Origin of the sequence: Bradyrhizobium sp. AUGA SZCCT0169, from assembly GCF_018130085.1 — a bacterium.
Lineage (GTDB): Bacteria > Pseudomonadota > Alphaproteobacteria > Rhizobiales > Xanthobacteraceae > Bradyrhizobium.
The window spans coordinates 1-94695 of record NZ_JAFCMC010000028.1; the positions used below are offsets into that span (position 1 = coordinate 1).

70 protein-coding genes and 3 pseudogenes are annotated in these 94695 nt (G+C 60.2%); 51 read left to right on the forward strand and 22 right to left on the reverse strand.

The window, feature by feature from the left end:
• Positions 1-1203: 1203 nt before the first annotated feature.
• The 9 genes and pseudogenes from JQ609_RS25410 (at position 1204) to JQ609_RS25450 (ending at position 16877) form a co-directional block, all read left to right on the forward strand.
• Positions 1204-4401 carry an acetoacetate--CoA ligase gene (locus JQ609_RS25410; RefSeq protein ID WP_212275550.1) on the forward strand — a complete coding sequence of 1066 codons (3198 nt, stop codon included), beginning with the start codon at positions 1204-1206 and terminating at the stop codon, positions 4399-4401.
• Positions 4402-5223: 822 nt separating this feature from the next.
• A complete protein-coding gene (locus JQ609_RS25415; RefSeq protein ID WP_212275552.1) occupies positions 5224-7065 on the forward strand; it encodes a M48 family metallopeptidase in 1842 nt (613 codons plus the stop codon).
• Between the two features lie 695 nt (positions 7066-7760).
• Positions 7761-9184: pseudogene (locus JQ609_RS25420) on the forward strand (IS1182 family transposase).
• Between the two features lie 124 nt (positions 9185-9308).
• On the forward strand, positions 9309-10277 hold the full coding sequence (locus tag JQ609_RS25425; RefSeq protein WP_212275554.1) for an ABC transporter substrate-binding protein: 969 nt from the start codon (positions 9309-9311) through the stop codon (positions 10275-10277).
• 219 nt (positions 10278-10496) lie between these two features.
• On the forward strand, positions 10497-11483 hold the full coding sequence (locus tag JQ609_RS25430; RefSeq protein WP_212275555.1) for an ABC transporter substrate-binding protein: 987 nt from the start codon (positions 10497-10499) through the stop codon (positions 11481-11483).
• Positions 11484-11729: 246 nt separating this feature from the next.
• Positions 11730-12713, forward strand: coding sequence for an ABC transporter substrate-binding protein (locus JQ609_RS25435; protein WP_212275557.1), 984 nt, complete (start codon positions 11730-11732; stop codon positions 12711-12713).
• Positions 12714-13588: 875 nt separating this feature from the next.
• Entirely contained in the window at positions 13589-14920 is a 1332-nt protein-coding gene (locus JQ609_RS35825) for an adenylate/guanylate cyclase domain-containing protein (RefSeq protein ID WP_212275559.1), read from the forward strand.
• Between the two features lie 202 nt (positions 14921-15122).
• Positions 15123-15743 (forward strand): hypothetical protein, encoded by a 621-nt coding sequence (locus tag JQ609_RS25445; RefSeq protein ID WP_212275562.1) that lies wholly within the window; start codon positions 15123-15125, stop codon positions 15741-15743.
• 276 nt (positions 15744-16019) lie between these two features.
• On the forward strand, positions 16020-16877 hold the full coding sequence (locus JQ609_RS25450) for a GNAT family N-acetyltransferase (RefSeq protein WP_212275564.1): 858 nt from the start codon (positions 16020-16022) through the stop codon (positions 16875-16877).
• A 233-nt stretch (positions 16878-17110) separates the two neighbouring features.
• Here the strand turns inward: JQ609_RS25450 and nbaC are convergent, their stop codons facing one another.
• The gene (gene nbaC, locus JQ609_RS25455; protein ID WP_212275567.1) at positions 17111-17728 is read right to left on the reverse strand and encodes a 3-hydroxyanthranilate 3,4-dioxygenase; all 618 of its coding nucleotides are present in this window, start codon (positions 17726-17728) and stop codon (positions 17111-17113) included.
• 393 nt (positions 17729-18121) lie between these two features.
• On the opposite strand from nbaC, the gene JQ609_RS25460 reads away from it, so the two are divergent.
• Positions 18122-19456 (forward strand): (Fe-S)-binding protein, encoded by a 1335-nt coding sequence (locus JQ609_RS25460; RefSeq protein ID WP_212275569.1) that lies wholly within the window; start codon positions 18122-18124, stop codon positions 19454-19456.
• A gap of 240 nt (positions 19457-19696) precedes the next feature.
• Here the strand turns inward: JQ609_RS25460 and JQ609_RS25465 are convergent, their stop codons facing one another.
• Positions 19697-20140, reverse strand: coding sequence for a cupin domain-containing protein (locus JQ609_RS25465; protein ID WP_212275571.1), 444 nt, complete (start codon positions 20138-20140; stop codon positions 19697-19699).
• Between JQ609_RS25465 and JQ609_RS25470 the strand changes: the two genes are divergently transcribed.
• The 3 genes and pseudogenes from JQ609_RS25470 (at position 20133) to JQ609_RS25480 (ending at position 28024) form a co-directional block, all read left to right on the forward strand.
• On the forward strand, positions 20133-21782 hold the full coding sequence (locus JQ609_RS25470) for a winged helix-turn-helix domain-containing tetratricopeptide repeat protein (protein WP_212275573.1): 1650 nt from the start codon (positions 20133-20135) through the stop codon (positions 21780-21782). The two genes, JQ609_RS25465 and JQ609_RS25470, sit on opposite strands and share 8 nt — an antisense overlap.
• A 78-nt stretch (positions 21783-21860) precedes the next feature.
• Positions 21861-23004 (forward strand): annotated as a pseudogene (locus JQ609_RS25475) (IS30 family transposase).
• Between the two features lie 1915 nt (positions 23005-24919).
• On the forward strand, positions 24920-28024 hold the full coding sequence (locus JQ609_RS25480) for a helicase-related protein (protein ID WP_212275641.1): 3105 nt from the start codon (positions 24920-24922) through the stop codon (positions 28022-28024).
• Between the two features lie 38 nt (positions 28025-28062).
• Here the strand turns inward: JQ609_RS25480 and JQ609_RS25485 are convergent, their stop codons facing one another.
• Both JQ609_RS25485 and JQ609_RS25490 read right to left on the reverse strand, forming a co-directional pair.
• Positions 28063-28530: a hypothetical protein gene (locus tag JQ609_RS25485; RefSeq protein ID WP_212275575.1), complete on the reverse strand. Its 468-nt coding sequence runs from the start codon at positions 28528-28530 to the stop codon at positions 28063-28065.
• Positions 28531-28801: 271 nt separating this feature from the next.
• Positions 28802-29395, reverse strand: coding sequence for a TetR/AcrR family transcriptional regulator (locus JQ609_RS25490; RefSeq protein WP_212275577.1), 594 nt, complete (start codon positions 29393-29395; stop codon positions 28802-28804).
• A gap of 168 nt (positions 29396-29563) precedes the next feature.
• Between JQ609_RS25490 and JQ609_RS25495 the strand changes: the two genes are divergently transcribed.
• The 3 genes from JQ609_RS25495 (at position 29564) to JQ609_RS25505 (ending at position 31607) form a co-directional block, all read left to right on the forward strand.
• A complete protein-coding gene (locus JQ609_RS25495; RefSeq protein ID WP_212275642.1) occupies positions 29564-30397 on the forward strand; it encodes an oxidoreductase in 834 nt (277 codons plus the stop codon).
• Between the two features lie 60 nt (positions 30398-30457).
• Positions 30458-30754, forward strand: a complete 297-nt coding sequence (locus JQ609_RS25500) for a YciI family protein (RefSeq protein ID WP_212275578.1) — start codon at positions 30458-30460, stop codon at positions 30752-30754.
• Between the two features lie 79 nt (positions 30755-30833).
• Positions 30834-31607: an SDR family oxidoreductase gene (locus tag JQ609_RS25505; protein WP_212275581.1), complete on the forward strand. Its 774-nt coding sequence runs from the start codon at positions 30834-30836 to the stop codon at positions 31605-31607.
• Between the two features lie 186 nt (positions 31608-31793).
• On the opposite strand, the gene fabF is transcribed toward JQ609_RS25505, so the two are convergent.
• From fabF to JQ609_RS25520, 3 genes are read right to left on the reverse strand one after another with little or no spacing between them, the layout of a single operon-like run.
• Positions 31794-33056: a beta-ketoacyl-ACP synthase II gene (fabF, locus tag JQ609_RS25510; protein WP_212275584.1), complete on the reverse strand. Its 1263-nt coding sequence runs from the start codon at positions 33054-33056 to the stop codon at positions 31794-31796.
• A gap of 43 nt (positions 33057-33099) precedes the next feature.
• Positions 33100-34260, reverse strand: a complete 1161-nt coding sequence (locus tag JQ609_RS25515; RefSeq protein WP_212275586.1) for an iron-containing alcohol dehydrogenase — start codon at positions 34258-34260, stop codon at positions 33100-33102.
• Positions 34261-34297: 37 nt separating this feature from the next.
• Positions 34298-34876, reverse strand: a complete 579-nt coding sequence (locus JQ609_RS25520) for a TetR/AcrR family transcriptional regulator (RefSeq protein WP_192735085.1) — start codon at positions 34874-34876, stop codon at positions 34298-34300.
• An 85-nt stretch (positions 34877-34961) separates the two neighbouring features.
• On the opposite strand from JQ609_RS25520, the gene JQ609_RS25525 reads away from it, so the two are divergent.
• The 5 genes from JQ609_RS25525 (at position 34962) to JQ609_RS25545 (ending at position 43369) form a co-directional block, all read left to right on the forward strand.
• The gene (locus JQ609_RS25525; protein ID WP_212275589.1) at positions 34962-36053 is read left to right on the forward strand and encodes an efflux RND transporter periplasmic adaptor subunit; all 1092 of its coding nucleotides are present in this window, start codon (positions 34962-34964) and stop codon (positions 36051-36053) included.
• 40 nt (positions 36054-36093) lie between these two features.
• Positions 36094-36552 (forward strand): nuclear transport factor 2 family protein, encoded by a 459-nt coding sequence (locus tag JQ609_RS25530; protein WP_212209033.1) that lies wholly within the window; start codon positions 36094-36096, stop codon positions 36550-36552.
• A gap of 111 nt (positions 36553-36663) precedes the next feature.
• The gene (locus JQ609_RS25535) at positions 36664-39774 is read left to right on the forward strand and encodes an efflux RND transporter permease subunit (RefSeq protein WP_212275643.1); all 3111 of its coding nucleotides are present in this window, start codon (positions 36664-36666) and stop codon (positions 39772-39774) included.
• 409 nt (positions 39775-40183) lie between these two features.
• A complete protein-coding gene (locus JQ609_RS25540) occupies positions 40184-41383 on the forward strand; it encodes an ABC transporter substrate-binding protein (RefSeq protein WP_212209034.1) in 1200 nt (399 codons plus the stop codon).
• Between the two features lie 153 nt (positions 41384-41536).
• On the forward strand, positions 41537-43369 hold the full coding sequence (locus tag JQ609_RS25545) for an AMP-binding protein (protein WP_283813716.1): 1833 nt from the start codon (positions 41537-41539) through the stop codon (positions 43367-43369).
• Between the two features lie 22 nt (positions 43370-43391).
• Here the strand turns inward: JQ609_RS25545 and JQ609_RS25550 are convergent, their stop codons facing one another.
• Positions 43392-43907, reverse strand: coding sequence for a helix-turn-helix domain-containing protein (locus tag JQ609_RS25550; protein ID WP_212275592.1), 516 nt, complete (start codon positions 43905-43907; stop codon positions 43392-43394).
• Between the two features lie 239 nt (positions 43908-44146).
• Here JQ609_RS25550 and JQ609_RS25555 point away from each other — a divergent pair, with 239 nt between their 5' ends.
• Together JQ609_RS25555 and JQ609_RS25560 are read left to right on the forward strand one after the other, a co-directional pair.
• Entirely contained in the window at positions 44147-44779 is a 633-nt protein-coding gene (locus tag JQ609_RS25555; protein ID WP_212209037.1) for a 2-hydroxychromene-2-carboxylate isomerase, read from the forward strand.
• A gap of 99 nt (positions 44780-44878) precedes the next feature.
• Positions 44879-46078 (forward strand): CaiB/BaiF CoA-transferase family protein, encoded by a 1200-nt coding sequence (locus JQ609_RS25560; RefSeq protein ID WP_212209038.1) that lies wholly within the window; start codon positions 44879-44881, stop codon positions 46076-46078.
• Positions 46079-46111: 33 nt separating this feature from the next.
• Here JQ609_RS25560 and JQ609_RS25565 read toward each other — a convergent pair whose 3' ends face one another.
• Together JQ609_RS25565 and JQ609_RS25570 are read right to left on the reverse strand one after the other, a co-directional pair.
• Positions 46112-46789 (reverse strand): glutathione S-transferase family protein, encoded by a 678-nt coding sequence (locus JQ609_RS25565; RefSeq protein WP_212209039.1) that lies wholly within the window; start codon positions 46787-46789, stop codon positions 46112-46114.
• 1 nt (position 46790) lies between these two features.
• A complete protein-coding gene (locus JQ609_RS25570) occupies positions 46791-47534 on the reverse strand; it encodes an SDR family NAD(P)-dependent oxidoreductase (protein ID WP_212209040.1) in 744 nt (247 codons plus the stop codon).
• 236 nt (positions 47535-47770) lie between these two features.
• Here JQ609_RS25570 and JQ609_RS25575 point away from each other — a divergent pair, with 236 nt between their 5' ends.
• From JQ609_RS25575 to JQ609_RS25605, 7 genes are read left to right on the forward strand one after another with little or no spacing between them, the layout of a single operon-like run.
• On the forward strand, positions 47771-49378 hold the full coding sequence (locus JQ609_RS25575) for an AMP-binding protein (RefSeq protein ID WP_312014892.1): 1608 nt from the start codon (positions 47771-47773) through the stop codon (positions 49376-49378).
• 19 nt (positions 49379-49397) lie between these two features.
• On the forward strand, positions 49398-50135 hold the full coding sequence (locus tag JQ609_RS25580) for an SDR family oxidoreductase (RefSeq protein WP_212275644.1): 738 nt from the start codon (positions 49398-49400) through the stop codon (positions 50133-50135).
• Positions 50136-50150: 15 nt separating this feature from the next.
• Positions 50151-51332: an acyl-CoA dehydrogenase family protein gene (locus JQ609_RS25585; protein WP_212275597.1), complete on the forward strand. Its 1182-nt coding sequence runs from the start codon at positions 50151-50153 to the stop codon at positions 51330-51332.
• A gap of 21 nt (positions 51333-51353) precedes the next feature.
• Entirely contained in the window at positions 51354-52484 is a 1131-nt protein-coding gene (locus JQ609_RS25590; protein ID WP_212209043.1) for an acyl-CoA dehydrogenase family protein, read from the forward strand.
• 53 nt (positions 52485-52537) lie between these two features.
• The gene (locus JQ609_RS25595; protein WP_212275599.1) at positions 52538-53725 is read left to right on the forward strand and encodes an acetyl-CoA C-acyltransferase; all 1188 of its coding nucleotides are present in this window, start codon (positions 52538-52540) and stop codon (positions 53723-53725) included.
• A gap of 33 nt (positions 53726-53758) precedes the next feature.
• Positions 53759-54772, forward strand: a complete 1014-nt coding sequence (locus JQ609_RS25600) for a nitronate monooxygenase family protein (RefSeq protein ID WP_212209045.1) — start codon at positions 53759-53761, stop codon at positions 54770-54772.
• 36 nt (positions 54773-54808) lie between these two features.
• Entirely contained in the window at positions 54809-55462 is a 654-nt protein-coding gene (locus tag JQ609_RS25605) for a flavin reductase family protein (protein ID WP_212275601.1), read from the forward strand.
• Here the strand turns inward: JQ609_RS25605 and JQ609_RS25610 are convergent.
• The gene (locus JQ609_RS25610; protein ID WP_212275604.1) at positions 55459-56682 is read right to left on the reverse strand and encodes a multidrug effflux MFS transporter; all 1224 of its coding nucleotides are present in this window, start codon (positions 56680-56682) and stop codon (positions 55459-55461) included. The genes JQ609_RS25605 and JQ609_RS25610 overlap by 4 nt on opposite strands.
• A gap of 96 nt (positions 56683-56778) precedes the next feature.
• Positions 56779-57978: an acetyl-CoA C-acyltransferase gene (locus JQ609_RS25615; protein ID WP_212275606.1), complete on the reverse strand. Its 1200-nt coding sequence runs from the start codon at positions 57976-57978 to the stop codon at positions 56779-56781.
• A gap of 78 nt (positions 57979-58056) precedes the next feature.
• Here JQ609_RS25615 and JQ609_RS25620 point away from each other — a divergent pair, with 78 nt between their 5' ends.
• From JQ609_RS25620 to JQ609_RS25635, 4 genes are all read left to right on the forward strand, one after another.
• A complete protein-coding gene (locus tag JQ609_RS25620) occupies positions 58057-58773 on the forward strand; it encodes a TetR/AcrR family transcriptional regulator (protein ID WP_312014893.1) in 717 nt (238 codons plus the stop codon).
• A gap of 14 nt (positions 58774-58787) precedes the next feature.
• Entirely contained in the window at positions 58788-61109 is a 2322-nt protein-coding gene (locus tag JQ609_RS25625) for a molybdopterin-dependent oxidoreductase (RefSeq protein ID WP_212275608.1), read from the forward strand.
• Positions 61110-61127: 18 nt separating this feature from the next.
• On the forward strand, positions 61128-61832 hold the full coding sequence (locus tag JQ609_RS25630; protein ID WP_212209050.1) for an SDR family NAD(P)-dependent oxidoreductase: 705 nt from the start codon (positions 61128-61130) through the stop codon (positions 61830-61832).
• A gap of 77 nt (positions 61833-61909) precedes the next feature.
• Entirely contained in the window at positions 61910-62731 is an 822-nt protein-coding gene (locus JQ609_RS25635; RefSeq protein WP_212275609.1) for an enoyl-CoA hydratase-related protein, read from the forward strand.
• Between the two features lie 15 nt (positions 62732-62746).
• Here JQ609_RS25635 and JQ609_RS25640 read toward each other — a convergent pair whose 3' ends face one another.
• Positions 62747-63346, reverse strand: coding sequence for a TetR/AcrR family transcriptional regulator (locus JQ609_RS25640; protein ID WP_212275611.1), 600 nt, complete (start codon positions 63344-63346; stop codon positions 62747-62749).
• A gap of 182 nt (positions 63347-63528) precedes the next feature.
• Between JQ609_RS25640 and JQ609_RS25645 the strand changes: the two genes are divergently transcribed.
• The 4 genes from JQ609_RS25645 (at position 63529) to JQ609_RS25660 (ending at position 66531) form a co-directional block, all read left to right on the forward strand.
• A complete protein-coding gene (locus JQ609_RS25645) occupies positions 63529-63675 on the forward strand; it encodes a hypothetical protein (RefSeq protein WP_212209053.1) in 147 nt (48 codons plus the stop codon).
• Positions 63676-63776: 101 nt separating this feature from the next.
• Positions 63777-64640 (forward strand): alpha/beta fold hydrolase, encoded by an 864-nt coding sequence (locus JQ609_RS25650; RefSeq protein ID WP_212209127.1) that lies wholly within the window; start codon positions 63777-63779, stop codon positions 64638-64640.
• Between the two features lie 33 nt (positions 64641-64673).
• Entirely contained in the window at positions 64674-65678 is a 1005-nt protein-coding gene (locus JQ609_RS25655; protein ID WP_212275612.1) for an NADP-dependent oxidoreductase, read from the forward strand.
• Between the two features lie 73 nt (positions 65679-65751).
• On the forward strand, positions 65752-66531 hold the full coding sequence (locus JQ609_RS25660) for an SDR family oxidoreductase (protein WP_212275614.1): 780 nt from the start codon (positions 65752-65754) through the stop codon (positions 66529-66531).
• Positions 66532-66664: 133 nt separating this feature from the next.
• On the opposite strand, the gene JQ609_RS25665 is transcribed toward JQ609_RS25660, so the two are convergent.
• The 4 genes and pseudogenes from JQ609_RS25665 to JQ609_RS25680 form a co-directional block, all read right to left on the reverse strand.
• Positions 66665-66946 (reverse strand): winged helix-turn-helix transcriptional regulator, encoded by a 282-nt coding sequence (locus tag JQ609_RS25665; protein ID WP_212275615.1) that lies wholly within the window; start codon positions 66944-66946, stop codon positions 66665-66667.
• Between the two features lie 324 nt (positions 66947-67270).
• Complete coding sequence (locus tag JQ609_RS25670; protein ID WP_212275618.1) at positions 67271-68380, reverse strand: enoyl-CoA hydratase/isomerase family protein; 1110 nt, start codon at positions 68378-68380, stop codon at positions 67271-67273.
• Positions 68381-68441: 61 nt separating this feature from the next.
• Positions 68442-68825 (reverse strand): DUF2147 domain-containing protein, encoded by a 384-nt coding sequence (locus tag JQ609_RS25675; protein WP_212275645.1) that lies wholly within the window; start codon positions 68823-68825, stop codon positions 68442-68444.
• 142 nt (positions 68826-68967) lie between these two features.
• A pseudogene (locus JQ609_RS25680) lies at positions 68968-69992 on the reverse strand (MDR family oxidoreductase).
• 520 nt (positions 69993-70512) lie between these two features.
• Here JQ609_RS25680 and JQ609_RS25685 point away from each other — a divergent pair.
• From JQ609_RS25685 to JQ609_RS25725, 10 genes are all read left to right on the forward strand, one after another.
• Positions 70513-70857: a helix-turn-helix domain-containing protein gene (locus JQ609_RS25685; protein WP_312014895.1), complete on the forward strand. Its 345-nt coding sequence runs from the start codon at positions 70513-70515 to the stop codon at positions 70855-70857.
• Between the two features lie 546 nt (positions 70858-71403).
• A complete protein-coding gene (locus JQ609_RS25690; protein ID WP_212275622.1) occupies positions 71404-72996 on the forward strand; it encodes a class I adenylate-forming enzyme family protein in 1593 nt (530 codons plus the stop codon).
• A 110-nt stretch (positions 72997-73106) separates the two neighbouring features.
• Positions 73107-74306, forward strand: a complete 1200-nt coding sequence (locus JQ609_RS25695; RefSeq protein ID WP_212275646.1) for an ABC transporter substrate-binding protein — start codon at positions 73107-73109, stop codon at positions 74304-74306.
• Positions 74307-74376: 70 nt separating this feature from the next.
• Entirely contained in the window at positions 74377-75477 is a 1101-nt protein-coding gene (locus tag JQ609_RS25700; protein WP_212275624.1) for an NADH:flavin oxidoreductase, read from the forward strand.
• A 184-nt stretch (positions 75478-75661) separates the two neighbouring features.
• A complete protein-coding gene (locus tag JQ609_RS25705) occupies positions 75662-76453 on the forward strand; it encodes a crotonase/enoyl-CoA hydratase family protein (protein ID WP_212275626.1) in 792 nt (263 codons plus the stop codon).
• Between the two features lie 57 nt (positions 76454-76510).
• Entirely contained in the window at positions 76511-76900 is a 390-nt protein-coding gene (locus JQ609_RS25710; protein ID WP_249128403.1) for an SDR family NAD(P)-dependent oxidoreductase, read from the forward strand.
• A 1558-nt stretch (positions 76901-78458) separates the two neighbouring features.
• Entirely contained in the window at positions 78459-84242 is a 5784-nt protein-coding gene (locus tag JQ609_RS25715; RefSeq protein ID WP_212275627.1) for a hypothetical protein, read from the forward strand.
• 622 nt (positions 84243-84864) lie between these two features.
• Positions 84865-85140: a hypothetical protein gene (locus JQ609_RS35265; protein ID WP_409363552.1), complete on the forward strand. Its 276-nt coding sequence runs from the start codon at positions 84865-84867 to the stop codon at positions 85138-85140.
• A gap of 34 nt (positions 85141-85174) precedes the next feature.
• A complete protein-coding gene (locus JQ609_RS25720; RefSeq protein WP_212275629.1) occupies positions 85175-85429 on the forward strand; it encodes a hypothetical protein in 255 nt (84 codons plus the stop codon).
• A 257-nt stretch (positions 85430-85686) separates the two neighbouring features.
• The gene (locus tag JQ609_RS25725) at positions 85687-85938 is read left to right on the forward strand and encodes a hypothetical protein (RefSeq protein WP_249128406.1); all 252 of its coding nucleotides are present in this window, start codon (positions 85687-85689) and stop codon (positions 85936-85938) included.
• A gap of 99 nt (positions 85939-86037) precedes the next feature.
• Here JQ609_RS25725 and JQ609_RS25730 read toward each other — a convergent pair whose 3' ends face one another.
• Both JQ609_RS25730 and JQ609_RS25735 read right to left on the reverse strand, forming a co-directional pair.
• Positions 86038-86466 (reverse strand): hypothetical protein, encoded by a 429-nt coding sequence (locus JQ609_RS25730; RefSeq protein WP_212275633.1) that lies wholly within the window; start codon positions 86464-86466, stop codon positions 86038-86040.
• Between the two features lie 186 nt (positions 86467-86652).
• On the reverse strand, positions 86653-87873 hold the full coding sequence (locus JQ609_RS25735; RefSeq protein ID WP_212275634.1) for an ABC transporter substrate-binding protein: 1221 nt from the start codon (positions 87871-87873) through the stop codon (positions 86653-86655).
• Between the two features lie 456 nt (positions 87874-88329).
• Here JQ609_RS25735 and JQ609_RS25740 point away from each other — a divergent pair, with 456 nt between their 5' ends.
• A complete protein-coding gene (locus JQ609_RS25740; RefSeq protein WP_249128408.1) occupies positions 88330-89166 on the forward strand; it encodes an AraC family transcriptional regulator in 837 nt (278 codons plus the stop codon).
• Between the two features lie 311 nt (positions 89167-89477).
• Here the strand turns inward: JQ609_RS25740 and JQ609_RS25745 are convergent, their stop codons facing one another.
• Positions 89478-90383 carry a transglutaminase family protein gene (locus JQ609_RS25745; protein WP_212275636.1) on the reverse strand — a complete coding sequence of 302 codons (906 nt, stop codon included), beginning with the start codon at positions 90381-90383 and terminating at the stop codon, positions 89478-89480.
• Positions 90384-90907: 524 nt separating this feature from the next.
• Here JQ609_RS25745 and JQ609_RS25750 point away from each other — a divergent pair.
• Positions 90908-91726, forward strand: coding sequence for a DUF2066 domain-containing protein (locus JQ609_RS25750; protein ID WP_212275638.1), 819 nt, complete (start codon positions 90908-90910; stop codon positions 91724-91726).
• 148 nt (positions 91727-91874) lie between these two features.
• On the opposite strand, the gene JQ609_RS25755 is transcribed toward JQ609_RS25750, so the two are convergent.
• Positions 91875-92147, reverse strand: coding sequence for a hypothetical protein (locus tag JQ609_RS25755; protein ID WP_212275639.1), 273 nt, complete (start codon positions 92145-92147; stop codon positions 91875-91877).
• 712 nt (positions 92148-92859) lie between these two features.
• On the opposite strand from JQ609_RS25755, the gene JQ609_RS25760 reads away from it, so the two are divergent.
• The gene (locus JQ609_RS25760) at positions 92860-93354 is read left to right on the forward strand and encodes a septal ring lytic transglycosylase RlpA family protein (protein ID WP_212275640.1); all 495 of its coding nucleotides are present in this window, start codon (positions 92860-92862) and stop codon (positions 93352-93354) included.
• A 56-nt stretch (positions 93355-93410) separates the two neighbouring features.
• Here the strand turns inward: JQ609_RS25760 and JQ609_RS25765 are convergent.
• The coding region (locus tag JQ609_RS25765) for a thioesterase domain-containing protein (protein ID WP_249128412.1) at positions 93411-94695 on the reverse strand (1285 nt) is incomplete at its 5' end.

A 94695-nucleotide genomic window follows, 5' to 3' on the forward strand; every position in this document is an offset into this window, starting at 1 on the left:
TTCCCTGCGCAATGGCTTTACGGCTTATGCCGTGATCTCCCCGGAGACGAGTTCTTGGTTGACTCCGTCGCTGCCGTTTCGGCTCTCGCCTACCCGACAGCTTGACGCCAGCAACGGGCGCCAGGACCACACGGTTTTGCCGTACGCTTATCCACGCCGTCGTCGAGGCGTAAACCAGCGTCCACCGCAACCCGTCCAACGTCCGTGACGACGGCCGACGCCCTTCTGAGTAGGACGGGATGGGCAAACATATGCACCTGATTTTCGTTCTGGTAAACAGAAATCTTTTTTATTTTGGGGCTTGACACGATTTCCGTAAATCAGAATTGATTTGCCCGTCGGGTTGATTTGTCGCACCCCCGTTCAGATTGCATGACGCCGGGTCGGCGGCCGACGTGAGGCATTTCTGCCAGCCAGCGTGCGCGGCGCGCCATGTCGAAAAGCCACGCCATCCACTCCTGATCGCGTTTGCGTCGTTAAACTTCATCGGCAACGATCCACGAAACTGTCCTGAAGTCATTTTGTCGCCAGCTCGAAATCTGCCCAACGCGATTTCCCGGTAACTTGTGCGTCAAGCCGTTCCTGCAAAGTTCGACGGCATGACTGTTTCACAGGTGCACTATGCGCGACGAATTTGCCTCAAACGCGTTTCTTGCTGTGACCGCTGCAGGTATCGTCCTGCTGTGCTCAGGCCTTATGGCTTTGGTGCTCACTTAGCGAACTGCAGTCGGCAGCTTCCTGGCTGCCTTCTCGAGCTTGTTCCGCGGTGCGCAAAGCAAACGATGTCCGATCAGCGGAGTAAGGCAGACCCCACGGTCACAAACATTGTTGTCTCCAAATGACCCGAAGCTGCCCAAGTCAGCGACCGACCAGAAGCGGACTTAGCTGCGCGCTGCCGGCACGGAATTCGATTGCAAGCTGGTGATGGACGGCAAAGCTGGCGCGCTGTCGGTCTCCCTCCCAAGAGTAAAAGGCGACCCAACCGCTCAGCACCTCCGGGAGTGAACTGGGCTTTGAGGGAAGCGCGCACTCACAATTCTTATTCAGATGCGCGAGACACTCGCTGAGGCGATGAAGACAAGGCTCATGCCTGCGCGAGTACCGCTAAATGATTACCTACGGATTTTATCTGCCATTACCTTCTTCCCAATTCGCTACCACTTCTTCCCAATTATAGTGTTAGCGCTTCAGGGGGAGGGCGCCATGGAGTTGCCTCTGACCAATAGCGCAAGGTCTTTTCATGAGAGTTTCGAGGAAGCGGCGCTCCCCTCCGATGATCAGGCCGTCGCGCATTCGCAACTGACGGCCTTCATGCAATGGTGCGAGGTCCGGACCGGACAGCACTTGCCTGACCATTCCGCGATGGACCGCTTCTCGGTGGAGGAGTTCCGCAATTTTTGGCGCCTCTTCCTGGAGTGGTCCGACCTGCCCCGGCACGGCGCGCTCGAGCCGGTCTGCGTCGGCGATGCCTGCGAGACCGCCCGCTTCTTCCCGGATCTCCGTCTCAATTACGCCGAGTGCCTCCTCGCCGGCAGTCCCGACCAGACGGTCCTGACGGCCTGTCACGCTGGCGGCAGCCGCGACCGGTTCACACGGGGCGCACTGCGCATCGCGGTCGCCCGGCTGGCGACCTCGCTGCAGCGGCTGGGTGTGCGCCCTGGCCTCCATGTCGCAGCGATCGGACGCAACAATGCCGAGGTGGTCATTGCCGCCCTGGCCACCGCTGCCATTGGCGCGACTTTCGCTAGCTGCGCGCCGGACATGGGCGTGCCCGCCATCCTCGCGCGCTTCGCCCCTCTCGAGCCCGTGGTGCTGTTCGGCTGTCTCCGGGCGGAGCCATGGGATCCGGGCGTCGCCGTCGCCGAGCGCGTCGCCGGCGCGGCGGCCGGTCTGCCGGGCCTTGCCGCGATCGTCGCGTTGGACAACGGCTCGTTTCCCGCCGGCGAGAGGATGGTGCCCCTGCACAGGTTCGCCGATCTGCTCCGCGATGCCGTTGGCCGCGACGCCCGACCCGGCTGGCTGCGCCATCCGTTCAACCAGCCACTGTTCACGATGTTTTCCTCCGGCACCACGGGCGCGCCGAAATGCATTCAGCACGGCACCGGCGGCACGCTGCTGGAGCATGTGAAGGAGCACCGGTTGCACTGTGATCTCGGGCCGGGCGACAAGCTGTTCTTCCAGACCTCCTGCGGTTGGATGATGTGGAATTGGCAGCTCTCTGCCTTGGCCTCCGGCACGGAGCTCGTCCTCTACGATGGGCCGCTCGAAGGGCCGGACACCTTCTGGCGGATCGTCACCGAGGAGCGCGTGACCGTCTTCGGCACCAATCCTGCCTATTTGCACTTCTGCGAGCAGGGGGGCTTCTCGCCGGGCCGGGTGTTCGACCTTTCTGCGCTCCGGGCTGTGCTCTCCACCGGCTCCATCCTGCATCCCCGCCAGTACGACTGGGTCCGCGATCAGGTGAAGGCGGCGATGCCGCTGCAGTCGATCTCAGGCGGCACCGACATCATCGGCTGCTTTGTCCTGGGCAATCCGAACCTGCCCGTTCATCGCGGCGAGGCACAGTGCCGCAGCCTCGGCCTCGATGTCCGCTCGCTGCCGCCGCCTGACAATCCGGAGGCACTGATCGGCGAGCTGGTCTGCGCCAACCCTTTTCCCTCGCGCCCCCTCGGTTTTCACGGTGATGCCGACGGCACACGCTTCCATGCCGCCTATTTCGCCCAGAACCCCGGCTTCTGGACGCATGGCGACCTGATCGAGGCCACGCCCCATGGCGGTTGGCGGCTGCATGGCCGCTCCGACGGGGTCCTCAATGTACGCGGCATCCGCATCGGCACCGCAGAGATCTACCGCATCCTCGATCACACCGAGGAGATCCTCGAGGCGATGGCGGTCGAGCAGCAGGCAGAGGAGGAGCCCGGTGGCACGCGCATGGTTCTCCTGATCGTGCTGCGCGAAGGCCTGATGCTCGACAACATGCTGGCGAAGCACATCCGCTCGGAGCTTGCGCGCTGCGGCTCCCCCGCCTTCGTGCCGGCGCGCATCGCACAGGTCGAGGCGCTTCCTGTCACCTTCAACGGCAAGCGGTCCGAAGCCGCGGCGCGCGATGCGGTGAATGGCCGCCCTGTACGGAACCGAGCTGCCCTGCAGAACCCGGAATGCCTCGATGCCATTGCCAAGCATCCGGTTCTCCGGGCGCCTCCGGCCGTCAGGGTGCCGCGGGGACCGCCGCCAGGCTGTGAGGCGATCCCGGACCCTGAGCGGCTGCCGCAGGAGCTGCAGGCGATCTGCGAGCGCGTGCTGGGCGTCGCGCCCATCGGCTGGTCCGACAATCTTCTTGGCCTCGGTGCGGACTCGCTGGCACTGCTGAGCCTGCTGCTCGAGATCGAGAGCTATGCTGGGCGTCCCGTGGCCCCCTCGGCCTTTCTGGCGGCGCCCTCGATCGAAGGCTTGATCACGGTCCTCTCCGGCGGCGAGGAGGCAATGACGGCGCAGCAGTTTGGTCAGTCCGGCCCGCATCTTCGTGCCGTGGGTCCGGAGGACTGGGAGCCGATCTGCCGCTTCCTTGAGGAATCCTTCCGCGACTCGGGCATCAATGCCGCGACGTGGCGTCGGTTGTTCGAGCATGAGTGGTCCGATCACGGGCGCGGCTTCATACTCCTCGACCGCAACGCAGTCGTCGGCTTCATCGGAGCTGTTACCGCCCGGCGTCAGGTGAACGGGGAGGCAGTGCTCGTCTGCAATCTGTCTTCCTGGGTCGTACACGCGCAGTACCGCGGCTGGGGCATGGCCCTGCTTGCCTCGCAGCTGGAAGGCGCGCAGCTCACCTATACCTCCTTCACCCCACAGCCGATCTCTTGGACTGCCCTCATGGCGCAGCGTTTCAAGCCGCTGGAGTCGCACAGGATCGCCATGCTTCCGTTGCTACAGGCCGAGACGATGTTTGGGCCGAACCGGCCGGTCATCAGCTTCGATCCGGCCGTGGTCCGCGAGAGGCTGACCGGCGAACAACGACAGATCTTCGACGATCACGCGCGGTATGACTGCTTGCAGCTAACCGTCAGCGACGGGTCCGATTATGCCTATCTCGTGGTGAAGCGCCGCATTCACCGTGTTGCAGCGGGCCGACTGGGAGGACTGGCGCGAGTTCTGCCGCTGCGAATCCCCTATTCGGACATCCTGCATTGTAGTGCACCGGAATTGCTGTTGCGGCATCTCGAGCGCGTCAAGCTGACGATCCTGCGTCGACAGCGGACGGCAGCGCTCGTGGCGGACGCGCGGCTCTTTCCTGTCCGGCCACGGGGCGTGCTGCTCCCGGTGAGCAACTGTTACCGCTCCGCGTCGATCGCTGCCGGTGAACTCGACAGGCTATATTCGGAAATCGTGCTCCTGCCCATCTGATTTTGGCACATTTCGGACCTCGCGCAATTCCATGCTTGAGTCCGTCATGCGCACCAAAGCGGACGTAACGCCTGCAGATGCGGCCGACTTCTGAAAGGAAACGTGGGTCGAAGCGGCCAGCTAATATGGCCGTCGCCCCGGCGTTCGCATGACCACCAGCGAGAATTGTTCTTGCACGCAGGTCGTTATCTTCCTTTCTCAACAACGTCGCCAGCGGCGTATCGGTCCCCCGACGCGCAGTTGCGCATCTGAGATCGTGTGCGCTGCGCTCCATGTCGAAGAAGCGACGCCACCCACTCTGGATCGCGCTTGCCTCGTTAAACTTCATCGGTAACGATCCACGAAACTGTCCTGAAGTCATTTTGTCGCCAGCTCGAAATCTGCCCAACACGATTTCCCGGTAACTTGTGCATCAGCCGTTCCTGCAAAGTTCGACGGCACGACTGTTTTACAGGTGCACTATGGGCGACGAATTTGCCTCATACGCGTTTCTTGCTGTGACCGCTGCAGGTATCGTCCTGCTGTGCTCAGGCCTTATGGCGTTGGTGCTCACTTAGCGAGCTGCAGTCGGCAGCTTCTTGGCGGCTGCCTCCTCGAGCTTGTTCCGCGGTGCCCGAAGCGGAAGAGCAGCACCGCTGACCCATTGCGGCGAGCCGTCCGCCGACGCTAACGTGTCGCAGCTACAGACATTGCAGTCGTCTTGCAGAACGGACGGAAACGTCTGAAAATTCGTTTCAGGGCCTCTCTGGATCCAGTTCCGACGACCCGCTGAAGCCCCAGATCCGGCAGATTTTTTCTCTCCGCCCGATTTTGGAGCCCACCATGGCGACATTCACGCGATCGCAAAGCCTGCTGGTTTCCGTAAGTCTTGCCGCACTGGGCGGGACGGCACTGGCGGCGCTGCTGGCCGGGGGCGGTTTTATTCTCGCGGACGCACGCGCAACCGCCGTGGATGCATCGCTGCCGATCGTCAACGCCGATGTTCCGACCTGCGGCCCGCCGACGGCAACCACCCGGCCGAACATGATGCTTCGCCTGGTGCAGACGGAAGTGCCGCGCGCCGGGATGAACGCAGCCAGCCCCGCGCCGGCATTTGCGGACACCGAGCCGCCGCTGTGGACCGGCATCGGCTCCACCACCTGGAAGGTCACGACCGCGAACGAGCGCGCGCAGGCCTATTTCGATCAGGGCCTGCGTCTCGCCTACGCCTTCAATCACGATGAGGCGCGACGCGCGTTTCGCATGGCGCAAAAACTCGACCCCGACTGCGCCATGTGTTTCTGGGGAGAGGCGCTGGTGCTCGGTCCCAACATCAATCTCCCGATGCCGGAAGACGCGGTCGCGCCAGCCTATGACGCCGCGCAGAAGGCGAAGGCGCTGGCCGGGAAAGCGAGCCCGCGTGAACAGGCGCTGATCGGCGCCATCGCAGTGCGCTACGGCAGCGATCCCAAGGCCGCTCGCGCGCCACTCGACGCGGCCTACGCGGCCGAAATGGCGAAGGCAGCAAAACAGTTTCCCGAAGACGACGAGATTGCCACGCTCTATGCCGAGGCGGTGATGGATCTCAGCCCGTGGGACTATTGGAAGCCGGGCGGCCGCGACGCCAAGCCACAAAGCGTGCCGATCGTGCCGACGCTGGAGCGCGTGCTGGCGCGTAATCCCAATCATGCCGGCGCTATTCACCTTTATATTCATGCCGTCGAGGCGTCGGACCGGCCCAAGCGCGCCGAACCCTATGCCGACAAGTTGCGCGGCGCGGTTCCCGGCGCAGGCCATCTCGTGCACATGCCGAGCCACATCTATTATCGGGTCGGCCGCTATCTCGACGCGCTGGAAGACAACAAGACCGCGGTCAAGGTCGACGAAAAATACCTGACCGAGACCAACGCGCCGATGGGCGTCTACAGGCTCGGCTATTATCCGCACAACGTGCACTTCGTGATGGCGTCGGCGCAGATGGCCGGCGACGGCCCGACCGTGATTGCTGCTGCGGAGAAGCTCGGCCAGCTCATTCCCAGCGAGGCGGCCAAGGGCATTGCGATGGTGCAGCCGGTCAAGGCGGCGCCATACTTCGCGCACGCGCAGTTCAGCACGCCGGAGACCATTTTGGCGCTGCAAGATCCCGGCGATGCGATTCCCTATGTCAAGGCGATGTGGCTCTACGTGCGCGGCGTCGCGCTGGTGGCGAACCGTGACTTCGCGGGCGCTACTGCCGCAGCCAGCGCCATCGAGACGATCGAGCGCACCGCGGACTTCAAGCTGCTGAAGGATTCGGGCGTCCCGGCGCAGGAGGTGCTCCGCATCGCGCGCACGGTGATCCTCGCCCGCGTAGCGCAGGCCAAGGGCGACTATCGTACCGCCATCATCCGGTTCGAACGGGCGGCGGCATTGCAGGACGCCTTGGCCTACACCGAGCCGCCCTATTGGTATTATCCGATCCGGCAGTCGCTTGCCGCCGCCCTGCTGCAGGCCGGCCGTTACGCCGAGGCGGAGCGGCAATTCCAGCGCGCGCTCAGCCGGGCGCCCGCCAATGGCTGGTCGTATTACGGGCTCGCGGAACTGCACAAGGCACGCGGTGATGGCTCCGCAGCCCGCAAGGCGGAGGCCGACCTTGCCAGAACCTGGATCGGCGACCGCAAGCTGTTGCAGGTTTCAAATCTCTGAAGCGCGCCGATGAGGGATCGAATGCGGTCGCGACTTCCGGACCTGGAACATTGAATCCAGTTCGCTGGCGCGGAGCGGGAAATGGAACGAAGCGACACTGGGCAATGAAAGATTGTTTCGCCGAAGTGGGCATATCCACTTGCAGTTGTTGCGAGCACGGCAGGCGGGATTGCGAATGAACTCGAACTGCTCCTCGAGGTGTGGCCCCTCTGCAAACGGCCGGCCCGCACAGCGACGGCGGTGAGCCGGTCCACGCCGGTTACGGATATCTCTGGTGGACAAGGCCGACACGCGACGGGTCGCCGGCCTACTTTGCTTCCGGTTCGCACGGCCAGCTCATCTTGAACTTTCCGGACCGCAACCTCCTGATGGCGCTGGCATCCCGCTCCCCCTTCCCGGAGGGGCCGCGAAGTTTATCAACAAGGTTGTGTTACCCGCAGAGGCGGCGCGGCCGACGGGAGCAGCGTGTGTCGGGCACCTGGATCAGTGACGGGAGCGTGCAGCCGCTCAAGATCGTGCCCTTTGGCGGTTGCGGTTGGCACTTTTCAGACATGGCCGTTGTGACAGACGATGTCCGCTTGCAAGTACAGATCGGACTTCGGGGCAGCTGGTTGCTAACTTCCGAAAATGACCCTGGCTGTGTGAAAACGTCGCTGCTTTGCTATGATTCTCTCGTGATTCTGCGGGGGAAGCTGATGCGGCGCTTCGTTGAGCAGGCGGATCGTGGGCAATGGACGCTATTGCCGGAATGCGATGATTTCATTGACGAGAGCAACCCTGTTCGCGTGATCGACGTGTTTGTCGATACCCTCGATTTGGCTGAGATGAACTTCGAAGGGGTGGAACCGGCAGCGACCGGGCGACCGTCGTACCATCCCTCGGTTCTCCTGAAGCTGTACATCTACGGCTATCTAAACGCGGTCGAGCCGGCGGCTCGAGCGCGAGGCCGGCCGCAATGTCGAAGTCATGTGGCTATTGGGCCGGCTCGCTCCTGATCACAAGACGATCGCGGACTTCCGCAAAGACAATGGCCTGAAAGGTATGTGCTCGCTTCGTCGAACTCTGCCGTGAGATGGGCCTTCTCGCGACGGCGAGCGTCGCCATCGATGGCAGCAAGTTCAAGGCCGTGAACAACCGGGACAAGAACTTCACACGGGCGAAAGTGGAGCGGCGGCGCGCCCAGCTGGAGGAGAGCGTCGCGCGGTATTTGAGCCAACTTGATACCGCCGATCGACAGGAACCGACGGAGGCACTGGCCGCGAAGGTAACAAGGCTTACCGAGAAACTGACGAAACTGAAGGCGGAAATGGGCAAGCTTGCCGTTTACGAGAAGCAGATGCTCGCTTCGCCCGACCAGCAAATCTCGCTGACCGATCCCGACAGCCGTTCGATGGCGACGAGCGGGCGTGGGTCCGGCGTCGTCGGCTACAACGTGTAGGTCGCCGTGGATACCGAGCATCATCTGATTGTGACGCATGAGGTAACGAACAGCGGCTCAGATCGGGCTCAACTGGCCAATATGGCCAGGCAGGCCAAGGCTGTTCTCGAGACCGAGACGCTCGAGGCCGTTGCCGATCGCGGCTACTTCAGCAGCCTGGAAATCCTCGCGTGTCACGAGGCCGGCATCACGGTAACTCTGCCCAAGCCGCAGACGTCGGGTGCCAAGTCAGATGGCCGCTTCGGCAAGCAGGACTTTGTCTATTTGCCAGATGAGGACGCCTATCGCTGTCCAGCTGGGGAGCAACTGCCTTATCGCTTTACGAGCGAGGAGGACGGCAAGCGGCTACGGCGCTACTGGACCACAGCCTGTCAGGAATGTTCGCTTAAATCGCAGTGCACGACAGGGCCAGAGCGGCGGATTCCACGATGGGAGCATGAGCATCTACTCGAAGCTGTGCAGCAGCGCCTTGATGCAAACCCACAAGCCATGCGCCTGCGTCGCGAGACGGTCGAGCATCCGTTCGGCACGATGAAAGCCCGCATGGGAGCGACACACTTCCTTACCAAAACGCTTCCAAAAGTAGCCGCCGAGATGGCACTCTCGGTCCTCGCCTATAACCTCACACGGGTCATGAACATCGTCGGGACCAAGCCGCTGATGACTGCGATCGCGGCCTGAGACCGAACCGGTCCTGGCTTCTCACCGACTTCCTTAGAAGGGCGTTTTTACACGACCAAGACCCTTAGCGGACGTTACGTTTCCTTCCCAGTCTGCTACGTTGGCCCGCAACTTGGGGTTCGGCATGAAGCGACGTGTGCTTATTGCAGCAGTTTGCGGCGCAGTACTCTGGTGTTTAGGCGCACGAGCGCAGCCAGCTAAAGTTTGGCGTATTGGGTTTCTACGTGCCGCCCGGCCTCCTCAACGCGAGCTTGATGCTTTCCTGCAGGCGCTCTCCGACAAGGGTTTCATCCAAGCTCGCAACTTCGTTCTCGTCGAGCAGTGGGGCGACGGAAATGTTAGCCGGCTGCCAGAACTCGCCGCCGAGTTGGTGAACAAGAAAGTTGATATCGTCGTTACGGAGGGCACAATTCTTGTGCGGGCTGTTGCCGCCGCCAGCAGCACAGTTCCTATCGTAACAGCTTCGGCGGCGGACCCATTCATGGGGGGCCTCATCAAGAACCTGTCGCGTCCGGGTGGAAACGTAACTGGCTTTGCGAGCATGGAGCGAGATATTTCCGGTAAAGTCTTCGAAATAATCAAAGAGATGGTGCCGGGCCTTCAACGAATTGCCGTCCTTTCGGCCCGCTCGATCTGGGGCCTCTTTGCTCCCGGGCAGGATCAGGCCGCGAAGTCGCTTGGCGTCGAGTATAGCTTTGTTGAGATGCAACGACCGGAGGAAGTGGGTTCTGCAATGCGCGAGGCGCTTGCCCGTGGTGCCCAAGGTATTGTGATCCGTGGCAGTCCATTTTTTTCATCAACCCAGCGGCGCCTCATAATCGATAGTGCGGCGGAACACAGGCTCCCGACGATCTATGAGCGCCGTGATGACGCTGAGCAGGGTGGGTTGGTCAGCTACGCTCCCGATATCCAAGACCAGTATCGTGCCACCGCCGAGTATGTCGTCAGAATATTGGGGGGTGCTAGTCCGGGAGAACTTCCAATCCAACAGCCGACAAAATTCGACCTGATCATCAACCTCAAGACCGCAAGGGCGCTTGGCCTGAATGTATCTCCTGCGCTCCTCGCGAGCGCATCAGAGGTTATTGAATGATGTCGCTTTCTGGCACCTTTGAGACATGCCGATGGACGCTGAAAATGTCTGCTTATCGGGGTAGACCGGAAGTGGTCGGCGCATGGTCAAAACGACGCGATTGACCCAACAGCGACATTGGCTGTGCAATGCGGCAATCGTTTTGATGCCGGTTTCAGCCCCTATCAAAGTACTCGTTTGAACCGATAAGATGCCGTCTCCTGAGCTTAAGGGTCGGACATGCAGCGGCGCGAGTTCATCACGCTCCTAGGCGGTGCGGCGGCGGGTTGGCCGCTTGCTGCGCGTGCGCAGCAGCCGGCGATACCGGTGATCGGATTCCTCAGCGGCAGATCGCCGGACGATTCCGTGGCCAATGTGGCCGCGTTCCGTCGCGGGCTAGGCGAGGTCGGATTTTTCGACGGGCAAAACGTAGAGATCGATTTCCGCTGGGCGCTGGGTCATTACGATCAACTGCCGGCTCTGGCGGCCGACTTGATTCGCCGCAAGGTGACGGTGATCGTTGCGACCGGGGGCGGCATCACGTCGGCTCAAGCGGCTAAGGCCGCGACCGCGGCCATTCCAATTGTCTTCGTGGCCGGTACGGACCCGGTCGCGTCTGGCCTTGTCGCCAGCTTCAACAAGCCTGACGGCAACCTAACGGGCGTGAGCTTCATGATAAGCGCGCTGGCGGCAAAGAAGTTTGAACTGCTGCACGAACTGGTGACCAAGGCAACGGTGATCGGCATGCTCGTGAATCCGAATTTTCCGGATGCCAATATACAGCTGCGAGAGGCGCAGGCGGCGGCGCAGGCGCTCGGGCGGAAACTGGTTGTCGTCAATGCCGGCACAGACGACGAACTAAAGACGGCTTTTGCAACGCTCCTGCAACAGCGAGTCGAAGCGCTCGTTGTTGCCGCTGATCCGTTCCTTATCGCCCACGCGGAACAACTGGCCGCGCTTGCGGCGCACCATGCGATGCCCGCAATGTACGCTGTGCGCGAGCATGCAGTGGCCGGGGGTCTCATGAGCTACGGCACTAGCATCACCGACGCGCATCGTCAGGGCGGCATCTACGCGGGGCGAATTCTCAAAGGTGCCAAGCCCGCCGACCTGCCGGTCTTGCAATCGACCAAGTTTGAGTTCGTTATCAACCTCAAGACCGCCAAGGCGCTCGGCCTCGAAATTCCGCCAAAGGTGCTCGCCATCGCCGACGAGGTGATCGAATAGAGAGGCAATTTGCTGCGGTGCATGAGTCTCCTTGTGGCACTTTTCGGACCTGACGCTCCTGATCGGCGATGTCCGCTGATCGGGGAAGAGCGGAAGTTCGCGGCGCGCTGTCAAAGTGACGCGTTTGACCCAACTCGGACATTGGCCGCACCGTCGACAGTTGATCGGTGCGCCTTTGCACTTGCCGCTTAGTCGAAGAATGTTAGGTTTGCGTATTGCGCAAAGTGCAGCCCCGATGGAGGGCGAATGCAGCGGCGCGAGTTCATCTCACTTCTCGGCGGCGCGGCAGCTGTATGGCCGCTGACCGTATTCGCGCAGCAGCCGGCGTTACCAGTAATCGGCTTTCTCAACGGTGCTTCGCCCAAAGAGTTGGAGTCTCGCGTAGTTGCGTTCCGCGACGGCCTTGCGGAAAAAGGCTATGTCGAAGGCCGCAGCGTCGCCATCGAATACCGATGGGGATTGGGTCAATACGAACGGCTGCCAGAAATGGCGGTTGATTTGGTTCGCCGTCGCGTGGCGGTGATTGCCGCGACGGGTGGGGTGCCATCTGCGCGAGCTGCAAGAGCAGCGACTTCCGAAATTCCGATCATCTTTACGATGGGCGCCGATCCCGTTGCATTCGGGCTCGTCGCCAGTTTGAATAGTCCCGGCAACAACCTTACTGGAATCACACTTCTTTCAGGTGAGATCGTGTCGAAGCGGATTGCTCTGCTGCACGATTTGCTTCCAGGAGCCAAGCTGTTGGGTGTTCTTGTGAACTCAACCACGCCTGCTAGTGAGGCCGAAGGAGCGGCCGCAGAAAGCGCCGCGCGGACGCTTGGATGGGAAGTGAAAGGACTAAGAGTCGGTGAAAGGTGGGATTTCGACGCCGCTTTTCAGCCAGCAGTACAAGAACCCCTGGAGGCCCTTCTTGTAACCACCGATCCAATTTTCGAAAGCCAGCGCGAGCGAATTGTTGCACTGGCGGCGCGCCTCGCAGTACCGACAATCTATGCTTTGCGGGAGTACACCGTGGCTGGTGGTCTTATGAGCTATGGTGCGAGCATCAACGAAATGTACCGACAGGCCGGCGTGTACGCAGGCAGAATCCTCAAAGGTGAAAAGGCCGCTGACCTTCCGGTGATGCAAGCATCCAAGTTTGAGTTGTTCATCAATTTGAAGACGGCAAGGACGTTGGGAATCCGGGTTCCGTCACCGCTGCTCGCGCTTGCCGACGGGGTGATCGAATAAACTGGCCGATGTCCGAGTCTGGCACTTTTCGGACCTGACGGGCTTGGCTGACAATGTCCGTTATTGAGGTGCCGGCTCAACCGGTCGCCGCAACACAGGCGTTAAATCTCTCTGCTCAGACCCGGCAGGGAGCGGCATGAAAGCTCGGGGCCATTCGCAAGTTAACGCTTCTGCGGATATCGTCCTTCATCTAACCAGGCCGGCGCGGCTACTATCGGCAGTATAGGCGCACGAACAGGAACCATCAATGTCGACGGCGCGGGATCGCTCCTCGACGTCGGCGGTTCCCTCTCATTGCTGTCTGCAGGAGCTTGGCAACATGAAGTGTGAGCAATTTAGCACAGTCGGTTAGTTCCCCTGTGCGGCATAGCTGGTGCGGACGACATTGTTTCACATCGGTTTGCGCGGGCCGGCAAGGTTGGAATTTCCGGAACTGCCAAGCGCTGAATCACTGGATCAAACGGACCCATCTCGAAGCTGCGAAAAATGTTCTTCGAGCATGACGCACTTGGGAGACCTTCCATGCTTGCTTGGCGCAGCCGCAATGAGAATTTTCCGTTGCTACGTGTGCGACCATGTCGTCTCGGATGAATGGTAAGATCTGACGAACAGCCTCAGCGCGGCTAGCGCACTGAGACTGTCAAGGTTGGGCATCGAGGTCGGATTGGCACCTCGAGACGTGTCGGCCTATCTGAGAAATTCCGTTTACCGGGGTAGACCGGAAGTCGCCGTGGTCCGGCCAAACCGACGCGAATGACCCACAAGGGACATGATGTTAAGGGTTGACCCGCTCGTCTGATCAGTTTGAGATCGCGCGCGCTCATCTGATCGGCTATGGTGGCGATATGGGTCCTCTAGGATGATGAGGCCATTCAGTGGCACCTGAAATTCGCTACGCGAAGAGCGGCGATGTTCATATCGCCTATCAGGCCTTTGGAACTGGCCCGGTCGACCTCGTCATAATCCCGGGCTTTATTTCCAACATCGAGCACTATTGGGATTGGCCAGAAGCAGCTCACTGGCTGAACCATTTAGCAGGCCGGGCGCGAGTTATCCTGTTCGACAAGCGAGGCACGGGTCTTTCCGATCGCCTGGGCCAGTTGCCTGGTCTCGAACAGCGAAAGGACGATGCTCGGGCTGTGATGGATGCCGCCGGGGTTGAAAGGGCGGCTGTCATGGGCGTTTCGGAGGGTGGATCACTTGCAGTGCTCTTTGCTGCCGCCCATCCTGAACGCTGTTCGGCGCTTGTGTTGTACGGTGCTTTCGCGCGGTTTTCAGACTGGTTTCCGACAAAGCAGAAGCTTGACTCGTTTCTTGACTATGTCGACACAAAATGGGGTACCGGTGAGAGCCTTGCGGCGTTTGCCCCGTCGAAGAAGGGCGATATGGAATTTCAACGTTGGTGGGGCCGGTGGGAAAGACTCGGCGGCAGCCCATCAGCAGTAAAGAGCTTGATGCGATTGAATAGCGGCATCAACATTGATGGTATCCTGCCGTCGGTTCGCGTCCCCACTCTCATATTACACCGAACAGAAGATCCGACAGTCAGCATTCAGGCCGGGCGTTTTCTGGCAAGCCACATTCCGCACGCGAAGCTGATTGAATTAGAAGGGCCCGACCATATGTGCTGGTTTGGTGACAACGCAACACTCATTGCCGATACGATTTTGGATTTTGTTGTGGAGCCAGGCGCCGAAACACGAACCACAACGGCGTCACGGCGAGTGCTGACGACGATCCTATTTACCGACATCGTCGCTTCTACGGAACGAGCTCGGGAACTGGGGGACAAGGGCTGGCGCGAGTTACTGCAAGCACATGATGCGACTGTTCGTCGGGAAATCATGCGCTTTCGTGGGAACGAGATAAAGTCGACGGGAGATGGGTTTCTGGTCGACTTTGATGGCCCAGCACGGGCAATCCGGTGTGCAATGGCGATTATGGAGGCGATGGCACCGATTGGCATTCAAGTTCGCGCGGGGCTGCATACCGGAGAAGTGGAGCGGAGCGACGGGGATGTGCTCGGGATTGCCGTTCATCTTGCGGCACGTATCATGGATACCGCGACAGCAGGTGAAGTAGTCGTTTCAAGGACGGTTAAGGACCTTGTCGCTGGCTCAGGCATCGAACTCGATGACGCGGGTGAGCATTTTTTGAGGGGCCTTGAAGAGAAGTGGCAGCTATTCAGGGTCAGGACGGCGGCGTAACTTTTGACGGATATTCGAAGCCGTGCCTTCAAGGGAGATGGCAATGTGGCAGCCGGATGGATGGGGGTGGCGAGCGCGAATAGGATTGCTAACTCCCCACGCAGACATCGGGCCAGAGGCGGAATTCGGAGCCATGGCCCCGGACGGGGTTTCGATCCACGCAACCCGCGTCCCTCTTGGCGTCTATGCTCCAGGTGGGAAGATGGATCAGAAAATTGCTGACGATCCCGTGCGCGCCTTTGCCGAGCCGCCGCTCGTGGACGATGCCGCCGATCTGTTGGCAGCAGCCCCGCTCCATGCGATCGTATATGGCTTCACCAGTAGCAGCTATGTGCGAGGTGCAGCCGACGATGCGGCGCTCAAGAAGCGCCTGGAAGCGCGCACCCGAGGTATCCCTGTGGTCATTCCGTGCGCGGCGGCCGTCCTCGCCTTCGCCTCACTCGGCGTAACAAAGCTCGCACTGATCAACCCTCCTTGGTTCTCTGCCGAGCTCAGTCAACAGGGTGCCGGATACTTTCAAGGAGAGGGACTCGAAGTGGTCCACAACGGCTCGGCCGGCCTGCCCTCAGACCAGCGCGCCATACATCCCGGCCAGCTTTATGAGTGGGTCCGCGCCAACACACCCAGGAGCGCCGAAGCGGTCTTCATTGGCGGCAATGGCTTTCGGGCCGTCGGAACCATCAAGGCTCTGGAAGAGGACCTCGCACGGCCGGTGTTGACAGCGAACCAGGTTGCGTTTTGGCATGCCCTGCGCATCTCAGGCACGCGCGCATCGATTGTTGATTACGGTCAGATATTCGACCGCGAACTGCCAGCTTCATAGGGTCTGCACGCGCGACCTGTCTACTTCCGTTCATGGCACTTTTCGGACCTGACGCTCCTGATCGGCGAGCTGATCGGGGAAGAGCGGAAGTTCGCGGCGCGCTGTCAAAGTGACGCGTTTGACCCAACCCGGACCTCGACGAGCAGACCACAATTGGCGGGAACTCCTGCTTCCGTACTCTGAAAAAGGCCGAGGCGCATAGCAGTGAAGCTCTGGATTATTTATGATGAGAGCAGTAAGCTGCAGCTTGAAACCCCTGGATCAGGGGAAAGACGAATGAGCATCGTGCTGCGACCCGGCGCGCCGTCGGATGCCACCATTTGCGGCAAAATCTGCTTCGAGGCGTTCAGGGCGATTGACGACGAGCACAATTTCCCATGGGATTTTCCATCGGCAGAGGTGGCGACGCAGGTCTTGATGATGCTGCTGTCAAACCCGGGGTTCTACTCGGTGGTCGCCGAAAAGGACGGAAATGTTGTCGGCAGCAACTTTCTCGACGAACGCGGCTCGATTGCTGGCCTCGGGCCGATCACAGTTGATCCGACGTCACAGAACGCGACGATCGGGCGCCGGTTGATGCAGGCTGCGCTCGACCGCGCGAGCGAGCGGCGTGCGGCCGGGGTGAGGCTGCTGCAATCCACATTTCACAATCGTTCTTTGTGTTTGTACGCCAAGCTCGGCTTTGACACCCGCGAGACGATCTCGAAAATGAACGGCGCGCCGTTGGGCGTCAGATTGCCGGGGTACGACGTGCGTCCGGCCCGTGCTGCCGATCTCGCGGCCTGCAACTTGTTATGCCAGCGGGTTCACGGTCACGATCGTTGCGGCGAACTCGACGACGCGATTAATGCAGGGACAGCGCGGGTCGTCGAGTATCTTGGCCAGATCACCGCCTACGCGACGGATGTCGGGTTCTTTGCCCATGCCGTCGCCGAGACTAACGAAGGTCTGAAGGCCCTGATCGGATCTGCTCCGGGCTTTCCCGGCGGCGGCTTTTTGGTCCCGACCCGCAATAGTGAACTATTCCGCTGGTGCCTGCAAAATCGTCTCCGACTCGTGCACCAGATGACCCTAATGACGATCGGCCTCTACAACGAGCCCAAGGGCGCTTATCTGCCGTCGGTACTCTATTGAGCAAGGAGCCTCGGCGCAGCGCCGTCAGCGGCCAGATCTCTGCCATGGCCGCAGTCCGACAAGCGAGACGTCGCTGTAAACGTCTGCTCGCGAGCTTGTGTCTGCTTGGAATTTCACATCATAAGCCAAAGCCAACCAGGGCATTGGGCGATGTTGGCATTTCAGTCCTCAGCGACGATCTTGCACGAGCCATCTCCGATCCGCATAGGATCGGATGTCGATCTTCATCAGCATTACGGCTCGCGCTCGATCCTCACGACCGGCTCGAACGTGATCCGCTTGATCGGCTTGGGTTTCGTCACCCGCGTCCCACAACTCTTACACATGCTGCGATCCGGGTCGGCCCAGAAGTCTTCCATCGCCCGCCTGAAATGGACAACGATGTCCTTGCAGTCGAACTCTATATCCTCGACTAGCGCATGGCAGTTGTCGCAGTAGAACTGAAGGTGCTCGGTTTCGCCCGGCGGACGCCTTCGTTCCACCACGAGGCCCAGCGTGTTCGGCGGGCGCGTCGGGCTGTGCGGGACGTTGCTCGGGATGAAGAACGTCTCGCCCTCGCGCACGGGAGTGTCCTTGATCCGCCCGTCCTCGACGATGCGCACGATAATGTCGCCCTGGAGCTGATGGAAGAATTCCTCGCTGTTGCTCTGGTGAAAGTCATTGCGCGCGTTGGGACCGTTGATGAGCATCACGAAGAAGTCCTCGCCGTCGTAGAGATATTTGTTGCTGACGGGCGGGACCATCTCGTGGCGGTGCTGCTCGACCCATTTCTTCAAATTGATCGACGGCAGCGTACGCGCTGGGGCGGATGTGGTGGTCTTGTCGTCTTTCGGAGAATAGGCGATCGCCATGTTCAGTTCTCCTCAGTTCTAACCGATGCTATCACGAGACCGGATGGGAATCGAACCCACCTGGGGCCCGCTGACGACGGCTCTCAACTAAGTCAAAGGCGCTGTCTCATTGCAGGCCATCTAGCTCCACTAACCGAAGCTGGTTGAAATTGCCTCGCGACGGCAAAAGCAGCGCCCGTTAGTTCACAGACACTAGGCATGCTATGCACTTCTGCTTCTGGCACTTTTCGGACCTGACGGGCTTGGCTGACAATGTCCGTTATTGAGGGCACAGCGGACCTCCCGATTGAGCATCCGGACTTCTCGGCTTGACCCAGGCCGGACAATTACGGTTTGAACGCCAAGTGTCGGCCCGCGTTGCTACTGGGCGCCATGTGAGGTATGTATTCGGACATGCAGAGCACCAGTTTCGAGGACGCGCTGTCCGCGCGCGTCGACGATATGCTCGACGCCTGCACCAGGTGCGGCGCTTGCTTTGCTGCGTGCCCGATCACTGAACCGGCAGGCCTCGCGGCGTCGGACCCGTCCGCAACGGTGACGGGCGTGCTCGACATTCTGAGGCTCGGTGCGGGAACGGCCGAGGCCGAGAAATGGGCCAAGGCCTGCACGCTGAGTGGCGAGTGCATCAAGGTGTGCGATTATGGTGTCAACCCGCGCTTCCTTCTCGCGATGGCGCGGGTCGCGCTCACGCGCAAGGGCAGCGAGCCGCCCGCGCGGCGCAAGCGCGGCGTCGACGCCTTCAGGAAGATGAGCCAGGACGTGAGCGTGCTTTCGCAGCTTCAGCTCTCGGAGGAGGCCTTGATCCGGCTCGGTCAACGACCGTCCAGGCAGCCGCCGCGCGTCGAATTGCCGGACCTCGTATTCTATACTGGCTGCAACGTGCTGAGGACCCCGCACCTGGCGCTGCTTTGCCTCGATATCATGGATGTTCTTGGCATCGACTATCAGGTCATGGGTGGACCGTCCCACTGCTGTGGCATCCTGCAGCTACGCGCCGGCGATACCGACACCTCGTCACGTTTTGCCTGCAACACCATTTCCAAACTTGCACAGTCGAAGACCGGCGAAGTGCTGTCGTGGTGCCCAAGCTGCTTCGTGCAATTCTCCGAGAACATGCTGCCGACCTTCGAACGTACAACCGGAGAAAAGCCATTTGACATGACGCCGTTCATGCGATTTCTGCATCGCAATCTCGATACGTTGCGGCCGTTTCTGAAGAACCGGGTCGAGCTTGACGTCGCGCTGCATCGGCATCCAGGGGTGGCTGGCGTTGCCGAGGCGGCAGAAGAGTTGTTACGGGCAGTCCCCGGCGTCACTATCGTCAAGCTCGACGTTCCGGCGGTCGGTCTGCAAAGCAACAGCCTTGCATCGTTGCCCACGTACCAGAGAGAGCTGCACCTGAAAGAGCTGGAGCTGGCCGCGAAAGCCGGCGTCGACGCCCTGATATCGGTTTACCATACCGACCATCGCGAGCTGTGCGCGCATGAACGCGATTGGCCGTTCAGGATTCTCAATGTCCTCGACATTGTCGGTACCTGCATGGGGCTGCACCAAGACGACCACTACAAAACGATGAAGATCAAGCAGGACGTCGACGCGATCATTGGTGACGCCTCGGATCTCATCAAGCGGCACGGCGTCAATCTCGACACCGCACGCGCTGTGATTGTTAATGGCATGCTTGGAGATCAGCCGCTGCCCCTGCGCGATACCCGACAGCGACCTTGAGCTACTTCGTGGTTGGTGCGCAGATTAACCGAGCAATCCAAGAGTAACGCAGTAAACGAAGCCTGCATGACGTGCTCACTGCGCGTTGGGCAGATGTCGGCTAATGGGGCACCTTTGAGACATACTCACCTATCCAGCGAATGTCCGTTCACCGGGGTAGATCGGAAGATGCGGTGGTCCGGCCGAACCGACGCGATTGACTCTTAGCTGACCTAGTGGGCCACGAGGTCGCTTGCGGAATTATGGCACCCGTGCGTCCATCTCAGGGTGCAACACCATGCTCTCGCGCGCGGTCGCTTCATTCCGCGAACCGACGAAGATAGCAGGCGTTGCGCCGCGATTGATCGCGACGTGCAGCACGTTCGCCGGAATGTAGACGAAGTCCCCCGGCTGGACCGTATCGCAGTGCTCAAGCTCATCTCCGGTCCAAAGCTCCAGAATGTCTCCGCTCATCATGTACAGCGCGGTTTCGTGGTGCTCGTGCACATGCGCTCTCGTGCGGCCGCCGGACGGCAGCGCCATCAGGCCGAGCCAGACTACCTCTGATCCGGTGGTTTCGGCGCTGACGCCAGCCCGGTAATCCGAACCCTGCGGGACACGGTGCTCCGGCCCGGCCTTCACAACAATCCCGCGACGGCTGGTTGTGGCGGCTGATTTCACCTTAGTTGCGCTCGAATTGCTCATCGTTCTCTCCAAGGGTGTGTCGATGACGGGAGAATGTGGTCCGGCTGCGCAAATGTCTCAAAATGCGCTCCGAAAAGTTCCGAATTTTTGCGAATGGTGGCTACTCAGCGTACTTTCGTGGGGCTACGCTCGTCTGATGCAGCGGCTTGCCTTCGGCCCGTTTGTCTTCGATCCCGCGCGCGGCGTACTGCTGCGTGACGGACGACCGATGGCGGTCAACCAGAAGGGCGTTCGCCTGCTTGCCGCGCTGCTGCGAGCGCCCGGCGAGGCCGTCTCAAAGGCCGCTTTGATGGATACGGCGTGGCCCGGGACCACCGTCGAGGAAAGCAACTTGTCAGTTCAGATCGCTGCGCTGCGCAAGCTTCTCGGCGCGGCCCACGATGGCGGCGAATGGATCGCGACGGTCCCGCGAGTTGGTTACCGCTTCGCTGGCGCGATGTTGGGCGCGGAAATGCCGACTGAGAGCGCCGATGTCTTAGATGTGCGGCCGCTGATCGCGGTGCTGCCGTTCGGCATCGTCAGCGAGGAACCAGGCAAAGAATACCTCGCCGACGGCATCACTGATGACATAATCACCGCGCTCGCGCGTTATCGCTGGTTTCGCGTTGTTGTCCGCAGCTCGGCCTTCGCTCTCCGAGACAAGGCCGTAGATCAGCTCGGCGCGCGCTATGCTTTGCACGGCAACGTGCGCTATTCCGGCGAGCGACTGCGGATCTCGGCGCAACTGATCGATACGAGCGATGGCGCGCATCTGTGGGCCGAACGCTATAATCTCGTGATGGCCGATGTGTTCGCCATTCAAGACGAAATTGCCGAGCGCGTGGTCGCGGCAATCGAGCCTGAGCTTCTCAAGAGCGAGTCGCGGCTGGCGATCGTGCGTCATACCGGCAATATGACGGCGTGGGACTTGGTAAGACAGGGTATGTGGCATTTTCACAAGGTGACCTGTGAAGGGCATCGCGCCGCGCGCGACCTGTTCCGTCGCGCCTGTACAGCCGATCCGGACCTCTCGGAGGCGCATTCCTGGCTCGGCCGGGTCAGCGCCGGCATCATCGCGTACGGGTGGAGCGATGATGTTGCCGCCGACGGGCGGGAGGGGATGCAGGCCGCTACCCGCGCGGTCGCGCTCGACCCGCGCGATCCTTATGCGCACTACTCTTTCGCCATCGTTAGCTGCTACGCCGGCTCCGCCAACACCGGCGCGCTCGCGGCGCAGAGCGCGATTGAACTCAATCCGAGCTTCGCGCTCGGCCATCTCGTGCTTGGAATGGCACGGCTATTCGATGGCGATGCAGGTCGCGCGATGGCTTCTTTTCGGCACGGGCTCACGCTCAATCCTAATGACCCGCAGAACGTGGCGTGGCACATCTTGCTGGCCTACGCCGAACTTCTCAGCGATATGCCGGATAAGGCGCTGGAAAGCGCGAACCGGGCGCTGGCCTTGCGTCCCGTGTTTGGTCCGACATTCGAATTGCTGTGCTGCTGCACAATGGCGCTTGGGCGGCGCGATGACGCCCGCCGATGGGCCGAACGCGCGGAAGAGGTTCATGGCCCAGAAGGTCGCTTCGTTGCGCCAATTAGAGCCAGTCAACTTGGGTACGACAAACGCATCGCTGATCTACTACGGATTGCAACCGCGTGAACCAATATGCCCGACTTTGGCAGCGAGTTCAATTGGTCAGCGCAACACTCTAATCTTTATCAAAGATGGAGTGTGGACATGAACCAGCGACGTCGCATTTATTACTCGGCCGCTCAGCGGTCCGAGATCTGGGATCGCTGGCAAGCCGGCGAGCCCATGAGTTCGATCGGGCGCGGGTTGACCAGGAGTCCTCGCCAGTCTTCTCTGTGATCTCGCCAACGGGTGGTATCCGCCCTCCAGATCGGTGCCGAGCCAAAGATAAGCTCAGCCTTTCTGAACGAGAGGAGATATCTCGATGGCTCAGCATGCGCTGCTCGTTGCGGTCGATCGCGCGCCATTTGGGACGATCTGCGTCAACCATCAGCCGTGAAGTCCAGCGCAATGGCGGAACGGATCGCTATCGGGCTGCCGGGTCCGATCAGGCCGCCTGGGATCGGGCGCGGCGTCCAAAGCTTTGTAAGCTGGCTTGCCGTCCGTTCCTGAGGCGGACAGTATCGACCCTGCTGCGGCGGCAATGGTCACCGGAGCAGATTGCCGGCTGGCTAAAACGCATATATCCGGTGGAGCCTCAAAAGCAGGTGTCGCACGAGACGATCTATCGCAGCCTGTTCATCAGGCGCGCGGCGTGCTGAAGAAGGAGATTCTTGAGCACCTGAGGGCGAGGCGCACGGTCCGCCGATCCAGGCACGCAAGCATCAAAGCGGAACGGGCTCGGCCAGATTAAGAACGCCGTATCCATCAGCGAACGACCGCCGTCGGTCGAAGATCGTGCGGTCCCCGGTCATTGGGAAGGCGATCTGATCGGTGGGTCGAGGAATAGCTATATTGCAACGCTTGTCGAGCGCCATTCGCGCTACGTGATGCTGGTCAAAGTTGCCAAAGCGTCGTCTCGGCACTGATCAAGCAATCGCAGCGATTGCCCGGCGAGCTTTACCGGTCGCTGACCTGGGACAGGGGCAGGGAGCTTGCCGACCATCGCCTGACATTGGCCACCGAGGTAGAGGTCTATTTTTGTGACCCTCGGTCTCCCTGGCAGCGCGGCTCAAACGAAAATACCAACAGATTGTTGCGCCAGTATCTTCCGAGGGGCACCGATCTGTCCTTGCACAGCCAGGCCCAGCTCAGTGCCATCGCGAGGCAGCTCAACGAAAGGCCGAGAAAGACCTTGCTCTGTCAGACGCCGGCTGAGAAGTTCGCAGAATGTGTTGCAGCGATCGGTTGAACTCGCCGCACTTAGCGGACGTCGCGTCGGCGCTGGTCGATGTCCGCTATCGGGGGGCAAAGGGGACATCTGCGTCCTCCAGCCAAGCATAGGAACGCCGCCCATGCGATATGCCACTAAGGGCTTCTCTCGCCGGTCTGGCCGGTGCAGGCGGTTCAGATGGTCACTAGATACAGGTTAGCGGCAGCCAGTTCATTCGAGCCCGCAATGTTCGGTCGCCGCGCGGGCGTCCTACGGTTTCCCTGTTATGTTCGCGACGATACCTGTTCGCCAAATAAAATTCCCTGTTAGTTGCGCAGGGAATTGGCCCGAAAGACGCTGTGCTGCAGCGTTTTCTGGCCAGCGGCTGGGTCTCCGAGCCGCCAGAATCGCCAAATTCCCTGTAAAATTCCCTGTTTGCAGGGAATTTGCCCGGAGACGGGTGCGATCAACACTGCGTCGCCAGCCACGCATTCCGGCCCCCTAAGAGACTTCCCTAAAGACCCGAGAATGGGCCGGAAATCCCGAATTTTCCGGCATTCGACTTTGTCTCCGGACTCCGGATATCTGAGTTTCGGGGGCGGAGTCGCGAAAGTCTCCGGCCTCTCCCGCGAAAATTCCCGTCTTACGGAGACTATCGGCAGAGACGGGTTCGATCAGGACTGCCGCCCGACCTTGGCAGTCCGTGTCGGCTCGATCTCCGGTCGCGGCGCGACGGAATCGGCAATCCTTCACCCAGACTGCTGCGCGATCCTGATACTTTGTTTCGGCCAGATCATCGGCTTAAACTATTCACAATCAGGAATCTCTGGCTCTCGGACTGCCGCGCGACGATCTGGAGGATTCGATCCCTCTCGTTCCGCCTGCCGACCAAAGTCAGCCTACTTACGGCCGCCGTCCTACATTTTTCTCCCCAGAGAGGTCTCATCGCGTCGACAAGCCTCAGAGATCAAACTATGGGACTGACAGGTCACCTACCTTAGCTTACGGCAGTGGCACTCGGGCCGAGGAGTCGAGATATGCGTCACCTGTAAGTATTAGCGATGAGATTACGGGCAAGCATGTTCTGACCTGAAGCCTCGTACCTCTTTGGCTCAGCGTAGGGGATTGCTACACTAGACCGATGCTGCGCGGATTCGACCTTCATCTCAAAGCAAGCGATGGGACTTAATCACTCCTCGTGAAAGCACGTCGATGGAGTGCTTGCTTCGCGCAATCGTACTAGTCTCCAATCCGGCTTGCTTGAAAGCGTCACTATTACGAACCACATACTTTCAGTGTTCACGCCAGCCTCAAATCGGATGCTGATTTGGGAGGGTGGAGTCGCCTTTATTACCGCGATAGGTACGCCGTATGATTGAAGATTGGTAATTATTCTTTTTGCGTGAATTAGGAACTCACTTAACCGCGCGGTTTGCGGAGGCAGTTCGCCGAGCTTGCCAATCCATCCGCCGTTGTAAAGTCCAAGTCGAATCTTCGGCCAATGTGATTGGTCGAAGACTTTTGTCAGATGATCAGCCATCGAACCGCCTCGGCCGGAGGCTACGCCGACGACCACGCCCCCTCTAGAAGCCGTATTAGATTTTCTACGATTTTCGGTGAGGGTAGCCGATCGTTGTCATTTGAGCTGCTCAGAGTTCCGTCATAGTCAAAAACAATGGAACGAAACTTTTGTGTCTCGAATGCCAATTCAGTATCTTCTAGCGCTCGTCTTATTTTCCCGCTGCTGCGCGATGAGCGCCGCCGTCCAGGGGAGCGTACAAAGTGGATAACTTGTATTTGCCGGCGATTTGCGGCACCTGAGTTGTCGAATGATGATGGAAGTTTCGTGAAGAAAACCAGGAAGGTCAGCGCCCGCGGCGTGACCAGGAAAAGCGCCACCAGGACAGGCAGACAATCCGCGGGCTCCGCGATCTCGACGGCCTCGCCCCTCGGCATGTTGGCGCTCCATCTTCGCGAGCAGTGGACAAAGTCCGGTCGTGATGGGCTGGTGTTTCTCGCTGAAGACGAGAACAGGGCCGAGCGGCTCGGCGGTATCGTCCATGCACTCGATCCATCGCTCGATGTTCTCGTATTCCCCAGATTGAATACGTTGCCCTTCGATGGGCTGGAACCGTCGCGCGAGATCGCCGGCAGGCGGAGTTCGGTGTTGCGCCGCCTTGCCAGAAGCAAGAAGCCGATCCTGCTCGTCTCGACAGCAGAGGCGATCATGGAGCGGCTGCCTTTGCCGGCGAGTTGGTCGCGCATCAGCCTAAGCCTCAAGGTGCAAGCGCCGTATGACGAGCAGGATCTCGAGGGACGCATTGAGGAATTGGGCTACGATCTCGACGAAGAGGCAGAATATCCGGGCACCGCGCTCTTTCACGGCAAGACATTCGAGATTTTCCCGGCCGGTGCTCTCGGGCCGTACCGGATCGAGCATTCCGGCGGTGCGATCCGCAGAATTGTTGCCGTCGACCCGAATGAGCATGACGTCATATCCGATTTCAAGGAACTGATTATCGATCCGATGTCGGAACGCCTCGCGCTGGGCGGTAGCCGGGCGCTGCGGGCTACCTTCCCGGACTATTGCGATCGGGCACGATGGATCGTTGATGCAAAAGTACCTGTTCACGCTGACAGCTGGCTGAGTACGATCGAGGAGGCAGCTGGCCGCAGGGATTCGGAACGCGAGTATCTGGGGCGAGGGGATTGGAAGAAGCTGAAGAAGCGCATGAGTGTGCTTCCTGCTAAAAAGGCGTTTGTGGCCACGCCCGACTTCTCGAAAGTCGCGGCGCCGAGGAAAGCTCTTCGCGCGTTCGTGGCCAATGCGGAACGCGCCGGATCTCGTTTGCTCTTCGTCGCCGCAGTCGAAGACGATCTGCGCGCGATGGAGCGCATGAGTGGGGTCAGGGCGGAGCGTTTCGCCAACTGGGACGAGGCGGTGGAGGCCAGAAGACGCGAGGGCGCGCTGTTGGCCGACTTCGACGCGGGCTTTTTCGCTCCCGGGAAAAAGCAGACCTTGGTTGTGACCGCGTCTGACGTGCTCGGTAGCCGTGCCCATCATCCGCAACCGATGGCCAAAGCCTGGACAGCCGCCTTCAATCACCCGGATATTCCCGAGCGCGGCGCGGCCGTCGTTCATCTCCAGCGTGGCTTGGCTTTACTTGATCGTTTGCAGACCATCGACATGGGCAACGGTACAAAGCGCGAGATGATCAGGCTCGAATTCGCCGGCGACGATGCTGCGCTTGTTCCGCCTGCCGATCTCGCCTTGATCTGGCCGTACGCCGTAGAGCCCGGTAAGCTCACGTTAGACAAGGCCGATGGCAGCTCGTGGTGGAACAGACGTGGCGAGGCCGAGCAGGAAATCGAGGCAGCGGCCAAACAGCTTGCGAAACATATCGCCCAACGACGGCGCCGGCGTGCTCCCAAGCTGGTCGCTCCGGGGGCGGCCTATGAAAGATTCGTCGCGCGCTTTCCGTATTTCACGACGGTTGATCAGGCCAAGGCGATCCGGGACGTGCTGGACGATCTGGCGGCCGGTCACCCGATGGACCGGGTGGTCTGCGGTGATGTCGGCTTCGGCAAGACCGAGGTCGCCTTGCGGGCGGCGGCGGCTGTCTCGCTCTCGGGAAAACAGGTCGCTGTTGCGGTTCCGACCACGGTCCTCGCCAGACAGCATGTCGAGACGTTTCGCAAGCGGTTCGGTCCGCTCGGGATAGAAGTGGCGAATCTGTCGCGGTCAGCAACGGCAGCGGAGATAAGAGATACGAAGGAAAAGCTGCGCCGCGGCAAACTGAAGGTCGTTGTCGGCACACAGGCTCTCGCCTCGACCGACGTGAAATTTGCCGACCTCGGCCTCGTCATCATCGACGAGGAGCAGCATTTTGGTGCGGCGGAGAAGGCGAAACTTTCAGGCCTTGCGAAGGGCGTTCATGCCCTTTGGATGAGCGCCACGCCGATACCGCGCACGCTGGCGGCGGGTCTTGCAGGATTCCGGGACCTGAGCATTATTGCAACGCCGCCGGTTCACCGGCTGCCTATCGTCACCCGGGTTGCTCCGCTGTCGGACGCTGCGATCGCCGCGGCTTTGCTTCGTGAGCAGAGACGCCACGGGCAGAGTTTTCTGATTTGCCCCCGTATCCAGGATCTGGAGCCGATGCTGGCAAGGGTGAAGTTGACGGCTCCAGACCTTCGCATCGTATGTCTCCATGGCCGGTTGCCTGCCGAGGATATCGACGATCGAATGATGAGCTTCGTCGACGGTGAAGCGGACGTGCTCCTCGCGACCAATATCGTGGAGAGTGGCCTCGACATCCCCCGGGCGAACACCATCGTCATCTGCTGGCCGGAGAAGTTTGGTCTGTCGCAGCTTCATCAGCTAAGAGGCCGCGTCGGACGGGGCGGCACGCGTGCTTTCGCGTATTTGTTGACCGAGTCGAACTCCGAACAATCCGAGAAGCGTTTGGCCGTGCTGGAAGAGTTCAGCCAACCCGGCGCCGGCTTTGTGATCAGCGAGCGTGATCTGGATCTTCGGGGCGCCGGAGACCTGTTCTCCGAACAGCAGTCTGGCCATCTGCAGGTATTCGGGCCAATGCTCTATAGCCATCTTCTCAAGCGGGCGTCGGAGAAGGGCGCCGACGGTGGCGCCGAACTGTGGGTGCCTGATCTGAACCTGCCGATCGCCGATATGCTGCCCACGGGCTACGTACAGTCGGACGCTGTTCGCCTGGAAATCTACGGCCGTATTGCCAGATGCCGCACCGAGGATGATCTCGACGATTTGGAGGACGAAACCGCACGTCGTTTCGGCCGGCTGCCGCCGGCCGCGCGCGAGTTTTTCGCGGCGGCGAGGCTCAGGCTAGATTGCAAGCGGCGCGGCATTATGAGGCTCGACGTCGGCCCCGAGGGTGTTGCGGCGACCTTCCTCCCTGGTCGGCTTCGCAAGTCGAGAGCGAAGTCACTGGAGCGCGATGGCGATCGCGTGATCTATATCGGCAATGGCAATGCGAAGCCGTTCGACCGAATAAGCGACTTCCTTGAGTTGCTGGACGAGTAGTTGGCTAGAGCCGTTTCCATAGCATTCGATCGACGAATTCAGCCGATCACCTCCCGCTGTACGGCCCAAGGTAACGGCAGCGTTTTGGGAATGTCCTTTAGAGCCATTGTGGCCTCGCCATTCAGGACGCTCATGGTCAATTCTGGCGGCAGGAACGCTAATCGCAGGCCTTGCCGAACCACTTTTGGATTGATGTTGGCCGCCGCAGCAAGGTCTTCAACGCAGGCGTACCGACCCGCGGTTAGGTCTGCCAGCCACGCGTGAGCCCGGGCGACGGACTTCACAAGTTTTTCGTCGGTATGGCCCGGCGCGCGCGTGATGGTGGCAACGCCTTTTGGCTTAGGTGACCAAGGAATGTCGATGGTTCGCTGCTTTCGCTTGATATTTCCCGCATCCACACGGATGCAAGCTGCTGATACCATCACTTTTACGATTTGATCGATCGCTATCCCGCGCTCTTCGGCTGCCGCTTTTCGGACGCCCTGAGTTTGGCACTTTTCGGACATGGCTAATCTGGCGGGCGATGGCCGCTTCTGAGTGAAAAGCAGACATCGTTATTATTCGATTTGCGACTGGCCGCTCATGGCGCAAAGCGGCCGCTCGCAACGAGGCCTGGCCTAATCTACTAGTCTAATTAGTTGCTTCGCAACGGTTCCCAGGGCCAAGCGCAGAGGGGAAGTGATTTCAAAGGGGGCGGTGGATATCCAAGCGAGCGCAATTTCAACGGATGGCCCGAGAAGGTGCGTCGGCGGGTCGGAGGCGGCGCCGATCGGCTCATCAAGCAGTTCGAGCAGATTTCGCATGGCGTTTCACCAGATCATTCGAGACCGTGTCGATGATCTCATCCGATAGTGCGGGATCTGGCACCACGCGGGAGAGGACAACCGATCCGATCATCTCGGCGAGCGCCGCTATCGCCGCGCTCCGCTTCGCTTTTGCACTTCTTCCTGGCACGAGCTTGGTGAGAAGCCCGATATAGTTGATGACGATGCTGCCGAAGCATTCCCGCAGCGCCGGATCGTCGTGACGTGCCGCGTCGGCAGCCATTGCTGCAAGGCCGCACCCTTGCCCCGGATCATCGCGGTGGTAGTCCGACACGTAATGACGCACGAGGGTCTCCAGCGGATCATCGCTCGCTGCGATACGGCCCGCGATATCCTCGCTCATATCATCGTAGGCCCGCTTGACCGCCTGAACGATGAGGTCGTCCTTTGACTTGAACTGCCGGTAGAAGCCTCCGGGAGTGAGCCCGGCAGCCCTCGTCAAGTCGACAAGCCCGATACCGTCGATCCCACGTTCCCGGAACAGCCTTGCGGCGGTCGCGATCACCCGCTCGCGATTCTGCTCGACCGTTTCCTTGCTGACTTTCACGAGCCCGTTCCTTCCGATGGCGACGGCCGAGGCATAACGCCGGCATGACCTCTTTCAGCGGGGCCCGGACTGTCGTCCAAGAGGCCCTTGACAATGATTATATACATAATCATAAATAAGCGATGATTACGAACATAATCATTGGCGGCGCTGACAAGGGAATTCGAAATGGCACATGCACAATCGCGCGCAGCGGGAGAAAAGGTCGCCCTGATCACGGGCGCTTCGGGGGGCATCGGGCTTGCGGCCGGACTTGCCCTGATCCGCGCGGGATATCGGGTGTTCGGCACCAGCCGTCAGGCCGCGCCCGACGAGGTGCGACAGGCCATTCATATGCTTCGCTGCGATGTCACTGATGATGAGTCCGTCAAGCAACTGATCAAGGACGTCGTTGGGCTTGCAGGCCGGATCGACGTGCTCGTGAACAATGCCGGCCGCAGCTTGATCGGCGCCGCCGAGGAATCGTCTCTCAATCAAGCCCAGAGCCTGTTCGACATCAACGTCTTCGGCATCCTTCGCACTACCGCTGAAGTGCTGCCCATCATGCGCAAGCAGGGCCAGGGCCGGATCATCAACATCAGTTCGGTGGCCGGCTTCCTGCCCGGACCATATACAGCGCTCTACAACGCCACCAAGCACGCCGTCGAAGGCTATTCCGAATCGCTCGATCACGAACTGCGAACATTCGGCATTCGTGTCTCGCTGGTCGAGCCAGTCTTCACCCGCACCGCGCTGGAAGAGAACGGCGACAAGCCCGATCGGATCATAAACGTCTACGACAAAGGACGCACGGCCATGAACGCGACCTGGCGCAACGGCATCGCGGCCGGCGATCCCGTGGAAGCCGTGGCGGACAAGGTAGTGCAGGCTGCCACAGAAAAACAGCCGAGCATTCGGTACACGCCCGGAAAAGTGGCGGGCCGTCTCCGCCTGATGCGGCGCTTTGTTCCCGAAAAGACTTTCGAGAAGAGTTTTCGCAAGCAGATGGGCGTGGCTGATTGATCCCTGAAATCGAGAGATCTCCAAGCAAGCAGACATGTCTCTTTCACCGAGGAGCGACCCATGAAGTACTATTTGTGCAAGTACATCCCGCCGCGCGCTGATTTTCTCGCGACCATGACCGCCGACGAGAAAGCATGGATGAAGCAGCACGGCGCGTTCCTGGATGACCTGCTCGAAAAGGGACAGATCGTCGCGCATGGCCCTGTCATGGACCCGAGTGGCGGTTATGGCGTGTCGCTCTATCAGATCGCCGATGACCAAGACATCAAGGCGATCACCTCGGAAGACCCCATCGTGAAGAACGGCGCCGGTCACTATGAGCATCACCCGATGCTTCATCTGAAAACGCGCCGCTGACCGTGCCGCTCCGACGATTTGTCACCACCGATCCCCGGCAGGGCATCCCGATGCTCGAAATTCATTCAGGACAACATCCATGACCATCGCACTCGTTACCGGCGCTTCGAGCGGCATCGGCGCAGTTTACGCACGCCGCCTGGCCGCACGCGGCCACGATCTCGTGCTCGTCGCGCGCGCGACTGACAGGCTCAACGCCCTTGCCACCGAACTGCGCAATGCGCATGGCATTGCGGTCGAAGTCATCAAGGCCGACCTGGTCGACGGCTCCCAACTCGAACCGGTTCTCCGGCGCCTCCGCTCCGACCCGCCCATCGACATCCTTGTCAACAATGCAGGCGCGGCGTTGATCGGAGATTTCGCGACCGCCGATCCAGTCAGGATGGACGATCTGCTACGGCTGAACGTGGTCGCGCCGACGTTGCTCGCGTCCGCCGTCGTCGGCCGCATGGTTGAACGCGGCAAGGGCGCGATCATCAACATCGCGTCGGTGCTGGCTCTGCTCCCCGAATATTCCCGGGGCATCTACCCGGCGACCAAGTCATACCTGATGACGCTGTCGCAAGGCCTTGCCGCCGAAGTCGCGTCGAAGGGCGTCTATGTGCAGGCCGTGCTGCCTGCGGCCACGCGCACCGAGATTTACGAACGAGCTGGTGGCGACGCCAGCAAGGTGCCCAATGTCATGGAGGTTGAAGATCTCGTGGATGCGGCCCTGGTCGGCTTCGATCGCAAGGAATTGGTGACAATTCCGCCGGTGCCCGATGTGGCGGCGTGGGACGCCTTTGAGAAGGCGCGCGGCGTTTTGGCGGCAGGCTTCGGCAACTCCAAGCCCGCCGCGCGTTATCGGGCCTGACGGCGAAGTTGGTCGTCGTCGCCCACTGATTGGCGCGAGCAAATCGGACATTTGCGCGATAAGAGTGGCCATTTCGGAGCGCGCCGCTGGAACACGAGTACTTCCCCCGCTATCCCGGGCCGATCTTGCACGACAACCAGCCTGGACGTGTTATGCGGCATCGGGTTCGGAGCTATCGGTTCTCTTTCATTGCCAACGTCGAAAGATGACGCTGGCGTTGACGCCTCCGAAGCCGAAGCCATTCGAAATCGCATGCTCTATCGTCATGCGCCTGGCCTCATGGGCGACGAGGTCGACGCCTTCCGCGGCCGCGTCACCGTTTTCGAGATTGAGAGTGGGCGGCGCGATCTGGTCGCGTAATGCGAGGATGGTGAAGATCGCTTCCGCTCCTCCGGCTGCGCCGAGCAGATGACCAGTCGCCGATTTGGTGGCGCTCACGGCAATCTCACCGTCGCGACCGAACACGGATTTGATCGCTTCGAGTTCGGAAACGTCGCCAACTGGCGTCGAAGTGGAATGGGCGTTGAGATGCTGGATATCACCGGGCGTGAGGCCGGCCTGTCTCAAGGCGCCTTCAATCGCGCGACGCGCGCCGTCCCCGTCCTCGGGTCCTGACGTGATGTGGTAGGCATCAGCAGTCGTGCCATAGCCGGCGATTTCGGCGATCGGTTGGGCCCCCCGGCGGAGTGCGTGCTCCAGCTCTTCGATGACGAGGATACCGGCACCTTCACCCATGACGAAGCCGTCGCGATCGCGGTCGAAAGGCCTGGACGCACGCGCTGGCGTTTCGTTGAAGCCCGTCGAAAGGGCTCGGGCGGCGGCGAAGCCGCCGAGGCTCACAAGATCGATGCAGGCTTCCGAGCCACCGCAAATCGCGACATCCGCTTCGTCGGTTCGAATGAGGCGTGCGGCATCGCCGATCGCCTGCACGCTCGCGGCGCAAGCGGTAACGGGCGTACCGATGGGACCCTTGAAGCCGTAGCGGATGGAAATATGACCGGCCGCGAGATTTGCGAGAAAGGAGGGCACCGTGAAGGGCGAGAGGCGCCTGATCCCGCGCTGATCGGTCGTGCGAACTGCCTCGACGATTGCCGGAAAGCCTCCGATGCCGGATGCGATCACGGTCGCCGTGCGCTCGAGCGAGTGTGTGTCGGAAGGAGTCCATGCCGCTTGTGCGACGGCCTCGGCTGTGGCGACCAGTGCGAACAGGATGAAGCGATCCATCCTCCGCTGATCCTTGGGAGGAACGACCAGATCCGGATCGAAGCCACCATCCGGATCGTCGGCCTTTGTAGGCACGATTCCAGCGACCCGCGCGGGCAGGACAGCCGCCCATTCGGGAAGGGCGGCCAGCCCTGAACGGGCCGCGAGCAGGCGGGACCATGCCAACTCGCTGCCGCAACCCAGCGGTGATACCAGTCCCAACCCCGTAACGACGACACGACGCATAATCAGTTACCTTCCAATCTTGGCCCATCGTCGCTGATGGCAGCTAAGCTGCCATTCGCAGCAGATCGATGATCTCGGCTTCGTTTTTGAAGGGCCGCGGATTGGCCTGTACGAAGCGATGATTGATTGCAATCTTGCTAATCTGATCGAACTTGCCTTCGCCTATGCCGACATCAGCGAGGCGGCCAGGTAGTCCAAGTGCTCTTGTGAATGCTGCAAAGGCGTCTGCGGCGTCGCCACCCGGGGCGCCAAGTGCCGTCGCCAAACGCTTCTGCGCCTCCTCGGTGAAGGGTTTGTTGTAGCGCAGAAGGCTCGGCATGATGACAGGTGTGCAGTAGTAGTGGGGAACCTCGAAGGTGCCGCCAAGCACATGGCCAATGCCGTGGCTTGCTCCCATCGGAACGCGTGCCTGGAGGCCATAAGACGCCAGCCATGAGCCGTATTGAGATTGTCGACGCGCCTCCAGATCATCAGGTTGCTGCAAGGTCCGGAGCATTCCCTCGCGCAGAATGCGGATACCTGCCAAGACGACTTCGTCAGCTAACGGGGTGCCGGCCGGTGAGCACAGCGCTTCGATACCGTGATCCATCGAGCGAGTTCCCGATCCCATCCAAAGGTTCGATGGCGTTTGAAGGGTGAGGGCAGGGTCGAGGATAATCGCCAGTGGCATCATTTGGGGATGGAAGAATATCTGCTTCAACTTATGGCGCTCGTCCGTGACGAGTGCTGCTGCATTGTATTCGCCGCCATTCAGCGTGGACGGTATTGCGATCTGTCGGACTGTGGGCGAAAGGAACGGAGAGATGTTTACGCCCGGGCCCATGGGAAATGGATCGAAACCCGCTTCATCGCGGATATCATGTTCCATCGCCATGATGACTATCTTGGCGAGATCGATAGCAGAACCTCCCCCGACAGCCACGATTAGATCAGCTTCTGCGTCATTAGCTTGACGGGCCACCTCGGCAGCTTGCTTGCGCGTCGTATGCTGCGCAATTCCATCAAAGGTCGCCACATGTTTGTCGCCAAGAGCACGACGAATCTTCTCGATCTCATCGGTCTTGGTGTTCAAGGTTCGACTGACGATGAGGAAGATGCGCTTGGCATCCAGTCGCACCGCCTCGTCGTTCAAAGCGTCCGCCGCAGCTTTGCCATAAACGACACGATCGATTGCTGGAAAGGTGTGGATCCCGGATTTGCGCATTTCGTGTCCTCCATGAATTTACAGGATTAACTAGCTCTCAAGCGGCCGCGGTTTCGCGAACCTGTTTGGCCGCCGCCTTCAGAAGGGCCTGAGCCAGATCGGGGTCGTTGACGACGCGCGATAGCATCAGCGCACCGACCATCGTCGAGAGAATGGCCATCGCTTTGCCCTTGGGCTTCTCGCCGCTGGTTTCGGCAATCATTCGGCTGAGGATTTCGAGATGGTCTTTGATCCCGGTTTCGAATGACGCTTTCACGTCGCTGCCCTGTCTGGCGGCATCTGAGCCGAGCGCCACGATCGGGCAGCCGTCCATCTTTTCATCGCGATGGTCGGCGCTGAGGTAGAACGCAACCACTGCGCCGAGTGGATCCTTGGGTTTCGCCGCGGTCGCGGCCGACCATCGGAGAGTGGCGCTCTCCAACGCCCGCTTGGACGCCTGAGCCGCCAAGTCCTCCTTTGACGCGAACTGCTTGTAAAAGGCGCCTTGGGTCAGCCCGGCACCCTTCATCAGATCCTTGAGGCCGATGCCGTCAAAGCCGCACTCCCGAAAAAGGCGACTTGCGACATTGATTACAGTTTCGCGGTTTTCCGCGGCCTGGATGCGACTCACGCGCATTGCAAATCTCCAATTTTTTAGATTGCATTCGAAATCTATATCAGATATAGAGTTCGAGTGCAATCTATTTTGGTGAGGCTGTGCCATGAAAAAAGGACCCATTATCGTGCTGGGAAGCATCCTGATCGCGGTGTTCGGGGTCGCCGGATTCGTTACGCTTTCCATCCGTACGCACGCAGCCTCTGCCGTGAGCGACCCGAGGCAGGACCCACCGATCGTCAGATTGGTGACGGCAGCACGGGTGACCGGATCCGAACGCGGCTTCACGGGCATCATAGCGGCGAGGGTGCAGAGCAACCTCGGTTTTCGCGTTGCCGGCAAGATCGTGGAACGGCTCGTGAATGCCGGTGAGCAAGTTAAGGCCGGTCAACCGCTGATGCGGATCGACGAAACCGACCTGCGCCTTGCGGTCACGGCGAAGCGCAACGCCGTTGCCGCAGCGCGCGCATCTTTCGTTCAGACCGAAGCGGATGAACAGCGATACGCCAGGTTGGTGAGCAGCGGATGGGCTTCCCGACAGCGCTACGAGCAAGCGAAGGCCGCGTTGGATACCGCCGCGGCCCAACTGGCCACCGCTGAAGCTGATGCGCGCGTCTCCGAGAATGAGGCGACCTACTCGATCCTGGTAGCGGACGCGGCAGTGGTCGATACGCTTGGCGAGCCCGGGCAGGTCGTCTCCGCCGGCCAGACAGTCGTTCGGATCGCGAAGGCCGGCCCCCGCGAAGCGGTGGTTGCGCTTCCCGAAACAATCCGGCCAGCGATCGGCTCCGTGGCGGAGGCCAGCGTGTATGGGGCCGACGGGCGGCGCGATATGGCGCATCTGCGGCAGTTGTCGGATGCCGCCGATGCTCAGACCCGCACCTATGAGGCCCGGTATGTGCTCGACGGTGAGGCTGCGGCAGCCCCTCTTGGCGCGACGGTGACCATTCGACTGGCAAGCCAGGCCAGCCAGCCGGAAGTTCAGGTGCCGCTGGGAGCCGTGCTCGACGACGGCCGGAAGACGGGTGTTTGGGTCCTGGACAGCGCCACATCAACCGTCCGCTTTCAGACCATCAAACTTGTTCGGCTGAGCGGCGAAAGCGCGGTGGTCTCTGGATTGAGTTCTGGTGATCCGATTGTTTCTCTCGGCGCTCACCTCCTGCAGGAGGGCGCTCGCGTTAGGACTGCGTCCAACTGATGAGCTTCAATCTTTCCGCGATCACCGTCGGAGACCAACAATGCTATACGGTTACATTGTCAAGAACGAAATCCGAAAGACCTTCGACCACGTCAACAACCACCGCTGGGATGAAGCGGTGAAAGCAGTCGCGCCGGATGTCCATCACCGCGTTTCCGGCGCCCACGCGCTTGGTGGTGAGCGCAACGACAAGAAAGCCATGCGCCGCTGGTTTGAGCGCCTCGGACGCGTCCTTCCCAATCTCCATCTCACAGTCAACAACATCTGGGTGAAGGGCTGGCCGTGGAATACCACCGTGTTTGTCCAGTGGGACGGCACCGCAACGCTGCCACACGGCAACGCGTCGTACGTCAACCGTGGTCTCCACGTGTTCACCCTGCGGTGGGGTAGGGTCCATGCACTCGAGGAATTTCAGGATTCACAGGAAGCGGCCCGTGGGCTTGCTGCCCAAGCGGCAGCTGGTCTCAAAGAAGCTGTCGCCGAACCCATTGTAAGTTAGCAGAAGCGCAGTCAGAGGCCCGCGCTCTTTGGGTTAGCGCGGTTCACTCGGCGCCCCACCTGCCGCAAGACGGCGAACGTCAGGACGTCGAGGAATAGGAGTCGGCAAATGCTGAATTTCAATCTTTCCGCGATCGCCGTTCGAGAACGGGCCGTAACCCTGTTTTTCATCCTCCTGATGGCGGCCGCAGGCGTCTATGCCTTCTTCATGCTCGGGCGGGCGGAGGACCCCTCCTTCACCATCAAGACGTTGACGGTCACGACGGTATGGCCAGGCGCGACGGCGCGCGAGATGCAGGGCCAGGTCGCCGAACCCTTGGAAAAGCGGCTTCAGGAGCTGACGTGGTACGACCGGGTGGAGACAACCACACGGCCAGGCTACGCGTACATGACGGTTACGCTGAAGGACAGCACACCGCCATCCAGCGTGCAGGAGGAGTTCTACCAGGCCCGCAAGAAGCTTGGGGATGAAGCGCGCAAGCTGCCGTCCGGTGTGCTCGGCCCCTTCGTTAACGACGAATATTCGGACGTGAGCTTCGCCCTTTATGCCCTCAAGGCGAAGGGCATGCCGATGCGGGAACTCGCCAGGCAAGCCGAAACCATTCGCCAGGACCTCCTGCACGTCTCCGGCGTCAAGAAGATCAACATCCTCGGCGAACGTCCCCAACAGATATTCATCGAGTTTTCCTACGCCAAACTGGCAACCCTCGGCGTATCGGCACAGGATATCGTTGCCGCCTTGCAGCGGCAGAACGTCGTCACACCCGCAGGCTCAATTGACACCAAGGGGCCGCAGGTCTTCATCCGGGTCGACGGCGCTTATGACAGCGTCCAGGCGATCGCCGACACCCCCATCGTCGCTGCGGGGCGGACGCTGAAGCTCGCCGACATCGCCGATGTCCGCCGCGGCTACGAGGACCCTCCCACCTACCTTATTCGACACCAAGGTGAGCCCTCCATCATGCTCGCGGCGGTGATGCAGGAGGGCTGGGATGGCCTCGCGCTCGGCAAGGCGCTGGAGCAGAGGTCCGCAGCTATCGCTCGGACGCTGCCACTCGGGATGACTCTAGCCAAGGTCAGCGACCAGGCCGTCAACATCACCTCGGCGGTTGACGAATTCATGATGAAATTCGCGATGGCGCTCGGCGTGGTGCTGCTGGTGTGCCTGCTCAGCCTCGGCTGGCGCGTCGGCATCGTCGTGGCGGCTGCCGTCCCTCTGACGCTTGCCGTCGTGTTTCTCATCATGCTGGAAACCGGCCGGTTCTTCGACCGCATCACGCTCGGCGCCCTGATCCTGGCGCTTGGTCTTCTCGTGGACGACGCCATCATCGCCATCGAGGTGATGGTGGTGAAAATGGAAGAGGGCATGGACCGCATCAAGGCGGCGGCCTATGCGTGGAGCCACACTGCGGCGCCGATGCTGTCCGGTACACTCGTGACGGTCGCCGGATTCCTCCCGGTCGGCTTCGCGCGCTCGACGGCAGGCGAATACGCCGGCAACATCTTTTGGGTCGTGGGGTTCGCCCTCATTGTCTCCTGGATCGTCGCGGTGGTCTTCACGCCCTATCTTGGCGTCAAGATGCTTCCGACGATCAAACCGATCGAAGGCGGTCACCACGCGATCTACGGCACACCGAACTATCGACGCCTGCGAGGGATCATCACCTTCGCCGTGCGCCACAAGTTCGTTACCTGCAGCATCGTCGCTATCGCTTTCGCGCTTTCCGGCGTCGGCATGGGCGCCATCAAACAGCAGTTCTTCCCGACGTCCGACCGCCCCGAGGTGCTGGTGGAGGTTCGTTTACCAGAAGGCACCAGCATTGAGACGACGACCGCCGCAGTCGAAAAGCTCGAGCACTGGCTGGACCACCAGTCGGAGGCTAAGATCGTCACGAGCTATGTCGGTCAGGGCGCTCCCCGGTTCTTCTTCGCGATGGCGCCTGAGCTGCCTGATCCGGCCTTCGCCAAGATCGTCGTGCTTACACCGGACGCGGACGCGCGCGAGGCTTTGAAGCATCGGCTCCGACAGGCGGTGTCAGATGGGCTTGCGCCTGAGGCTCGCGTGCGCGTCACTCAGCTTGTGTTCGGACCCTACACGCCGTTCCCGGTCGAGTTTCGCGTCATGGGGCCTGACCCCGCGCAATTATACGCCATCTCTGACAAAGCTCTCGATGTCATGCGTGGCGTTCCCGATGTGCGGCAAGCGAACCGCGATTGGGGTAATCGCACACCTGTGCTCCGCTTCATCCCGGATCAGGATCGACTGAACCTCATCGGCCTCTCCTCGGCGGAGGTAGGCCGGCAGCTGCAGCTCCTCCTCACTGGCATCGCTGTTACGCAGGTCCGCGAGGACATTCGCAATGTCCCCATCGTGGCACGCAGCGCGGGTGGCGAGCGGCTGGATCCAACGCGTCTGGCGGATTTCTCACTGATGAGCCGGGACGGCCGCCCGATTCCGCTCGACCAGATCGGCCATGCTCAGGTCCGTCTCGAAGAGCCGATTATGAAACGCCGCGATCGCACACCCGTCGTCACGATTCGCTCAGACATCAACGAGGCGACCCAGCCTCCAGAGGTCTCTAAGGAGATCAAGACGGCCCTTGAGCCGCTGATCGCATCCCTTCCGGCCGGATATCGCATCGAATTGGGCGGATCGATCGAAGAGGCGACCAAGGCCAATGACGCGTTGGCGACGGTCTTTCCCGCCATGATCGCCGCCATGCTGATCGTCACCATGCTTCAGGTGCGATCCTTCTCGACGATGGCGATGGTCATGCTGACGGCACCGCTTGGCCTCGTCGGCGTCGTACCGATGCTGCTCACCTTTAATCAGCCCTTCGGATTCAATGCCATTCTGGGCCTGATAGGACTGGCGGGCATCCTGATGCGCAATACCCTCATCCTGACCGAACAAATCAAGGAGAACCGGGCTGCCGGCCTTGATGACTATCACGCGGTCATCGAGGCCACGGTGCAACGTACGAGGCCCGTGATCCTGACCGCACTTGCCGCCGTGCTGGCCTTCATTCCCCTCACGCATTCCGTCTTCTGGGGGTCGATGGCCTATACGCTGATCGGCGGCACGGCGGTCGGCACGGTTCTGATCCTGCTGTTCCTTCCTGCGCTTTATGCCGCGTGGTTTCGGATCAAGCCGACTGCAAATGAGATCCATGAGGGTTCGAGGGAGGAACCGGAATTGCGAACCGCAATGGCTGCCGAGTAGGGCGCTCTTGTCGGAGGAGATACCTTCAAGCTCTCACCCGCGGGGTCGCTTTGATCATATGCAAGCCAGCTGCGCCATCTTACTGCTCACAGGCGATCCTCTAGATCGAGCTGCTTCTTGTCTCCAAACACATCAACATTAGTTTTATTATGGAATTGATAAGCTGGCGCTGGAACAAGCAAACGCGCGCCTTGTATTCAGCGCGCGAGCGCGCGTGGCCCCCACGACCTAATCGCCTTCTAGGGCCGAATTGCTGTGACGGTTGAACTCGTTTCCGCTCGCGCCCGAGGCTCGTCGCTGGCTGGCTGACCGGCGGGCGACAACGGAGATGCTTGACGAGTTCTAAAATAGAACTATAAGATGGCGCGAGCGACTTACCCCGAAGGGTGCGCGCTTGGGAGGATGATCAATGTTGACGAAATGGAAGGCTGTGGCGGCTCTGGCTTTACTGCTGAGCGGGCCTGCATTCGCGGCGGACGAGCCGGGAATCTCTGCTACCGAGATCAAGATCGGCGGCGTCTTCCCCTTCAGCGGACCGGCATCATCGATCGGTCTCGTGGGCAAGGGGGTTATCGCCTATATTCAGTCGGTCAACGATCGCGGCGGCATCAACGGACGCAAGATCAATTACATCGCTTATGACGATGCTTACAGCCCTCCCAAAGCCGTGGAGCATGTCCGCAAACTCGTTGAGAGCGACGAAGTGTCGTTCATGTTCGGCCAACTCGGCACTCCCGGTATCTCGGCTACGGCCAAATACCTGCGGTCGAAAGGAGTGCCCAGTGTCGCAATTATCAGCGGGTCCTCCAAGTTCACGGATGTCGCCAGTCATCCCCTGACCACGACAGGTCTTGTCAGCTATGACACCGAAGGAAAGATCTACGCCAAATATCTGACGAAGACATTGCCAAACGCCAAGTATGCCATCCTCTATCAGAACGACGATCTCGGCAAAGACTATGTCAGCGCCTTCAAGGCGTTTCTCGGAAAGGATTTCGACCGAAAGGTCGTGACCGCTTCCTATGAGGTCACCGAACCGACGGTTGATTCACAGGTGGTCAATCTGAAGAGCTCCGGTGCGGATGCCCTCGTGATCGCCGGCACACCGAAGTTCGCCGCTCAGGCCATCCGGCAGGCGTCGGTGATCGGCTGGAAGGCGACCGTCATCATCAATTTCCCATCCGGCTCTGTCGGAGGCACGCTCGCTCCCGCCGGTCTCGACAAATCGGTCGGCGTGATCGTCGGCACGACCAACAAGGATATCCTGGATCCGACATGGAAGGATGATCCGGGCATGCAGACCTACCGGGCATTTCTGGACAAGTATTTGCCGGGCGTCGATATCACCAATGGCAGTTACCTGACCGGCTACCAGCAAGGCGTCCTGCTCGAGCAGATTCTAAAGCAATGCGGCAATGATCTGTCCCGCAAGAATATTCTCGCGCAGGCCAAGAACCTCAGGGATTTCGTGGTGCCGACTGTGCTGCCTGGCGTCAAGGTCAACACCACCGACACGGTGAACATGATCTGGACACAGATGCGACTGCAGCGATGGACCGGTACTAGTTGGGAAGGCTTCGGGGAAGTGCTGGATGCCAAGTCCGAGTGAATTCACTGGGCGAGGCGACGGGGGCGGCAGTTGGCGGGCTGGTTGCCAACCGCCGGCTGGTCTGGCCCGAAAGCTCGATTGATCGTTCGCGCGATCCAGGCAGGTAGGTCCAGCGGACATGGCATCAGAAGCGACGAATCGTGCCCCGCGCGCTTGTCGACCATCACAGCGGTTCAGGAGATTGTTTCGATGTCGACGAAGCCACTGACGTTCGCGCCAAGGGAGCTTTCCATAGAGCGTCGAACCGACGGCACGCTCATATTGAGCTCGCCACTTGAGTTAGGAAAGTGCGACTGGCGTATAACGGATTTTCTTCCGAACTGGGCAAATTCTGTTCCCGATAGAATTTTTCTTGCGCAACGCAACGCGGAAGGGGGATGGGACGAGATCACCTATCGCGAGGCATGGTCGCAGGTTCAGGCGGTTGGCCAAAGCTTGATCGACATGGGCGCAAAGCCGGCCGACAAGCTGGCGATACTTTCAGGAAACTCGATCGAGAACGCGGTGATCTCGTTTGCCGCGATGTCGATAGGGGTAGTTCTGGCGCCGATATCCCCAAACTACACGCTGATGCCCGGCGGCCTGGCTCGGCTCAAGGATATAGCGGACGCGCTGCGCCCGAAATTTGTTTTTGTTCAGAGCGCGCGCGACTTTTCCGCGGGACGTTCTATTCCCGAACTGGCAGCATCGACCTGGATCAGTGTCGATGGGGCGCCGGATACCGTGCCTTTCGGTGCGCTGAAATCCCGAACGGGGAGCAAAGAATTCGCGGATGCATCACAGGCGGTTTCTTGCGACGCTGTCGCAAAGATTCTCTTCACATCCGGTTCGACAGGTTTTCCCAAAGGCGTGCTCAACACTCACCGCATGATGGCGAGCTCCTTGCAAATGGGGAGTCGGCTGGTGTCTCCTCCGGACGCGCCGGTGCAGGTCGAGTGGCTGCCATGGCACCATACGATGGGCAGCAACGTCATCCTTCACGGCATTCTCAAGAATGGCGGTACGCTCTACATCGACGATGGCCGGCCGCTGCCTCAGCTCTTCCACAAGACGGTCGCGAATCTCAGGGAGATTTCGCCCACCGCCATGTTCAACGTACCTGCGGGCTACAATCTCCTATGTGATGCTATCGAGAACGACCTCGAACTTGGCGCCAGCGTATTCAAGCGGATCGATAGATTGAGCTATGCCGGGGCTGCCATCTCGCAGGCCACGCTTGAGAAACTCTATCGGCTGACATCGTCGATCACTGGCCGGCGAATTCCGGTCATGTCGGGCTACGGCACCACCGAAACGGCCCCGACAATCAGTACGACCCATTGGGCGACCGACCAGCCGGGAGAGATCGGTCTTCCCGCGCCGGGTCTGCAGCTAAAACTGATCCCTGTTTCCGATACGTACGAGGCGAGGGTCAAGGGACCCAACGTTACGTCAGGTTATCTCGGAAGGCCGGATTTGACGGAACTGGCCTTCGATGAGGAAGGATTCTATCGCATCGGCGATACCGTCTCGTTTCTGGATCCTCAGAAGCCGGAGCTTGGGTTGCGCTTTACAGGCAGAATTTCCGAGAACTTCAAACTCGCGAACGGTACGTGGGTCTCGATCGGGAATATGCGAGCGGCAATTCTGGCTGCAACCCGGGGCGTATTGCTGGACCTTGTCGTCGCGGGAGAAAATCGTGAATCGTGCGCGCTGCTCTGCTGGTTGAATCCGGCCGAGGCAGCGCGAATCTCGAAGACGTCCGATTTGACCTGCGACCCTCTCGTAGTTCAATTCCTGAAAGACCGTTTTCGGGAATACAATGAAACCGTCGGAAGCAGCGAAAGAATTTGTTCGTTCTCACTGCTCAAGGATCCGCCGTCGATGGCGGCAGGCGAGATCACCGACAAGGCCTACGTCAATCAGCGGGCCGTGTTGAGCCACCGATCGTGGTGCGTCGAAAGGCTGTATGCAGAGCCGCCAAGCGAAGACGTGATAGTGATTTGAGCGTGAGCGCCCTGACGGGCAATCACGCCGCTTGTTTGCGGGTCTTTGGCTTTGCGGGCTTGTCGCGAGAAATCCGTTCTGAAGGGGCGCGGGCCCCGGGGCCGGGGTGGGTGTGTACCTCCTTGGCCAAAAGCGGCTCTCCGCATTCGGAGCACACGATGACCGGATCGAAGTTCTTGCCGCATTTGCGGTGCTGATGCAGCAACGGCCGCCCGCGTTCGTCGACCATGTGGGTGTCGCCCCAATGGACGAGCGCCATCATGATCGGATAGAGGTCGAGACCCTTCTGCGTCAGGATATACTCATGGCGCTTAGGTGACTCCTGGTATGGAACGCGGCGCAGCACGCCCTGCCGAACCAGCTTTTTCAGCCGCTCTGCGAGCAAATGGCGCGTGATTCCAAGCGCTGACTGAAAACCCTCGAAGCGGCGCGTACGCAGAAAGCATTCGCGGAGGATCAGAAGCGTCCAACGGTCACCGATCACACCGATGGTTCGAGCCATCGAACATGGCTCTTGCTCAAGTTCATCCCATTTCATTCCTGCTCTCCGGTCGGCAGGCGCCTGTTCCCCTCGAATCAATCCCGGGAACCGCAGCCGCCTCTTCCATTCTAGATAGGTACTAAATGCCAAACAATACCCCGCGACCAGTTAAAATCAGCAGAATTCAGCGCAGATTTGACAGTTCGATTTTAGAACTGTATGACCGAATGGTAGCCGGAGTTCGGCTGGACGATCACCAAACCTGACCATCACTGCGCTCTGCGGGAGGAACTGACATGCCCCTGAAAGTTGAATTCCTGTTCGATTTCGGCAGCCCGAACGCTTACCTCGCTGAACTGGTCCTGCCGGGAATTGAATGGCGCACCGGCGTGAAATTCGAATATGTCCCGGTTCTGCTCGGCGGCATCTTCAAGGGGACCGGCAACATGTCGCCGTTCGACTCGCTTCGCGGAATCAAGAACAAACCGGAATACCAGGCGCTTGAGACCCAGCGCTTTATCCGCCGCCATAACATCACGAAGTTTCGCCAGAATCCCTTCTTTCCGGTCAACACGCTGATGCTGATGCGCGGCGCCGTCGCGGCTCAGTTTGAAGGCGTGTTTGAGCCCTATTTTCGTGCGGCCTATCATCATATGTGGGAAGAGCCCAAGAAGATGGATGACCTCGAAACCTTCCGGAACGCCTTCATCTCCTCAGGCATCGATATCGACCGATTGATTGCGCGTGCGCAGCAGGATGACGTCAAGAAGGGGTTGATCGATCGGACGACCGACGCGGTTGGCCGTGGAGCATTCGGCTCACCGACTTTCTTCGTCGGAAAGGAAATGTTCTTCGGCAAGGACCAGCTCCGTGACGTCGAGGAGTCGATCGTCGAACAAACCAGTCAGCTGGTTTCGAAAACGGCCTAAGGTTGCGAATTGAGGCCTGCAGAGCCAGGCCGATGTTCCGGGCTTGCATGGGGAAAATTCAGTCGGCCCCACAACGAAGTAAACTCAGGGAGAATGCCCATGCCTGGCCCACTTAGCGGTGTTCGAGTCCTCGATTTGACAGGCGTGGTGTCCGGTCCCTACGCGACCATGTTTCTGGCGGATCAGGGCGCTGACGTCCTGAAGATCGAGCCGATTGGCGGTGATATCACGCGGCGCAGCCGCGCCACCATCGATAAGGATGGCGAGTTCTCCGCACTTTTTATCTCTTCGAACCGCGGCAAGCGCTCACTGTCGATCGACGTCAAGAGCGCGGCCGGTCGAGAGGTTCTCGCCAAGCTGGTCGCGCAGGCGGATGTCTTGGTGCAGAATTTCCGCCCCGGCACCATGGAGCGCCTCGGTCTCGGCGTCGATGAGTTGCGCCAACGCCATCCGCGCTTGATCTATGTCTCGATCAGCGGCGTCGGCGAGACCGGCCCGTATGTGAAGAAGCGCGTCTATGATCCGATCATTCAAGCGCTGTCGGGGTTTGCCGATATCCAGTCGCAGCCGGTAACCAACCGTCCGCAGATGATCCGCACGATCGTATGCGACAAGACTACCGCTGTGTTCACCGCGCAGGCGGTGGCAGCGGCGCTCTACGCCCGCGAGAAGACTGGGCAGGGCGATCATATTCAGGTCGCAATGCTGGATGCGATGATTTCATACCTGTGGCCTGAGGGCATGATGCAATACACGGTGGTAGGAGCCGAGACGACCGCCGCAGATCCCAACGACCGGCCGGATCTCGTGTTCAAGACCAGCGATGGCTACATCACGGCCGGTACCATTTCGGATTCCGAATGGCAGGGCTTTTGCCGGGCCTCCGGCGATCCCGAGCTTGCCAAGGATCCCCGCTTTGCGACTCCGGGCGCGCGCTCGGTCAATGCCACGGCCCGCATCAACAAGATGGCGGAGTATATCGGCCAGCACACCACTGCCGAATGGCTGGAGCGCCTGGACGCTGCCGACGTGCCTTGTGCGCCGATCCTGCGGCGAGGCGAAATCATTCACAATGAACAGGTAATCGCGCGCGGCATCATCGCGGAGTTCGATCAACCGAAGGTCGGACGGGTGCGGCAGCCGAAGCCGGCGGCCCGCTTTGAGATCAATGAGGCCGCGATTGGCGGGCCAGCTCCCCGCGTCGGCGAGCACTCCCGCGACGTGTTGCGCGAGCTGGGTTACGACGACGGCGCCATCGACAAGATGGTCGCCGAGCGTAGCGTGCGTGTGGCGATCTAACCTCGAACCCCTGCGCGAGGTGGTGGTCGGTCTTTAAACCTTCGCCGGCACCGGCGTGATTGGTGCCATCGGGACATTCGCCGCGACGGCTCGCTGGAAGGCCTCCCGTTTCTTGATGCGTTCGAGATAGGGCTGCGCATTGTCGCAAATGCCAACGCCATAGGCGACGGCCCACTCAAGGCAGGTCGTGAGCAGGATGTCGGCGCTGGTAAACCGGTCGCCCATCAGGAATTGCCGGCCGTCTGCAAGTGCTACTTCGACATGGCGCAACTGCTGGCGGAAATACTCGCCGGCCTGGGCAACGACCTCGGGCGCAATACCGTAGATTGGACCGAGCGCGTCGGCCCGATGGCGGCGCATCACGTAAAGGCTGGTTGAATCCAGCTCCGCGACGATAAAGAAACACCATTCCAGCCACGCGGCATACTCACGGGTGGTTTCAGGAATCAGCGAGCGCTCCGTCGTGGAGTACATTCGCGACAAGTAGGCAACGATCGCGGCGCTCTCGCCGATGGAGAAGTCGCCGTCCTGAAGCAGCGGAATTTTCTGGCGCGGATTGAGCTTGGTATATTCCGCGGTCTTGGTCTCGCCCGTCCGCGGCCCGATCGGCTTTGTCGTGTAAGCCAAGCCCAACTCGTGCATGGCCCAATGCGGACGGATGGTGCGGCTTGTCCCAACGCCCCACAGGGTCAGGTTTGGTGTAGCGCTCATGTTACCACTTCTCCACGGACGGACGGAGGTCGAGTTCGTGGGTCCAGCCATCCCTGCTTTGCTGGTGGGTGAACCAATAGGCCTCAGCAATGGAAGATGTCTTTGTCAGGCTATCTGGGGGAATTTCGCTTGCCTCGATCCCCTTCGCCGCTTTCATGCGCTGATGAATCGCCTCGCTGTCGACGCCAGCGTCGATCAGGAGATGCACGACATGAATGTTCTTCGGCCCCAACTCGCGCGCCATCGCCTGGGCCACGGCTCGAAGTCCGAACTTCGCTGATGAAAATGCCGCAAACCCCTGGCCGCCGCGCACGCTGGCCGTCGCACCCGTAAAGAAGATGGTGCCGTGTCCACGCGGAAGCATGACGCGCGCAGCCTCACGCCCGACCAGGAAGCCGCCATAGCAGGCCAGTTCCCATGCCTTGAAGAACAGCTTCTCTGTGGTGTCCAGCAAAGGCTTGTTGACGTTCGAACCGGCATTGTAGAGACAGACCTCGATCGGTCCGAGCTCTTTTTCGATCCGCGCGAATATGCCCTGGACCTCTGCTTCCTGACGGGCGTCGACGCTGAACGCGTGAATGTTATGTCCAGCTTCCCTCAGCTCGGCCACAAGTCCCTGCGATTTGGACGCATCACGCCTGCAGATGCAAACCGTATAGCCGCCCTTGGCAAAACGCCTCGCGACCGCCGCCCCGATCGCATCGCCTGCGCCCACAAGTATCGCTACGCCGCGGTTCGCCGTCATTCCGCTCCTCCCACAGAGTTCCTATTTGATACTTTTATCGTAACGATCGGATGGCGCTCTGTAAACGACGGCGTTCAACAATGATCCAATCATAATAGGGCAGCCTAGTTGCCCCTTCGGACCTCGTAAAGCCCGGACGATGATTTAATCATTGACGAGTTCTAAAAAAGAACGGTAGGTTCGGCCAAGCATCCGCGCGTTGCGCGAGCGGGCAATCGTTGATGGAGAGGTCAGTCGTGGCGGAGCTTTCAGAGACGATCGATCTCGACGAGATTGCTGTCGGCTTGCCGCGTCGTATCCATGAAGTAACGGCAAGACAGGTTGCCAAAGCCCCCGACCGGATCGCGCTGGTCGAAGACGGGGCATCCTGGAGCTACCGCGATCTGGATCAGCGTGTCAGCGAGATCGCCACCGTCCTGTCGTCGCTGGGAATCAGGGCGGGCGACCGGATGATTATTGTCAGCGAAAACTGTATTGCGCTCGCCGCATTGCTGCTGGCGGTGAGCCGGCTCGACGCCTGGGCGATCGTCGCCAACCCGCGACTGTCCGCACGCGAACTGGATCAGATCCGCGACCATAGCGGCGCCCGCCGGATGTTTTTCACATCGGGTATTTCGAAGGAGGCCACGGCTCACGCTTCGCGCTATGGCGCCGAGAACGAGCGAATAGGCCCACTGCCGGAAGTTGGTGTTGGTCCGCTCAACGAAAGCGCCACCGTCGAGCCGGTGGAGGCCGATCCCGTAAAACAAGTCGCGGTGCTGATCTACACCTCGGGAACGACGGGGACCCCGAAAGGCGTGATGCTCTCGCATGACAACCTGCTGATCAGCGCAAAGACCACGGCGCATATTCGCAAAATGAACGAAGACGATAAGATCTATCTCGTCTTGCCGATCTCCCATATCGTCGGCATCTCGCTCCTGATCATGACATTGATGACCGGCGGCACGGTGCGGATGGTCAGCAAGTACGATCCTGCCGCGACCGCCAGGGCGATTGCGGAGGAGGGCGTTACCATCCTCAATGGGGTGCCGGCTACCTATCAACGGCTGCTGGAGTACAAGAGCGTGTCGGGTGTGGAGCAACTCGCCCGAGGCTCATTACGCCTGATCGGCGTCGCTGGCGCGCCCCTCGATTTGAATCTGAAGTTGCGTGTGGAAAAGGAGTTCGGCCTTCCGCTGCTTAACGGCTACGGGATCACCGAATGTTCGCCGGGGATATCGGGCGTGCGCTTCGATGCGCCACGCGCCGACCAGGCGGTAGGGACAGTACTGCCGGGAGTAGAGGCGAGGGTCAGAACGCTGGACGGAATTCCGACCGCAAGAGGTGAAGTCGGAGAGCTGCATGTCCGCGGGCGCAACGTGATGCTTGGCTACTATCGTGCCCCCGAGTTGACCGCCAAGGCAATCGACAGCGAGGGCTGGTTCAACACCGGCGATCTGGCGCGTTTCGACGGCGATTGTCTGTACATTGTCGGCCGCACCAAGGAAATGATCATCCGTTCGGGCTTCAACGTCTATCCCGCCGAGGTCGAAGCGGTCCTCAGTTTACACAAGGACGTCGTGCAATGCGCCGTGGTCGGCCGTGCTGTCGACGGCAATGAAGAGATTGTCGGGTTCGTGCAACTGCTGCCAGGGTCGCGGGCGACGCCGGAGGATCTGATGGGCTTTATCCGATTTCAGCTCACCTCATACAAGCGGCCGTCCAAGATTATCATCCTCGATGCGTTGCCGGCCACCTCAACCGGCAAGATACTCAAGCACAAGCTTGCGGAGTCCTTGCGTGGCGAGGGTGATGAAAGCCCTCCGAAGCGGGCGGCCGAATTTCGCAGACAACATGTCTAACCTGACCGGGAGAATACCCTTGCAAAAGAGAAACGCGACCGTGGCCGTGATCGGTGCTGGCGACTTTATCGGCAGTGAAATTGCAAAGAAGTTCGCCTCGGAGGGCTTTACGGTGTTCGCCGGGCGCCGCAACGGCGCCAAGCTCGAACCGCTGGTCAAGGAGATCGAGAAGGCCGGCGGCGAAATTCACGCGCGCTCGCTCGACGCACGCAAGGAGGAGGAAATCATTTCCTTCCTCGGCGACGCAGACAAGCACGCACCGCTTGAGGTTTGCATCTTCAACATCGGCGCCAACGTCAACTATCCGATTCTGGATACGACCGAACGCGTATTCCGAAAGGTCTGGGAAATGGCCTGCTATTCCGGCTTTCTCGCCGGCCGCGAGGCAGCCCGCCTGATGCTTCCCCGTGGTAAAGGCAATATCTTCTTTACTGGCGCAACAGCGAGCCTTCGCGGTGGGACGGGATATGCGGCCTTCGCCAGCGCGAAGTTCGGCCTGCGGGCCGTTGCACAGGCGACCGCGCGCGAGTTGGGGCCGAAGAACATCCACGTCGCCCATCTCATCATTGATTCCGGGGTCGACACAGAATGGGTCCGGCAACGGCGGATCGAGGCCCTGGGTCCGAATGCGCTGGATGATCCCAATGCGCTGATGCCGCCATCTTCAGTCGCGGAATCCTATTGGTTACTCTACCAGCAGCCGCGAAGCGCTTGGACCTTTGAATTGGAAATTCGTCCGTTCGGCGAGAAGTGGTAGCGGGGGCTTCTCACGATGGAGCTCAATCTTTCCAGCGAAGACGCTGCGTTTCGTGACGAGGTGCGCGCTTTTATTGCGGAGAATTATCCGCAGGAAATGCGGGTTCCAAACCCCGAGACCGATCTGACCAAGGAGCAGTCGCTGCTCTGGCACCGCATCCTCTACAAGAAGGGTTGGATTGCTCCGCTCTGGCCCAAGGAATATGGCGGCCCCGGCTGGTCGGTCACGCGGCGATTCATCTTCGAACAGGAGACGTCGCGCGCCGGGACGCTGCCGCCGCTTGCGTTCAGTGTCACCATGGTGGGCCCGGTCATCTACACCTTCGGTAATGACGCGCAGAAAAAGAAGTATCTGCCACGAATCCTCTCCGGCGAGGACTGGTGGTGCCAGGGCTACTCGGAGCCGGGCTCCGGCTCGGATCTTGCCTCTGTGCGCACCAAGGCGGTGCGCGACGGCGATCATTACATTGTCAACGGTCACAAGACCTGGACCACGCTGGCCCAGCATGCCGACTGGATATTCTGCCTGGTGCGGACCGATCCGTCGGCAAAGCCTCAGGCCGGCATCTCCTTCCTGCTGATCGACATGAAATCGCCCGGAGTCACGGTGCGGCCCATCATCACCATCGACGGATCGCATGAAGTGAATGACGTGTTCCTTGAGGACGTGCGCGTCCCCGCGGAAAATTTGATCGGCGAGGAAAACAAGGGTTGGACTTACGCAAAATTCCTGCTGGGCAACGAGCGTACCAGCATGGCCGGGATCGGCCGGTCGACGCGTTATCTGGGGCGTCTCAAGCACATCGTGAGAACCGAGGTCGGCGAGGATGATCCGACCTTCGGGGAATTCATCAAGGAAATCGCGCGCGTCGAGCTGGATGTACTCGCGTTGGAGGCAACGGAACTGCGAATCGTCGCGCAGATGTCGCGTGGCATCGATCCGGGGCCGGCTGCGTCGCTGTTCAAGATCAGGGGCACCGAAATATTTCAGCGCATTACGGATCTAACGCATCAGGCCATCGGTAACTATGGCCTGGCGATCCGCGAGCACCCGGTGAGCTCCAACCACTTCATGCCAGGGCCGGATTACGGGCACACCGCGACTGAGAAATATCTGAACTCCCGAAAACTCAGTATCTACGGGGGATCGAATGAAATCCAGCGCAACATCATCGCGAAAGCAGTTCTCGGTCTCTGACCACATCGCACGAGGCATCGGATGGATATCCAGTTGACGGAAGAACAGGAATTGCTCCGTTCCAGCATTCAACGCTTCCTGCGGGAGCAGTATGATTTCGACGAGCGTCGAAAAATTGTTGCGACGGATGAAGGCTGGAGCCGCAAGCACTGGAGCGCCTTTGCCGAGCTTGGGTTGTGCGCCGCACCGTTTCGGGAAAGCTCAGGTGGTCTCGGTGGCGGATCGCTTGCGACCATGATCGTGATGCAAGAGTTCGGACGTAGCCTGGTCGTCGAACCGTACCTTGAGACCGTTGTTCTCGCAGGCGGCCTGATCGAAGACGCCGGCTCGCCGGAGCAGCGCGAGGCGTTCTTGCCGAAGATCATGGATGGCAGCGCCATATGGACACTGGCCTGGGCGGAAGGGCGATCACGCTACGATTTTGACAACGTCACGACAACGGCGCGACGTCAGGGGGACAACTTTGTCCTGAGCGGAACAAAGGCAGCGGTGATTGGTGCGCCGTGGGCCGACAAGCTAATCGTCTCGGCGCGAACGTCCGGTGGGCCCCGCGACCGTGCCGGCGTAAGCCTGTTCGTCGTTGATCGCCATTCTGCCAATCTCCACTTACAAAGCTTCAAAACCGTCGATGGTCGGCGCGCCGCCGAACTGACGCTGATGGACGTCCACGTTCCGGGCAGCCAGTTGCTTGGTGCCGAAGGCGAGGGCGTCGCCGCCCTCGAAGTGTGCCGTGACCGCGCTATCGCAGCACTCTGCGCGGAAGCCGTCGGGGCGATGTCGGTGCTGAATTCGGCGTCGCTTGAGTACAGCAAAGCGCGCAAGCAATTCGGGGCGGCAATTGGGACGTTTCAGGTGTTGCAGCACCGCATGGTCGACATGTTCATCGCGCTCGAAGAGTCGATTTCGCTCACACAGCATTTGAATCTCAGCCTTGCAGCCCGGGAGCCAAATGGATCGAAGCTGGCATCGGGCGCGAAGTCGAAGGTTGGCAACGCCGCCCGCTTCGTCGCAGAGCAGGCCGTGCAGCTACATGGCGGCATGGGCATGAGCGACGAATTGAACGTCGGGCATTACTTCAAGCGAATAAATTCCATCAACATCCAGTTTGGCGATCCCACCTACCATCTGATGCGGTACGCGCAGCAGAACTAATTGCCCCTTCCAACGCAGCAAATCGACTGCCGCACCCCGATCAGAGGTAAAGAATGACCGAAGCCGTAATCGTATCGACTGCTCGCACCCCCATTGGCAAGGCCTACAAGGGCGCCCTCAATAATACCGAAGGCGCGACGTTGCTGGGTCATGCTATTTCCGCTGCATTGTCACGGGCCAACGTCGAGGGTGCCGAAGTGGAGGACGTCGTGATGGGTTGCGCCATGCAACAGGGCACTACTGGCACCAATATCGCTCGAAAGGCGCTATTACGGGCCGGACTTCCAGTGAGCGTGGCCGGGACAACCATCGATCGCCAATGCGCGTCCGGCCTGCAGGCGATTGCCCTGGCTGCGCGGTCGGTGATTTTCGACGGCGTGGAAGTCGCTATCGGCGGCGGTGGTGAGTCGATTAGCCTGGTGCAAAACAACCAGATAAACACGTTTCATGCTGTCGACCCGGAACTGCTCGCTATGAAGGGAGACGCTTACATGGCGATGCTGGATACGGCCGAGATCGTGGCAAAGCGTTACGGCATCTCGCGCGAACGCCAGGATGAATATAGCTTGGAGAGCCAGCGCCGGACCGCGGCAGCGCAGCAGGGCGGCCGCTTCAACGACGAACTCGCACCGATCAAGACAACAATGGCAGTCGCCGACAAGGCGACCAGTGCGGTGTCATATCGGGAAGTGACTCTGTCGGCTGACGAGGGGCCGCGTCCTGATACCACCGCTGAGGCTCTCGCAGGCGTCAAGCCGGCCAAGGGACCGGGCTTCACCATCACCGGCGGCAATGCGAGCCAGCTCTCCGACGGCGCTAGTGCTGCCGTCATCATGAGCGACAAGCTGGCGGCGCAGAAGGGATTGAAGCCGCTCGGCATTTTCCGCGGGTTTGTCGCGGCAGGCTGCGAGCCGGACGAGATGGGAGTAGGGCCGGTCTACGCTGTGCCCCGGCTACTCAAGCGTCACGGCCTCAAAATCGACGATATCGATCTCTGGGAATTGAACGAGGCATTCGCGGTACAAGTAATCTATTGCCGCGACAAGCTCGGGATCGATCCGGAGAAGCTCAATGTCAATGGCGGCTCGATCGCGGTTGGCCACCCCTACGGCATGACCGGAGCCCGGCTGACCGGCCACGCCTTGATCGAGGGTCGCCGACGCAAGGCCAAATACGCCGTCGTTACGATGTGCGTGGGCGGCGGCATGGGCGCTGCGGGACTTCTCGAAATCATTCATTGAGCAAAAAGCGCGATAGATAAACAGGAGCTCCTTGTGAAGACAGCAATTACTGAATTGTTCGGCATCGAACACCCCATCATCCAGGGCGGAATGCATTTTGTGGGCTTTGCTGAAATGGCGGCGGCCGTGTCCAATGCTGGCGGCCTCGGTCTCATCACTGGATTGACGCAAAGAACGCCTGAACTTCTCGCAAAGGAGATCGCTCGCTGTCACGAAATGACCGATAAGCCATTCGGCGTGAATCTGACCTTTCTGCCGACCTTCAGCGCACCTCCCTATCCGGAATACATTGCAGCCATCAGGGAAGGCGGCATCAGGATCGTCGAAACCGCAGGGCGTAGCCCCGAGCAGTACATGCCTGCCTTGAAGGCGGCAGGCATCAAGGTCATCCACAAATGCACTTCGGTTCGCCACTCGCTGAAAGCCGAGCAGATCGGCTGCGACGCCGTTAGCGTCGACGGGTTCGAATGTGGCGGCCATCCCGGCGAAGACGACATGCCCAACATGATCCTGCTGCCGCGTGCGGCCGAGGAACTGAAGATACCGTTCGTTGCCTCCGGCGGTATGGCGGACGCGCGCAGCCTGGTCGCGGCGCTGGCGATGGGCGCCGCCGGCATGAACATGGGAACGCGTTTTATCGCTACCAAGGAAGCGCCGGTACACCAGAACGTCAAGGATGCGCTGGTGAAGGCAACGGAACTCGACACCCGTCTGGTGATGCGCGGGCTCCGGAATACCGAGCGCGTTCTGAACAACAAGGGCGTTGAGCAGTTGCTCGAAATCGAACGAGCCAAGGGCAAGCAACTCAAGATCGAGGATATCCACGATCAGGTGGCGGGTGTTTATCCCAAGGTGATGATCGACGGCGACATGGACGCTGGCGCCTGGAGTTGCGGCATGGTCGCGGGCCTCATTCACGACATTCCCACGGTCAAAGAACTGATCGACCGCATCATGGTGGATGCCGAACGTATCATCCGTCAGCGTCTGACTGGCTTCCTCGATGATGCCGGGCAGAGGCCGGTTGCCGCTCGGGCGATCGCGTGAGCTTTCCGAGCAAAATATCACTGCCGGGGGGAATTCATGCATCTGGCCGACTTCCACTACTACGAGCCTTCGAAGGGCCACGGGCTCCGACATAATCCATTCAACGCGATTGTCGCGCCGCGTCCAATTGGTTGGATTTCGTCACGCAATGCGGCTGGTCAACTGAACCTCGCTCCATACAGCTTCTTCAACGCGTTCCTCTACGACCCTCCGATAATCGGGTTCTCCTCAATTTCGTGGAAGGACACCGTCAAGAACATCAGCGAGACCCGCGAATTTGTTTGGAATCTAGTTACGATGGATCTGGGCGAGCGCATGAACGTGACGGCGACGCCGCTCGATCACGGCGTGAGCGAGTTCGAAACAGCAGGGCTGACGCCAATCCCCGGGCGCCACGTAGCGGTGCCGCGGGTAGGCGAGAGCAGGGCCGCGATGGAATGCAAGGTCGTCGAGGTCTCTCAGTTGGCGAATGCGCGCGGTGAGAAGGTCGAAGGATGGTTCGTACTCGGCGAGGTCGTCGCAGTATACATCGACAAGTCTTTGATCGAGGACGGCGTCTACAACACTGCACTTGCACGTCCCATACTGCGCGCCGGCCGTGGTGGTGATTACCTCGAGGTCAAGACGGAGAACATGTTTGAGATGCCGCGCCCGCCAGGCAGCAGCAAACCGGAGTTCCATGGCTCCTAATGGGGAGCAGGTGACCTCAGACCCCGCGCGTACAGACCAAGCGCCAGCAGTGAAAACCCGCTCAGCACGACGCCCAGCGCCAACATTGCTTCATGCGACACCGTGGCAGCAAGCCATACGCCGATTGCGGCGTTCATCATCTGCCAGAAGCCCAGCAGTGCCGAGGCCGCGCCGGCTTTCTCCCCGAATGGAGAGAGCGCGCGGGCGGTAGCCAGTGGACTGACAACGCCCATGCCGAGGAGGAAGACGCACATCGCGCCCAGAAACGGCAAGAAAGTCGGGCTGATCTTCGAGATGAGCAGGATCGCAACGCTGCTCGCGGCCGTCGCCCACAGTCCCGCCCGGATTGGGCGATCGAGCCCGTAGCGTGGCGCCAATTTCGTCGCCAGCATGCCCGCGGCGAATACGATAAAGACGGTGCCGGCGAAGAAGAGGCCGAGCTGGATCGGCGTGAAGTGCATCGCTTCAATGAACAGGCGCGGCGCAGCCGAAAACATGGAGAACAAGCCGCCTAGGATCAGGCTCGAGGTTGCAGCCGGGATCGCGAAACGACGATCGCCAATCAGGCCAGCATAGGTCCTGGCGATTGCGACCAGGTTGAGCGGAGTGCGGATCGACTTGTGGGTTTCGCCGAGGACAATGCCGTAGGCAATCGCGCCAACTGCGGCAAAGGCAGCGACGAGAGCGAATTCGGAGCGCCAGCCAAAACTGTGATCGAGTGCGCCGCCAAGCAGAGGCGAGAATCCGGGGGCTGCGGACATCACGATCATGATCAGCGCCATCGCGCGCGCCAATGCCGGCCCACTGAACATGTCGCGGGCGATGGCGCGAGACAACACTGACGTCGCGCAAGCGCCAGCAGCCTGCACGATGCGGCCGGCCAGAAGATTTGGTAGATCTGTTGCCAAACCGCACCAGACGCTGCCGCCGATGAACACAACAAATCCGATCAGGACTGGCCAGCGTCTTCCGTAGCGATCCGAAAGCGGTCCGACCAGGAGCTGGCCTATCCCGAACACCGCAAGAAAGACGGTGATGGCGGATGTAACCGCTGCGCTGGTCACATTCAATGAGATCGCAATTTGTGGCAGCGACGGCAGCAAGATATTGGTCGCGAGCGTTCCCATGGCGGCCAGGACGGAAAGAACTGCGATCGCCAGGCCGCTGGAGACGGGAACGTCCCTCGGCACGCTTTTGGTCGTTTGGCACTGGCCAGCCATGGGAACTTTCGCGCTGATCGGGATAGGCAGGTTACAAGGCGGCAAGTGACGCGGTTCGCGCCGCTCGCCGAGCCCTTTCTGGTCGGTTCGGCCGTGCTACCTGCGGACGACGCGCTCGATCGCGATGGCGGTGGCTTCACCGCCACCGATGCAAAGGGCCGCAACGCCGCGTTTGAGGTTCTGCGCCTCCAGCGCATGCAGCAGCGTCACGATCAGGCGCGCGCCGGTGGCACCAATCGGATGACCGAGCGCGCAGGCGCCGCCATTGACGTTCAGCTTCTCGCGGGGGATGCCGAGGTCCTTCTGCGCGGCCATCGCTACCACGGCGAAGGCTTCGTTGATCTCGAACAGATCGACATCGCCGACGCTCCACCCGAGCTTGTCCAGCAGCTTGCGAATGGCCGGGATCGGCGCGGTAGTGAACCATTGCGGCTCCTGGCTGTGGGTGGCATGGCCCTTGATCTCGGCCAGTACGGGGAGGCCGTCGCGATCCGCGAGCGAGCGCTTTGCGAGAATGAGCGCCGCGGCGCCGTCGGCATTCGCCGAGGAGGCGGCCGGCGTGATGGTGCCGTTGGCGCGGAACGCGGCTTTCAGCCCGGGGATCTTGGCGGGATCGACCTTGAGCGGGTGCTCGTCATTGGCGATGATCCGCGGCCCGGTCTTTTCGGTCAGTGTGATCGGCGCGATCTCGGCTTTGAATGCGCCACCCTCGACCGCCTTGCGGGCGCGGGTCAAAGTCTCCATCGAGTAGGTGTCCTGATCCTTCCGGGTGAATTGATAGGCTTCCGCGGTGGCCTCACCGAAATCGCCCATCGAGCGGCCGGTCTCATAGGCGTCCTCCAGCCCGTCCATCATCATGTGATCGATGATCCGGTCATGGCCGGCGCGGTAACCGCCGCGTGCCTTGGCCAGCAGATAGGGCGCATTGCTCATGCTCTCCATGCCGCCCGACAGTACGATCGAGGCCGAGCCCGCATTGATGATGTCGTGAGCCAGCATGGTCGCCTTCATGCCGGAGCCGCAGACCTTGTTGACGGTGGTGGCGCCGGTGGCATCCGGCAGTTTGGCGCCGCGGGCGGCCTGGCGTGCCGGCGCCTGGCCTTGTCCGGCCGGCAAGACGTTGCCCATGAAAACCTCATCGATCCGCTCGGGCGCCAGCTTGGCCCGTTCCAGCGCCGCGCCGATCACGTGGGAGCCGAGCTTGTGGGCGCTGAGAGGCGACAACTCGCCCATGAAGCGGCCGAGCGGCGTGCGGGCGGCAGAAAGGATGACGACGGGGTCGGAAGCGGTGGCCATGGCGAACTCTCCTGTTGATAGGTGTTGTTATATGATGATAGTCATATAAGATAGGCAGCATTGCAATGAAATGTTGCCGTGAACTTCAAGGAAGCGCGGTTCCAGAATTGCTTCGAGGGGATGGGGACGGGTTGTGCAGCCGATCACCTTAGGACCTTGCACGGAGTGGCGATGCGATACGTAGAAGACCACAGGCGTCAAACCCACGATCGAATCGTTGAAAATGCTTCCTACGGCTTGCGCCAAAAAGGCGCGGAAGGGCTCAGTGTTGTCGACTTGATGAAGCTCGCGGGTCTGACCCACGGCGGCTTCTATAACCATTTCGAGTCGCGTGCCGCGCTTGTCAGCGAGGCGATCGCCTTTGCGATGGACCAAACGACTGGACGATGGAGAAAACTGGCGAACGGGAAGGCCGACGGGGAACGTTTCGAGGCGTTGATCGCCGATTATCTTAGTCCCCGGCATCGCGACAATCCCAAACACGGTTGCGCGCTTCCAACCCTGGCCGTCGATGTCGCGCGATCGAGCCCGAGCGAGCAGCAGGCCCTGGCTTCCAAACTGGAGAGGATGATCGACGCCCTTGTCGAGTTGCTTCCCGGTGAGCCACCTGGACAGGCCCGCCAAATCGCGACAGGCGCTATCGCAACCATGGTGGGATCGATCGTGCTGTCGCGTGCCGTCGGCGCGGGGAAACTTTCCGACCGCATCCTCGATGCCGGACGCAAGACCGCAGGCGGCCGGACTCGGAAGCCGCAACGAAGAACAACAAAGGCGACGCGCTGCGAAAAATCATAACAAGGGAGGTCAAAATGACGGCCGGCAAATGGCTCAAGACGGCCTGCAACCTGTGTTACATCAATTGCGGGATCGAAGTCCTGGTCAACGAGGGGCGCCTCGAGAAAGTACGGGGCGACCGTTCGAGCCCGAAATCACAGGGCTACCTGTGCAACAAGGCGACCCGGATTCCATATTATGCGAATGACAAGGATCGGCTTACGACTCCGCTGCGTCGTCGCGCCGACGGCGGCTTCGATGCAATCGAGTGGGACGTGGCGATCGCAGAAATCGCAGATCGGCTGCGAGACATCGTCGACAGATATGGCGGCAAGACTATTGCCCTTTACGGCGGTGGCGGGCAGGGCAACCACGCCGGCGGCGCCTATGCCAGCGGATTGTTGCGCGCACTGGGTTCGCGCAGCGTCTTCAATGCCCTTTCGCAGGAAAAAACCGGCGACTTCTGGGTCAATGGCCACATGTTCGGCAGCCAGACGTGCCACACCGCCGAGGACGTCCATCATTGCGATCTCTTGCTTGTCATCGGTGCAAATCCCTGGATTGCGCACGGCTTCCCCAATGCGCGCGATCATCTCAATCAAATCCGCAAGGATCCCGCACGCAAGCTGATCGTCATTGATCCCAGGCGAACCGAAACCGCCGAAATGGCGGATCTGCATCTCGCGGTTCGTCCCGGCGCGGACTCGTTTCTCCTAGGCGCGCTGCTGGCCACGCTTGTCCGGTCCGACCGGATCGATCATGCCTTCATTGAGGAGCACACGATCGGATTCGCGGAAGTGAGGCAGGCGCTATTAGATATCCCCGTTGAAGAATGGGCTGCCGCTGCCGATATCTCGATCGCGGATCTGGAGCGCTGCGCCGCGATGATCGCAGCGGCGAGGGCCATGGTGGTGCGGGTCGAGCTCGGCATCCAGCAAGGCATCAACTCGACGCTCAACTCCTATCTCGAAAAGCTTCTGATCATGCTTTCCGGCAATTTCGGCCGTAAAGGTACTAACCAATTGCATAGCTGGCTTCAACCGCTATGGGGCAATTCTCCGAACCAGACATTCGCACCGACCGGCGACGCGATTATTGGGGGCCTGTTGCCGCCCAACATTTTCCCCGAAGCGGTGCTCACGGACCATCCCGACCGGTTGCGATGCGCCTGGATCGACAGTTCCAATCCCGCCAACACGGCCGCAAACACCCAGGCCGTGGAACGCGCGCTGCGCTCGCTGGACCTATGCGTTGTGGTCGACGTTGCGATGACCGAAACCGCACAGCTCGCGCATTACGTTCTCCCGGCGTCCTCTCAGTTCGAGAAAACTGAATTCACCCTGTTCAACTTCGAATTTCCGACGAACTATTTTCATGTTCGTGCCGGTGTGTTGCCGCCGCTCGCCGGCACCTTGCCGGAGCCTGAGATCTACACGCGGCTTGCCATCGCCCTTGGGCTTCTACCAGGGGACAATGTGCTCGCGCCCCTGCGGGAGACGGCGCGGCGTTCGCGAGCAGAGTTCGCCGTCGCCTTTCGTGCTTTCATCGCGGAAAACCCCGGCGCAGTTCCTGCCCTGGTGCTCTACCATACGCTGGGACAGACGCTTCCGGACGGCACGGCGGCAGCGGCACCCTTGTGGGGGGCGGCGCTGGCTTGCGCGAAGCGATCGCCGCAAGCGGTGCGGCGGGCGATCGGCGCGTCGGACGAGGAGGCGGATCACCAGCTCGGCGATCTCCTGTTCGACACGATCGTTGCCACCCGGCAAGGCACGGCCGTTACCCGGCACGACTATGACGAGGTCTGGTCATTGATCAGCCATTCGGACCGCAAGGTTCGGCTGGTGGTCCCGCAGATGCTGGAATGGCTGGCGCGGCTCGATCCGCAAGCAGCGGGCGCGCCAAAGGAGTTTCCGTTCATGTTGGCGGCAGGTGGCCGCCGCATGTTCAATGCCAACCAGATCTTTCGCGATCCCGCGTGGCGGCGCGAGGATCCGGACGGCGCCATGTTGATCAATTCGAGCGACCTGAGCGAGTTGGGCGCAGAGGATGGTGACTGGATCGCCGTCGAGTCGGTGGTCGGACGGCTCGTTGTCCGCTGCAAGGTCGACGATGCCATGCGGAATGGCCAGCTGGCGCTGCCGCACGGTTACGGTCAGGCATACCCGACGTTGGACGGAGAGCGCCTGATCAACGGGCCACGCATCAATCTGCTCACGGAAAGCGGCAACCGCGATCCCATTGCGGGCACGCCCTACCACAAGAACGTAGCGGTCCGTCTGGCCCTGGTGTCCGCGCACGAGGCTGCCACCTATCAATCGCAATCCGAGCGAATTCACATGAGAGCGGCCGGACAATAGCTCGAAGGGAGCGCTAAAATGACCGATAAACCAGTCGCGATCGTGACCGGAGTAGGGCCGGGCACGGGAGCGGCCATCGTCAAGCGGTTCTCTGCAGGCGGATTTCGTATCATTGCGCTTGCCCGTTCAGCGGAACTCATCAACCGCCTTGCGCAAGAGCTTCCCGATGTGCACGCGGTAACCTGCGACGTGTCCGACGAGAGCCAGGTGCGGACCGTCGTTAATGACGTAAAGCGCCGTTTTGGAGCCGCCGAGGTTCTCATCCACAACGCGGTCGGAGGAGGCTGGGGAAGCTTTCGCGAGATCGATCCGAAGATGCTGAAGGGCAATTTCGAGGTCAACGTAATGGGCTTGTTGTACCTGGCCCGCGAAGTGGCTCCTGACATGATCGATCGCGGCAAGGGCGCGATCCTGGTGACCGGCAACACGTCTTCGATCCGGGGGAAGGCCAATTTCGCCGGCTTCGCTCCGACAAAGGCGGCGCAGCGTATATTGGCCGAGTCGATCGCACGTGACATGGGACCTCTCGGCGTCCACGTCGCCTATGTCCTCATCGACGCCGTGATCGATACGCCCCGGATGCGAGCGCGGATGAGCGACAAACCGGATGAATTCTTCATCAAGCCTGTCGCCATCGCCGACGAACTGTATCATCTCTACAGTCAGGACCGATCGGCCTGGTCATTCCTCGCGGAATTGCGGCCATTCCGCGAAAACTGGTGACAGAACGCGGTTACAGTCGAGTAACGCGCTTACTCATCTAAGAGCGCCGCAGACGCTGGACCTGAAAGGTCAGAACCATGACGGATGAGTCAATCTCGATTGATACAGGGACGGACGAACTGCTGTGCGCGATTCGGGATCGCGTTGCCGTAATCACCTTGAATCGGCCCGAGGCGCGAAATTCGCTGTCCGACCAGCTCACGCCGGCGTTGCGCCGAATGATCAAGCAGAATGGGGACGATCCGGACGTCGGCGCACTGCTGATTACTGGTGCAGGCACTGCTTTCTGTTCGGGTGGCGACGTCAAGGGGATGGGCGGTAGTTCGGCCGCACCGGCGATGTCAATCAGCGACAAGGTTGCGCGACTGAAGGAGCGTCAGCGGACATTGACCGGCGTGCTTGTCTCGGTGCGTAAACCCACCATCGCGGCCCTGCCGGGACCGGCGGCTGGCGCTGGGCTTGCGATCGCGCTCGCCTGCGACATTCGTATTGCAGCCGAATCCACCATCATGACGACTGGTTATACCAGGATTGCGCTCACCGGTGATTACGGAATTTCGTGGCTATTGACCCGGGCGGCCGGGACGGCGCGTGCCCGCGAACTGATGTTTTTGTCCGAACGGATCGACGCACGCCGCTGCGAAGCGCTGGGGCTGGTAAATCGCGTGGTGCCTGATGTCAACCTGCAGAGCGAAGCATTTGAGATCGCGAGGACGTTGGCGAACGGTCCGGGGAGTGCGTTTGCCTCCATCAAGGATAATCTCGACCTTGCTTTGTCGGCTGACTTCCTGACGTCATTGGACCACGAGGCCGAGAAGATGGTCCTCGCAGCGAGCACCGCGCAGCATGCCGAAGCCGTGCGGGCCTTCATCGAGAAACGCGCTCCTAATTTCAGGTGAGACCAAACGCTGAAGTCACCCGTCAGCCGATTTGTTTTTCGGGGATGGTCCGGCAATATCCGTCACCACGGCGGCCATCAGCGATTCCGCCAGAGGGGCATCCGCAATCACCCGAGACAATATGACAGCGCCGATCATTTCCGAGAGGATAGCCGCGGGATGTCTGCTGCCGGTGGCCCTCGGGTTCGCGGACGACAGTTTCCCAATCTGTTCGAGATAGTTTTGAATCGCCGTGATGAAGACAGCGCGGAGCGCAGGGTCGTCGCTCCGCGCGGCGTCCACGGCCAATGCCGGCAGAATGCACCCGGACCCTGGATCGTCGCGATGGGCCGATGACACATAGCGTTCGATGAGTTCGCGAAACGGATCTTTGGGCTGTTGGGCCAGTCCATCCTTCAGCAACGCTGTCGTGTCCGCGATCGCACGTTCGCTGGCCTTGACCGCCAGATCATCCTTTGAAGCGAAGTTGCGATAGAAGCCGCCATGGGTCAGGCCGGCAGCTTTCATGATGTCGGCAACGCCGATCCCCTCGAAACCATGCTCGCGCAGCAGGCGCGCCGCAGTCCCGATGATGTGCTCGCGGTTCTCGAGCGCCTTCTCTCGCGACACCCTCATCGTTTTCTCACTCCGTTGGTCGCAGGACCTGCGCCTGTTGGTCCTGACCACGGCCGAGCGATCTCAGATTCGTAAAAACTCCGCTTGACTTTTTTCATGACGATCATCATCTAACACATAAGATGACGATCGTCATAAAAAAATGAGGAAAGTGGGCTGTTTTATAGCTGAGAGGTAAAATAATGCCGGGTTTGAGTGCGCCGGAGCGCAAGAAGACAACGGTCTTCGCCGGCTCGTCGTGTGGCAAGGCCGCGCGGCAGGTCGCCTACGCGGGGTGTCCTCGGGCCCTGTTCGACAAGATTCTGCGGTCGCAGTTCGGGCTGGCGTAATTCAGCACATGTACTGGCGCGCAAAGAGGGAGTTGTGCCATCCGGCCGAATATCCCGTCCATCTTGGAATTTTCGGTCCGAGCCGGACACTGGAGAAAGCCATGGCTAGTTCTGTTACTAACATCGGACGGGGGACGCGCTACATAGATGCACCCACGCTCTCGATAAATGTCGGGGGGACATCTTTCGTCTACCGCGACATCGGCCCTCGGAGCGGCGTGCCGCTCATTCTTCTTAATCATTGGGGCGCTGTTCTGGACAATTTCGATCCGCGGATTGTCGATGGTCTCGCCAGCAAGCATCGCGTGATCGCGACCAATTACCGGGGTATCGGTGCATCGGGCGGAACAGCGCCTGTGACCATCGATGAAATGGCGCGAGATGCGATTGCCCTGATCCGCGCGCTGGGCTTCGAAAAAGTCGATCTGGTCGGCTTTTCCCTCGGCGGATTTGTGGCGCAGGATATCACGCTGAAGGCACCGGAGCTGGTGCGAAAGCTCATTCTGGCTGGCACGGGCCCGGCGGGCGGCACAGGTATCGACAAGGTGTGGCCGGTATCCTGGCCTTTGATGATCAAAGGATTTCTGACGCTGCGGGATCCAAAATTCTATCTGTTCTTCACGTCCACGACCAACGGCCGGCAAGCGGCGGCAGCCTTCCTGGAACGGCTGAAAGAGCGCAAGGCAGGCCGGGACAAAGGACCTACGCCCAGCGCTTTCTGGCGGCAGGTGAAGGCGATCACCGCTTGGGGCCGACAGGCGCCTCAGGATCTCGGCAGCATCCGCGTTCCGGTGCTGATCGCGAATGGCGAGAACGATATCATGGTGCCGACCGAAAACAGCATCGATATGGCGCGCCGTATCCCGGGCGCAGAACTGGTCATCTACGAAGATGCCGGGCATGGCGGGATTTTTCAGAACCACGCCGTTTTTGTGCCGAAGGCCCTGTCCTTCCTCGGCGCCTGACGCCGCGACATATTTCAGATTGGAGAAGACGCCATGAAGGCATTCGTTGTCGACAAGTACAAAAAGAAGGGCGCTCTGCGCTTGGCCAAAGTGCAAGAGCCGGAGGTGCGCGACGATGATGTCATGGTTCGAGTTCACGCAACCGGTGTGAACGTTCTGGACTCCAAGATCAGGGACGGAGAATTCAAAAGCTTCCTGTCGTATCGTCCGCCTTTCGTTCTCGGTCACGATGTGGCGGGGATCGTCACCAGGGTTGGTCCCAAGGTCAGGCGATTCAAGGCGGGCGACGAGGTCTATTCACGGCCGCGCGATCATCGGGTCGGAACATTCGCGGAATTCATTGCCATCAATGAAGCCGACGTGGCGCTGAAGCCCAAAAACATCAGCATGGAAGAAGCCGCGTCCATTCCGCTCGTGGGGCTGACCGCCTGGCAGGCTCTGGTAGAGGTGGCCAAGCTGAAGCCCGGGCAGAAGGTCTTCATTCAGGCCGGCTCCGGTGGTGTGGGGACTTTTGCCATCCAGCTTGCCAAGTATCTCGGCGCGATAGTTGCGACGACGACGAGCACGAAAAATGTCGAGCTGGTCAAGAGTCTCGGCGCGGACATTGTCATCGACTACAAGACGCAGGATTTCGAGAAGGTTTTGTCGGGCTACGATCTGGTCTTGCACAGCCAGGACGCCAAGACGCTCGAAAAATCCCTGCGCGTGCTCAAGCCGGGTGGCCTCCTCATTTCGATTTCGGGGCCGCCGGATCCCGAATTCGCCAAGGAGCTTGGGATGAACCTGTTCCTGAAGCTGGTGATACGCCTCCTGAGCCGTGGTGTGCGGAAGCAAGCCAAAAGCCTGGGTGTGCGCTTCTCGTTCCTGCTCATGCGTGCGCAGGGACAGCAGCTGAGCGAAATCACGTCGCTGATCGAAGCCGGCGTGATCCGTCCGGTCGTGGATAAGGTCTTTCCGTTTGAGAAGACTGGAGATGCGCTGACCTACGTCGAGACCGGGCGCGCAAAGGGCAAGGTCGTCATTGCAGTGAAACAGTAGGTCCCCTAATGACGCGGCCTGAGTTGCGATGCCACGACGCTGGCCGTTCGCAAAACGCATCCGAGGAAGCATCATGACTGAATCCAAGCGCGACACCCAACCTTCCATACAGGACGTCGCACTCATTGTCGGCGGTGGCCCCGGCATCAGCTCGAGTTGCGCCCGGCTGTTCGCGGAAAACGGCATGCGTGTCTGCGTCGCTGCCCGGAATCCGGACAAGGCGGTCCTTGAGACCCTTGAGAAGACGCATGGCGTGCGACGATATGCCTGCGATGCCAGTGAGCCGGCAGCCGTGGCGCAGCTGTTCGGAAATGTTGTTCGAGACGTCGGGACCCCAAGGCTAGTCGTGCACAACATCGATGGCCGGGTTCCCGGCATTTTTCGCAAGAGCGTTATCGAAGCCGACCCGGCCATGGCGCTCGAAACCCTTCGAAACTCGGCGTTTTCTGCGTTTCTGGTCGGTCAACAGGCAGCTCGGCTCATGCTCGGAAACGAACCCGACGCCAACGGCGCGAGAGGAACGATCGTCTTCACGAACGCCAGCGCGGCGCTCAAGGGCTTCCCGTCAAGTGGCGCCTTTGCAATGGCGTGTCACGCCAAGTCCGGACTCGCGCAAAGCATGGCAAGAGAACTGATGCCGCAGGGTATCCACGTCGCGAATGTGCCGATCGACGCCGCGATCGGCTGGACCCAGGAGGACGGGACCCGCGCTCACCGGCTGGCGGGAACAACGGTCGACGACAACATGGCCGACCCCGTCCATATCGCGAAAACCTATCTTCAGCTTCACCGGCAGCATCGGTCGACCTGGGCGTTCGAAGTCGTGCTCCGGCCGTGGGTCGAGAAGTGGTGATTAACACTGGTGGCGGCGCGCAACTACGCCTGAGCAAGGCTTTCGAGTTTGCGATGCTCGCCGACGTCCATCACCGTGCAGCCAAGGCGCGCGGGCGTGTCGGCGAACCGAAATGTCGGCCTTGGCTGCGCTTTCAGGTGTGAGCGCACGCATTTGACGGCCGAACGTCAGGTGTTTGGTGCTGCAGAGCAGTGCCTTCGATCGAATCTCCGTAGTGTTGGCCCCACTTCCGAAGCGAGAGTAGAATGGGGCCGAGGCTCTGACCGAAGGGAGAGATTTCATATTCCGCCTTCGGCGGAATCTGCGGATACGCGTGGCGCATGATGACGCCATCGGCCTCCAATTCGCGCAGCTGAAGCGTCAACATTCTCTGCGTGGCGTTTCGGCCACAGGCCGGTCCAGGCGCTGACGACATGGTGAGGTGGCCACTGACCAAGTTCGATCAACGGATTTCGATTTCCTTGCTGCATGGGGAAAGCGCGACGAGGTACAAGGGTGGTGCCTCTCTCCTGGCACCTCAGCACCGCATGTCTTCGCGTTTGAAGTCCATCAGTTCGTGGTTGCGGCCGTTGAATCTTCCTCACCCATCCGGATCCGCGAGCGGCCGAAAGGGCGCTCAGCGATTAGGGAGTGAAGTTGAAGAGCGGCGTAGACGAGGGGCAGGAATGGTCTTCGAACATGACGTTCATTCCTCAGGGAGAAGGCAGGATCGTCCCGGATGTCCCGCCCTGTCCCGCATTCAGTTCGCCTGGCCCAGATAGTGGCCAAGTCGAAGTTCGAAGTCTTCGCGTCCGTGTTCGCCGACAAGCTTCGCCAATCTCGGGCGGCGGGCCTGGAAGCCGGGCCATGCAAGTGACTGGCTGTATTCCGCATAGGAGGCCAGGAAGTACGAGTCGGCCGGCAACGTCGCGCGATTGACCTGGGCCTTCGCGCCTGCCAGCGATTGTTTGTCGAAGCCGGACAAGCGGGCCGCCAGCGCCTCCACGAACGGGTCGAGTTCGTTATCCCGTAGCGCACGAGTCACCATCCCAAACCGCTCGGCATCGTCAGCGGCGTAGTCTTGGCTGCTCAGGATGACCTCCAGCGCGCGATCTCGCCCGACGAGCCGCGGTAGCCTTTCGCTCCCGCCCCCGCCAGGCACGATGCCTACTCCCACCTCGGGTTGGCCGAATAGCGCTTTCTCGGCACTCGCGTAGCGCAGGTCGCATGCGAGCGAAAATTCGTTTCCGCCGCCCCGTGTCCTGCCCCGGATGCTGGCAATGCTGATGACCGGTGACTTGCTCAGCCGCAGCACCAGATCGACCCAGGTCGGCAGCGGTGGATCGCTTGGCTCGACTGGGAAATCCCGGGCCTTGCTCAGATCGAAATGATTGATGAAGTACCCTTCGAGCTCGCTCCTGAACACGATGACCTTGACCTCGGGGTCGCGATCCATGTCCTTGACTACCGAATGCAGGGCCGAGACCATCTCTGGCACCACCAGATTGAACGGCGGGTTGGCGATCGTGACCTGCCAGAGCTGCGGGGTGCGCTTGTCCAGCTTGACCAGGGGCGACCGGGGGGGCGTGCCGGCGCCGGTGTTCACCCTGGGCGTCTCTTGAGCGAAAGCGGATGCCGGCAGGGCCGCGGGAAGCGTTGCTGCGAGCGCGGTGGTGGCCGAGGCCGCAGCCGACGCAACGAATTCCCGGCGAGACATGCTCTGATTCGAATCCCGGATCTTCGAATCCAGAAGATTGAGCCCGGAAGCGTGGACCTCGATCAGAACATCGTCATCCCGCAGTGCCGGCTCCGGCATCTCGCCAAGCCGCAGAGCGCTCTTCTTGTGTCGATCGACGATGAATGCCTTCATGATGTTTCCTCTTCCATGGGTTTCTCTGCATCGAGTAGTTTTCCTGCCGAGCTTCGCTCCTTTATTCCTGGCGTTCCCAAATCTGCGAACGACCCAGCATTGACACGCCAATGTAGCCGCGCATGTTGAGCTTCTCGCCGCCGTCGGTCAGCTGGATTTTGCTGCTGTAGACCTTACCGTTGTCCGGATCGAGGATTTTGCCGGCGGTATATTCGGCGCCTTTCTTCTTCAGGCCGCTTAGGATCACCAAGCCGATTACCGGCACATCCTTGAGCGCGCCTTCGCATTTTTCACATTTCGGATTTCGGTCTTCGGACGGCGCGCAGAACACCTTTTCAATCTTGCCCTGCAGGGTGCCATTCGATTCCGTAACGCGGATAAGTGGTCTCGGTTTGCCGCTCACGTCATCGACATTTCTCCATAAGCCGACAGGTGAGTGCAGCAGCCAAGGTGAGCGCGAGAACGCCTGATTGTTTCAAAGTACACATTCCGACGCTCCTAGGGGTGGGATTTATTGTTGTCTTGTTGTCTTGTTGCCGCGTGGTCTGATTTTCATCGAGGTGTCGCCAACAGCCCGCTCGCAACATTTACGCATTCACGTCGACGACGGTGCGGCCCTGAACCTTCCCCGCGAACATTTGGCGCACGACATCGGGAACCTCCGCAAGGCCGACCACCTGCATCGTTCGGGCGAGCTTGCTCAGGTCCAGGTCGCGAGCCAAACGCGACCACGCCTCGATTCGCGCCTCCTGCGGAGCATTCACCGAGTCGATACCTGCCAGGGTGACATTGCGCAGGATGAACGGCAGAACCGTTCCGGGAAGATCCACACCCTGGGCCAGTCCGCAGGCCGTCACCACGCCGCGGTACTGCGTCTGCGCCAGCACGTTCACCAGCGTATGACTGCCGACGGAGTCGACAGCGCCAGCCCAGCGCTCGCGCGCGATAGGCGCTCCAGGCTCCGAAAGCGTTCGTCGATCAATGACGTCGGTCGCGCCGAGACTTCGCAGATAATCGGCTTCCTCAAGCCGTCCAGTAGATGCAACGACGCGATAGCCGAGATCGGCGAGGAGGGCGATCGCGATTGACCCGACGCCGCCGTTGGCGCCGGTTACGAGGATGTCGCCACGCTGCGGTGTGATTCCGCCATGTTCGAGAGCGAGAACCGACAGCATCGCGGTGTAACCGGCTGTGCCGATTGCCATAGCGTCCTTTGTCGAAAATGGCGCCGGAATCTTGACCAACCATTCGCCTTTCAGCCGTGCCCTCTGGGCATATCCACCGTGATGGGTCTGACTTAACCCCCAGCTGTTGGCGACGACGTGGTCTCCGACTGCGATGCCGGGATAGGAGGATGCCTCCACCGTTCCAGCGAGGCCAGCCCAGGCGAGGCTGCCCGGGCTGCGGCCCTCCGATCGATGCCGGGAATGAGGGGGAACTGGCGAATGACCTCCGTGCGCCCGGTAATGGCCAGCGCATCCTTGTAGTTCACGGTCGAATAATCGACGGCGACCGTAACGTCGCCAGGCATGAGATCTTGCTCGTTCATTTCGACCACGCTGGTCGTAATCTTACCGTCTGTCTTTGCTGCCAGCAGTGCCTTGAACGTCATCGTCATATCCTGGGTCAGTGTTGCGTTGTCCACGGACCTAAGGTCACGTCGCTTGATCGCAAGAAGGCACAATTAAAGCGGCTACTATCATTTATGGACGTACCCGACGGCCAAAGCGGGGAGCCGGGCCCTTGGCGGATATGACAGCGGGCCTGACATGGCGACGTACTGCCCCGAAGCGCGGGCAGGCTGCCGGCCATGCCGAGGCTTATCCGTGCTGTCGCACTGGCGCTCGCTGTCAGCGAGTTCCCTGCCGAGATCACGCTGCTGTCTTACGGGACGCTGCGAGATCTGTTGTATTAGGATCGTCATGTGATATAAATCCGGACGTCAGTTCAAATGGCATCGACGGCAACGTCCAAAGACGTCGACCGAGCGACTGTGACCGCAGCTTAGGCTCCGCCGACCCGAATTCGTGTCCTGCATGCCGCAGAGCGCATAATTATGGCAGATGCGACCATTTTTGGAGGTGTCTATGCGTACAAGACGGTTTGACGCGAAGAGCGGATGTGCGGTCGGAGTGACACTGTCCGTGATTGGCGGCATGTGGAAGCCACTGATCCTGTTTCATCTCTTCGCTGGCAAGAAGCGGTTCATGGAACTGTCCCGAGCCATTCCTAACGCCACGCAGAGGATACTGACCCTTCAATTGCGCGAGTTGGAGGCCGATGGCGTGATCGTGCGCCATGCCTATCCACAGATTCCTCCGAAGGTGGAATATGAAATCTCCCCCTTCGGGCAGAGCCTGGCGCCTGTACTGCTTTCGCTTCGGAGTTGGGGCAAGCAGCATGGAGGTTTAATCGAAGGCGTCTCTCAGCCTCACTACGCCGCTGAAGATCGTCAGCCAAACGCATGCTCCCTGTAACGTAGGTTGAGTGATGCCTGGGGACTTTGTGCTGTGGATGCCCGAGCAGCCGAGACGTTTCACCGTACGGCGCCCAATGAGCTGGCGTCGTACGACGAGTTGCCAGCTTCAGCCAGTGTTCACTTGGCGATCAATGCCGCAGTGGCATAGCAATGACGCGATGATTGCGAGTCGCTAGACAACGATGCCTGTGCCAAGCTTCTCCAACCTGCGCACGCGAAGCGAGCATTCGCGTGGGATTAGCTGACTCTGACGAGCGCTGATATCGCGACTGCGCGTGCCAACGGGCAACGCACTTCCCTAAGTTAGTCTTATCCCCCTGATTTCTCCGAATAACCTGCGTCTCAGATATTCAATTCCAAATAGGAATTGAGCGCGTGAGATGGTAGTCAGCCCCGCTTCCAAAATGCCATACGTCCATCCGGCTTGACAGTTCTATTTTAGAACTATTTACTTAAGCGGCTGAACGGAAGTGAAGGAGCGGACTTGCCCGTTTGAAGGGGAGGCCACGCAGCACCCCCGAAAACAAGGCGTGAGGAGGATGGCATGAGGAGCGTGGACGAACTCACTGCGGCCGAGCTGCTGGACGGCCTGCCGTCCAGGGTGCACGAGGTCTACGCGCCGTTCGTGCGGGACATCCCGGATCATCCGGCGTTCGTGGAAGGCGGACGTTCGTGGAGCTACCGGCAGTTCTCGGAAGCTGTCGACGCCGCGGCGAAGGATCTTTCCAATTTGGGGATCAGGCCTGGCGATCGCGTGATGATTGCGAGCGAGAACAGCGTGGCCTTGGGGGTGATGCTATTCGCGGCGAGCAAGCTCGATGCCTGGGGCATTGCGGTTAATCCTCGCCTCTCGGCCAGGGAAATCGACCTGATCGGGACTCACAGCGGGGCAAGACGCGTGCTGTTCAACTCGGCGCTTTCGAAGGAAGCGGCCGATCACGCGAGCCGCGTCGGAGCTAGAATCAACGCTGTGGGGCCATTCGGTGGAATCGGGATTGGTCCGCTCAATGCGGATGCGCAAGCGGAGCCCGTCGAAAAGGATGGCGCCCGCCAGGTCGCGGGCCTTCTCTACACTTCGGGCACGACCGGTGCTCCGAAGGGAGTCATGCTGAGCCACCGCAACCTGCTCTTTACCGCAAGGACTTCAGGAGTTCTTCGCCAAAGCGGCCCCGCCGACCGCATCTACGGCGTGCTGCCGATGTCCCACATCGTCGGGTATTCGATCCTGCTGATCGCCACGCTGATGCACGGCGCTACCTTGTACGTTGTGGCCAAGGCCGATCCCGCCGCGCTGGCCCATTCCATAGCCGAGGAGGGAATTACGAGCCTGTTCGGTGTTCCCGCCACATATCAGCGTCTGCTCGAACACAAGGCGGTCAAGCGTATCCAGCGACTCGAGCGAGGCAAGCTGCGGACCATAGCCGTCGCCGGCGCGCCGCTCGACCTCGACCTGAAGAAGCGGATCGAGGACGAATTCGGGATCCCGCTATTGAATAATTACGGCATAACCGAATGTTCGCCGGGCCTGTCGGGTGTCCGTTCAGAACATCCCGTCTCGGACGAGTCGGTCGGCCCCTTTCTTCCCGGTATTGAGCACCGGATCGTGGACAGGCAGGGCAAGAAGGTGGCGACCGGCGAAGTGGGCGAGCTGCACGTCCGAGGTCCTAACGTGATGCTTGGCTACTATCGCTCTCCCGAGCAGACGGCCGCGGCGATCGATGACCAGGGATGGTTCAACACAGGGGATCTCGCCCGAGTGAACGGCGAGGGCCATCTCTACATCGCCGGCCGAACCAAAGAACTCATCATCCGCTCCGGCTTCAACGTTTATCCCGCCGAGGTGGAGGCGGTGCTGAACGCGCACGACCAAGTCGTCCAATCGGCTGTGGTGGGACGACCGGTTGATGGCAACGAGGAGGTCGTCGCGTTCGTTGCACTTCTCTCCGGCGCCAGTGTCAGCGCCGAAGACCTGAAGGCGTACGCAGCCCAACAGCTCACTTCGTACAAGCGTCCGACCGAATTGATCGTGCTCGACGCTCTGCCGTCAGCCTCCACTGGCAAGATACTCAAACACAAGCTGCGAGAGCTGGCGATCGAACGGGCGGCGCAGGCGTCCAGCGCCGCAGCCGCGGGCTGACCGATGCACTGCAAGGATTGGAACGAAGTCATACCAGGAGTCGGTCGTGAGGCCGCACGGAAATTCAACGAATGATGAGCGACGCCCGTCGCCGCACAAGGGAGAAGCCGATGTTCAGGAAGTCTATACTGGCGGCCGCGATCGGCGTGACGATTGTCGGCGCGCACGCGCGTGCGGAAACACCCGGCGTCACCAGCGCCGAAGTGAAGGTGGGAGCTACGTTTCCGTTCAGCGGTCCCGCGTCGCCGCTCAGCAATACCGGGAAGGGTCTGATCGCGTACGTCAATTCGATCAACGAGCGCGGTGGCATCAACGGCCGCAAGATCAATCTCATTACTTACGATGATGCTTACAGCCCTCCCAAAACGGTGGAGCAGACCAGGAAACTCGTCGAAAGCGATGAAGTGGCCCTCCTGTTCGGCCCGCTCGGTACGCCCGGCATCGGCGCCACCATCAAATACGTCAACGCGAAGAAAGTGCCGCATCTGTTTGTCGTAAGCGGCGTCACCAAGTTCACGAATTTCGCTGAATTTCCGATGACCACCACGGGCCTGCCCAGCTATGACACGGAAGGGCGAATCTATGCGAAATACATCACCCAGGCCCGGCCGGGCGCCAAGATTGCGATTCTGTATCAGAACGACGATTTGGGTAAGGACTTCCTCAATGCATTCAAAGGCTATCTGAAAGACGACTTCGACAAGAAAGTTGTATCGTCCTCCTATGAAGTGACCGAGCCGACGATCGATTCCCACGTGGTGAAGTTGAAATCGTCTGGCGCAGAGGCGTTCCTGGTTGCCGGCACGCCGAAGTTCGCGGCTCAGGCTATCAAGAAGGCCGATGAGGTTGGTTGGAAGCCTCTGTTCCTGATCAATTTCGTTTCGAGCTCGGTCTCTTCAACCATCGTTCCCGCGGGACCGGAAAAGGCTGTGGGCATCATCGCAGCAACGATCACTAAGGATCCGAACGACAAGAAGTGGGCCGACGACCCTGGCATCAAATGGTACCGTGAGCATTTCGCGAAATACCTGCCTGGCGCGGACATCGGTGATGCCAATTATCTGTTCGGGACGCAGCAGGGACAGATTCTGGAGCAGGTGCTCAAGCAGTGCGGTGACGATCTCTCGCGGGAGAATATCGTCAAGCAATCGCGGAGCATCCGCGGGCTGTCACTCCCCACGCTCATACCGGGTGTTACGGTCAACACCGGGCCGGAAAGCAGTATGGCGTACACGCAGCTGCAGCTGCAGCGCTGGAACGGCAGCACGTGGGATCAATTCGGGAAGGTTCTCAGCGCCGAGGAAAAGTGAGCTTGCCTTTTGAACCAGCGATGCGTGTGATCGGAGCCCGCAGAGCGACCAACTGACCAAGGAAGGGCGAATGTCCAGCGACGCACTTTTCCGGCCTTTCCAGCTGAAAGGGCTTAACTTGCCGAACCGGGTCGTAATGGCTCCGATGACGCGCTCATTCTCTCCGGGCGGAATTCCGACCGAAGACGTCGCGCGGTACTATCGGCGCCGTGCCGAAGGGGCGGTTGGGTTCATCATATCGGAGGGGACGGGCGTGGATCGTCCGGCATCCCTGAACGATCCGAATGTTCCCCGCTTTCATGGCGATAAGGAATTGGCAGCGTGGCGGCGTGTGGTTGACGAGGTGCACGCCGCGGGTGGCCTGATGGCGCCGCAGTTATGGCATGTCGGAGCCGTTCGCACGCGCGCCGAGAATTGGTCTCCTCCCGGCGCCTACGACAGTCCGTCCGGCCTGTCGCGACCGGAGAAGAAGTTCGGCGAGCCGATGAGCGAAGAGGCCATCGCTGACGCCATTCGCGCTTTTGCCGATGCGGCGCTTGCGGCGAAGCGCCTGGGATTCGATGCCGTCGAATTGCATGGCGCGCACGGCTATCTGATCGATCAGTTCTTCTGGGAGGGCACCAATCGCCGCGAGGATGCTTACGGTGGCAAGGACCTGCCCGGCCGGGCCAGGTTTGCCGCTGATATCGTCCACGCGGTGCGCAAGGCGGTCGGAACGGATTTTCCGATAGTGCTCCGCATCAGCCAATGGAAGCAGCAGAACTTTGAAGTGAAGCTGGCCGATACGCCTCGCGCATTGGAAGCCTGGCTCAAACCTCTGGTCGACGCGGGAGTCGACATTCTGCATTGCTCGCAACGGCGCTTCTGGGAGCCGGAGTTCGAGGGCTCCGATTTGAATTTCGCCGGATGGGCCAAGAAGGTGACGGGCGTGCCGACGATTTCGGTCGGGTCGGTCGGTCTGACCGGCGAATTCATCGCCGCATACGGCGGCGAGAGTTCCCGTCCGGCGTCCCTCGACGAGTTGATCCGCCGCCTCGATCGCGAGGAGTTCGATCTCGTCGCGGTGGGCCGGGCGCTGCTTCAGGATCCGCAGTGGCTACTAAAGGTGCGTGACGGCCGGACGGAAGAACTGATGGCTTTCGAGCGGACCGCGTTCGCGGCGCTGAGCTGAGTAGAGCGATGAAAGGTTCGAAGCAGGGCGCATCGCCACTGAATAAGGTCTAATCCAAATTTTCTGTAGCCAGTGCTTCGGCGACCGTTCCAAGCTGGCTGGCAGGGAATAATTAGCTGCACGCCAGTCGATCGGAGCCTGCGTGTCGTTGCACAGTCCCCTGGAAACAATTCGGAGGCAACAAATGAACGACACCAGAACCCATGTCGGCCAGATCCGCACCGAGGTGCACGGGCATGTGTTCAAGATCATCATCGACAATGTGGCGAAGAAGAACTCCTTCAGTCCGCAGATGATGGCCCAGATGTCGGACGCGATGACGCTTCTCGACCGAACGGACGATTACTGGGTCGGGGTACTCTGCGCCGAAGGCCCTGATTTCACAGCCGGGCTGGATATGCCGAAATTCTTTGGACCCAAGGCCGAGAATACCGAGATCAAGCCCGGAAACGTCGACGCGTTCGCGCTGAAAAGCCGTTGTCGCAAGCCGATTGTGACGGCAGTGCAGGGGATCTGTTTTACGATCGGCATCGAAATGATGCTGGCTGGCGACATCGTCGTCGCGGCCGACGACGCACGGTTCTGCCAGATGGAATCCAAGCGCGGGATCGCGCCCCTTGGTGGTGCGCACTTCCGGTATTTGACGCGGGCTGGCTGGGGAGATGCGATGTATCATTTGTTCCTGTGCGACGAGTTCAACGCAGCGCGGGCTTACAAGATCGGATTTGTTCAGGAAGTCGTCGCTCCCGGCCAGCAGATAGGTCGCGCGATGGAGATCGCGAATCTGATCGCCAGGAACGCGCCGATCGGCATTCAGGTGACCAAGGAAGCCGCGCTGAAATACATCGAGGCCGGTGAAAAAGCTGCGATCGATTACATTCCCAAGATCAAGGATCGCGTCTTCAGCAGCGAAGACATGAAAGAAGGCATCCAGTCCTTCGTGGAACGTCGCTCGGCAGTATTCCGCGGGAAATAGAGATCCCGCGGACCACATAACCGCGCAGCAAAACTTCGTCCACAAGAGGATTTGACTATGGGAAGCATCAAGAAGGCATTCGATCTCACCGGCAAGAATGCCCTTGTTACAGGCGGCTCCCGCGGACTTGGGCTGCAGATCGCCGAGGCGCTAGGCGAGCAAGGGGCGCGGGTCGTGATTTCCTCTCGCAAGGCGCCGGATCTGGAAAAGGCCCAGGCGCATCTTGCCGGCCTCGGCATCAAGGCGGAGTGGATCGCAGCTGATAATTCCAGGGACGAAGACGTCAAGCGGCTCGCCGACGAAACGATCAAGAAGCTCGGTCGGGTAGACATTCTGGCAATGCCTCCCATAATGACCTCCTGCAGATCTGCTACTGGGTCACAATCATTTCCTACTCCTAGAGCGGCGGAGCTGGCGCAACACGAAGCTAAAGCCTACTGGTCATAAGCCAACCGGGTCACGGTTGCGCAAAGTGCTTTGGTCGAAATGCGCTGGTGGGTACCGGGGTAAGATCACCTGCGGACAAAAGCGGTAGTTGCGGAGAGGCGACGCGTCGGATCGTACTCAGCCGAATGGTTTTCTGATAAGATTCTCAAGTTCTTTCCGAATCGGAAAACGCCTCCCCAACGAAATTCTTCATTTACAGTGAGGGGTCCTCGATAAATTTTCATAGATCTCCTAGTGACCAACGCATCCACCTCGTCGCGCGCCTTGGGAATGAGGGCGTTGTTGTGGGCCGATTAGCAAGCCTGTAGTAAAGCACCCATGAAGCGATCTTCAAAGGGCGCAATTGCAGGTGGTAGGACAATATGCGCAGTTGACACTCATTGGCGCGGCAAGACCGCTTGGAGTTGCAACTAGGAAGTCCCAGTCTGGGAATAAAGTGTCGAGTAAGAACTAGAACGTCTTACCCTATGCGGCTGCTCAAGCGTTGGTGCATGTCCTCGCCAAGTGTGGCGACAACCTCACGCATGACAATGTGATGGCGCAAGCTGCAGATCTCAGGGACGTCCAACTCGGCATGATGCTGCCGGGCGTGACTCTAAAATACAAGTAAGGGCGACTTCTCGCCGATAGAGGAGGCTCAGATAATGAGATTCACGGCGCCACATGGGAAGCATTCGGCCGCAATTTTAGCGGCGAGTTGCGCTTATGCGAAGAAGACGTGCCCAAATGATCCCAAGAATTGCTGAAATCAGAACTGATCCTGGAGCGACCGCGATTTCGCGAACCTTGATGTGCAGGATGGTGGAAAGCGTCTACTATCCGATCGAATCCGCCTGAGCTGCGCCCCTGGTTCCGGTTACAGACTGGCGGGTACACACAACCTGCCAAGGTTCTTGAGCACCTGAGAGCTAGGCGCACGGTCCGCTGATCCAGGCACGCCAGCATGAAACGAAACGGGCTCGGCCAGATCAAGAATTCGCTTATTCATCTGTAGTAAGCAACCATATCCGTCTGGGCCAAAATCTCTCCAGCCTCGTGATCAGGAATGAGTAGAAAACTATCCGGTCTCCAACTGGCCAGCAAACGGCAAAGATGGGGTCATTTGGCCGATTGATAAGAGTTTGGCAAAAAAGCTTATCAGTGAGATTTAGATTGGCCGTCTACTGGTGGGCTACGGCGGGATACATAGCCAGCCAGCGATCAAAATCGGGGTTCGTTTCACGCTTCCAGTAGCTCCAGCCTATAACCGAGCCCCTTGCGTCCTGAGCAAAGATAAGGCGCTTACAGCGATTAAACCTCGGGCGTGCTGCCATCTTGGGGATGGATGGACCGTCGTCAGCTGACGTGCGACACCGAATTTGTCTTCCAGGCGAGCGAATTCAATCCAGTTCGCCCGAACGGTGCCCAGCAGAGAAGCGGGGTGTGGAGTGATTATTTTCCGTGGGTGGGTCATTTTTCAATTGACATAACGCCTACCTGTCCATTCTACTCTAGATAGATAGTGTTTTTTGGACTTTTTAGAGAGCTTTTTTGAGTTCTTCCAATCCCCGGGGGCGGGATGACGAAGATTTTTTTGCACGGCGACGGCAATAGTCCAGTATCTGCGTGGCTTGAAGCGGCGCAGGATCAGCCGCCGTTCAATGTCACCACGTTCAAGCTCAAGTTTTCCGGCGAAACCGGAGCGCTGGTGCTCGGTTCGCCGTTCTTGATCGACGCGATGCTTGTCCGCGACGCCGGTGGCTCCGACAAGCGCCTTGTCACCTGGCAAGAGGCGGTCGAGCTGGCGAATGGCGAAGCGAAGCGCCTCGCGGCCATCGCGCTCAACGAGTTACACGACCGGTTGCGCAGCCTTCGGCTGAAGACGGACGGAACGACGCAGGATGGCGTCGTTGCGGACTTTCTCGGCACCACCGGCGTTGCCGATGTCGCTACCAGCTTCGACCTGGAGCTGAATCCGGCCGGACTGCTCGGGGACACAAATTCCAAAGAACCGGTCTTTCGCGCGCGCGCGACGGCGGTATTTTCGGCAGGCTTCGACTCGCCCTTCGCCGTTGCCGGACTGGATGCGGCGGTGCACATCGAGGTGCAACTGACGCGCGCCAACGTGCTCGAGGCCCTGCCACGCATCGAAGTGCCGGCGCTGCCGCACCTCGGCTTGCACTTCCCTCATATCCCACTGCCGAAATGGTCGCTGCACGGGCTGAAGATTCCCTTTCCGGATCTGCCCCTGCTTCGCCTTCCGCCGCTCCCCCACCTCGATATTGTCGTTGAATGGGACCCCAAGCCCAATCTGGATCTTTCGGTTGCCGGCAACAAACTGACGCTATCTTCGACGAAGTCGAAAGCGACGGTCAAATTTTCCGGCACTGAAATCCTCATAGCCAAGGACGTCGAGATCGCCATCACCGGTAACAAGGTATCGATCACTACGGCAAACATCTCCACGGGCACGGCGGAGCAGACTCTTGCCAAGATCGACCTGCTAGACAAAACGAACCCGTTCGTGGTCACGGCGTTCGGCGTGAAAGTGTCGGCCACAGCCTCCTTCTCGCAGGTCGCAGGGCTGACGGTCGTGGTGACTATCAAGGTCGAGCGGCTGGTCATTAGCGCAAGTACTGACCCGAATCTGGTGCTGGCCGTATCGCCGGAACTCGAACTGACTTTTGCGGGCGACAAGCTGACACCTAAACTGACCAAACTGGATCTGGTCGAACCCTATCCGATCAAGCTCGCCCTCTTTGCCGCGCACGTCATCGAGGACGGCGCGAAGCGCTTGATGTCGCTGATCCACAAGTTCGAGGTGCCCAAGCAGGATTTGCCGGGCACGCCGGACCTGCCTTCACTCGACGGCTTCCTCAAGGTGCTGCGGCGGGTAGGGGAGCTCGCCGCGTCGGCCGCTGCCTGGCTGGCGCAACAGGGGGCGGCCGGTGTCCGGGCCCTGGCAGGTCTCGCCGAGGCAGCGTTCAAGATGATTGCCGAGTTGGTCTCCACCCTGGCTGAGGCAATCGCGAAGGAAGCGCAGACGGTCGCCAAGTACATCATCGTGGAAGTCCGCGTCGATCTCGGCCAATGGCGCATTGTCCAGATTGTGGTCACCCCCAGTGATCCCGGCGCCAGCCTGAAGTCTTTCACGCGCGAATTTCTCGGGTTCAAGCTCGATTTCCCCTACAACCTGTCCCCCGCACTCGTCTGCGATCTGGATAAGGGCTGGCTGGCGCTTGCACTGCAGCCGGACAGCGCCAGCTCCAGCAAGGTGACGCTTTCGACCGATCTCTGGCTTGGGCACGAGAACGGGCCGGCCGAGCCGGTGTCGGGGCAAACGAACGGCACGGCAGACGGACCGCTCATGCAGCTTGACGTCACGCCGAAGGATCCCAAGGCCGCGATAGCGCTGATTGTCGTCGACAACGGTCGGGTAAAATTTCTTCAGCAACTGAAGACCGTGCCGGTCTCTGCGCAAGTCCCGGGTCAAGGCCCCAATGGGGGCGTGGTCGTTCCCGTCGGTCACCTGGTGCTGGCGGCCCGCTGGGTTGAACTCAAAAACCTCGACGCATCGGCATTCGATATCGATGCCAAAATCGATCCCGATCGCATCCTGTCGCTGTTCCGCAAGCCGAAGGCGGACGCGACCCCTGGGGGGAATCTGCTGGATCAGTTCAGCCAGCACGTTCGGGTCAAGGCGAGCAACAAGCCTGTCATCAATCTGCCGACGATCCGGATCCCGATCGATGTCGAGGTCAAGATTTCCGACACGAGGGTCGATACCAAGCTGGACCTCGTCATCGACGTTTACACGCTCTCGATGGCGATCAAGGGCGGCAAGTTCGAAATCAAGATCGACAAGAATGAAATCAATCTGCTCGGCCTGAACGGCAAATTCCTCACGAAGGACGGCGGCGAACCACCGGTGGATTTCGCGCCGCTTTTCCTCGATTTCAGCGACGGCGATCCACGGCTGGGCCTGAGCGAGGCGGCGAAGATCAAGCTGTCTTATGACAAGCTTTCGACCAGCGGCAGCACGCTCGATTTCGAGGTGGACAGCTTCATCGTGTCGCGCGACGGCATCGACCTCAGCGCGCAGGTGCAGTCCAACCCGGTGACGCTGGCCGGCGTCGACATGCCGTTCCGCTTCGACAAGGGCCAGCTTGCGGTCAAGCGCAGCCAGATCCAGACCTTTGGCCTCGCAGGACACGGCAATCTGCCGCCGGCGCTGGTGGGCGAAGCCAAGGCGTCGATCGAGCTCAACTTCACCCAGGAGAACGGCGCGCTTGCGCTCCAGGCCGCCAAGGCGGTGCTGGACAAGAGCGGCGATCCGCTGCGTTGCGAGGGTACGCAATTCACCATCACCGTCACCAAGCTCGGCCTGAAATACGTCCGGCAAGGGCAGTATCACTTCTATTTCACGCTGACCGGATCGGCGGAATTCCGGCCAAGCTCCAACGCGTTCGCCGACGGCCTTTTGAAGAACATCTCTGCCCTGCGCATTGTGCTGGACGAAGCGCCGCTTGCGTCCGATCCGCGGGTGCTGATGAACCACATCGAATTCCAGGTCACGGTCGAGCCGCCAAAGCGGTCGACCTTCTTCGACCTGTTCTCGTTCGAACTCCGCGGCGTCGGCTTTCACCCGGCATCGCCGGCGTTCGGCGGCACGCCGGCATTCTCGATTTCCGGCCAGGTAAATTTCACCGACTTCGGCGACATCGTGACGCCCCGCTTCGACTTCCACAAACTCTGGGTGGCGCCGCCCGAGCGCGGCAAGGCCTTGCCGCGGGTGCGGTTCGACGGGCTGGGAGTAGGCCTGTCGCTCGGCTCGATGGCGGAAGCGTCGGGCACCGCGATTGCGGTCGACGGCAAGCTGCCGACGCTGTTCCAGCCCGATGTCCTGCCGGCAGACGTGACGGCCAAGGGTTTTCTCGCCTCGGGATCGCTGCGGATCTCGGGTTGGGCATCGATGTCGGCCTCGATGGGGTTCCTGCAACTCGAGAAGGCAGGCGTCGACGAAAAGCGACCGGCGTTCTTCCTTTACGTTCAGCGCAACGACATGGCGGAGAAGATTCCGACGCCGATCGGGACCATCTATCTTCGCGAAGTCGGCTTCGGCTTCGGCTATCGCTACACGCTGGCAGGAATCGCCGCCGCCGAGCGCGCCGAGACGCCGAAAGAGCTTGTCAAGATTCTCGACGAAATCTCGAAGTATCAGGGCAGCCTGTACGACGTGAAGGCGTGGTGGCCGACCTACGACAATGCCGCGATCACGCTCGCCTTGCGCGGAATGTTCTCGTTCACCTCGGTGTCGACCACTTCCAGTTACAACGAAGAGGGCGAAAAGAATCTGCCGAACCTGGCGTTGTTCGACATCGTGGTCGCGCTCAGGACCGATCTCACCTTCCTGATGAACCTTCGTATCTGGATTGCCTACAATTATGCCGACTGGCGCGAAGGCCGGCGCAACAATTCGGCCTGGACCAACAATCCGAGCCTGACCGGCTACATGTATTTGTCGGTGCCGCGCCGCGAGTTTCTGGCGCGTGCGGTCTACAATCCCGGCGCCGATATCGGCGACCACCCGATGCTGCCTGCCGAATTGAAGATGGCGATGAAGGCGGTGAAATGGTCGTCCACGCTCTATATCAGGCCGGGCCTGTTCCACGCGGAATATGGCTGGCCGTACGAGCTGGGTTTCTCCCTCGGCAAGCCCAACGGCAACTTCTTCCTCTCGGTGGAGGGAGGAACCGTGCTGCGGGTCGAAGACCTGTCGGTGCTGTACGGCCTGGCGTTCCGCGCGCGCGGCTTTGCAGCCTTCGCCTATGACACCGGCGGCGACTTCGGCGCGGCCATTACTGCGCGCGCCAATTTCGCGCTCGGCGCCAAGCTGATCGCGTATCTGTCGGCCAATATTTCCGAATCGATGTTCTACGGCGTCATCACGCTCGACCTGACGCTGGAATTTTCGGTGCGGATGTGGCTGCGCACGAAATGGTTCAGCCTGTCCTGCGGCTTCTCGCGATCGATCACGATCCATATCGGCGTCGAGCTGTTGGTTCAGCCGGGCGGCCTTGCTGCGCGGATCGAGGCGTCGATCTCGGTGGGAGCGTTTGGACGTAACCTTTCGCTCGGAATTGGCTTCTCGCTCGGCAGCAGCGGCCGGCTCGCAGAGGCGCGGGTCAGGGTGGAACGGTTCCTGGCGCTCGGTCTGGCGACCAGCTACCCCAATCCGGAAGCCGGCGTGCCCGTGTCACGGCCGGCACCGTTGCCCGAGCCGTCACGCGCCGAGAATGCGCGCAAAGCCGAGAACCGGCTCGAAGAGGGGGTCGACAGGCGCGAAGCGACATCGAGCGATCAGAAGCCGGTCCAGGGCGGCGAAACGCTCGAGTTCGTCGGTGTCGAATTCGGTCCAGTGTCGTACTGGGCGATGCTCGTTCCGATTCCCCAGCCCGACCGCACCGGTCCAGAATTCTATGTGGTTCAGCTGATCCCACGTGACAATTGTCCGTTGAGCAAGGGCGAGGCGACCGACCGCAGTCACTTTTATGCGGCCCCCATGGAGAAGGAGGACGAAGCCCCCTACGTCGTGCAGGGAGTGAAGAAGAAGGAAGTCCTCCTGAGGGATGGAATGAAGCCACCGGAGGACGCCGGTGCCGGGCTGCAAATCTGGACCGACTGGGAAGCACCGTTTGGCCGTAATGGCGACAGCGCTGGCTTTAGCGCCGAGGACAGCAAGAACGCCCGGCAGAATGCCAAGCTGCGGGAGATTTTCCAGGCCTGCTGCTTCATGGCCAAAGGCAAGATCAACGACATTTCGTACGAAGCAACCGACATCAAGTCGGTGGAATGGGAAGACGAACCGGTCATGCTGCCGGAAGATCCCGAAGCCGCCAACATCATGCTCGCGCAGGCGGCGCGCTCGCGCGCGGATTGCGGTCAGCGCTTCAAGCGCATGCAGGCTTTCTTCAATGCCTCGGTTCGATCAGGTCCGGGCGGAAGGTTGCGGGCTTCCTCCAGTGCCGCAATTGCCTCAGCATCGAGATTGCTCACATCGACGGGTTCTTTGACCAGGCGCGGCATTATTGGCTCGAGGCTTCTACTTGGGCGGGTTGAAGTCGCTGTTGATCCAGCCCCTGCTGCCGGCGGATGTCAGCGGGTCCTCGGCTTCCACTTTGTGAACAAGCTCGCAGTTGGGGCATTGAAAGGTCCGCAGATCGGAGTGATTGGGGAGGGGTCTGATCCCTGTCAGCACCATGCGGCCGGCATGGCACCTCGAACAGCGCGGGCGCTCGATGGCAAGAAGCGATGGTGCCGGAGGCGCATGAGAGTCGGACATGTGATACACCGGGGGCGCTAGTGCATAAAAAGCACGGCGAATGTCAGTGCGATCGGCACTAACCCCAGCCCGATGACGCCAATCTGGAATACGCGATCGTCTCTCATAAGACCTGTCAGAATATGCCCGGATCAGCGGGGAGCCCAGTGCAGTTTGTGCCACGGGCCAAATTACTGGGACTGTCAGGAGAGGCGGCCGAGGAGGCCTTATCGCGTGAACACCCAAACCGCGAGCGGGATAGCCAATACGCTCGAAATGAGAAGCGCCAGCGCTACCGTTTTTATCCATTCCCAAACAGTCAATGCGCGAATTTCCGGTCGGCCCCCTGCCGTAGCGCATCATCGGCGTCAGGGGAGGCTCTGACCACTCCCGCAGGGTCAGGTCAGCCCCGCACAAATCTGATCAGGGATTCTACGGTGAAGAAGTGCACGCGTCGGATCAATCAAGGCTTGAAGGCCGCAAATTGAGGCATTCGTCCGCGTCGCGCACCACGTCGAATTGATGATCGGGCTCTGGACTATGCAGTTTGTGCCACGTTGCTGCGGCTTCACAGTTCCCCGCTTTGATTGATCCAGATCAAGCCGGGGACCGACTGCATCCAAAGACTGACCCCACTGTTTCAAGCCGCCAAATGGAGGTCGCCATGAAATCCTTTCACACGAAGCGGATGCTGCTGGTCGTCGCCGTCCTGGGCTTTGGAATGTTCGGCTCGATCGACTTGTGGTCAGGCGACGGCCCAACGTTATCCATCCAAAGCGCCGAAGCCAGGGTAGGGCGCCCGGCTACCCCCGCCAGCGTTGCAGGCGTTGCACGCCGAACAACGCGCCGGGCGGTCGTCGGCGGAGCAGCTGTAGGCGCGGCAGCTGCAGGCACGGCTTGCATCCGCGTTCTTGTCAATGGCCGATACGTGTGCCGCTGACGCAGCTCTGCCGGTCACTTCGCTGGCAAGAAGCGTGGATGGCGTTTACCGCGAAAGCAACCTCGTTCGAGCGCAACTTATGCGAGGATTGCCTGACGACGTGCGCCGTCTGGGCAAAAACAAATATTATGACGCATTCGGAAGCGGTGGGATTTCATGCGAGCGCGCCGCCCGTCTTTATGCCGAGACCGCGCGGCTGACCACCAGGCGCAAATCCAACACGTTTGTCGTGATTGCTTCAATCTGCCTGACTTCAATGCCACCAGCGATAGTACCGATGTCGTTTTGAGCCTGGCTTTCCAATCAAGCGGTGAGATTGCTGACCGGCCGAGCGGATCAATGCCATAGTGTCCGTACGCGCCTGCAGGCCAAGTTAGCCCTGCTGCCGTTGATCTAGATCAAGCGGCCACCATGAGCGCGCTGCAAGTTCGGCACGTTCGCGTCAAATCGCCATGCGAGGAAGCGCGTCTAGTAGGGAGGAAGCACGATGTTTCGGTTTGCACTCGCTGCAATCGTTCTTGTCGCGGCATATCGATGTGGGTCCTGATGTACGTCTTCTCCTACTCGGTCAGTCCGGCTGCGACCAACGACAGGGCGGAATGGAGGCTGCTGCCAACCGTGGTGTTTCAGGAGTTCTCGAACGAAGAGCGATGCCGGGCGGCCAAGTCGACACTTGAGGACAGCCTCAAGGAGGCGGGTGCCAAGCTGAAAAGTGGTTTGGAAGACCTGAAGAGCATCGGCAAGGGCGACCCTGCGCAGATCATCATCGCCTTCAACGTGGAATGCCTTCCCAAATAAGGTCGGCGAACATCACCGCGTTATCATGGAAGAGGGCGCTGCTTCGCAGCGCCGGCCTCATCCTCCTCAAGGGAGATGAAAACAAGCAGCGCGACCGTTTCACCAGCCGTAATAGCGTGCGGCGGCGTAGCCGCCATAGGGCGGGCAATAGCCGGCACCATAGCCGTAGCCGCCGCCATAGCCGTAATACGGGACGGCAGCGTAGCTATAATAGGAAGAAGGATAGCCGCCGTAATATCCGCCGTAGCCGCCATAATAGCCGCGGCTGGCGATCGCGCCGCCGACGAGGGCGCCGGCGGCGACGCCGTAGCCGAGGCCGCGGTAGCCCCAGCCGCGATGACCAAAGCCGCCGCGATAGCCCCATCCTCCGCCGCGCCAGCCGCCCCAGCGCACTTCGGTCGTGTTTTGGTCGACCATCGATTTCATCGCCGCCACGTTGGTCGGCATTGGCCCGGCCTGCGCGCTCGCAGCAAGCAGGGCGCCGGCGGCAGCGAGAACAGCGATACGCAGTGAACTCAGCACGGTCATGATCGTCTCCTCCTGTGCGGCAGCGCTTGGCGCGCGTGCCGGTCACGGCCCATTCCAGGGGCGACGCGGCGCGGCGTGCTTGATCTAGATCAAACCGCGTGTTCGGCCATGAAGTAGCGCGCGCGGGGGCCACCGCTCAGTGGGCACCCATGCCACTTCACCCCGATTGTGTGTTGCCGGACGCCGCTATTTTTGGGATCTGGAGAAAGCGGTTTCAAGCACGTCGCCGATCGGTTGCCAGCTACGGCCGTCGAATTGAACCAGTCGCAGGTGCTTGATTGGCCGAAAGTCCCAACGTCCGGTGTTGATTTTGATTCCAGGCAGCAAGATCGAGCTCTGGTAGTTCTCGAGGGCCGCTGCCTGCTTCATGACGTTGTCGCGAGACAGGTCGTTGCCGCATTGTTTGAGCACCTGGGCCAGTGTCTCGGCGGCCGCGTAGCCGAACACCGCGGCGTTATCGTCTTTGCCTCCGGCCCGATTGTATTTTTCGATGAATGTCGGCCAATCCTTGGCGGCCTGCTCGTCTTTCCAGGCCGGGTCACTGGCATCCTTCAGGAAGGTCGCCGTAATCACGCCCAGGGCGTTTTCGGGACCGGCAGGTTTTAGCGCCGTCGCGATCGATGATGACATGTGGTTCAGGATGAACACGGGGTGCCAGTTCAGATCCGCCGCGCTTCGGATCACTTTCGTCACGTTCGCAGGCGCGCCCGCAAACACAAGAATCTCGGCGCCTGATCGCTTCAGGACCGATACGTGCTTACCCAGATTGTCGTCTGCGGCATCGTGCGCGATGTCGAGCCGGATCATCCGGGCGATGTCACCAAGACCGTCCTGCAGTCCCCTGAATAATTCGCGGCCGAAATGATCGTTTTGCCAAAGCGCAACGATCCGTTTTCCGGGGTAGAACGCCTGGATGTAGTTGGCGTAGATGCGCCCCTCCTCCCGAATCGAGGGCTGCCAGCTCATTGTCCAGGGGAACAGCGATGGATCGCTCAGATGATCGTCTCCGGAGGCGACAAAGAGTTGAGGAATTTGCCGCTCGTTCAAGTATGTGCGGACGGCAAAATTGCCCGGAGTTCCGAATGAACCGAACATCAGGAGGACGTCCTCTTTTTCGATGAGGCCGCGCGTAAGTTCCAGCGCGGTCGACGGATCGGATTTGTCGTCATGGGAGATGAAACGCACCTTGCGGCCGTTGATCCCGCCACGCTCGTTGATCATCTCAAAATACGCCGCTTCGGCCTTTCCGATCGCTCCGAATGCTTCCAAACTCCCGCTATAGGGCATAACATTGCCGATACGAATTTCGGCGTCGGTCACGCCCGGTTCGCGCACGCGCTCGGTGATCGCGCCCAGCGACGTAAGCGCCACGACGATCGCCATCAGCATTCGAGCAAAGGTTTGCATCGGATGAGTTTCGTGACCAAAACGTTCAGTCTGACGTGGAACCATTGGAGGCATTCGGCTTGATTTACTTGATTTAGATCAAGGTCGGTCGCCCGCGACGACCTGGTTGTTGTCAGGGGCAAGCCTTCTATCGGGAAAAATGTTGGTCCTGAGAACGCAAGTTCGGAATGGAAATGAGGTCCAGCCTCATGAGTTCAATGGATCTGCGGGCTTTCGTTCGATCCCGAGTGCCACCGGACGAATTGCTCGCCTGGCATGGGCGCGACTGCGCGAGCAAGACAAGGACGTAAAGGCCGTTCTGTCGAGGTCGGGGTTGCGACCTGAGGAGATTGCCGATCCAACCGTTCGTCTCGATGTGCATTCCCAGATCAAGCTGCTGGAACTGGCTGCCGAAGAACTTCGGGATGACCTCTCGGATTTCATCTGGCACGCAGCTTCGACCTGCGCGAGATTGGTTTGGTTTACTATGTGATGGCATCCTCAGAACATCTTGCGGGTGCCTTTCGCAACGCTGAACGCTACAGCAGAACCAATACTGACGGAGCGCGCCTGGGCTTCAAACTGGATCGAACGGCGAACATCGCCATCGACTACGTAAACGTAGACCGAGGCTCCGATCGGCATCAGATCGAGTTTTGGCTGGTTGCGCTGATGCGCATATGCCGACAGCTTACCGGCAGTCGAGTAGCCGCGCGTAGACTGAAAGTCAGGCATGCCAGGTCCGGCTCGCCGGCGGCGTTCAAGGCCTTCTTTGGAACCGAGGTGGAATTTGACGCCGATGCGGATGAGATAATGCTTCCGGCGCTGGCCGCTTCAATGCCGATCGTCGGGCGCGACCCTCATCTGAACGACTTGCTGCGACGATATGCAGAAGAGGCGCTTGCTCACCGACCGGGATTACGCGGGAGCAATCATTCGCGCGTGGAGGGATTAATACCGCAGCTGCTTCCGCATGGGCGCGTTGAACTTTCGGAAGTCGCCCGCCAGCTCGGCATGAGTTCGCGTACGTTATCGAGGAAGCTTCGAGACGAGGGTGTAACCTTCGCCGAAGTACTCGACAGGCTGAGATCAGCTCTTGCCCAGCGCTATCTCAGTGATCGCGAACTGCCTATCACTCAAATAGCGTGGCTGTTGGGCTATCAGGAAGTCAGCTCCTTCACCCACGCATTCAAGCGATGGACAGGAACCACGCCAAGAGAATTCCGGCTGTCCAATTGCGTTCCAGCGAGAGGCGCGCCGATAGCGTTGGAAGCTCGTGACAAGGCCGACGACGAGCGACAGGGCGGCACCTAGGGTCGGGCAGTCCAGACCGTTAACTCAAAGCCATGGGCATGGTCGAAAAGGCATCCTTGCGAGATTTTCGGCGCGGAATCCCAAATTCTTGGCGCGCGATAACAAGATTTTCATGGCAGCGCTCCGGTATATGCGCACAGGCGCCGCACCAGGCTGGAATTGCCGGAAGCTTCATGTCACGCGACGATGCATTGTTCTGGCTTTCAATTGTTTGGCTTTCTGGCCTATGCAGCGCGGCTGCATGGGTACTTCTTGCGTTTTGACCGCGAAATCTCCGACAGCAGGAAGCTGTCATCGAATTCGAGCACGATCTATCGTGCGGACAGATCGGGCGCGTTCCCGATCTTCTGGACGGCGACGTTGACCGTCATGCCCAGGTAGTCGTTCGCTTCACCAAACCACGACCCTGCCAGCGGGATTGCTTGCGCCGGATGTCGGGCTACCGCCACCGGAATCAAATCAAAACCGGCACTGATCTGGTTGGTCGGGTCGTAGTCCAGCCAGCCGGCACCTGGGAGAAAGACCTGCAGCCACGCGTGGGTGGCGCCGGATCCGCTCACGCCGACCGCGCCGCCATCCAGCGCCGCATCGTAAAGATAACCGGTGACGAAGCGCGACGCGAACCCGAGCCGGCGCAATGCCTCGATCATGAGCCAGGCATAGTCCCGGCAAGTGCCGGATTTGGCGCGCAGGGTTTCACCGGGCGACTGGGTTCCTTCGGCGTCCCTCGGACGATAGGTGAACGTGTCGCGAAAAATGTGCAGCATCCGGTGCAAGACATCGGTGGTTCGATCCTGGTCGTCGGCAACGAAACTCTTGGTCCATGCGGCCAGGCTCGCGTCTTGATCCTCGGCATGAGGGCGTAGGTAACCGGCCAGGTCGGTCCATTCGTCGGGGGTGTACTGCACCGGAATTTCTTCGGCCCGGGATTCCAGCGGAAACGCCTCGACTCCTTTAACGCCGTAATACACGCCGCGAGCCTCAAAAATGATGGTCAGCTCACTGGCAGGTTCACTGAATTCCATCACCGTTACCGTGTTGGAGCGGGCATCGGTGGTCCAGTGCATTTTTGCAGGAACGCTGCTTGTTGCGGACCAGCTGACGAGACGCGCCGATGCGCCGCGCCTTGGCAAGAACATGGCGCGGTGCGTACCGAAAATAACAGGCTTTGCATACCGGTAAGTGGTGGTGTGGCTTATCTTCCCGAGAACCGCCATTGTTCGTCCTGCTGTACAACCGGTGATTCAGGGCGCGTTTGCCACAAGCGCTTGGTTGCTGGTTTACGACGCTCTCTAACATCGCGGCGGCCGGCCTTGATCTAGATCAAGTGTCGGCTTTCTCACGACCAGCGGTCTGGCTTCGATGCACATTTGATCGCGGTCAGGGGTTCTTCGGTACGACCGGGCGCGGCACATTCGAAGACCGTTCGGCGGCTTTGTTTTTCCCCTGTTTCGTCCGAGAGGTTCCCTGTTACCGGGAAATATTTCCTTGTGAACTGAAGGGGGAATTGGCCCTGAGGCGGCTGCAATGCAGCCAGCTACTGGGCTACTCTCATGTTCTCGCTGGCCCCCAAAATCGTCCGTTTCCCTGTAAAATACCCTGTCAGGAGGGAATTTGCCTGGAGACGGGTGCGATCGGCACTGCGTCGCCAGCCAGCAACAGGTGAGGGCTTTCGGCCGTGAGGACGCATCCAGCGACGACACGCTCCATTCCCTGCTTTCTGGCGGCAATCGCGGCAGTAGTGCTGCTTGCGCTCCCCGCCGTCGCCGCCGAACCCACGCCACGGCAACCGGGACTCGCCGACGCGGTAAACGCCATTCCACCGGCAGAACTCTATCGCGGGCAAACCATCGTGACGGGGCAGGGCGAGGCAAACCGTATCCTCGGCTTCGCATCGTGCCTGGAAGACGTTCTCGTCAAGGTAAGCGGCATGCTGCGGCTCGCAGGCGATCCGCGTCTCGACCCATACAAGGCCGATGCTGCGAAACTGGTTCGGGACTTTTCCTACCGCGATGAAAAGGGCGGCAAGCCGAAGAACGACGAGCAGGGCACCCGTGATCGCTCCTTCATTCTGACGGCCGAGTTCGACGAGGCCGCCATCAACGGCATGCTTGCCGAGCTGGGCGTCAAGCCATGGCTTACCCGCCGCCCGGTGCTTGGCGTCTTCGTGGAGATGCAGCCGGGCGCGCGACGATACGTGGTTGCAGGGGATTCGAAAGAGACGGAACTGCAGCGGGCTGCCCTCCTAGCGGCCGCGGCCAAGCGGGGAATGCCCGTCGTGCTGCCCGATGCCGCAGCACTGGCTGGCGTCGGCACCAATGAGCTTGCGCTTGCGAGCATCGCGCCCGCGAAGATCGCCGAAGCCGTGGCCGGGCGGGGCGGAGAGGTCGTGCTGATCGCCCGCCTCGTGTGGGACGATCAGGAGCTGCGGTGGAACTCGAACTGGCAGCTCGATTGGCAGGGCAGGTCGCAGCAATGGCAGCTTGCGGCTGTCACGTTCGACGAGGCCTTCCGGCAAGGCATCGGCGCTGCCGCGCAAATCATTGCCGGGCACCAATAACGAACCGGAATTCGGCCAGGCAGCGGTGTGGTGACTCGGATCGATGCGCGATAACGGATGCTGTCGACCGAGACGGTTAAACCACCCACGCCGACGACGTCGTGAGTCAGGGCGCTGTCAGCCGATGCGCCCCACCGAACGAAGCCAATCAGCGCGACGAGAACACATTCTTCAACTGCACCAGGAATGTCACCAGCCATGCGCAGGCAAACATGGCCGCGAGACCCAGCGCCGTTCTGCGATCAGTCAAAGACAGGTTTGTCCACCACCATATCCGGTAAAGCCATAACCCCGTCGTGGCGATGCCAAGCAAGCAGACCAGCATCTTGAGAAAGGACGAGTTCGCGACACCCAAAGCGCCAAACAAGAGCGTTGCTGGAATGAGAAACATCGTGCAGGCGGATATCAAGGTCTCGTTCATGGGTCCTCAAGACATCTACGAATCGCGAGATTACAGATGCAGTTTGCAGCAACCGGCATCCTTCTGGAAGTGACACCAAGCGACTGATGATTGGCTTTGCCTGCCTACGATGCAAAGCGGACATTGGCAGACGAGGGCAGCAGCCAAGGACCACAGGAGTGCTCCACTCAGCGAACCGCGGAAACGCCCGTTTTGAGGAGACTTTCAACGGAGACAAATTTCGATCCCGCTGAGCGGTGGGCCGGCAGTGGAATCTGGCCGAGGAATTCCCCGATCATGTGACGCCTCTCAATTCGTCCTCGATCGCTGCTCAATGGACCGAGGCAAACTTCTCTTACTCACATCCGGATTCGACGCTTACCTGATCACGTGTTGCCGTCGCCTCGCATGTCCGCTGGTGAGGTCGAAGCAGACTTGCTCGTAGATTAACCGGAACGTCTGCTGATGACCCGAGCCGACATCGGTCAGACGCGCGCGCCTCCTCACGCGCTCACCAAGTGCCTCTATTCAGTCATGCTGATGACGCAATTTCTTTCTTAGTCGGTGGGAAAGACACCTGTGGAAGGACCACCCTGGTTCCCACAACGGTTCCGTCGCCAGTGTCGGCACGAACCCGCAAAAATCGGCACAAGCTCGTCAACGCATCCGCGTTCGCTTGACCATTTTCTGCGGGATCGGGAATCGAACGATCCAGAAAATCAATCGAGGAGTTATGATGTTGTTTCGCTCGGGCGCCGCAACTTGCGGTGTCGTAGTGCTGCTTGCCATTTCTGTTACCGTTGCTCGAAGTGAAATGGTCGCAGTTCATTCAAGCGCCGTCGTCAATGCCGCTTCGGGGGACGCGATTGTTGGCGCAGCATCCACGTACAATCCGTTCCGGCCCGGATGGCGGGAGGGCGGTCCGAACACAGCTTCAGGCGAGCGCTATGAGCCCTCTGTCTGGGCAGCTGCCATCAAGACGAGTCTGCGCCAGAAATTTGGTGGGGTCCGATATGGCGCGAGGCCGAAATATGCCCTCGTTGAGGCTGTAGGCAAGAAGGTCATCGTCAAGATAAATGACGTGGGGCCACTAACGCCTGGCCGCATCATTGACCTCAATGAGCGGACGATGCGCCATTTCGATCCAAGCCTGCAGCTCGGGGTAATTTATGGCGTAAGCGTCAGGCCGCTTTCCGGCGACTATTGGATTCCCGGACCGGTTGGCTGATCATCGCAAGGCGCTGGCACGGCGCAATTTGCGTCGCTGCCGTCCTGGTCCGATCCTCAGGTTTCGATGCCCAGTACGGGGCCACCGAATTGCGCTCCGTGAGAGCCGATCGGCGACCTGTGCGGTTCGTCGGCAGAGGGCGCGCCGTCAACCAGAACGTCAATTCTTTGCCGCAGATGACCAACCAGCTGTTCAGCGCCGACAGTCAGGCAGCCATGATGTCCCCATGGTACCTCGACGACGTCGAGTTGAGAACTGAGATGCCGCCACGCCCGGCCGTCGTGTTCGGCCGCGTAGAAAGTCACAGGGACCTCAAGCGGTGCCGGAAGATATTGCGCCATGGCGGCTGAATAAGCGTGCCACAACGCCGGCGGAATCTCGAGCTCGGCGGTCGTAATCAGCGTGCTCGTCGACGCCTTGAAGCGACGCTCCAGCTCCGCCATTTTTTCAAATGCCCGGCGCAGAAGATAAAGCGGAAGCAGCGGCTTCATCAGCCCGATGATCGCCCGCGGTACCGGACGCGCACTGATGGTCGGCGGGTCGACCATCGCAACCATATCAACCTTGTGGCCGGCGGCCATCAGCAGGCGGGCTGTTTCAAACGCCACCATGGCGCCGTTGCATTTGCCACCCAGGAGGAAAGGACCGCTGCTCTGCCTCTCCAGAACAAGCGGCAGGCGGTCGGCGGCCATCTCTTCGATCGACGGCGGAATCCTTTCCCCACGAAGACCATGGGGATCGATCGAAATGATCCGGTAGTCGGGCCCGAAAAGCTCGACCATCCGCCGCATACCCGAGTGGCCGCTGACAATGTCCCCATTGAAGAAGAACAGGGGAGACCGATCGCCGCCAGCACCGAACTGGAGGAACGGCGTCGCCGGGGTGCCTGTCTGCATGGCGATTTTTGGAGCAAGTTGGCGGATCGTTTCCGCCCCGTACAGAATCGTTCCCGGTAGGCGTTGGCCGATCAGCCGCTCGATTTCGATGAGCATTTCCATCGCTAGAAGGGAGTCACCACCGCTGGCGAAAAAATCATCTTCGACCGTCACAGCCTCGGACTTCAGCAGCCTCCGCCACAGGATCAGCAATTCAGCTTCCAGATCCAATGGCCCTTTGTTCACAGCAGGCACGGGCATCGCGCCCTGATCGCCCATCAGCCCGTCGAACGACTCGCGCAGCCGTCGGCGCTGCACTTTTCCCGTCGCCCCTTTTGGCAGTTGGTCGAGGATCAGAATGCGCCGCGGAATCTTGAACGAGGCCAACGCGCGTTGCAGGAACTGGCGAAGCTCCGCAGGTGTCGCCTGCGCACCAGGATGGGGAACGATGGCGGCTGCGACGTCC

Bases quoted from the DNA above. Each gene is read 5' to 3' on its own strand.
- JQ609_RS25410 (WP_212275550.1), top strand. From the start codon at position 1,204: ATGGAGTTGCCTCTGACCAATAGCGCAAGGTCTTTTCATGAGAGTTTC.
- JQ609_RS25415 (WP_212275552.1), top strand. From the start codon at position 5,224: ATGGCGACATTCACGCGATCGCAAAGCCTGCTGGTTTCCGTAAGTCTT.
- JQ609_RS25425 (WP_212275554.1), top strand. From the start codon at position 9,309: ATGAAGCGACGTGTGCTTATTGCAGCAGTTTGCGGCGCAGTACTCTGG.
- JQ609_RS25430 (WP_212275555.1), top strand. From the start codon at position 10,497: ATGCAGCGGCGCGAGTTCATCACGCTCCTAGGCGGTGCGGCGGCGGGT.
- JQ609_RS25435 (WP_212275557.1), top strand. From the start codon at position 11,730: ATGCAGCGGCGCGAGTTCATCTCACTTCTCGGCGGCGCGGCAGCTGTA.
- JQ609_RS25445 (WP_212275562.1), top strand. From the start codon at position 15,123: ATGGATCAGAAAATTGCTGACGATCCCGTGCGCGCCTTTGCCGAGCCG.
- JQ609_RS25450 (WP_212275564.1), top strand. From the start codon at position 16,020: ATGAGCATCGTGCTGCGACCCGGCGCGCCGTCGGATGCCACCATTTGC.
- nbaC (WP_212275567.1), bottom strand. From the start codon at position 17,728: ATGGCGATCGCCTATTCTCCGAAAGACGACAAGACCACCACATCCGCC.
- JQ609_RS25460 (WP_212275569.1), top strand. From the start codon at position 18,122: ATGCAGAGCACCAGTTTCGAGGACGCGCTGTCCGCGCGCGTCGACGAT.
- JQ609_RS25465 (WP_212275571.1), bottom strand. From the start codon at position 20,140: ATGAGCAATTCGAGCGCAACTAAGGTGAAATCAGCCGCCACAACCAGC.
- JQ609_RS25480 (WP_212275641.1), top strand. From the start codon at position 24,920: ATGTTGGCGCTCCATCTTCGCGAGCAGTGGACAAAGTCCGGTCGTGAT.
- JQ609_RS25485 (WP_212275575.1), bottom strand. From the start codon at position 28,530: ATGTCCGAAAAGTGCCAAACTCAGGGCGTCCGAAAAGCGGCAGCCGAA.
- JQ609_RS25495 (WP_212275642.1), top strand. From the start codon at position 29,564: ATGGCACATGCACAATCGCGCGCAGCGGGAGAAAAGGTCGCCCTGATC.
- JQ609_RS25500 (WP_212275578.1), top strand. From the start codon at position 30,458: ATGAAGTACTATTTGTGCAAGTACATCCCGCCGCGCGCTGATTTTCTC.
- JQ609_RS25505 (WP_212275581.1), top strand. From the start codon at position 30,834: ATGACCATCGCACTCGTTACCGGCGCTTCGAGCGGCATCGGCGCAGTT.
- fabF (WP_212275584.1), bottom strand. From the start codon at position 33,056: ATGCGTCGTGTCGTCGTTACGGGGTTGGGACTGGTATCACCGCTGGGT.
- JQ609_RS25515 (WP_212275586.1), bottom strand. From the start codon at position 34,260: ATGCGCAAATCCGGGATCCACACCTTTCCAGCAATCGATCGTGTCGTT.
- JQ609_RS25520 (WP_192735085.1), bottom strand. From the start codon at position 34,876: ATGCGCGTGAGTCGCATCCAGGCCGCGGAAAACCGCGAAACTGTAATC.
- JQ609_RS25525 (WP_212275589.1), top strand. From the start codon at position 34,962: ATGAAAAAAGGACCCATTATCGTGCTGGGAAGCATCCTGATCGCGGTG.
- JQ609_RS25530 (WP_212209033.1), top strand. From the start codon at position 36,094: ATGCTATACGGTTACATTGTCAAGAACGAAATCCGAAAGACCTTCGAC.
- JQ609_RS25540 (WP_212209034.1), top strand. From the start codon at position 40,184: ATGTTGACGAAATGGAAGGCTGTGGCGGCTCTGGCTTTACTGCTGAGC.
- JQ609_RS25550 (WP_212275592.1), bottom strand. From the start codon at position 43,907: ATGAAATGGGATGAACTTGAGCAAGAGCCATGTTCGATGGCTCGAACC.
- JQ609_RS25555 (WP_212209037.1), top strand. From the start codon at position 44,147: ATGCCCCTGAAAGTTGAATTCCTGTTCGATTTCGGCAGCCCGAACGCT.
- JQ609_RS25560 (WP_212209038.1), top strand. From the start codon at position 44,879: ATGCCTGGCCCACTTAGCGGTGTTCGAGTCCTCGATTTGACAGGCGTG.
- JQ609_RS25565 (WP_212209039.1), bottom strand. From the start codon at position 46,789: ATGAGCGCTACACCAAACCTGACCCTGTGGGGCGTTGGGACAAGCCGC.
- JQ609_RS25570 (WP_212209040.1), bottom strand. From the start codon at position 47,534: ATGACGGCGAACCGCGGCGTAGCGATACTTGTGGGCGCAGGCGATGCG.
- JQ609_RS25585 (WP_212275597.1), top strand. From the start codon at position 50,151: ATGGAGCTCAATCTTTCCAGCGAAGACGCTGCGTTTCGTGACGAGGTG.
- JQ609_RS25590 (WP_212209043.1), top strand. From the start codon at position 51,354: ATGGATATCCAGTTGACGGAAGAACAGGAATTGCTCCGTTCCAGCATT.
- JQ609_RS25595 (WP_212275599.1), top strand. From the start codon at position 52,538: ATGACCGAAGCCGTAATCGTATCGACTGCTCGCACCCCCATTGGCAAG.
- JQ609_RS25605 (WP_212275601.1), top strand. From the start codon at position 54,809: ATGCATCTGGCCGACTTCCACTACTACGAGCCTTCGAAGGGCCACGGG.
- JQ609_RS25610 (WP_212275604.1), bottom strand. From the start codon at position 56,682: ATGGCTGGCCAGTGCCAAACGACCAAAAGCGTGCCGAGGGACGTTCCC.
- JQ609_RS25615 (WP_212275606.1), bottom strand. From the start codon at position 57,978: ATGGCCACCGCTTCCGACCCCGTCGTCATCCTTTCTGCCGCCCGCACG.
- JQ609_RS25625 (WP_212275608.1), top strand. From the start codon at position 58,788: ATGACGGCCGGCAAATGGCTCAAGACGGCCTGCAACCTGTGTTACATC.
- JQ609_RS25630 (WP_212209050.1), top strand. From the start codon at position 61,128: ATGACCGATAAACCAGTCGCGATCGTGACCGGAGTAGGGCCGGGCACG.
- JQ609_RS25635 (WP_212275609.1), top strand. From the start codon at position 61,910: ATGACGGATGAGTCAATCTCGATTGATACAGGGACGGACGAACTGCTG.
- JQ609_RS25640 (WP_212275611.1), bottom strand. From the start codon at position 63,346: ATGAGGGTGTCGCGAGAGAAGGCGCTCGAGAACCGCGAGCACATCATC.
- JQ609_RS25645 (WP_212209053.1), top strand. From the start codon at position 63,529: ATGCCGGGTTTGAGTGCGCCGGAGCGCAAGAAGACAACGGTCTTCGCC.
- JQ609_RS25650 (WP_212209127.1), top strand. From the start codon at position 63,777: ATGGCTAGTTCTGTTACTAACATCGGACGGGGGACGCGCTACATAGAT.
- JQ609_RS25655 (WP_212275612.1), top strand. From the start codon at position 64,674: ATGAAGGCATTCGTTGTCGACAAGTACAAAAAGAAGGGCGCTCTGCGC.
- JQ609_RS25660 (WP_212275614.1), top strand. From the start codon at position 65,752: ATGACTGAATCCAAGCGCGACACCCAACCTTCCATACAGGACGTCGCA.
- JQ609_RS25665 (WP_212275615.1), bottom strand. From the start codon at position 66,946: ATGTCGTCAGCGCCTGGACCGGCCTGTGGCCGAAACGCCACGCAGAGA.
- JQ609_RS25670 (WP_212275618.1), bottom strand. From the start codon at position 68,380: ATGAAGGCATTCATCGTCGATCGACACAAGAAGAGCGCTCTGCGGCTT.
- JQ609_RS25690 (WP_212275622.1), top strand. From the start codon at position 71,404: ATGAGGAGCGTGGACGAACTCACTGCGGCCGAGCTGCTGGACGGCCTG.
- JQ609_RS25695 (WP_212275646.1), top strand. From the start codon at position 73,107: ATGTTCAGGAAGTCTATACTGGCGGCCGCGATCGGCGTGACGATTGTC.
- JQ609_RS25700 (WP_212275624.1), top strand. From the start codon at position 74,377: ATGTCCAGCGACGCACTTTTCCGGCCTTTCCAGCTGAAAGGGCTTAAC.
- JQ609_RS25705 (WP_212275626.1), top strand. From the start codon at position 75,662: ATGAACGACACCAGAACCCATGTCGGCCAGATCCGCACCGAGGTGCAC.
- JQ609_RS25710 (WP_249128403.1), top strand. From the start codon at position 76,511: ATGGGAAGCATCAAGAAGGCATTCGATCTCACCGGCAAGAATGCCCTT.
- JQ609_RS25715 (WP_212275627.1), top strand. From the start codon at position 78,459: ATGACGAAGATTTTTTTGCACGGCGACGGCAATAGTCCAGTATCTGCG.
- JQ609_RS35265 (WP_409363552.1), top strand. From the start codon at position 84,865: ATGAAATCCTTTCACACGAAGCGGATGCTGCTGGTCGTCGCCGTCCTG.
- JQ609_RS25725 (WP_249128406.1), top strand. From the start codon at position 85,687: ATGTACGTCTTCTCCTACTCGGTCAGTCCGGCTGCGACCAACGACAGG.
- JQ609_RS25730 (WP_212275633.1), bottom strand. From the start codon at position 86,466: ATGACCGTGCTGAGTTCACTGCGTATCGCTGTTCTCGCTGCCGCCGGC.
- JQ609_RS25735 (WP_212275634.1), bottom strand. From the start codon at position 87,873: ATGCAAACCTTTGCTCGAATGCTGATGGCGATCGTCGTGGCGCTTACG.
- JQ609_RS25745 (WP_212275636.1), bottom strand. From the start codon at position 90,383: ATGGCGGTTCTCGGGAAGATAAGCCACACCACCACTTACCGGTATGCA.
- JQ609_RS25755 (WP_212275639.1), bottom strand. From the start codon at position 92,147: ATGAACGAGACCTTGATATCCGCCTGCACGATGTTTCTCATTCCAGCA.
- JQ609_RS25760 (WP_212275640.1), top strand. From the start codon at position 92,860: ATGATGTTGTTTCGCTCGGGCGCCGCAACTTGCGGTGTCGTAGTGCTG.